Here is a 111873-nt window from a genome sequence, read left to right as displayed (position 1 = left end):
ATTTCGTCGCCCTCGACCGCGGCGCGCTCTTCCTCGGGCAACGAGGCAATGGCGCCACGGGTATCGAGCACCTCGGGCTGCCAGCTGCGTTCGTCGTCGAGCGACTGCACGCCGGCGTCCAGGCCTTCTTCGATCTCGCGCCAGCGGCGCTTCCAGTTCCAGACGAATTCCATGTGCTGGGCCGGCACGAAGCCGTCGCCCAGCAGCACGGGCCAGTATTCGGCCGGCTCGATGGTGCGGCGGGTGCAGATCAGCGCGGCCATGAAGCCTTCGCAGAACTCCCACTGGGGAATTTCCTCGTCGTGCTCGCGCATGGCGTCGAGCGCCTGGTCGAGAGCGTCGAAATCGTCAGGGCCGAGGGGGGTGGACGCGGGCGCTGCGGCCTGGGGGGTGTCGTTGGTGGTCGTCATCATGGCAAGTTCGGGGCAGCCCTCTATGATGCAGCAGGCTCCGGCAGTCCACTCATTTCCATGCCCACGATTATTCCGTTTCCAACGCGTTACAGCGCCTTTGCCCTGTGCGCGGCGGGCCTCGCCGCCAGCCTGGCCGCCGTGCTGGTGTCCCCGCACCTGTGGGCCGCCTGGGTGGCACTGGTGGTTTTTGCGGCGCTCACCGGCACCGGCGTGCACGACCTGCGCCAGACGCGCCACGCCATCCTGCGCAACTACCCGGTGATCGGCCACCTGCGCTTTCTGCTGGAATTCATCCGGCCGGAAATGCGCCAGTACTTCATCGAGAGCGACTCCGAGGCGGCGCCGTTTTCGCGCGCGCAGCGTTCGCTGGTGTACCAGCGCGCCAAGGGCGACCCGGACAACCGCCCTTTCGGGACGCAACTCAACGTGACCATTGCGGGCTACGAGTGGATCAACCATTCGATGCAGCCGACCCGGCTCGACAACCACGACTTCCGCATCGTGATCGGCGGCACGCCGCAGCCCACGGAGGCCAATCCGGCGCAGGTTTGCACACAGCCTTACAGCGCCAGCGTTTTCAATATTTCCGCCATGAGCTTCGGCGCGCTGTCGGCCAACGCCATCCTCGCGCTCAACCAAGGCGCCAAGATGGGCGGCTTTGCACATGACACGGGCGAGGGCTCCATTTCGCAGCACCACCGCGTGCACGGCGGCGACCTGATCTGGGAAATCGGCTCGGGCTACTTCGGCTGCCGCAACGAGGACGGGAGTTTCAACGCCGAGCGATTCAGCGCCAATGCGCGCGATCCGCAGGTGAAGATGATCGAGCTCAAGCTGAGCCAGGGCGCCAAGCCCGGGCACGGCGGCGTGCTGCCGGCGCCCAAGGTCACGACCGAGATCGCGGCGGCCCGGGGCGTACGGGTGGGCGTGGACTGCATTTCGCCCGCCTCGCACGGCGCCTTCTCCACGCCCATCGAGATGATGCATTTCATCGCCAGGCTGCGCGAGCTTTCGGGCGGCAAGCCGACCGGCTTCAAGTTCTGCCTCGGCCATCCGTGGGAGTGGTTCGCCATCGTCAAGGCCATGCAGGCGACCGGCATCACGCCGGACTTCATCGTGGTCGACGGCGCCGAGGGCGGCACCGGTGCCGCGCCGGTCGAGTTCAGCGACCACGTGGGCGCGCCGCTGCAGGAGGGCCTGCTGCTGGTGCACAACACCCTCATCGGCGTGAACCTGCGCCACCGCATCAAGCTGGGCTGTGCCGGCAAGGTGATCACGGCCTTCGACGTGGCGCGCATGATGGCGCTGGGCGCCGACTGGTGCAACGCGGCGCGCGGCTTCATGATGGCCCTGGGCTGCATCCAGGCGCAAAGCTGCCACACGGGCCATTGCCCCACCGGCGTCACCACGCAGGACCCGGTGCGCCAGCAGGCGCTGGTGGTGCCGACCAAGGCCGACCGCGTGCGCAACTTCCACCGCAGCACGCTGCATGCGCTGCAGGAGCTGGTGCAGGCCGCGGGCCTCGACCATCCGCAGCAGATCACCGCGCACCACATCGTGCGGCGCATCTCCGACACCGAGGTGCGTCTCTTGAGCAACCTGGTGATGCAGGTGCAGCCTGGCGCCCTCCTCGGCCCGCTCGACAAGCAGCACAACGTGTTCCGCACCTACTGGCCGCTGGCCAGTGCCGAGAGCTTTCAGCCCGTGACGCAGGGGCCGCACGGCCTGGTGTCGAACCTGCCGCTGGCCGCATGAACCCTTTGCGACGCGGTGCTTCGGCGCGGCTCCAGGGCGCCAAGGGTGCGGCTTCGGCGCCGGCGCCCCTCGATGCGCAGCCCTTTGCGCCGGCTCCAGGCGACTACGCCGAGTTCCTGCGCCTCACGCTGCCCAAGCAGCAGAAGAACGTGGCCAGCCACCGCCTGGGCAGCGAGCGCGTGTGGCTCAAGAAGGCCGGTCCGCGCCACGGCAAGTGGGGCTACCGCGTGATGGCGGCCGTTGCACGCATGGCGCGGCTGGACATCATCAAGCCGGTGCCCAATCCGGGCGGCGAGGCGGCCATTGCCACCGAGGCCCGGCGCCTGCGGCAGCTGGCGGCCGCGGGTTTGCGTGTGCCCGTGGTGCTGGCGCAGCAGCCGGACGGCCTGCTGATTTCCGACCTGGGCGAAAGCGGCCGAACCACCGTCGTGCTGCAGGAGAAGCTCGACCAGGCGGCCGCGGCTGGGCCTGCCGCACTGCTCGCGGTCTGGCGCGAAGGGCTGGCCGCCATCGCGCAGGTGCACGTGCGCGGCCAGCACCTGAGCCAGGCCTTCGACCGCAACCTGGTGCAGTGCCCCGATGGGGTTATCGGCTACATCGACTTCGAGGATGACCCGGCCGAAGTGATGACGCTGGCCGAATGCCAGGCGCGCGACTGGCTCAGCTACCTGCACTCCACGGCCATGATGCTGGAGGCCGCCGCGCCCGAAGCCGCCGGCCTGCACTGGCACGCCGCGCTCGCAGAAGTGGGCGAGGAGGTGCGGCAGCGTATCGCCGAGGCGGCGCGGCGCATGAAGTGGGCGCAGAAGCTGCCGGCCAGCCGCCGCTGGGGCCGCGACACGCAGCGCGTGCGCGCGGTGGCGCGGCTCTTGGGGCGCTGGCACTGCAGCGCGCCGCCGCCCTCCACCTCCGGCGGTTAAAGCGCCAGCAGCGCCTGCACCACCACGCCTTGCGCCGCGAGGCGCTTGCGCATGGTCAGCACGGCCTGGTCCTTGCTGAGCAGCCGTGCGCGCCGCGCGACCGCGAGGTCGATGAAGACCTGGTCGTCGGGGTCCTTGCAGACGCAAGGGGCGCGCGGCGGCGCCTCCGCAACCAGTTGCACGCGCTCGTCGAAGGCTGCGAGAACGGCCTCTGCCGCCAGGTTCCTGCGCGCCAGCCGCGCCGCGATGAGCGGGTAGCCGAGCACCCGCGCAAGCTCGCTGCGCATGGCGGCCGTCGCCAGCCAGCGCAATTGGCTGGCTGCGAGCGCGGCGGCCAGCGGCAGGCAGTCGGGGTTGTCGAACACCAGCAGATCGAGCGCGATGTTGGTGTCGATGACCACGAAGGCGCCGGGCGCGGCGTTTGCTTCTTCTGGAGAAAGGAAAATTTGTGCGTTTGGAATAACCTCGATGTTGCACCATGTGCCATCGCAAGGCAAAAACGGCATCGTCCATTCACAATTTGCGGCCCGGGCCGTGCGCGGCGCCCTTCGAAACTCCGAATGATGAAACGCCCTTTCCTGCTGCTGCTCGCCCTTCTGGCAGACCCGCTGGCCCATGCGGAGTGGCTCACCCTGACCGGTTCGGCCGGGGAGGCGGCCAACAGCTACGTGCAGGTCGACCCCACCAGCGTGGTGGTGGACGGAAGCAAGCGGCTCGTGGCGGTGCGGATCAGCCTGGCCGAGCCCCGCACCGGCCAAGACGGCCTCAAGTTCCGGTCCGTCGCGGCAAAGGCGAGCGTGGATTGCGACGCCCGCAAGGCGCGCTACGTGAGCGCCACCTATTTCGGGCAGCCGAACTTCGTCGGGCCGCCGCTGGCGGTGCGGGAGTTCGAGGAGAGCGATGTCCGTCCGATGAAATTCGACGGCCTGCCCGGCGACTTGGCGGCCCGGACGGTGAACGCGGCCTGCGGCGTGGGCGTGAAGTAGCTCCGCGCCGAATCCCCGTCTACTTGCTTCTGGCCGAGCCGGCCACCATGTCGAAGCGGAACAGGCGGCATTCGATGGGCCCGTTCCACATCGGCACCCGGCGCGACTCCTTGAGCCGCATGCGCTTGGGCAGTTTCAGGTCGGGCGTGAGCACCCAGGCGGTCCAGCCGGGGTAGTTCTTCTTCCAGTGCGTGGCGAGTTGCGGAAAGAACTCGCCGCCCTCGTCCACTTCGCCGCCGCCCTCGGCACGGCCGGGCGTCTGCGCGGCCTCGCGGGCGCCGAAGCGCGCCACGCCACCGACCTCGATCCGCTCGCCATAAGGCGGGTTGAGCATGATCACGCCGCCCTCCGCCGGGGGCATGCGCTGCAGCGCGTCGCCGCCGCGGAACTCGATCGCGTCGGCCACGCCGGCACGCTCCGCGTTGCGCTCGGCAAAGTCGACCATGCGGTGCGAGACGTCGGAGCCGAAGATCGCGACCTCCCGCGCGGCGGCCGATGATTCGGCCCCCTTCTTGATCGCATCCCACACGTGCGCCTGGAACGGCAGCAGCTTCTCGAAGCCGAAGCGCCGCAGCGACCCGGCCGGGATGCCGCGCGCAATCTGCGCCGCCTCGATGGCGATGGTCCCGCTGCCGCAGCAGGGGTCGTACAGCGGCTCGGCGGCCACCTGGCCGGTTTCGGGATTCCACCAGCCGCTGGCGGCCAGCATGGCGGCGGCCAGCGTTTCCTTCAGCGGCGCATCGCCCTTGTCCTGCCGCCAGCCGCGCTTGAAGAGCGGCTCGCCGGAGGTGTCGATGTAGAGCGTGCAGTGCTCGGTGGTCAGGTGGGCGAACACGCGGCAGTCGGGCCACTGCGTCTCGATGCTGGGGCGCACGCCGTTGGCCTTGGCGCGAAAGCGGTCGGCAATCGCATCCTTGATGCGCAGCGTGGCGAAGTTCAGGCTCTGCAGCGGGCTGTGCTGCGCCGTGGTCTCGATCTTGAAGGTCTGCTTGGGCGTAAACCAGATCTCCCAGGCCACGCCGCTCGCGATGGCGTACAGGTCGTTCTCGCTGCGGTAGGGCGCATGGGCCAGTTCGACCAGCACGCGCTGGGCGAGCCGGCTGTGCAGGTTGAGCTTGAGCGCGTCGCGCCATTCGGCGCGCACCCGCACGCCGCCGCGCAGCGTGAGCAGGTCTTGCCCGACGCGGCCCGTGAGCGCATGGACTTCCTGCGCCAGGAATTCCTCGACGCCGGCGGCGCAAGGCAAAAAGAGAGAGAGATCGTTCACAGGGGTTTTGCCATCATCATCGGCCGGCTGGGGAACCGCCATTGTCGCCGCGCCGGGCCGCTTCTCTATATAGTGGCTCGGCCGATGAATTCCACCACCGCGCCCATGGTTGCTCCGGTTGTTGCCGGAAACGACCGCTTTGCGATCGAGTGCGAGGTGCTGCGGCTCTCGGTCCGCCCCATCGGCCCGGTGCTGCTGGTGCAATACCTGCTGAACTGCGGCGTGGCGGCACTCTTCGCCTGGCAATACTCGCTCGCTCATGCGCTGGTGTGGATCTCGCTGATCACGCTCGTGACGGTCATGCGTGGCTTCTTTCCCCAGCGCCTGCCCGACCCGTTCACGCCCGAGAATTTGCGCGAGGCTCAGCGCCTGCACACCATCCGCACCGGTATCTGGGAACTTGCGCACGGCCTGGCCGGCGTGCTGCTGTTCAACACCGGCCATGCGGACCAGCAGTTGCTGCTCGCGCTCATGCTGATGGGAATGACGCTCTCGTCGGCGTTCTCGGTCTCGTTCTACACGCCGGCCACGCAGCTGGCGATCACGCTGCTGCTGGCGCCCGTGATCGTCACCGGGCTGTGGCTCGGGGCACCGACCATGATGGCCGTGTCGGTCATCGGCATCGGCCTCATCGCGATGATGTGGAAGCTGGTGGCCGAACGCTCGCGCCAGCTCGAGGAAAACATCGGCCTGCGCCTCAACGAGCGCGGCTTGCGCGAGCAGGCGCTGGCCGGCCTGCGCGCCTCCGAGCGGGCTCAGGCCGAGCGGCTGCGCTTCTTCTCGGCCGCCAACCACGACCTGCGCCAGCCGGTAATGGCCATCGGCCTGCAGGCCGAGGTGCTGCGCCAGCAGCTCAACAACGGCGCTGACGCGCCGCTGGTGCAGCACACAGTGGCGTCGCTCGCGCGGGCGCAGCAGGCGCTCGAAGGCTTGACCAACCAGCTGCTCGAAATCGGCCGCATCGAAGCCGCGGCCGATCCGTTGCAGCCGGTGGCGGTATCGCTGGCGCCGCTGCTGCGCGAGCTGGCGCGCCAGTTCGGCCACGGCCGCGTCAGATTGCGCTGCCCCGCCGACGCGGTGGCCTGGGCCGATGCCGTGTCGCTGCGCCGCGTACTGGCCAACCTGGTCGACAACGCCGTCAAGTTCACGCCGCGAGGCCGGGTGCTGCTGGCGGTGCGGGCACGCCGACGCGACACCGGGCGCGCCTGGCGCATCGAGGTGCGCGACAACGGCATCGGCATTGCGGCGGATGCGCAGCAGCGGGTTTTCGGCGACTTCGAGCAGGTCGGCAATGTCGAGCGCAACCTGCAGCGCGGCCACGGGCTGGGCCTGGCGATCGTGCGACGGCTGGCCGGACAGCTCGGCATCGAGGTGTCGCTGCGTTCGGCGCCGGGGCGTGGCTCGGTGTTCGGCTTCGAGCTGCCTGCGGCGCCTGCCGATGCGCCGGTGCCTGCGCCCCTGCCGCAACCGCCCTCCGACGCGGAGGCGCGCGCATTGCATCCGGGCCTTGCCGTGCTGGTGGTGGAAGACAACGCTGTGGTGGCCGACAGCCTCACTGCGCTGCTGACGCAATGGCAGCTGGCGCCGCGCGTCTACGGCAGCGCGGCCGAGGCGCTGGCGCTGGCCGACCTGCAAGCGCTGGACGCGGCGCTGTGCGACATCCGGCTGCCGGGTGGGCTCGACGGCATCGCGCTGGCGGAACGGCTGCAGCGGCAGAAACCGTCGCTCACCATTGCGCTGGTCTCGGCCGACATTGGCGAAGCCACCCATAGGCTGGCCGCGGAGCGCGGCTGGCACGCACTGCGCAAGCCGGTGCAGCCGGCCGAGTTGCATGCCGTGCTGCTGCGGGCGCAGCAGGCGTCATCGGGGCGCTGATCCCGCCGGCCATGCGCCTGGCACGGCTCGTGCGGTGCCTTCACCGCTTCCGATATATGCTCCGCGCACAGGCCGCTGGTCCTGCTTCCGATGCCTGCCGACACACCGCCATCTTCCGCCACCGCCCTTGCCGAAACGCCCGCCGATCTGCGCGACCTGCGCTATGGCTCGGTGGCCATGGCGCTGCATTGGCTGCTCGCGGCCATGATCGTCGGTTCGCTGGGTGTCGGGCTCTACATGACCGGCCTGCCGCTTTCGCCGGCGCGCATCAAGCTCTACAACTGGCACAAATGGGCCGGGGTGACGATCCTGCTGCTATCGGCTCTGCGGCTTTTGTGGCGGCTGCGCCATCCGCCGCCGCCGCTGCCGTCGCATGCGGCGGCCGCCATGCCGCGCTGGCAGCGCACCGGCTACCGGGCGAGCCACGCGCTGATGTACCTGCTGTTCCTCGCGGTGCCGCTGTTCGGTTGGGCCTACAGTTCGGCGCTCGGGTTTCCGGTCGTATGGTTCGGCGTGCTGCCGCTGCCGGACCTCATGCCGGTCGACAAGGAGCTGGCCGAGGCCGTGCTGAAACCGCTGCACAAGGGCAGCGCGTTCACGCTGGCCGCGGTGGCGCTGCTGCACGTGGCGGCGGTGCTCAAGCACCACTGGATCGACCGCGACGGCATCTTGAAACGCATGTGGCCCGCGCCACGCTAGGAATCCACCCGATGAAGCGCGTCTTTTGCCTGTTCCTTGCAGCCGCGGCTTTTGCCGCCGCGGCCCCCGCGGGTGCCGAGCCTCCAACCGCGACCCGGCTCGTGGCCGACAAGAGCCAGATCGCCTTCGTCAGCAAGCAGATGGGCGTGCCGGTGGAAGGCACCTTCAAGAAGTTCGACGCGCAAGTGGCTTTCGACCCGAGAAAGCCCGAAGGCGGCACCGTCGCGCTGCAGATCGACACCGCGAGCGCATCGCTCGGCGTGCCGATGAGCGACGCCGAGCTGCCCAAGGGCCCGTGGTTCGATACCGTGCGTTTTCCGCAGGCCAGCTTCCAGTCGAGCGCCATCAAGGCGCTGGGCGAAGGCCGGTTCGAGATGGCGGGCAAGCTCACCATCAAGAACATTGCGCGGCAGGTCACGGTGCCGGTCACCATCGCGCCGGCTGGCGGCTACGCGGTGGCTACCGGAAGCTTTACGATCCAGCGGCTCGACTACAAGGTGGGCGACGGCGAATGGACCGACACCTCGGTGATCGGCAACGACGTGCAGGTTCGCTTCAAGTTCACGCTCGCGGGCCTCGGTCCGCTTTGAGCCCCCTTTTTTTGTCCTCTCAACTGATTTCGTTTTCACGCCCAGCAGGCTCATTGCCATGAAGAAGCTTTTTCTCGCCGCCGCGCTGTCCGCCGCGGCGGCCCTTGCCACCCCTGCCATGGCGCAGGACTACACGGCACCGCCCGTGGCCGCCAAGCCCGCGGGCGGCCCTGCAAAGAATGCCAGCTACGTGATCGACCCGACCCACACCTTCGTGATGTACGAGATGGGGCACTACGGCACCACCACCAATCGCGGCCGATTCAGCACCAAGGACGGCTCGGTGCAGATCGACGGCTCCGGCCGCAGCGGCAAGGTCGACATCACGATGGACATCAGCTCCATCAACACCGGCGTCGACCTGCTCAACCGCCACGTGCAAAGCAAGGACTTCTTCAACGTGGCGGAGTTTCCGACCGGCCGCTTCGTGGCGGACCGCATCGAATTCAACGGCGACAAGGTGGTCGACGTCCCGGGCACGCTCACGCTGATGGGCCAGACCAAGCCGGTCACGCTCAAGGCCGTGCGCTTCAACTGCTATCTGAACCCGCTCATCAACCGCCAAGTCTGCGGCGGCGACTTCGAGACGACGGTGCAGCGCAGCGATTGGGGCATTTCCTGGGGCCTGAATTTCGGCTTCGAGGACAAGGTGAAGCTGCTGGTGCAGGTCGAAGCGGTGAACGTGCAGCAATAACGAACATCAACGGCAGGCCTACAGCAGGCTCTCGGGCGTGAGCGGCGCCAGCAACTCGAGCATGGCGCGGCCCCAGAAATCGGAGTCGGGCTCCTCGTTCAGCACGGTGGTCTTGCCAGCCTCTTCGCTGATCCACTCGATGCGCGATGCGTTGCCGCCTTCGGCAAAGCGCAAGCGGTAGGCGCCCTGCTGCTTGAGCACGTCGATGAGCTTGAGCGCCTGCTGCGCCATTTCGGGGCTGCGGATGAAAAGGCCGATCTCGGTGTTGTGCGTTTCGGAGCGCGGATCGAAATTCATCGAGCCGACGAAGAGAATGCTCCGGTCGATCACGGCCGACTTGGCATGCAGCCGGCCGACCGAAGTGCCGAAGAGGCCGAGCCGCACGCTGCGCCGGGTCCGCGTGGTGCTGAGCTCGTACAGGTCGGCGCCCAGCTTCAGCATGTCGGGGCGGTAGCGGCGGTACGCGGTGTGCACCAGCGGTTCGTCGGTGGCCGCGAGCGAATTGGTGACCACGCTGATCTTCACGTTGCGCCGGCGGATCTCGCGCATCACCTCCAGGCCGGCCTCGCCCGGAATCAGGTAGGGCGAGACGATGGTCACCTCGGAGCGCGCGCGGCGCATCTGCTCGACCACGTTGTAGCGCACGCTGTCGACGTCCAGCAGCGGCACGCCGCCGTACGACGCGGTCTTGCCGATCACGCGGTCGGGCGAATCGGCGTAGGCCTCGGCCAGAGCCCAGATCAGGCCGAGCTTGCCGCTGGCAAGGTCCTCGGCCATCGGGCCGTAGCCGAGCAGGTCGTTGGGGGCGGGCCGCGGCGGCGGCGGCGTGGTGTCGGGACTGGTGGCGGCTTCGAAGCGCTTTTGCAGTTCGTCGCGCGAAAGGCCCGTGGCCACCACCGACTGGATCGGCCGCACGTACACGCTGTTCCAGTACTGGTCGAACAGGGTGCCGAGGCGCGGCATCAGCGCGCCGGTCACGAAGGTGTCCAAGTCGAGAAAATTCTCGCCCGCCGTGCGCCTGAAGTACTGGTTGCCGATGTTGCGGCCGCCTGCCACCGCCATGGCGCCGTCGGCGATGAAGAGCTTGTTGTGCATGCGCCTGTTGACGCGGCTGAAGTCGAAGAGCGAGGCCGCGAAGCGCTTGAGCAGGCTGCCTCGCCCGGCCGGAAACGGATTGAAGAGGCGCAGCTCGACGTTCGGCGTGGCGGCCAGGCCGAGCAGCAGTTCGTCCTCGCCCGAGGTGTAGAGGTCGTCCATCAGGAGCCGCACGCGCACGCCGCGAGCGGCGGCGTCGCGCAGGGTGCGCAGCAGGTAGCGACCGGTCTCGTCGTTTTCGATCTGGTAGTACTGCACGTCGAGCGTGCGCTGGGCGCGGCGCGCGAGCTGGATGCGCGTGTCGAAGGCGAAGTCGCCGCCCGGCATCAAGCGAAAGCCGCTGAGGTCGGGATCTGGCTGCGCCGCCAGCGCGATCTTGCCGAGCGCGGTATCTGCCGAAACGGCCATGGCCCGGGTGGGCGGGCGCGGCGCTTCGTCGGGCAAAGTGGCGCAGCCGGCAAAGAGCAGCACCGCCGCCATGGCAAAGACCCAGTGCCCACAGCGCGACAACAGGCGGCGGGCCATCATCGATGGCTTTCTACAGCGCCTTGCGAAGATTGGCGGGCGCGATGCGCAGCGCCTCGCGGTACTTGGCCACGGTGCGCCGCGCGCATTCGATGCCCTGCTCCTTGAGCATCTCGGAAATCTGGCTGTCGGACAGCGGCTTCTTGATGCTCTCGGAACTCACGAACTGCTTGATCAGCGCGCGCACCGCGGTGCTCGAGGCATTGCCGCCGGTCTCGGTGCCGAGCGCCGAGCCGAAGAAGTACTTGAGCTCGACCGTACCGAAGGGCGTGGCCATGTACTTGGCCGTGGTCACGCGCGAGATGGTCGATTCGTGCAGGCCGAGCTCGTCGGCGATCTCGCGCAGCACCAGCGGACGCATGGCGAGCTCGCCGTGCACGAAGTAGCTCTTCTGCCGCTCGACGATGGCGTTGGAGACGCGCAGGATGGTGTCGAAGCGCTGCTGGATGTTCTTGATGAACCAGCGCGCCTCCTGCAGCCGCTGCGACAGGGCCTGGCTGCCCTCGCCCTTGTGCGACTTGAGCGCGCCGGCGTAGATGTCGTGCACGCGCAGGCGCGGCATCACCTCGGGGTTGAGCATGACGCGGAACTTGACGTTGGTGCCGCGGCCGATCTTGGTGACGATCACGTCGGGGACCACGATGTTGCGCTCGACGTCGACAAAACGGCGGCCCGGCTTGGGCTCCAGGCGCGAGATGATCTGCAGCGCCGAGCGCACCAGCTCTTCGTTGGTGCGGGTGAGCGTGGCCAGGCGCTTGAAGTCGCGCCGCGCAAGCAGCTCCATCGGCTGCTTGCAGATGGCGATGGCGGTCTTGCGGACCAGCGCGTGTTCTTCGGTTTCGTCTTCGCTGGCGAGCGCGCGCAGCTGGATGCCTAGGCATTCGCCCAGGTCGCGCGCGCCGACACCGGCCGGCTCCAGGCTCTGCAGCAGGCCGAGCGCCACCTGGAAGTGATGCACCAGCTCGTCGAACTGGTCGTTGTCGTCGCCCGCGAGGCCCGAGGCCAGCGCCGGCAGCGAATCTTCGAGGTAGCCGTCGTCGTTGAGCGATTCGATCAGGAAGCGCAGCGCGGCGCAGTCGTTCTCGTTGAGCCGCAGGCTGAGCGCCTGCCGGTGCAGGAAGGACTGCAGCGACTCCTGGCTGCGCGCAAGTTCGGTGGCGTCGGCGCGTTCGTCGTCGCCCAGGTTGTTCTGGCGGGCGGGGGCGTCGCTGCCCCACTCGCTGTCGTCCGGCGCCATGTCGACGGTGCCGTCGCCTTCCCAGTCGGGCTCGCGCTCTGTTGCGTCGGCGGCGGGAACGTCGGTCTCGGTCGCCGCGGTGGTTTCGCTGGAGGTCGTGGCCGCGCTGCTGGTTGGTGCCGAGGCGAAGTCGCTCTCGCCGGCCTCGCCCGCATCATCGCGAGGCACTGGGGTGTCGATGGCATCGAGTCCGAATTCCTCGCGCGCCGCTTCTTCCGCGGTGCGTTCGAGGAACGGGTTCTCGTCGAGCATCTGCTCGACCTCCTGGCTCAGTTCGAGCGTGGAGAGCTGCAGCAGCCGGATCGACTGCTGCAGCTGGGGCGTGAGCGCCAGATGCTGCGAGACGCGAAGGGACAGCCCTTGCTTCATGGAGACCGGCTCCTCCCTTACATCCGGAAGTGCTCGCCAAGGTACACCCTGCGTACTTCGGCGTTGTCGACGATCTCCGAGGGCGTGCCTTGTGCCAGCACGTGCCCGTCGCTGATGATGAACGCGTGATCGCAGATGCCCAGCGTTTCACGCACGTTGTGGTCAGTGATGAGCACGCCGATGCCGCGCTCCTTCAGGAAGCTGATGATTCGCTGGATTTCGATCACTGCGATGGGGTCGATGCCGGCAAAGGGCTCGTCCAGCAGGATGAAGCGCGGCTGCGTGGCCAGCGCGCGGGCAATTTCGACCCGACGCCGTTCGCCGCCCGAGAGCGCGAGCGCGGGGGAATCGCGCAGATGGTCCACGCGCAAGTCGGCCAGCAGCCCCGAGAGCCGCTCTTCGGTGCGCTGCTTCGACAGGGGCGCGGGCTTGCCGTTGGCATCGGGCTCGCGCTGGAGCTCGAGCACGGCACGCACGTTTTCTTCGACCGTGAGCTTGCGAAAGATCGAGGCTTCCTGCGGCAGGTAGCTCAGGCCCATGCGGGCGCGCCGGTGGATCGGCATGTGCGCAATGGGTTCGCCGTCGATGGTGATGTCGCCGGCGTCGGCCCGCACCAGGCCCACGATCATGTAGAACGAAGTGGTCTTGCCGGCGCCGTTGGGGCCCAGAAGCCCCACGACTTCGCCCTTTTGAACGTCGAGCGAGACATCCTTGACGACCTTGCGGCTGCCGTAGCTTTTTTGCAGGCCGCGCACCACCAGGCGGCTGCCCGGCGTGCCATCGGCGTTGTGGCTTCCAGCGGTTTCGATCACTTGCGCCCTTCCCCTTGGCTGCCGCTGAGCGTGGTGCTCGAGCGCAGGCCGGCGCCTGGCGCCGGCTGAGGCGCCACCGGCGCGGCACGTCCACCCACCGGCGCCGAAGCACCTGGCGCGGGCGCCGTGGCGCTCTTGGGCGTGAGAATGGTCCTCACTCGCCCGCCTCCGGCCGGCGCATTCACCCCGGTGTTCGGCGGCACGGTGGAACCGTTGACCGTATAGGTGTCGTTGCTCTGGTCATAAACGATGAGCGCACCGCTGCTTTCGTCGTTTGGCGTGGCGCCCAGCAGACGGCGCATGACGGCATTGCGGATGAACTTGACGTTGTCGGCGCGGCTGTCGTACTCAATGACTTCGGATTCGCCCTCGATCCACTCGTCAGGCGCATTGCGCTTTTGCTTGTAGTAGGCCCGCTTGCCCGGAGCCGCCGTGACCACGCCGTACTGGTAGCCCTCGGCGTCCTGGCGCACGTCGATGCGCGCGCCGCGAATGATGATCGTGCCCTTCGTGACCAGCACGTTCCCCGTGAACACGCTGGTCTGCTTGAGGTCGTCATAGCGCATCGCATCGGACTCGATGTTCATCGGCTTGGTGCGGTCGGCGGTTTCGGCCAAAGCGCCCGAGGCGAGGCCGGCCAGCAGCAGCGCGCCAACGGCCAAGCGGGACAGGCGGCCGATGCGACCAAGAAGAGGAATGGTGTGGGAGTAGGAGTGCAATGTCATAGAGGCACGAAACTTGCTCTGCATTGTATGCGGCAGATGGCGCCAGCCCTGCCCGCACGGATGAAAAAGCCCGCCAAAGCGGGCTTGACATCCATCCGGAAACACCACGAAAACCGGCGCGGCCGGCCGCAGGTGCGTCCCCCGGCGAAGGGGGTCAGCCCTTCTTGGCTTCGCCGACCAGGAAGTTGGCGACCTGAAGCGCCTTGGTCATGTTGCCGGCCGTTTCGCCGTCCACGTACCAGCGGCCGGCAATCGCCAGGGCCGGAACGCCGGCCACCTTGTAGGAATCGGTCAGTTGCGAGGCGCGCTTCGCCTTGCTGGCCACGCCAAAGGAGGTGAACACTTCCTTGAACTTGGCACCGTCGAGGCCGTTGGCCGAGGCCCAGGCAACGATGTTGGCGTCACCATTCACGTTCTGGCGCTGCTTGTGGATCGCCTCGAAGACCTTTGGCTGGAATTCGTCGACCTTGCCCAGCGCTTCGAGCGCGTAGTACAGGCGCTGCTTGGCTTCGACGTCGTTGCCCACGAAAGGCACGGGTACGCGGCGGAAGGCCACTTCCTTTGGTGCGGTCTTGAGCCAGGCTTCGAGCTGCGGCTCGAAATCGTTGCAGTGCGGGCAGTTGTACGAGAAGAACTCGATCACTTCGACCTTGCCGGCCGGCGCATCGACCTGCACGCGCTTGTCGAGCACCAGGTACTCGGTGCCGGCCTTGGGCACGCGCGCCTGGGCGTGCGCGGTATTGCCAGCCAGGGAAATCAGCCCGAGCGAGGTGGCGGCGAGCGAAAAGTCACGACGTTTCATTGAAATAGTTCTCCTGTTGGGTACGGCAGTACTGAGCCGGGACGCCGCGCGGAGTTCCCGCATGCGGCTGGCCTGGGCCCATCCTGGTTGGCGGCGGCCCGTGCCGCGCGGCGAAGCTTAAAGAATTTTCGTGACCGACGCTCGCGGAGGCCGCGGCCAGCGGTTCGTTGGTGTCAACGCTGGACGCGCACGAGCGCCGATTCGAGGCCGCCGCTGTCCAGCCGCTCCTTGAGGCGGTCGGCATCGTCCTTCTTGTTGAATGGACCTGCACGCACCCGGTAGACGGTGCGTCCGGCCTGCTCTCGCTCGGTGACGCGGGCTTCGACGCCCATCAAGGACAGCTTGGCGCGCTGGGCCTCGGCGTCCTCGGTGGTGCGGAAGGCGCCGGCCTGAACGAAATACATGAACGGGTCAGCCCCCGCAACGGCGCTGTTGTTGCTGCTTGGAGCGGCGGAAGCTGTGGTGGTGCTGCCGCTGCTGCCGCCGGCGCGCGCGCGGGCGAGATCGCCCAGCGGATCGTTCGACTGCGGCAGCGGATTGGCCTCGGCCGGCACCGGCGCCGGTCGTGGGGGTTTGGGCGGAGCCACGACCACCGGCACCGGAGGCGCAGGCGGCGGCGCGGTGGCGGGCGCCACGGCCGCGGTGTCGCCGCCGGCCGGCGCGACGGGGCCGGTTGCAGCCGGGGCCGGCTTGGGTGCGCCGGCCTTGCCCGCCAGGGGTGCGTTGGGGTCCCAGTCGCGGTTCTTGCGAGCCTCGGCTTCGTCCTGCTCGGCGCCCCCGCGCTGGGTCTTTGTCACGAACGGAATCGGCACCTTGGTCACGTAGACCGCAATGCCCAGCGCGACCCCTAACCCCAGCACCAGGCCGACGATGAGCCCGATGACGATGTTGCCGCGTTGTCTGGTTGTCTTCTTCATGGTGATTTCACATCTTGCTCGGCGCACTGACGCCGAGAATCGCGAGGCCATTGTGCAGCACCTGCGCGGTGGCCGCGACGAGCGCGAGCCGCGCCAGCTTGACCGGCTCTTCGTCGACCAGGATGCGCTCGGCGTCGTAGTAGCTGTGGTAGCTGGCGGCCAGTTCGCGCAGGTAGAAGGTGACGTCGTGCGGCGCGAAATCCTTGGCAGCCGCCGTGAGCATGGCGGGGTACTTGGCGAGCAGCAGCATCAGCGCCTGCGCGGCCGGGCTTTCAAGCGGCGAGAGGTCGACGTTCTTCAACGTGGCGGCGTCACCGCCCCAGCCGGCCAGCACCGAGCAGATGCGCGCATGGGCGTACTGCACGTAATACACCGGGTTGTCGTTGTTCTTGGTCACAGCCAGGTCGACGTCGAAGGTGTATTCGGTGTCGGGCTTGCGGCTCAGGAGGAAGAAGCGCACGGCGTCGGTGCTGGTCCATTCGATGAGGTCGCGCAAGGTGACGTAGCTGCCCGCGCGCTTGCTGATCTTGACCTCTTCGCCGCCTTTCATCACCCGCACCATGGTGTGCAGCACGTAGTCGGGGTAGCCCTCGGGAATGCCGACGCCCGCGGCCTGCAGGCCGGCGCGCACGCGCGCGATGGTGCCGTGGTGGTCGGTGCCCTGGATGTTGACCACCTTGTGGAAGCCGCGCTCCCACTTGGCGATGTGGTACGCGACGTCAGGCACGAAGTACGTGTACGTACCGTCCTGCTTCTTCATCACGCGGTCCTTGTCGTCGCCGTAGTCGGTCGACCTGAGCCACAGCGCGCCGTCCTGCTCGTAGGTCTTGCCGGCGGCCACGAGTTTTTGCACCGCGGCCTCGACCCGGCCGCTGGTGTAGAGGCTGGACTCGAGGTAGTAGTTGTCGAAGCGCACGCGGAAGGCCTGCAGATCCAGATCTTGTTCGCGGCGCAGGTAGGCCACGGCAAATTCACGGATGGAATCCAGGTCGTCGATGTCGCCGCTGGCGGTGTATTCGCGGTCGTCCGACTTGACGGTTTTCTTGGCTTTGAAGTCTTCGGCGATGTCGGCGATGTAGTCGCCGTTGTAGGCCGGGGCCTTTTCGCCACTCGGCCATTCGGGGTCGCCGGGCTTGAAGCCGCGGGCGCGCAGCTGCGTGCTGTTGGCCAGCGTCTGGATCTGCACGCCGGCATCGTTGTAATAGAACTCGCGCCAGACGGTGTCGCCCTGCGAAGCGCGCAGGTTGCAGATGGCGTCGCCGAGCGCGGCCTGACGGCCGTGGCCGACGTGCAGCGGTCCAGTCGGGTTGGCAGAGACGAACTCGACCAGCACCTTTTCACCGGTGGCGGGCTGCTGTCCGAAGGCGTCCGCCGCATTCAGCACCTCGCGCACGATCTGCTGCTTGGCAGAGGTCTTGAGGCGAATGTTCAGAAAGCCGGGGCCGGCGATCTCGATGGCTTCGACCCACTGGCCGAAAACGGGGGTGGCGAGCAGCGCGGCGCTGAGCTCTTCGGCCAGTTCGCGCGGCTTGCGGCCGAGCGGTTTGGCGAGTTGCATGGCGGCCGTGCTGGCGAAGTCGCCATGGGCGGCCACCTTGGGCGACTCGAACGCGGCTTTGGAGCCGGCGCCGGGCGAGAGGGATTCGAGCGTGTTCGCGAGCGCCGCGAGCAGCTCCTGTTTGACCAATAGCATCTGCGGATTTTACCGGGGGCAAACCCGGGCGCCGGCGGCGATGGTCATCCGGCGGCAGATGTGGACCGTTAGTGGGGACAGCCCCGGGGCGGGGCACCTGTCACAACCCAACCCTGCAAGGACATGTCACCATGAAGAAGCTCCTTTCCCTGGTCGCCCTGGGCGCCTGCCTTTCGTTCGGCGCCGCACAGGCCCAAGACAAGGCCCCCGCGCCTGCGGTCGCCCCGGCTGCCACGCCCGCCACCCCTGCAACACCCGCCACTCCAGCCATGCCGGCGGCCAAGGCTCCGGCAACGCCCGCTACACCGGCCACCCCCGCAACACCGGCCGCCAAGGCCCCCACCGCGCAGCAAAGCAAGATGACGACCTGCAACCAGGAGGCCGGCGACAAGAAGGGGGACGAGCGCAAGGCCTTCATGAAGAATTGCCTGAGCGCCAAGCCCGTCATGACCGCCAAGCCGACTCAGCAGGAAAAGATGAAGACCTGCAATGCCGACCAGAAGGCCAAGACTCTGAAGGGCGATGCCCGCAAGGCCTTCATGAAGGAATGCCTGAGCGCCTGAACCCACCCGCAATAAGCAGCCCCGCACGCGCGTCGCGCCGGCGGGGCTTTTTTATGGGCGCTACTTGAGCACGCCCAGCAGGTTGTTGAAATCGTCGCTCCAGGGGCGGGCATCCGCGGGCGTTTCGATGGGCGAGGCGGCCCCGCGCAGGGGCTCGCGTGCCAGCACGGCCGGATCGCGCGCGACCAGCACCCAGTCGGTCGGGTTGAGCCATTTCGAAGCTTCCGCGTCGTCGCTGACGAGCATCGCGTGCAAGCCTTTCAGTTCAGCAATCCGCGCCACCACGGGAGCCAGTTCGAGATAGCGGTTGGTCACGTGAAAGGCCACGATGCCCTGTGGTTTCGTGTGCCGCATATACACGTCCATGGCCTCTGCCGTGAGCAGGTGAACCGGCACCGCGTCGCCCGAGAAGGCGTCGACCGCGAGCAGGTCGAAGCCCTGCGGCGGCTCGCGTTCCAAGGCCAGCCGCGCATCGCCGAGCACGCGCTCGATGCGCGCGGGGCTGTCGCGCAGAAAAGTGAATTCGCTGTCCGCCAGCTCGAACACCTGCGGATTGATCTCGTAGATCCGATAGACGTCGCCGCTGCGGCCGTAGCTCGCCAGCGTGCCGGCGCCAAGGCCGATCAGCCCGACGTGGCGCGGTGCGGCCGGCGCCACGGCCATGGCGCGGCCAATGCCAGACGTCGCACCGTAGTAAGTCGTGGGCTCGCGCCGGCGCGACGGATCGAGGAACTGCTCGCCGTGCTTGATGGACCCATGGGACAGCAGGCGCACATTGTTCGAGGGGTCGGTGCGGCGCACATCGAAGGTGATCAGCGCGCCGTAGAAGTTGCGCAGCAGATGGCGCGAGTCCGACTGGTCCCCGCCGATCTGCACGATCAGGAAAAATGTGCAGCAGGCCGCCAGCGCCACGCTGGACACCCCCAGCCAGACGCGCCGGCGCAGCACGGCGGCTGCCGCCAGCGCAGTCAGCATCAGGCCGATGCCCAATTCGTAGTACGCCGGCAGCACGTGCGGCGCCACCAGCCCCACCAAGGCGCCGCCCGTGGCACCGCCCAGCGACAGCATCAGGTAGAAGCGCGTGAGATGGCGCGGGCCCGGCCGCAGCCTTGCCGTCTCTCCATGCAGGAACATGCACAGCACGAACAGGCCCCCGACATAGATCGGCAGCCCCGTGCGCACGTCGGAGCCGACGTGGTGCTGCAGGCCAAAGGCACACAGCAGCAGCACGCCCGCCGCCAGGGGCAGGAACACGCTTCGCCGGTACCAGCGGTCGCTCTCGAAGCACAGCACGAAGGTGAACAGGTACAGCGAGAGCGGCAGTATCCAGAGAAACGGAACCGCGGCCACGTTCTGGGTGATGTGGTTGGTCACGGCCAGCAACAGCCATGAGGCCAGCGCCGGCAACACGAGCCAGAGCAGGCTGTCGGTCCAGGGCGGCGGCTTGTCTTCATCGGCAGAAGCGGCTTGGCCCGGCGCTGCCGGCAACGGCGTGGCCTCAGGCCAGCGGCGCGCCACGAGCAAGGTCGTGCCGGCGCAAAGCACCACGAACAAGCCATAGCCCCATGACCATCCGCGCGCCTGCTGCCAGAGCGAGCTGCGGGGCTCGATGAATACCGGGTAGCACAGTAGCGACAGCAGCGACGCGAGGTTCGACAGCGAGAAGTACCGGTACACCTTCGCGCCCCACGGCGTGCGCGCCACCCACGACTGCACCAGCGGACCGGTGGTCGAAAGCAGGAAGTAAGGAAGGCCGATGGTCGCGAACAGCAGGCCCAGGATCAGCCAGGTCGGGTCTTCGGCGCCGCTGGGCTTCCAAGCCGCGCGCACCACGAGCGGTAGGAACGCGAGGCTCGCAAGCAGCAGTCCCACGTGCAGCGCGGCCTGCGCCCGCACGCGCAGGTGCCGCGTGACCCAGTCGGAATACGCGTAGCCCGCGAGCAGCACGGCCTGGAAGAACACCATGCAGATCGACCACACGGCGGCCGAGCCGCCGAACCACGGCAAGATCTGCTTGGCGATCAGTGGCTGCACCAGGAACAGCAGGAACGCGCTGCTGAAGATGGTGCCGGCAAACAAGAGCTGGATGCCGGCGCGTTCCATGGGGGGCCTACTTGCCGAAGCCTCGTGCAAGGAACACGGCCACCAGCGGAATCAGCGCGATGAGGTGCGCCTGCACCATCACCAGCTTGCGTGTCTTCTTCACATCTTCCTCGGCCGGCAGCGTGCCGTTGGCGCGCAGCGCCTTGCGCCAACGGAAGTAGGTCAGCGTGGGAAAGATCGAGAGCACGCCGACGACGATGAACAGCCCGAGCTTCACGTGCAGCAGCGGATTGGTCCAGTACCAGGCCGTGCCCTTCACGCCCCACACGGTGCGGGCGATGCCGGTGGCGAGCACCGTAACGGCGGCAATGCCGTAGACCATGTCGACCCTGGCCAGCCGTTCCACTACCGCAGCATTGAGCCACTGCACGCGGCACAGCGCCGCTTCGCTGGAGATGAACACGACCATCGTGAGGATGGCGAGCAAGTGCAGGTAGGCAAGGACGGCTTCGAGGGTCATCGTCGGCTTTCTCTCTTCTGTTCTCTTCAGTGGGGTTGCAAATGCTTGCACATTGTGCCGCCCCTCGCGCGCTTTAACCCCCTCCGCCCCAGAATTCGGGCCGTCCGTAGTGCGCCTTGAGGAAATCGAGCCACAGCCGAACGCGCAGCGGCAGGTGCTTGGTGCCGGTGAACACCGCATAGATGCCGTTGGGCGGCGCGGCAAACTCGTCGAGAAGCGGCACCAAAAGGCCGGCGTCGATCTCGGCCTCCACCTCCCACGTACTGCGCCACGCGATGCCGTGGCCCGCCAGGCACCAGTCGTGCAGCACCTGTCCATCGGAACAATCCAGCGGACCTTCGGGCCGCAGGTAGATCAGCTCCTCGCCACCGTCTTCGGTCGGCAACCCCGCACCCGTCAGGGTGCGTTCCTGACCCCGCCCTTGGGTGGTCCGCGGAACGCGGAACGCCCAGCCGCGCGTTTGCGACGCATCGCTCGAGAGCGTGAGGCAGGCGAAGCGCGAGAGCTCGCTCGGATGCCGCGGCATGCCAAAGCGGCGTACGAATTCCGGCGTGGCGACGCAGCGGCGCCGGTTGTCGGCCAGCCGCACGCTGACCAGGGAAGAGTCGGGCATGTCGCCCACGCGTACCGCGCAGTCGAAGCTTTCGCCGCGCACATCCACCACGCGGTCGCTGAGGTTGAGCGAGATGGTGACCTCGGGATGCAGCGCATGAAAGCGCGGCACGAGCGGCGCGACGTGGCGGCGGCCAAAGCCGGCCGGCGCCGTCACGCGCAGGTGGCCGCTGGCCTTGACGCCGCCGGCGCTCACGCTGGCCTCGGCATTGGCGAATTCGGTCAGCAGGCGTTGGCAGTCCTCGAGAAAGGCGCTGCCTTCGTGCGTGAGGGTGATGCGCCGCGTGGTGCGCACCAGCAGCTTCACGCCCAGCCGCGCCTCCAATGCATCGAGCCGCCGCCCCATGATGGCGGGCGCCACGCCCTCGGCCTTGGCCGCGGCCGTGAGACCGCCGCGGGTCGCCACCGAGACGAAGGATTCGAGTTGCTTCAGGCGGTCCATGGCGCCCGAACTATATCGCCGGCGTTCAGGAAGCCATGCCGGCCCGGCGCGCCTCGAAGGCTGCGATCTCCTCGTCGCTGTAGCCCACTTCGCGCAGCAGCTCGCCGGTGTGCTCGCCAATGCGCGGCGGCTGCAGGCGGATGCCGGGGCGCTCGCCGCCGATCGTGAACGGCATCAGCGGCACCTTGGCCATGTGGCCGTCGTTCATGCGCACGGGCGCGAGCCCGCCCGTGGCGTTGAGGTGCGGATCGTCGAACAGCTCCTGCGGCTTGGTTATTGGGGCAAAAGGCAGCTCGTTCTGCTCGAACACGGCGCTGAGCTCGGCCGCGCTGTGGCCCGCCAGGTGCGAGCGCAGGATCGGCATCATCCAGTCGCGCGCCAGCACGCGGTCGTTATTGCTTTGCAGACGCGGGTCGGCCAGCATCTCGTGGAGGCCGAAAGCCTTGCAGAAGATCGCCCACTGCTTGTCGCTCACTACGGCGAGGAAGACCTGCTCGCCGTCCTTCACGGTGAACACGTCGTACACCGCCCAGGCCGAGATGCGGCTGGGCATCGGGTCGGCCGCACGGCCCGTGGCCGCGAACTGCATCATGTGCTGCGCCACCAGGAACACGTTGTTCTCGAACAGCGCGGACTGCACTTCGCAGCCCTTGCCGGTGAGCTCGCGCTGGCGCAGCGCGGCCATTGCGCCAATGGCGCCGAACATGCCGCCCATGATGTCGTTCACGCTGGTGCCCGCGCGCAGCGGGTCGCCGGAGCGGCCCGTCATGTAGGCGAGGCCGCCCATCATCTGCACGACCTCGTCGAGGGCGGTGCGATGGTCGTAAGGCCCGGGCAGGAAGCCCTTGTGGCTCACGTAGATGAGGCGCGGATGGCGCTCGCGCAGCGCCTCGTAGTCGAGCCCCAGCTTCTTCATGGTCCCGGGCTTGAAGTTCTCGCTCACGATGTCGGCCGTGGCGACGAGACGCAGCGCGGCCTCCACGCCCTCGGGTGTCTTGAGGTCGAGCGCGATGCTCTTCTTGTTGCGGTTGAAGGTGGGAAAGAAACCCGAGCCCGAGCCGAGCAGGCGACGCGTGCTGTCGCCCTCGATCGGCTCGACCTTGATCACCTCGGCGCCGAGGTCCGCCAGCAGCAGGCCGCAGGTCGGGCCCATGACCATGTGGGTGAACTCGACGACGCGGATGCCGGCATAGGGAAGTGGATTGGTTTCAGCCATGTGCGGTGGTTTCCTATTGGACAAAGCCCTTGGGCAGGCCGGCTTCGGGCGTCATGCCGTAGACCGGTTCGCCGGGGAGGCCCGCCATGAGCGGCGCGCGCGCCGCAATGAGCTTTGTGATGTCGATGCCCGTGCGAACACCCATGGCCTCGAACATGAAGACGAGGTCTTCGGTCACGGCGTTGCCCGAGGCGCCGGGTGCGTAGGGGCAGCCGCCGAGGCCGCCGAGCGAAGCGTCGAAAGTGCGCACGCCCTCGTCCCAGGCGGCAAGGCAGTTGGCAATGCCAAGGCCGCGCGTGTTGTGCATGTGGGCAGCGCCGGCATGCCGGCCGAGCTCGGCGCGCAGCCGCTTGAAGAGCCGGCGCACCTGCGCAGGGTTGGCGTAGCCCACCGTGTCCGACAGGCCGACCTCTTCGGCGCCAGCCTCGGCGCACTGCACCGCGAGGCGAATCACGTCGTCTTCGGGCACTGCGCCTTGCAGCGTGCAGCCGAAAGCAGTGGAGATGCCGGCCTCGAGCTTCACATGCGGCGCGATGGCGCGGCGAAGCTCCGAGATGGCGCGCACCTCCTCCACCATCTCGGTCGGCGTCTTGCGCACGTTGGCGAGCGAGTGCGCGACGCTGGCCGAGACCGGCATGGTGAGCTTGTGCACGCCGGCTTCGAGCGCGGCCTCGGCGCCTTTGCGGTTGGGCACCAGCGCCATCACCGTGAGGCCCGGCAGCGTGATGGCATGGCGAACCACCTCGGCCGCGTCGGCCATCTGCGGCAGCAGCTTCGCGGGCACGAACGAAGCGACCTCTATTTCGCGCACGCCGGCGGCATGCAGCGCGTCGATCCAGCGCAGCTTGTGCGCCGTGGGCATGGTGGCCTTGACCGACTGCAGGCCATCGCGCGGGCCGACCTCGCTGATGAGGACATCGGGAGAAGTCATCGGATGTGTTCCTTGGCGCGATCGGACATTTGATCGCTTGACAGTTCTATCTTACAGAACTAGATTCCGTAAAACAGAATTAGACCTCCGATCGACTTTCACTGTCAAGTTACCCGCGATGCCCCGCAAAGCCCAGACCGAATCGCTTGCCGATCGCCACGCCGCCCCCGGGGGCGCCGCCGCGGTCGACCGCGCGCTGAGCCTGCTCTCGGCCTTCCAGCCTGGCGACGAGGCGTTGTCGCTCGCGCAGTTTGCCGAGCGCGCGCAGCTCTACAAGAGCACGGTGCTGCGCCTTTTGGCTTCGCTCGAGCATGCGCGGCTGATCCGCCGGCAGGACGACGGGCGCTATGCGCTGGGCGCCGAGATCGCGCGGCTGCACGGCCTCTATACGGCGTCGCTCTCGCTCGATCGCATCGTGCTTCCGGTGCTGCGCGCGCTGGCCGCAGCCACGGGCGAGAGCGCGGCGTACCACGTGCGGCAGAAGCAGGGCGCAAGCTGGGTGCGGCTGTGCCAGTTCCGCGTCGACTCGTCGCACGTGGTGCGCGACCACGTGCGCGCGGGCGACCTGCTGCCCAACGACCGGGGCGCCGGCGCGCGCGTGCTAATCGCCTTTGGCTCCGAGGCCGGGCGGCCGCGCAGTGCGAGCGAGCGGAAGCTCTACGACACCATCCGCGCGCAGGGCTACTGCGCGCTGGTGGGCGACCGCACGGCCGAACTGGCGGGCATTTCGGCGCCGGTGTTCCATGCCGACGGCCGCCTGGCCGCGGCGCTCACGCTGACCATGCCCACGCACCGCTACGACGAACGCCACATCGAACCGGTGTGCGCCGCGGCGCGCGAACTCAGCGCACTGATCTGACACCGGACTGCATGCAGGCCCCATCGATTACATTCATTTTTGTCACTGATAAATCCCGGTTTCGGCTCTTACTCGCCGTCAAAGTATCGAATAAAGTCAACGCATGGACCATCCCGGGGCAGTTCTCTTCGACGCATACGGCACCTTGTTCGACGTGTACAGCGTCGGGCAGACGGCCGAGCGGCTGTTCGCCGGCCAGGGCCAGGCGCTGGCCGCGGGCTGGCGCGACAAGCAGATCGAATACACCCGCCTGGTAACCACAAGCGACGACGGCGCGCACTACCGGCCTTTTGGCGAACTCACGCGCGCCGCGCTGCGCTACACCTGCAAGCGGCTCGGCCTCGACCTGACGCAGACCGCCGAGCAGCAGCTGATGGACCAGTACCGCACGCTCACGGCTTTTCCCGAATGCCGCGAAGTGCTCCAGGCGCTCAAGAGCCGCGGCGTCGTCACCGGCATCCTCTCGAACGGCGACCCGGGCATGCTCGATGCCGCCGTTCGCAGCGCCGGCCTCGAAGGCCTGCTCGACCACGTGCTGAGCGTGGACGGTATCCGCAAGTACAAGACGCACCCCGAGGCCTACCGGCTCGGCGTCACGGCCACCGGCCTGCAGCCCGCGCAGATCGCCTTCGTGAGCTGCAACGGCTGGGACGCGCTCGGCGCCACCTGGTACGGATTTCGCACGCTCTGGGTCAACCGCTACCAGCTTCCTTTCGAAGAACTCGGCACTGAGCCCGAACGCACCGGCAGCAGCCTGCGCGACGTGCTCGGGTTCTTCTGACAGACACCGCCTTCCTTCTCATCCAGCATCCGCATTGCACCGTTCTCCAGGAGAAACAAACATGACCGCCCGCACCACCGCCCACCGACTTCAGGTTGCGACCGAACTCCACCGCTTCATCGAAGACAAGGTCCTGCCTGCCAGCGGCGTGTCGAGCGACGCTTTCTGGAAAGGCTTCGACGCCATCGTGCATGACCTCGCGCCGAAGAACGTCGCGCTGCTGGCCGAGCGCGATCGCCTGCAGACCGAGATCGACGCCTGGCACAAGAAGAACCCGGGCCCCATCAACGACATGCCGGCCTATCGCGCATTCCTCGAGAAGATCGGCTACCTGCTGCCGCAGCCCAAGGGCGCGAAGGCCACCACCGCCAACGTCGACTCCGAGCTCGCCTTGCAGGCGGGCCCGCAGCTGGTGGTGCCCATCCTGAATGCCCGCTACGCGCTCAACGCCGCCAACGCGCGCTGGGGCTCGCTGTACGACGCGCTCTATGGCACCGACGCCATTCCCGAGACCGATGGCGCCGAAAAGGGCAAGGACTACAACCCCGTGCGCGGCGCCAAGGTCATCGAGTTTGCGCGCAACGTGCTCGACCAGGCCGCCCCGCTCGAAAACGGTTCGCACAAGATGGCGACCGGCTACAGCGTGAAGGACGGCCAGCTGCACATCGCGCTGCAAAGCAGCGGCACCACGCTGCGCGATCCCTCCGCCTTCGTCGGCTACCAGGGCGATGCGGCATCGCCGTCGTCGGTGCTGCTGAAACACAACGGCATTCACCTTGACATCCGCATCGACCGCAGCACGCCCATCGGCAAGGGCGATGCGGCCGGCATCAGCGACGTAGTGCTCGAATCCGCGCTCTCGACCATTCTCGACCTCGAAGACTCCGTGGCCGTTGTCGACGCGGCCGACAAGGTCATCGCGTATGCGAACTGGCTCGGCATCGTGCAGGGCACGCTCACCGAAGAAGTCGCCAAGGGCGGCAAGACCTTCACGCGCGGCCTCAACCCCGACCGTGAATACACCGGCGCCAACGGCCAGCCCGTGAAGCTGCACGGCCGCTCGTTGATGTTCCTGCGCAATGTGGGCCACCTGATGACGAATCCGGCCGTGCTGTACGCGGACGGCAAGGAAATTCCTGAAGGCATCCTCGATGCCGTGGTGACCACCACCATCGCGATGATCGACCTGAAGCGCAAGGGCAACTCGCGCACCGGCAGCATCTACATCGTCAAGCCCAAGATGCACGGCCCGGCCGAAGTGGCCTTTGCCAGCGAGCTGTTCGGCCGCGTCGAGGAGCTGCTCGGCCTGCCTGCCAACACCGTGAAGCTCGGCATCATGGACGAGGAGCGCCGCACCAGCGTGAACCTCAAGGCCTGCATTGCCGAGGCGGCCGCGCGCGTGGCCTTCATCAACACCGGCTTCCTGGACCGCACCGGCGACGAGATGCACACCGCCATGCACGGCGGCCCGATGATCCGCAAGGGCGACATGAAGTCGAGCGCGTGGATCGGCGCCTATGAAAAGAACAACGTGCTGGTCGGCCTCTCGTGCGGCCTGCGCGGCAAGGCGCAGATCGGCAAGGGCATGTGGGCCATGCCCGACCTGATGGCCGCCATGCTCGAGCAGAAGATCGGCCACCCCAAGGCCGGCGCCAACACCGCCTGGGTGCCCTCGCCCACCGCCGCCACGCTGCATGCGCTGCACTACCACCAGGTGAGCGTCACGTCCGTGCAGCAAGAGCTCGAGAAGATCGATGCCGATGCGGAACGCGACAACATCCTGAACGCGCTGCTGCAGGTGCCGATCGCAGCGCAAGCCAATTGGACCGACGCGGAGAAGCAGCAGGAGATCGACAACAACGTGCAGGGCATCCTCGGCTACGTGGTGCGCTGGATCGACCAGGGCGTGGGCTGCTCCAAGGTGCCCGACATCCACAACGTGGGCCTGATGGAAGACCGCGCCACGCTGCGCATCTCGAGCCAGCACATCGCCAACTGGCTGCTGCACGGCGTGGTGACCAAGGCGCAGGTCGACGAGACCTTCCAGCGCATGGCCAAGGTGGTCGACGAGCAGAACGCGGGCGACCCGGTCTACCAGCCGATGGCCGGCCACTTCGACACCTCGGCCGCGTACAAGGCGGCGCAAGACCTGGTGTTCAAGGGCATCGAGCAGCCGAGCGGCTACACCGAGCCGCTGCTGCATGCATGGCGTTTGAAGGTCAAGGGCGAAGCCTGACCGGCACCCCGCCGCGCCGGTCTGTTTCAGCGGCCGCAATGCTCGTGGCACTGGCTTCGGCCTTTGCCCTGAGCCAGGCCTTCCGCACCGTCGGGGCCATGATGGCCACACCGCTCAGCGGCCAGTTCGGCCTGACGCCCCAGCAGCTCGGAACCTGGGCGGGCACGTTCCATTTCATGTTCGGCATCATGCAGCTCGCGATGGGCGTGTCGATCGACCTCTTCGGCGTGCGCCGCACGGTGCTGACCGCCTTTCCGCTGGCCGTTGCGGGTGCCGCGTTGTGCGCGGCGGCGCCGAGCTTCGGCGCGCTGCTGCTGGGGCAGGCGCTGATCGGCGTCGGCTGTGCACCCGCTTTCCTCGCATGCACCGTGTTCATCGCGCGGCATTTCGATGCCTCGCGCTTCACCGCGATGTCGGGGCTGGTGCTGAGCCTGGCCGGCCTGGGCATCCTCTTCACGGGCACGCCGCTGGCGCTGCTGATCGAAGCCGCCTCGTGGCGCGCCGGCTACGCGGTGCTGGCTGCTTTCGCCGTGCTCTCATGGCTTGTGATCTTCTGGCGCGTGCGTGAACCGGCGCGCGCAGCGGAGCGCGCAGAACCAGAGGCCCTTCCGGCCGAACGCCAGTCGTTGCGCAAAGCCGTTCGCGAACTGCTGCCGCTGTTCGCAATGCCGCATACGCTAGGGTTGCTGTGCTTCGCCTGCGTGTCGTATGCAGCTTTCATCACGCTGCGCGGCCTGTGGCTCGGGCCGGTGCTGCAGGAGCGCCACGGCCTGTCGCTCGTCGCGAGCGGCAACGTGGCACTGGTCATGACGATCACCGGCATGATCAGCCCCGCGCTGTTCGGCCGCATGGACCCGGGCGCCGCCCGGCGCGCGCGCTGGATGATGGCCTGCGCCGCCACCGGCGCGCTGATGTTCGGCGCGATGGCGCTCACGCATTCGCGCGCGGTGGACATCGGCCTGCCGATCGTCTATGGCCTTCTCTCCGGCTATGGCGTGCTGCAGTACGCGTATGCCAGGAGCGCCTACCCGGCGGCCATGACGGGACGCGCCATGGCGCTGCTCAACATGGCGATGTTCCTCGGCGTCTCGCTCATGCAATGGACGACCGGCGTGGCCGCATCGTGGGCCGTGGCGAATGGCATTGAGACTTACCGCGCGGTGTTCCTCACAATCGCCGGCATGCTGGCGGCGGGAACCCTCGCGTTCCGGTTGATGCCGCGCTCGTCGGATGCGGGTTCGCTACCGACCGTCAACAGCCGCTAGATGTCGCCGAGCCGCGCGCGCACTTCGCGGCGGCCGAGCTGACGCTTGGCCACGGCGTAGACGAAGTCCTGCGAATACGTCACCAGGCGGCGCGACATCCCCGCCATGACGTGGCACGCACCTGAGCGAGTCACGAGACAGCCGCGCATCACGTCGAAGCGCTTCTCCTGCTTCGCACCGTCGCCCTGGGCCTGGGGAAAGGGCGCCAGCCGCACTTCGAACCAACAGCCATCGACCCGGTGCCATTCGGTGAACGCATCGATCACCAGGCGATCGACCACGGCCTCCTTGCGCTTTGCAGCCTCCTGCTGCCGACCTTTGCGCCGCAGCCGGTTGGGCAGCAGGATGCCAGTTACCGGATGCACGAACAGTTCGACATGCGCGGCATCGCGCAAGGGCACGCGCTTGCCGCCACGCCTCCACCAGGATTCGCTGACCCACACTTCGCCGTCCCGCAGCACGGCCTCGCGTTCAACGAAATCGTCGATGTGCAGGAAGATGTGCGCCTGCACCGTGCTGCGGCGATCGATGCCGCTGCACAGGTCCGCGTACACCTTGTCCCACGGCCGGTGCACCTGCTTGTGCAGCCAGCGCTTCAGCGGCGCAAGGTTCTCGTTGAAGCCCTTGGGATGGGCATAGCCCTGCGTCATGCCCAGGTGCGAACCACGTTCCCTGCTGTTGCGCCACTTGCGCCCATCGCCCTGCACACCGCCGCCGCGGCGCGGCCGCTCGACGATGACCTTGTCCATGTCTTCACGCATCGCCGCCCCTCCCCTGCAGGCTGCGCGCAGTCTTCTGCAATGCCACTTTCTGCGCCCGCCGCTCCGCGCGGTGCGTTCGCAGATGGCGGCCGGCGCCCTGGCTGGATTCGCGGCGCGCCATCGCGGCCACCACTGGATTGCGCGGTGCCGCATTGGGCACCGAAAAGTAAAACCGGCCCAGGCGCTTCTGATCGTCGCGGGCCTTTCGTTGAGCACTCATGTGCGCACACTCCAAAAACAAAAAAGCCCCGGCGAATGGCTGCGCGCGGCCTTTGTCGATGGGCCTCGGGCGGATGCATGGATGCACATCCGGCCGGGGCGGTCGGTGTGCGGGTCAGGTGTTCAGGAAACGGTTCATTGAATGGAGTTGCCGCCCGGGAGGTTGATCGTCGCCGGGCGCGAATGGAAAAACTGTTGCTGAAAAACGAAGGGCGGATTCTGGCGAGCACGGGCGCGATGCGCAAGCGACGCGTGAATCGCTGTGGCGCAAAGCCGACGCGGCTTCGAGGGCGAATCCAATCGCGCGTCCGCGCCGTATTGCCCTGGAGCGCGTCGCGCTTCCGAGCTGTCGGCGGTTGCCGCAGAGGCCTTTCAGGAATATTTTTACCAGGAGCCTTTCAATGAAAAAACTCGTGATTGCCATCGGCGTTTCGGTTGTGCTCGGCGCTTGCGCGGGCGGCATGGGCATGAGCGGCAGTAGCGCCACGGCGTCTAACCCCATGGTGGGCGGCGCCGCGATGCTTCCAACAAAGGACATCGTCGACAACGCCGTGAATTCGAAGGACCACACCACGCTGGTGGCCGCGGTGAAGGCGGCGGACCTCGTGGGCACGCTCAAGAGCCCCGGCCCGTTCACGGTCTTCGCGCCGACGAACGCGGCCTTCTCGGCACTGCCGGCTGGCACGGTCGACATCCTGCTCAAGCCCGAGAACAAACCGACGCTTTCCAAGGTGCTGACCTACCACGTGGTGCCCGGCAAGATGGACGGCGCCGCGCTCATGAGCGCCATCAAGGCGGGCGGCGGCAAGGCCACGCTGAAGACGGCGAGCGGCGGCACGCTCATTGCCACGATGAGCGGCGGCAACGTGATGGTGAGCGATGCCAAGGGCGGCATGGCCACGGTGACCATCGCCAACGTCTACCAGTCGAACGGCGTGATCCACGTGGTCGACAAGGTGCTGCTGCCGGGCTGATCCCCTCTCCCCTCGTCTCGCGGCGGTCTCGTCAGCTTCGCTGGGCCGCCTCGGCTTCGTCGCGCAGCCACTGCGCGAATTCCTGCGCGTCGCGGTTGCCCGCGGCGCGCCTGGAGGTTTCGATGAAGTAGCCGCGATGCGAGGCCACGCCTTCGCCGAGCGGCGCCACCAGCCGGCCCGCCTGCACCAGATCGCGCAGCAGCGGCAGCCGGCCGATCACCACGCCCTGCCCCGCCACCGCGGCGGCCACCGCATCGGTGTACAGGGTGAAGCGCAGCGTGCTCTTCATGCGCAGGTGGTCGAGGCCCATCACGCGGAGCCAGGGCTCCCAATCGACGGTGGGGGCCTCACCATGGTCGGCGTATTCCACGGTCAACAAGGTGAGCTTCGAAAAATCGGAAGGCTCGCGCAGCGAGGCGGCGAGTTGCGGCGAACACAGCGGGATCACCGACTCCTCGAACAGCGCCGGGCCGATGCCGCGGCCGATCGGCACGAAGCGCACCGCCAGGTCGATGCGGCTGCTCTCCAGGTCGAGCACGTCGAGCGTGGCCGAGACGCGCACGTCGACTTGCGGGTGGTTGACGGTGAAGCGCGCCAGCCTCGGAATGAGCCAGAACGACGCGAAGCCCGGCGTGCTGGTGATCGCCACCTGCCGCGGCGCGGAGTTCGCGCGCACCCGCGCCGTGGCATCGCGCAGGCGCTCCAGGCTGTCGGTCACGGCCCGCTGCATGACGCCGCCGGCCTCGGTGAGCGCCAGCGCGCGGTGGCGCCGCTCGAACAGCAGCACACCCAGGCTGGCCTCGAGTTGCTGGATCTGCCGGCTCACGGCCGACTGGGTGAGGTGCAGTTCGCCGGCCGCCAGCGTGAAGCTCAGCCGGCGCGCCGCAGCCTCGAAACTGCGCAGCAGTTCGAGCGGGGGAAGTTCGCCAGCTGTGGCTCTCGCATTCTCTGGATGCATGCAACGAGTTCCGAATGACCGCGTGTAAGTGAGAGATCAACTCACTATATTCATTCGTATCACGAATGCAATGGAGCTTGCCATGAGCACCCACCCGAATCCTTCTTCGCGTTTCCACGTCAGCCTGCCGACCCGTTCCATCTTCGCCGTGCCTGATGGCGCGGGCGTGGGCATCGAATGCCGCAGCGGCTCGGTCTGGGTCACGCTCGACCGCGATCCGCGCGACATCGTGCTCGCGCCGGGCGAGCGTTTCGAGGGCACCGAGCACCGGCGCATGCTGGTCTCCGCGCTGGAGGCTTCGTGCATCACCGTGTCGGATGCGCAGCCGGCGGCCATGCCGCTGCCTGCTGCTGCACGCCGCGCGTCGCCTTGGCGACTGCGGCCTCTCGGGTTGTCCCCGGCTTGACCTACAGGTCCTCGGCATCGAACCTCGATGCCATGGACTCTCCAAGCACCGAATGCCGCCGTTCCGACGGGCGGCTTTTTTGCGTCGGGCGTCCGTCTCCCGCTGTTTTCTTTTCGAGAAGGACATGACCATGGCAGAGGCATACATCGTGGCCGCGGCGCGCACGGCCGGCGGCCGGCGCGGCGGCAAGCTCGCGGGCTGGCATCCGGCCGACCTGGCGGCGCAGGTGATCGACGCATTGGTGGCGAAGAGCGGCATCGACCCGGCGGCGGTCGAGGACGTGATCCTCGGCTGCGTGAGCCAGGTGGGCGAGCAGGCCACCAACATCGCGCGCAATGCGGTGCTGGCATCGACGCTGCCCGAATCGGTGCCGGGCACTTCGGTCGATCGGCAATGCGGCTCGTCGCAGCAGGCGCTGCACTTCGCGGCGCAGGCGGTGATGTCGGGCAGCATGGACGCGGTGATTGCGGGCGGCGTCGAAAGCATGACGCGCGTGCCGATGTTCACGCCCAACGCGCTGCCGGCCAAGGCGGGCCTGGGCACCTACATGAGCCCGGCCATGAAGAAGCGTTACCCGGGCGTGGAGTTCAGCCAGTTCGCGGGCGCCGAGATGATCGCCAAGAACTACGGCATCGAGAAAGAAGCGCTCGACCGCTATGCGCTCGAAAGCCACCGCCGCGCGATCGCTGCGACCCGCGAGGGCGCCTTCGACGACGAGATCGTGCCGATCGAAATTCTCTCGGCCGACGGCAGGGGCACCGGCGAAAGGCACGCGGTGGACGAAGGTATCCGCTTCGACGCCACGCTCGAAGGCATCTCGGGCGTCAAGCTGATTGCCGAGGGCGGACGCTGCACCGCGGCCACCGCGAGCCAGATCTGCGACGGCGCGAGCGGCGTGCTGGTGGTGAACGAACGCGGCCTCAAGGCGCTGGGCGTGAAGCCGCTCGCGCGCATCCACCACATGAGCGTGCTGGGGCACGACCCGGTGATCATGCTGGAGGCACCGCTGCCCGCCACGCTGCATGCGCTGAAAAAGGCCGGCATGCGCATCCAGGACATCGACCTCTATGAAGTGAACGAAGCCTTTGCGCCCATTCCGATTGCGTGGCTGGAAGCGCTGGAGGCCGACCCGGCGCGGCTCAACGTGAACGGCGGCGCCATTGCGCTCGGCCATCCGCTGGGCGCCTCGGGCACCAAGCTCATGACCACGCTCGTCCACGCACTGGGCCGGCGCGGCAAGCGCTACGGCCTGCAGACGATGTGCGAAGGCGGCGGCATGGCCAACGTCACCATCGTGGAAAGGCTCTGATGGACACGCAGCCTTATGTGCTCTATGAGCTCGCCGACGGCGTCGCCACGCTCACGCTGAACCTGCCGGCCAAGCTGAATCCGATTGCACGCGAACTGCAGATCGAACTGCGCGACACACTGGAGCGCATTCGCGATGACCGTGCGGTGCGCGCCGTGATCCTGACCGGTGCCGGCAAGGCTTTTTGCGTGGGCGCCGATCTCAGCGCCATGACACCCGGCGAGGAAGGCAAGTCCCTCGGCGACCAGACGGCTGAATGGATGCAGTCGCTCAGCAACCCGCTGATCGAAACCCTGCGCACGCTGCCTGTGCCGGTGGTGGCTGCGGTCAACGGCGCCGCAGCCGGCGCGGGGGTAGGCCTGGCGCTGGCGGCCGACGTGACGATTGCCGCGCGCAGCGCCTACTTCTACCTGTCCTTTTTGCCCAAGCTCGGCATCGTTCCGGACCTTGGCTGCACTTGGGCCATTCCGCGCCGCGCGGGCAAGGCGCGCGCGATGGGCATGGCGCTGCTCGACGAGCGCCTGAGCGCCGCGCGTGCAGTGCAGTGGGGCCTGATCTGGGCCTGCGCCGACGACGAACAACTGCTGGAGGAAGCACGCGCCATCGCACAGCGGCTCGCACGCTTGCCGGCGCATGCGGTTGTCGAAGCGCGCGAAGCCTTCGAGGCCTCCGAACGGCACACGCTCAAGGAACAGCTGCATTACGAAAGCGAACGACAGCGCGAGCTGATCGACCGTCCCACCTTCCGCGAGGGCGTGAGCGCCTTTTTGCAAAAGCGCCCTCCAACGTTTCCGGGGCGCTGAGGCCATGATCGAACGCACGCTCTTCAGCGCCGACCACGAGGCCTTTCGCGACAGCTTCCGCCGCTTCATGGACAAGGAGATCGCGCCCTTCCACGAGGCATGGGAAGAACAGGGCTACGTGGATCGCGCCGTATGGTCCAAGGCGGGCGAGAACGGCTTTCTGTGTATGGCGCTCCCCGAAGAATATGGCGGCGCGGGCGCCGACCTGCTGTATTCGGTGATCCAGTTCGAGGAGCTTTGGGCGCGCGGCTTCACAGGTATCGGCTTCGGGCTGCATAGCGAGATCGTGGCGCCGTACATCCTGCGCTATGGCACCGAGGAACAGAAGCAGCGCCATCTGCCCAGGCTCGCGAGCGGCGAGATGGTCGGCGCCATCGCAATGAGCGAGCCCGGCGCGGGCAGCGATCTGCAGGCGGTGAAGACCAGCGCGCTGAAGCAGGCCGACGGGAGCTACCTGCTCAACGGCAGCAAGACCTTCATCACCAACGGCTGGCATGCCGACCTGGTGATCGTGGTGGCCAAGACCGACCCGGCCGCCGGCGCGAAAGGCACCAGCCTGTTCCTGGTCGAGCGCGGCACGCCGGGCTTCGAAAAGGGCAAGCGCCTCAAAAAGCTGGGGCTGAAGGCGCAGGACACCTCCGAGCTGTTCTTCAACGACGTGCATCTGCCCGCCGATGCGCTGCTCGGCGATGCCGCGCAGCTGAACCGCGGCTTCGTCTGCCTGATGGAGCAGCTGCCGTGGGAGCGGCTGCAGATCGCGATCAGCGCAGTGGCCGCATCGCAGGCCGCCATCGACCAGACCGTGGCCTATGTGAAGGATCGCAAGGTGTTCGGCCAGCCGGTGGGCAACTACCAGAACACCCGCTATACGCTGGCCGAGTTGCAGACCGAAGTGCAGGTGGCGCAGGTGTTCGTCGACAAGTGCATCGAGCTGCTGCTGGCCGAAAAGCTCGATACCGCCACTGCCAGCATGGCCAAGTACTGGACCACCGACCTGCAGTGCAAGGTGATGGACGAATGCGTGCAGCTGCACGGCGGCTACGGCTTCATGTGGGAGTACCCCATCACGCGCGCGTATGCCGACGCGCGGGTGCAGCGCATCTATGGCGGCACCAACGAGATCATGAAGGAAGTGATCACGCGCTCGATGGGCCTCGGCGGCCGCTGAAACCGGGGGGCACTGGCGCCCGGCGAAGGGCTGCGGGAGAATGGCCGCATGCCCATCCTCAACGCCTTCTACGCCCAGTCGGGCGGCGTCACCTCGGTCATCAATGCGTCGGCCTGCGGCGTGATCGAGACGGCACGAAAACACCCGGACCGTATCGGCCAGCTCTACGCCGGGCGCAACGGCATCATCGGCGCGCTCACCGAAGATCTCATCGACACCGGCGCCGAACCAGCCGAAGCCATTGCGGCGCTGCGCACCACGCCCGCGGGCGCGTTCGGCTCGTGCCGCTACAAGCTCAAGTCGCTCGAAAAGAACCGGCGCGAATATGAGCGGCTCATCGAGGTGTTCAAGGCGCACGACATCGGCTACTTCTTCTACAACGGCGGCGGCGATTCGGCCGACACCTGCTTCAAGGTGAGCCAGCTGTCGCAGTCGCTCGGCTATCCGCTGCAGGCCATCCACGTGCCCAAGACCATCGACAACGACCTGCCGCTGACCGACTGCTGCCCCGGCTTCGGCTCGGTGGCCAAATACGTGGCGGTGTCGACGCTTGAAGCCTCGTTCGACGTGCGCTCGATGGCTGCAACGTCCACCAAGGTGTTCGTGCTCGAGGTGATGGGGCGGCATGCGGGCTGGATTGCCGCGGCGGGCGGGCTGGCGGCGGACCACGGCATTCCGGTGGTGGTGCTGCTCCCCGAAATCGAGTTCGACAAGGCGCGCTTTATCTCGCGCGTGGATGAGCTGGTGAAGCAGCACGGCTACTGCTCGGTGGTGGTGTCCGAAGGCTGCCACTACCCCGACGGCACCTTCCTGGCCGAGCAGGGCACGCGCGACGCGTTCGGCCATGCGCAGCTCGGCGGCGCCGCGCCGGTGGTAGCGCAGATGGTCAAGGACGCGCTGGGCCACAAGTTCCACTGGGCCGTGGCCGACTACCTGCAGCGCGCGGCGCGGCACATTGCCTCGGCGACCGACGTGAAGCAGGCCTACGAGCTGGGCCAGCGCGCGGTAGAGCTCGCGCTGGAAGGCCGCAACGCCGTGATGCCGACCATCGAGCGCACCTCCGACGCGCCCTATGCCTATCGCATCGGCAGCGCGCCGCTCGACGCGGTCGCCAACGTCGAGAAGCCGATGCCGCGCGACTTCATCTCGGACGACGGCTGGGGCATCACCGACAAGTGCAGGCGCTACCTGCTGCCGCTGATCGAGGGCGAGGACTACCCCGCCTACAAAAACGGGTTGCCGGTGTACGCCACCTTGCGCAATGTCGCGGTGGCAAAGAAGCTGCCGGCTTTCGAGCTCGCCTGATGAGTACTGCATCCGCTCCGGACACGATCGACGCCACGCGCTGTCCGCTGTGCGGCGAGGAGAACCGCTGCGCCATGGAAGTGGCGCGCGAAACCGGCGAGGCGCAACCGCCCTGCTGGTGCATGGCGACGGACTTTCGCAATGCGCCGCTCGCGTCGCTGCCGGAGGCATCGCGCGGCAAGGCCTGCATCTGCAACCGCTGCGCCGTGGGCACGCCTGCCGCACCCGTGCCTCAGGACTGAGGGGCGCTCTGCTGCTGGCATTGGGCCTGTGACTGCGTCGGCGCGGGAGCGGGCACCGCGGCTGGCGCGGACTTGGGGGGCTCTGGCTGCGGCGGCAGCGGCACATCGGGTGCGGCGGCCGCCGATGCCGTGGTGTCTCGCTGCTGCGTGACCACGCAATGGATGAACTGGAGCTTGCCCACGGCCGCGCGCGGCAGCACGAAGGGGTAATAGTCGGGCTGCCCCATGCTGCGCGAGAGTTCGTTGAGCACGTTGGTGAGCAGCACCCAGCCGTTGAGAAAATCCAGGAACTTGGTCGCACCCGGGTGCTCCGGCCGCCACAGGTCTTCGGTGGTGAACAGGTCGCTCGCAAGTTCGACGTTGGTGGCGTCCACGCCAAAGCTCATGGCCGTGTCGGTGGTGTCGGCCATGTGCAGGTAGTGGGCCCAGGTTTCGGCCCAGTCTTCCCACGGATGCATGCTCGCGTAGCTGCTCACGAAACGGTCGGGCCAATCGAGTGGAGGGCCTTGTTCGTAGTGCCTCTGCAGCGCGGCGGTGTAGTCGGCGCTCTCGTCGCCGAACAGCGCGCGAAATTCGTCGAGCCAGGGCGTGGGCTGCACCAGCAGGTCCCAGTAGTAGTGGCCGATCTCGTGGCGGAAATGGCCGAGCAGCGTGCGGTAGGGCTCGCGCATCTCGGCCCGGATGCGTTCGCGCACGGCATCCTCGGCCTCCTCGGCGTTGAGGGTGATCACGCCGTGCTCATGCCCCGTCATGACGTGCGGGGCGCCCGGCATGTTGCCGAGAAAGTCGAAAGCCAGGCCGTTCTCCGGATCGGCACGGCGGCTGACCACCGGCAGCCCGAGCGCCAGCAGCTGGGAGATGAGCCTGCGCTTGGCATGCTCGAGCTTGCGCCAGAGTTCGCCGTTCCTTTCCACCGAGAGATCGGGAATGGTTCGGGTGACGCTGCAGGAGAGGCAGTAGCCGGGCACCAGGCCCTCGGTGTTGAACGATGAGTCGTCGCCTTCGCGCGGCGCCGGCACCATCCAGTTGCAGCTGGCGGCAGTCAGGAGGTTGGCACAGCGGCGGTACCGTTTGCCGTCCGGGTTGCCGAACACGGTGAAGATGTCGGGCTCGGCGCCTTGGCTCTCGCTTGCGCCTGCGCCTTCTTCGTCTGGCTTCGCTTCGCCTTCACCCTGGGCTTCGGCTTCGTCCTCGCTCTGGACCGGCGCCAGCGGCACCACGCCAAGGCGGTCGATCACATACCCGAGCGGCGTGCGGCAAGCCAGGCACTGGCTGTTGCGCAGGAACACCGGGCGGCCGCACTGGCAGCGGTAGGCTCGGCTGACGGTCGGCGCCGCGAGCTCGGACGCGAGATTGGGCGCCACGACCGGATCGGAGGCGCCGGCTGGAGCGCCGGATTGAATGTTCATGTCGTTGTTCCGAGGGGCAAGGCGTGACAGCGCATGCATTGTGAGGCGGCCGGGCGCATGCCTCGCCGCGCAAAGACCGATATGCTTGTAGGACGACGGACCCGCATCCCGGCCGGGCCGCCGCCTCATGACCCCCACTCCCCCGCCCGAAGCCGCACCGCCGGCACTGCCCACCCTTGGAACGATGCGCGAGCGCTACGGCCCGCGCTACCGCTGGTACCTGCTGCTCTCGGTGATGGTGGGGGTGATGGCGTCGATCATGTCCTCGACCATCGTCAACGTGGCAATCCCGGACATGAGTCACCACTTTTCGCTCGGCCAGGAGCGGGCGCAATGGGTGAGCTCGGGCTTCATGGTGGCCATGACCGTCTCGATGCTGACCACGCCCTGGCTGCTGTCGCGCTACGGCTACCGGCGCACCTATGCGGGCACCATGATGCTGCTGCTCGCGGGCGGCATTGCGGGCGGCGTGGCCAACGACTTCTCGCTGGTGCTGCTGGCGCGCGTGGCCGAAGGGCTGGCGGCAGGCGTGGTGCAGCCTATTCCGGCCATCATCATCCTGCGCGCCTTCGAGCCCCATGAGCAGGGGCGCGCCAGCGGCATCTTCGGCATGGGCGTGGTGCTGGCGCCGGCCATCGGCCCGAGCATCGGCGGTGTGCTGGTCGACCTGTTCGGCTGGCGCTCGATCTTCTTCATGGTGGTGCCGTTCTGCCTGGCCTCGCTCTGGCTGGCCTACAAGTTCCTGCCCACCACGGCGCCCGGCGGCGTGGCCGCCACGCGCGGCAACGGGCTCGACTGGCGCGGCCTGGCGCTGGGCACCGTGGGCACCCTTTGCTTGCTGAACGGCCTGGTCGAGCTGCGCGGCGACTCGCCGTTCCAGGCCGGCCTGCTGCTGGGGGGCGCGGTGCTGGCTTTTGCCGGCTTCGTCTGGTGGCAGCGCCGTCTGGCGGCCGACGGCGGCGAACCGCTGATGAACCTTGGGCTCTTCCAGTACCGACAGTTCGCCATGGGCAGCGTGGTCGCCTTCATCTACGGCACGGCGCTGTTCGGCTCGACCTACCTGCTGCCGGTGTACATGCAGGTCGGGCTGCAGCTGTCGGCCTCCCACGTGGGCACCATCTTGCTGCCGGCGGGCATCGTGCTGGCCGTGACCATCGCCGGCGTGGGCCGGCTGGCCGACCGGCAGCCGACGTGGATGCTGGTGAGCATCGGCCTGGTGCTGCTGGCCGCTTCCTTCGCGCTCATGATGGTGCTCAGGCTCGACAGCCCTCTGTGGCTGCTGGTGGCGTTTGCCATCATCGGCCGCATCGGGCTGGGCTTCATCCTGCCTTCGCTGAACCTCGGCTCGATGCGGCCGCTGGCCCAGACCTTGATTCCGCAGGGTGCCAGCGCGATCAACTTCCTGCGCATGCTGGGCGGCGCGGCGGGCGTGAGCCTGTGTGCCATCGTGCTCGAATGGCGCCTGGCGGCGCATGGCGATTCGCTGGCCAATGCCGCGAGCAGCCCCGCGCGGCTGGCGGCCTTCGACGAGGTGTTCCTGATGCTGGCAGCGCTCTGCGCACTGGCCGTTTGCGCAGCCTGGCAACTGCGTCGGCCCGAACGTCAAGGGTAATTACCAAGTAATACCTAAGCATCCATCGTTTCTAATTGTTAGATATTGTTAGCTAATGATGGAATGGGGCTGCTCATGCAACGCAGAAGTTTTGTCGCCTCCACGGCGGTTTTCGCCGCTGGCCTGGCTCGTCTGTCATCCGCGCAGGCCGCCGAAGCGGGCGTGAGCGACAGCGAGATCCTGCTCGGTAGCTCGGCCGTCCTGAGCGGCCCGCTCGGCTCGCAGATCAAGGTGGTGCACAACGGTGCGTCGCTGGCTTTCGATGCCATTAACGAACAAGGCGGCGTGGGCGGACGCAAGATCAAGCTGATCGCGCTGGACGATGAACTGAAGCCCGAGAAAGCGCTGGAGAACTACGGCAAGCTGCTGAACGACCACAAGGTGTTCGCTTTCTTCGGCTGCGTGGGCTCGGGTACCACGGCCGCCGCATCCAAGCTGCTGCAGCAAAGCGGCGCGCCCAGCGTCGGCGGCTACGGCGTGGGTGACAGCGCACGCGCCAGCGTGAACGGTTCGGCGTACTTCGTGCGGGCCAGCAATGCGCGTGAGGCGCAAGCGCTGGTCGAGCACCTCGTCACCATCGGCGTGACCAAGATCGCGATTGCCCACCTGGACAATCCTGGCGGCATCGAGGCGGTGAAGCTGATCGAGGCAGCCATGGCCACCCACAAGCTCGCGCCCACGGCCACGGTGTCGGTCAAGGGCGATGGCTCGACCTCCGCTGCCGGAGGCAAGGCCCTGGCGGAAGGCCGTCCGCAGGCCGTGCTGATGTACCTGGCCGGCACGGTGGCCGGCGAGGTGATCAAGGCCACCTACGAGGCCGGCAGCAAGCCAATGTTCTATGGCATGTCGGTCGTGCCAGGCGAGGTCACGGCCAAGGTGGTGCAACTGCAGGCCAGCGGGCTGGCCATCTCGCAGGTCATGCCCTATCCCTGGGGTGAAGTCGAAATGGTGACGCGCGACTACCGCCGCCTGGCGGAGCGCGCGCAGGTGCCGGTGGGTTACGGCAGCTTCGAGGGCTACCTGAACGGCCTGGTGATGATCGAGGCGCTCAAGCGCACCGGGCGCGACCTGACGCGCGCGCGCCTGCACGCAACGCTGCGCGCACTCAAGCTGCGCCTGGCCGGCATGGACATCGACTTTTCGACCGGCGCCACCACCGGTTCGCGCTTCATCGAAATGGTGCGCGTCACGCCCGAAGGCCGTTTCGTGCGCTGAACGGGCGGGCGGTTTCGCCGGGCGGCTGGCGCACGCGCTTTAATAGCGCCATGTGCCAACTGCTTGGAATGAACTGCAACACGCCCACGGACGTGACCTTCAGCTTTACGGGCTTCGCCCAGCGCGGAGGTCGCACCGACCACCATGCCGACGGCTGGGGCATCGCGTTCTTCGAGGACCGCGGGCTGCGCCACTTCGTCGATCACATGCCCGCGAGCGAGTCGCCGGTGGCCGAGCTGATCCGGCGCTACCCGATCCAGAGCCGCAACGTCATTGCGCACATCCGCAAGGCGACGCAGGGCGCCATCAACCTGCAGAACTGCCACCCCTTCGTGCGCGAGCTGTGGGGCCGCTACTGGGTGTTTGCCCACAACGGCGACCTGAAGGACTTCAGGCCGCGCCTGCACGGCAACTTCCACCCCGTCGGCAACACCGACAGCGAGCACGCCTTCTGCTGGCTGATGCAGGAACTGGCCAAGTCGCACGCGGGCGTGCCAAGCATCGAGGAGCTCACGCTCACGCTGCGCGAACTGGCACCGCAGCTTGCGGGCCACGGCACCTTCAACTTCATGCTGTCGAACGGCCAGGCGCTCTGGGCCCACGCTTCGACCCACCTCTGGTACGTGGAGCGCCGCCATCCGTTCGTGACGGCGCAGCTGTCGGACGAAGACCTGGAGATCGACTTTGCCCGGCACACCACGCCGAACGACCGCGTGGCGGTGGTGGTGACCGCACCGCTCACCACCAACGAGCACTGGACCGCTTTCGCGCCCGGCGAACTGCACGTGTTCGTGGACGGGCAGCTGGCGCCGTTCTGAACCGCGCCCCGGCCGGCCTCAGCCGCCGGCCAGCTGCGCCTCGAGCGCATCGATGAACATCGCCGGCACGTCGAAGCCGGTCTGCTCGGTGATTTCCTGGAAGCAGGTCGGACTGGTCACGTTGATCTCGGTCACGGAGTCGCCGATCACGTCGAGCCCGATCAGGAGCAGGCCGCGCGGCGCGAGGACCCGGCCCACGGTTTCCGCGATCTCGCGGTTGCGAGGCGTGAGCGGCTGCGCCACGCCCTTGCCGCCCGCGGCAAGGTTGCCCCGCACTTCGGAGCCCTGCGGAATGCGCGCCAGCACGAATGGCGCCGGTACGCCCGCGATGATCAGGATGCGCTTGTCGCCCTGCACGATGTCCGGCACGAAGCGCTGCACCATGATGGTTTCGGCGCCGTTCTTGTTGAGCGTCTCCACGATGGAGCCGAGGTTCAGCCCGTCCTGCCGGACGCGGAAGATGCCCATGCCGCCCATGCCGTCGAGGGGCTTCAGGATGATGTCGCCATGCTCCGCATGGAAGTCGCGCACGGCCTGGGCGCTGCGCGTGACCAGCGTGGGCGTGGTGAACTGCGGAAACTCCATGATCGCGAGCTTCTCGGGATGGTCGCGCAGCGAGCGCGGCTTGTTGACCACGCGCGCGCCTTCGCGCTCGGCCTGTTCGAGCAGGTGGGTGGCGTAGATGTACTCGGCGTCGAAGGGCGGGTCCTTGCGCATCAGCACCGCGTCGAAGTCCTTCAGCGCCTTCGATTCGCGGATGTCCTCACGGTACCAGGCCTTGCTGTCGCCGGTGAGCGTGATCTGCTGCACGTTGGCCGTCACCGCGCCGCCCGACACCCACTGCAGGTCTTCCGGCAGGCAGGCCGCGATGCGGTGCCCGCGGCGTTGCGCCTCGCGCATCATCGAGAACGTGGTGTCCTTGTAGATCTTGAAGTGGTCGAGCGGATCGGCGACGAAGAGAATGTTTTTCATCTGGGAGTCTTTCCGGCGCCAGGTGCGGCCGCCATGTTGATGTCTGGCGCGATGTTGCCGGAAGCGGCGATGCCCTTGCCGGCGGAGGCCTTTGTGCGCCATCGGGCGATTGTGCCGGGGCCGCCGGGACCGCAACGCCGAAGAGATTTCGGCGCAAGATTTGCTTTGGCACCCTCATGCTTTCCGCCATGCACCTGCCGTGGCTCCAAATGGATAACCCATGACCACCCTTGCTTCGCTCGATGCACTGCCCGTCCCTTCCACGCCGGCCGAGGTGGTCGACGAATTCCTTCGCCTGGTGATGATCCCGGACCCGCAATCGGCCGCGCGCTTCACCGCGCCCGGCATCCGCATCCGCTTCACCGGCAACCGCGAAATGCATGCACCGGGCGACACCTCGGCCTTCAATGCGAAGCGCTACGCCTGGGTCAAGAAGAAGATTGAACGCACTGAAGTGGTCGCAGGCGGCACGCCCGACGAAACGGTGGTCTACAGCCTCGGCACGCTGTACGGCGCCTGGCCCGACGGCACGGCGTTCGAGGGCAATCGCTATGTCGACCGCTACGTGGTGAGCCACGGGCTCATCGTGCAGATGGACGTGTGGAACGACAGCGCCGAATGGCTGCTGGTGCGCGCCGGACTCGCGGTGCTGTGAGGCACGGCACATGACGGCACGCTGGCCCGACCTGCTGCCCGCGCACGGCCGCTTCGACTACAGCCCCATCACGCGGCGGCCCGACTACGCGTGGCCCAACGGCGCACGCCTGGCCGTGTACCTGGGTTTCAACATCGAGCATTTCGCGTTCGGCGACGGGCTGGGCGCCCGCATCGGTCCGGCCTCGCCGGAACCCGACGTGCTGAACCACGCCTGGCGCGAATACGGCAACCGCGTCGGCGCGTGGCGCTGCCTCGAACTGTTCGATGCGCTGGCGCTGCCGACGGGCGCGCTTATCAACACCGCGCTGTACGACCATTGTCCGGAACTGGTGCAGGCCTTCGTCGCACGCGGCGACGAACTGATCGGCCACGGCCACAGCAACGCGGAACGCCAGGGCGCATGGGACGAAACGCAAGAACGCGCGCTGCTGCTGCGTTGCCGCGAGCGCATGCGGACCGAGAGCGGCCGGGCGCCCTCCGGATGGCTGTCGCCGTGGATATCGGAAAGCCCGCTCACGCCCGACCTGCTGGCCGAGACTGGCTACGGCTACACCCTCAATTGGTGCCACGACGACCAGCCGGTGCGCATGCGCACGCGGGTCGGCGGCTCGATATGGTCGGTGCCGTATCCCCAGGAGCTCAACGACATTCCGATGATCGTGGGCCGCCTGATGGATGCGAAGGACTTCAGCGCGATGGTCGTCGACAACTTCGACGAGATGCTGGAGCAATCACGCGCCCAGCCGCTGGTGATGGGGCTCGCGCTGCATCCCTACATCGTGGGCCAGCCTTACCGGCTGCGCCATCTGCGCACGGCGCTCGCGCACATTGCGCGTGCCCGCGATCGCGGCGAGATCTGGATCACCACGCCGGGCGCGATTGCATCGCACATGCAGCAGTTGGCGGCGGAACGGCCCTCGGACTTCGCATGACGAATGCGGCGCGCCCGAACACGGTGGCCGCGCAACTCCTCAGATTTCGATCTTCGACCCGAGTTCGACCACGGCGTTGTTGGGCAGCCCGAGGAAGGCCGCCGCGCCGCTCGCGTTGTGGTGCATCTGCGCGAACAGCTTCTCGCGCCACGGCGCCATGCCGCTGCCCAGCGTGGGAATGACGACGTCGCGCGAGAGAAAGTAGCTCGTCGTCATCGGCTCCAGCTGACAGCCGCGCATGCGCGCGTTGTCCAGCGCACGCGGCAGGTCGATGTCGTTCTTGAAGCCGTAGTGCACGATGACCTGCCAGCAATGGTGGCCGAGGGAGTCGATCTCGATGCGCTTGTTCATCGGGATCCAGGGCACTTCGTGGTTGCGCACCGTGACGAACAGGTTCTGCTCGTGCAGCACCTTGTTGTGCTTCAGGTTGTGCAGCAGCGCGTTGGGCACCACGCCGGGTTCGGCGGTGAGAAACACCGCGGTGCCGTCCACCCGCGCGGGCGGATTCTCGAACACCGAATCGAGGAAGGCCTGCAGCTCGATGGCATCGGCGCGCTGCACCTCGCCCATCAGGCGGCGGCCCTCCTTCCAGGTGATCATGAGCGTGAACACGAAGCCGCCGATCACCAGCGGGAACCAGCCGCCTTCGAACAGCTTGAGCAGGTTGGACGCGAAGAACAGGAAGTCGACCACGAAGAAGACGGCCGTGGACGCGATGCACAGCGCCAGCGGCAGCTTCCACGCGTAGCGGATCACGAAGAAGGTCAGCACCGTGGTGATGAGCATGTCGGTGGTGACCGCGATGCCGTATGCCGCGGCCAGGCTGCTCGACGAACGGAACATGACGACCGCCAGCACGATGGCGACGAACAGCCCCCAGTTGACCAGCGGAATGTAGATCTGTCCCGCCGTGCGCACGCTGGTGTGCTCGATGTTCAGGCGCGGCAGGTAGCCCAGCTGAATGACCTGGCGCGTGACGCTGAAGGCGCCGGTGATCAGCGCCTGGGAGGCGATGACCGTGGCCGCCGTGGCCAGCAACACCAGCGGGATGAGCGCCCATTCAGGCGCCATCATGAAGAAGGGGTTCTTCACGGCTTCGGGGTTCTCGAGCAGCAGCGCGCCCTGGCCGAAGTAATTGAGCGTGAGCGCCGGCATCACGACCGTGAACCACGCCACGCGGATCGGCCGCTTGCCGAAGTGTCCCAGGTCGGCGTAGAGCGCCTCGGCCCCGGTCACGCACAGCACCGTGGCCCCCAGCAGGATGAAGGCCGTGCCCGGGTTGTCCCACATGAACTTCAGCGCGAACCAGGGATTCAGCGACTTGAGGATCTCAGGATGGTGGACGATCTGCGACACGCCGAGCACCGCGATGACGAGGAACCACACCAGCGTGATCGGGCCGAAGAACTTGCCGATGCCCGCCGTGCCTCGCTTTTGCACCACGAAGAGGCAGAACAGCACCACCAGCGTGACCGGCAGCACATAGTGCTTGAAGTGGGGCGACACCACTTCGAGACCTTCGACGGCGGAAAGCACCGAAATGGCCGGCGTGATGACGCCGTCGCCATAGAAGAGCGAGGTGCCGAAGATGCCCACCAGCAACAGCACGTTACGCAGCCTGGGCTTGTCGGCCACCGCGCGCGAGGCCAGCGCCAGCATGGCGACCAGGCCGCCTTCGCCTTCGTTGTCGGCACGCAGAACCAGCACCACGTACTTGATCGACACGATGACGGTGAGCGTCCAGAAGAACATCGAAAGGATGCCGTAGACGTTTTCGACAGTGAAAGGCAGGTGGCCGTGGCCGAACACTTCCTTGACTGCATACAACACGCTGGTGCCGATGTCGCCATAGACGACACCGATGGTGCCGATGATCAAGGCGGCGGCGGAAGAAGATTTGGGAGGTGACACGAAGTCGATGGGAAAAAGGGCAGGCTGCAAGCGCGTAACCGGAAGTCACACGCACCGAGACGCAGCAGCGATGGAATCAATTTCCAGTCGCCGCGCACATCCCTTCCGCCCTTTTGTTTCCTTTGCTGTGGGGCCGCTATTTTGCCGCCGACCGCCGCCGCCGCAAGCCGCCCCGGAAAATCATTCGTAGATTTCGGCGTCCGGATCAGTGGCTTCCATCTCGTAGCTGGCCGCAACCATGGCCAAACGCCCCACCACGCCGTACATGTAGAAGCGGTTCGGCGCGCTCGCGCCGGGCTTGGCGCCGGGCTGCGGCAGGTGCGCACTTTCGGAAAAAGCCAGCGGTACGAAGCTCGCGCCCGGCGATTTCAGGTTCTCGTCTGGATTGCGTTCGGCATGCACGCGGTAGAACCCGCCCACCACGTAGCGGTCCATCATGTAGACCACCGGTTCGGCCACGCCGTTGTGCACCCGCTCGTTGGTCAGCACGCCTTCCTGGACGATCACCTCGCCAGGCTCGCGCAGTTCCCTGGCCGCACCGGCAGCCTTGCCCGGCGAAGCGCCGCGCGGCTTGCCGATCAGGGCCTCGACCTCCTTGGCATCGTGGATCGTGATCACGCCCGGGCCTTCGGCGCCGGTATCGCCCTTCACGACGACGAAGGGCTTTTCGTTGATGCCGTATTCCTTGTACTTGCGGCGGACCTTGGTCAGCACCGCATCCACGTGGCTGGTCAGCACGTCGATGCCGCGGCCTTCGGCGAAATCGACGCTATCGCCCCGTGCATAAATGGGGTTGATCAACCAGGGATCGATGCCCAGCAGCTTGCCGAAGCGCTTGGACAGCTCTTCGTAGCTGTGCAGGTGATTGCTCTTGCGCCGCACCGACCAGCCCGCGTGCAGCGGCGGCAGCAGGTACTGTTCGTGCAAGTCTTCGAGGATGCCCGGCGTGCCGGCCGACAGCTCGTTGTTGAGCAGGATGGTGCAGGGGTCGAAATTCTTGAGCCCGAGGCGACGCTTGCTGCGCACGACGGGCTCCAGGCACACCGTGTCGCCGTTGGGCAGTTCGATCTTCTTGGGCGACTTGATCGCCGGATCGATGGAGCCCACCCGCACGTTGAGTCCCGCCATGTGGAAGATGCGCACCAGCTGCGCAACGTTGGCGAGATAGAACGTGTTCTTCGAGTGGTTCTCTGGAATGACGAGCAGGTTGCGCGCCTCCGGACAGATCTTCTCGATGGCGGCTTGCGCAGCCTGCACCGCCAGCGGCAGCATTTCCTTGGTGAGATTGTTCCAGCCGCCCGGAAACAGATTGGTGTCGACCGGCGCCAGCTTGAAGCCGGCATTGCGGATGTCGACCGCGCTGTAGAACGGCGGCGTGTGCTCCATCCATTCGAGCCGAAACCAGCGCTCGATCGCGGGCGTCGAGTCGAGTACCCGCTGCTCCAGTTCGTTGATCGGGCCGGTCAGGGCGGTGACGAGATGCGGAACCATGCGGCGGCCTTGTTGGTTTTGTACTTGAAGGTAGAGCGGAATTGTAGGATTTGGGGGTGGACGCCCCAATGACAAGACTGCGTACCGCAGTCTTGGTTCAATCCGCCCGCCTCCGGCGCATCAGCTGCGCACTTCGCCCTGCCCGAGAACAACGTACTTGAGCGAGGTCAGCCCCTCGATGCCGACCGGTCCGCGCGCATGGAATTTGTCGGTGCTGATGCCGATCTCGGCCCCCAGGCCGAACTCGAAACCGTCCGCGAAGCGGGTGCTCGCATTGACCATGACGCTGGCCGAATCGACCTCGCGCAGGAAACGCTGCGCATGCACGTGGTCGCGCGTAACAATGGCGTCGGTGTGGTGGCTCGAGTAGCGGTTGATGTGCGCAATGGCCTCGTCGACTCCGGCCACCACCTTGATGCTGATGACGGCGGCAAGGTATTCCTCGGACCAGTCGGACTCGACCGCATCGACGATTCTTGCGCCCGAACCGAGCGAATCGTCGGCGCGCAGGATGCGGGCTGCCACCGGATCGCAACGCATCTCGACACCCTTGGCCCCGAAGATGGCCGCGATGCGGGGCAGGAAGTCTTCCGCCACCGTGGCCGAAACCAAAAGGCCTTCGGCCGCGTTGCAGGGGCTGTATTTCTGCGTCTTGGCGTTGTCGACGATGCGCAGCGCCATTTCGAACTCGGCCGTGTCGTCCACGTAGACATGGCAGTTGCCATCGAGGTGCTTGATGACCGGCACCTTGGCATCGCGGCTGATGCGCTCGATGAGGCCCTTGCCGCCGCGCGGAATGATCACGTCCACGAATTCGGGCATGGCGATCAGCCGGCCCACGGCCTCGCGGTCGGTGGTCTGCACCAGCTGTACCGCATCGACCGGCAGACCGGCTTCGGACAGCGCTCCGGACACCAGCAGCGCCAGTGCCTTGTTCGACTCGATGGCTTCGGAGCCGCCGCGCAGGATGGCCGCGTTGCCGCTCTTGATGGCGAGGCTCGCGGCCTCGATGGTCACGTTGGGGCGGCTCTCGTAGATCATGCCGAAGACGCCGATCGGCACGCGCATCTGGCCCACGCGAATGCCGCTGGGCTGCTGCTTCATGCCGATGATCTCGCCGATCACGTCGGCCATGCCGGCCAGCTGCTCGCAGCCCAGGGCCACGGTCTCGATGACCTTGGGCGTGAGCTTGAGCCGGTCGACCATCGGCGCCGAAAGGCCGGCGGCCGTGGCGCGCGAGAGGTCTTTCTCGTTGGCTTCGGCCAAGGCCGGGCCGGCTTCGCGCAGGCGCCGGGCCAGCGCCTTCAATGCTCTGTTTTTGGTAGCTGCATCCGCACGGGCCATGAGGAATGCAGCGGCTTTTGCCTGCAGGCCCAGGGCCTGCATGTGCTCGCTGACGTTGAACGCATTCATCGCGGCATTTTCCTGCATTTGGATGACCCCCGCGCTTTGGGCCCTTGCCGTGTTGTCCCCTCTCCCTCCGGGAGAGGGCTAGGGTGAGGGCTGCAGCGCCCGAAAACGCGCTATGTGATGAGGGCCGCCAGCCCTCACCCCTACCCTCTCCCAGAGGGAGAGGGGGCTGGACCGCTGCTGCAGGCGCGGCACAGCATCAAGGCCAATCGCTGCAAAGCCTGCCAGCCGCTCGCAGGCCAATCCGGCTGCTTCAGCCCCTTGCAGATGCCGTCCACCACATGTGCGGCGCGCAGCAGCCTCGCCAGCATGCGGTCGTCGAGCCGTGGCAGCACGCGCTCGAAGGCGCGCTCGCGCGGACCCCAGATGCGGTTCTCGCGCAGCGCCATGGGCAGCGGCCGGCCCGAGGCCATGGCGTCCTTCACACGTTTGAGCGCGCGGATGTCCTCGGCCAGCGTGTAGTGCACCAGCACCTCGGCTTCGCCCTCGGCCTGCAGGCCGTCGAGCATGCGCGCCACGCGCTGCGGGTTGCCTGCCAACACGGCTTCGGAGAGCTTGAACACGTCGTAGCGGGCCACGTTGTTGACCGCGCCTTCGACCTGCTCCCAGCTCAACTCGCCCGCCGGATGCAGCAAGGCGAGTTTCTGGATTTCCTGGTGCGCGGCGAGCAGGTTGCCTTCGACGCGGTCGGCAAAGAACTGCAGCGTGCGCTGCCCTTCGTCGCCCGGCATGACGCGCTGGCCCTGCAGACCCAGGCGCTGCGCAATCCATTGCGGCAGCGCGGCGCGTTCGATCGGGTCCACCTGCAGGGTCACGCCGTTGTTCTCGAGCGCCGAAAACCAGGCGCCGGTGCGCGTGGCCTTGTCCAGCCGCGGCAGCATCACCAGCGTGAGCGTGCTGTCGTTGCCCTGTGCCGCCTCGGCCAACTGCTGCAGCGCCGTGCTGCCGTCCTTGCCGGGCTTGCCCGAGGGAATGCGGATCTCGACGATCTGCTTGTCGGCAAAGAGCGAGAGCGAACCGCCGGCCGCGAGCACGGCACTCCAGTCGAAGTGCGCGCCGGCTGCTGTGTACGAACTGCGCTCGGTGTAGCCCTGCACGCGCGCTGCGGCACGAATGGCGTCCGCCGCCTCTTGCGCGAGCAGCGGCTCGTCGCCGTGGATCGTGTAGAGGGACTTCAGCCCCTTCTGCAGATGGGAGCCCAGTTGGGCGCTGGCAAGTTGCATCGCAGGGCAGAGGCCTCGGCCTAGATTTCCTTGACGGCCGCCAAGCGGCGCATCAGCTGCTGCGCGATGTCGGCCTGCATGTCGCGGTACAGCAGCTCGGCCTCGCCTTCCTTGGCGAGCGCATTGGTTTCGTTGAAGCTCAGGTCGCGCGTCTGCGAGACCTCGGTGGGCGCCATCAGCACCTTGCCACCCGGCGTGCGCAGGCTGAACCGGACGCGCAATTGCAGCTGCAGCTCCCGCAGCAGGCCCGCGGAATTGGTCGAGATCACGATGCGGTCGCGGTTCTCGCCCAGGATCTCGAGGATCGCGTCGGCGGTCTGCGCCTCGGTGGCCGGCACCAGCGTCACGGTGCCCGCGGCGCGCATTTCGCGCCGCAGCCGGTTGATCAGTTCCGAATTGCCCGACACCGACAGCGTCTTGAACGCAAACACCGGCGCCTTGCGCAGTTCGAATCCGCAGCCGGCCAGGCCGAGGCTGGCGCCTGCCGCGGCAAGAGCCAGAAAAAAGCCGCGGCGCGGCAGCGAGGCGTTGCGATTGTTCATGCTTCTATCGTTCAAATGACCACGTTGACCAAGCGGCCGGGAACCACGATGACGCGCTTGGGCGACGCACCTTCGGCGAACTTGACGAAGTCGTCGCACGAAAGCGCGAGTTCTTCGATCTCGGCCTTGGAGGCGCCAGCCGGCACGCGCAGCGCGCCACGCAGCTTGCCGTTGACCTGGAGCATGAGTTCGATCTCGTCCTGCTCGAGCGCGCCGACGTCCACCACCGGCCAGGGTGCGTCGAGCAGATCGCCCAACTCCTTGTCGTAGCCGAGCTGCTGCCAGAGCTGGCAGGCGATGTGCGGCGTGGCGGGGTAGAGGCAGCGCAGCAGGATGCCGAAGCCTTCGCGCAGCGCCGCCGCATCGGCAGGACTGCCGTCCGGCTTGAAGCCTTCGAGGGCGTTGAGCAGCTTCATCGCGCCCGACACCACCGTGTTGTATTGCATCCGCTGATAGTCGTAGTCGACCTGGCGCAGCACGGTATGCACTTCGCGGCGCAGCGCCTGGGCGGCCTTGCCGAAGGCCTGGCCCTTGACGGCCACGGGCTGCACGTCGGACTGCGCGACGCCGAAGTTCCAGACCCGGCGCAGGAACCGGTAGCTGCCTTCGACGGCCGCATCGTTCCACTCGAGCGTGGCTTCGGGCGGCGCGGTGAACATGGTGTACAGGCGCGCGGTGTCGGCGCCGTACTTTTCGATCAGGTCCTGCGGGTCGACGCCGTTGCGCTCGCTCTTGCCCATCTTGCCGACACCGCCGTACTCGACCTTGGTGCCATCGGCCGTGGTGCCGCCAGTGATGCGGCCCTGCGCGTCGAGCACAGGTGTCACTTCGGAGGGCGGGAAGTAGTCCTTGCCGCCCTTCTCGTTGCGCTTGTAGAAGATGTGGTTCAGCACCATCCCCTGCGTGAGCAGCTTGCTGAAGGGCTCGTCGGCTTTCACGAGGCCCAGGTCGCGCATCACCTTGGTCCAGAAGCGCGCATACAGCAGGTGAAGAATCGCGTGCTCGATGCCGCCGATGTACTGGTCCATCGGCATCCAGTAGTCGGCGCCCTCGGCCACCATCGCCTGGTCGTTCTTCGGGTCGCAGTAGCGCATGAAGTACCACGACGAATCGACGAAGGTGTCCATCGTGTCGGTCTCGCGCCGCGCGGCCTTGCCGCACATCGGGCACACCACGCCGGCGTGGAAGCCTTCGTGCTTGTTCAGCGGGTTGCCCGAGCCGTCGGGCACGCAGTCCGTCGGCAGCACTACGGGCAGGTCCTTCTCGGGGACCGGCACGGCGCCGTGCTCGTCGCAATGGATGATCGGGATCGGCGTGCCCCAGTAGCGCTGGCGGCTCACGCCCCAGTCGCGCAGGCGCCAGGTGGTCTGCATTTCGCCCAGGCCCCTCTGGCTCAGTGCATGCGCCACGGCGGCCACGGCCTCTTTGTAGGTCATGCCGCTGAAGTTGTCGGAGTTGATGGTCACGCCGCGCTGCTTGTCGCCGTACCAGTCCTGCCACTTGTGATAGTCGAAGTGCGGCTCGTCGTCGACCAGCACGACCTGGATGATCTCGATGCGGTACTTGTTGGCAAAGGCGAAGTCGCGCTCGTCGTGCGCGGGCACGCCCATCACGGCGCCGTCGCCGTAGTTGATGAGCACGTAGTTGCCGACCCACACCGGCACCTGTTCGTCGGTGATCGGATGCGTCACGGTCAGGCCCGTGGGCACGCCCTTCTTCTCTTGCGTGGCGAGCTCGGCCTCGGTGGTGCCGCCGGCCTTGCATTCCTCGATGAAGGCCGCGACCTTCGGATCGAGCGTGGCGGCGTGCGCGGCCAGCGGATGTTCGGGCGCCACGGCGCAGAAGGTGACGCCCATGATGGTGTCGGCGCGCGTGGTGAACACGTACATGCGGCCGTCCTGGATCAGCTTGCCGCTCGCGTCCTTGATGTCATGCGTGAAGGCGAAGCGCACGCCTTCGCTCTTGCCGATCCAGTTCTCCTGCATCAGCTTGACGCGCTCGGGCCAGCCCGGCAGCTTGTGCTGGGTGTGCTCGAGCAGCTCTTCGGCGTAGTCGCTGATCTTCAGGTAGTAGCCCGGGATCTCGCGGCGCTCGACCGTGGCACCGGTGCGCCAGCCCTTGCCGTCGATCACCTGCTCGTTGGCCAGCACGGTCTGGTCGACCGGGTCCCAGTTGACGACCTGGGTCTTGCGGTAGGCAATTCCCTTTTCGAGCATCTTCAGGAACAGCCACTGGTTCCACTTGTAGTACGAGGGATCGCAGGTGGCGATCTCGCGGCTCCAGTCGATCGCCAGGCCCATGGCCTGGAGCTGGCCGCGCATGTAGTCGATGTTCTCGTAGGTCCACTTGGCCGGCGGCACGCCGTTCTTGAGCGCCGCGTTCTCGGCCGGCAGGCCGAAGGCGTCCCAGCCCATGGGCATCAGCACGTTGTAGCCGCTCATGCGCAGGTAGCGCGTGAGCATGTCGTTGATGGTGTAGTTGCGCACATGCCCCATGTGCAGCTTGCCGCTGGGGTACGGCAGCATCGAGCAGGCGTAGTACTTCTTGCGGCTCGCGTCCTCGGTGACGCGGTAGGCATCGGCGGCGCTCCATTGCGCCTGGGCAGCGGACTCGACGTCGCTGGGTTTGTAGCTGGGGTTCATGACGGTTCGGCAGAGCCCGGCTCGGAGCGGCCGGGGAAGGCGGATTATCGCGCCCGGCCGACGTTGTTCGTGCGCCAGACCCTAGACTTGCGGCACGCAACCTGCATGTTGCCTGGGTAACGTCTGCTTTCGTACTGCCTCAAACGCCATGAAACTGCTCTGGAAACACCTTGCCCTGGGCCTCGCGGCCTGCCTTGCCACCGCCACGCCGCTGTGGGCACAGCAGGCCCACGACAAGCCGCTGCGCATCGTCGTGCCCTTTGCCGCCGGTGGGGCGCAGGACGTGATCGCCCGCTACCTGGGCGCCAAGCTCACCGAGAAACTCGGCGGCACCGTGATCGTGGACAACAAGGCGGGCGCGGGCGGCATCGTGGCGACCGATGCGGTAGCCAAGGCGACCGACGGCGCCACCGTGCTGCTGGCCACGGGCGGCGCCATCACCATCGCGCCGCATCTGCAAGCCAAGCTGCCCTATGACCCCGCACACGATCTGACGCCGGTGGCCTTGGTCGGCGACACGCCCATGACGATCGCCGTGCGCACCGAAAGCCCCTACAAGACCCTGGCCGACGTGCTGCGCGACGCCAAGGCCAAACCCGGGCAGGTGACCTATGCCTCTACGGGCAACGGCACGGTGTCGCACCTCACGGGCGCGCTGCTGGCGCAGGCGGCCGGCGTGAACCTGCTGCACGTGCCCTACCGCGGCGCGGCACCGGCGCTGACCGATCTGCTGGGCGGCCAGGTGGCACTGATCGTTACCAGCGCCGCCTCCATCGAGCCGATGGTCGCGAGCGGCAAGGCCCGCGTGCTCGGCACCTTCTCGCGCGCGGCCCTGCCCAGCCTCGGCACGCCGCCCACGGTCGCCGATGCGGCAGGGCTCGCGGGCATGGACGTGCCGGTGTGGGTCGGCGTGATGGCGCCCGCACGCATGCCGGCGGCCAGCGTCGAGAAGCTTTCCGCGGCGCTGGTCGAGGTGTGCAACCTGCCGGAGACCAAACAGCGCTTTGCGCAGCTTGGGGCGGTGAACACTTGCGGCGGCGGCGCGGCGCTGGGCAAGGTGATCGCCGAAGACAGCCAGCGCTGGGCCAAGGTGATCAAGCAGGGCGGGATCAAGGTTGACTGAATCAGTCGGGAAGCGCTATCGGGTCGGCATCGCGGGAACCGGGGCCATTGCGCTGGCAAGTGCGGCGTGGCTGCGGCACGCCGGCCACGACGTCACGCTGTGGTCGCCGGGTGGCCAGGGCGCTGAGGCGTTGCGCACGCAGCCGCTGGAAGCCGGCGGCGTGCTGCCATGCAGCGTCACGGTCGAAGTGGCTGACGACGCGGCGCAGCTTTGCCACGCCTCGGACGTGCTGCTGCTCGCGCTGCCGGTCAATGGCCACCGTCATGTGATGGATGCGCTCTTGCCCTTCCTGCGCGATGGACTGACGGTGATCGTCAGCTCGATGGCCTCTCTGTCGTCGCTCTACCTGTACGAAGGCGCACGGCAAGCGGGCAGGCGAATCACCGTCGCGAGTTTCGGCACCACGGTCCTGACTGCGCGCCGCGAGTCGGCCACGCAAGTGCGGGTGATGACGCGGCGCAAGGCGGTCGGCGTATCCGCCCTGCCGAGCGCCGACATCGCAGGGGTGCTCGAACTGTGCGCCGCGTTGTTCGGCGGCAGCTTCTTCGCGCAGCAAAACACGCTCGCCAGCGCCTTGGCCAACGTCAACCCGCAGTCCCACGGCCCGCTGGCCGTCTTCAACTGGACCCGCATCGAGCGCGCCGAAAACTGGGCGCAGTACCACTGCATGACGCCAGGGGTGGCCCGCGCGATCGAGGCGCTGGACCTGGAGCGGCGGGCCGTGGCCAAGGCCTTCGGCATCGAACTTGGACCCATCGAGGAGCACTTTGCGCGCTCCTTTGGCACCACGTCGACGCGGCTCGAAGACATTGCGGCCGAACTGCATGCGAAGCGCGGCGGCCCGCCCGGACCGGTGCGCACCGACACCCGCTTTGTGTCCGAGGACATGCCCTACGGTCTCGCCTTCGTGGAGGCGCTGGGTTTGATTGCCGGCGTGCCGACGCCGGCCACGCGCACCATCGTGGATGCCGCCTCGCTGGTCAACGGCATCGACTACCGGCAGCAGAATGACCTGCTGGAACCGCTCGGCCTGGCGAATGAAACAGTCGCCGGGCTGCTCGCCCGCCTGTGAGGCCGATTACACGGCCGCGGGAAAGACCGGCTCGCCCAGGTTGAGCATCAAGCGGTTGGCCCAGGCAAAGAGTGCCACCGAATGGATCAGGTCGAGGATCTCGAGCTCGGCCAGGCCCACTTCCTTCAGCATGCGGACGTCGTCCGCCGATACCTTGTCGGGCTCGGCGCCGAGACGAATCGAGAATTCGACGATCGCCTTCTCGCGCGCCGTGGTGCCCGCGGAAGCCGGCTCCTCGAACACCTGCGAGATCACGTCGTTGCGCTTGGCAAGCTGTTCGAAGCGCTGCGCATGCACCGAGGCGCAGTAAACGCAGCCGTTGACGCGCGACTCCACCGTGGCGCCCAGCTCGCGTTCGGCCCGCGGCATGCCGCCCGGCGCAAACATGATCGCGTTGAAGGCGATCGAGCGCTGCAGCAGCATCTCGGGCTGGTGCGCCAGCACCAAAAAATAGGGCGAGGTGCGCGCTTGCGGGCTCATCTCGTCGAGCGCAGCCAGTTGCGCCGGCGTGGCCGTGCCGACGTCGACCGGATCGAGCCAAGGCTTCCAGCTCAACACCTCGTTGGTGAAGCCCTTGATGCGGATCGGCGTGGTCATGGAGATACCTCCGCGGCGGCCAGCGCCTGCAGACCCGCGACCACTCGGATCTGGTAGGACAAGAAGGCGATCAGCTGGCCCAGCGCGACGATGGCGGGCGTCGAAAGCCCCGCCTCGGCCAGCGCGTCGACCGAGGCCTTGTCGCCCTCGATGGGACGCTCGATCAGGCTGGCGGTGAATGCCAGCACCGTGCGCAGGCGCGCATCCGCCACCGGGGCGCCGCTTCCCACGGCCGCGACCAGCTCGCGGTCCGCGCCGTCGGCCAGCAACCGCTCGCGGTAATGGGCGGCGAGCGTCGTGGCTTTCGAGACGCTGCAAGCGTGCAGCGCAACCAGCAGGCGCTCGGCCACCGACAGGCCCTCGACGGTGGGCGAAAACATCGCGTCGTAGCTGCCCTGCGTGGCCGCCACGACCTTCTCGCGCTGCAGCCGCAGCATGCGGGTGGCCTGGCTGGGCGCCAGGGGCACCGCGGCATCGATCACGTCGAGTGGAGGAGATGCGTCGTAGGAAGTTGTCATGCGCTTCGAAAAATGAGGGTCTGCAATTCAGGTCCGTTCGGCGGGCGGCGGTGCGGGCACCCATTCGTCGCCGAACAGTTCGGGTTCGCTGTAGGCCTCGAGGTTGGCGAAGTGGTGCTCGAAGTCTTCGCGGTAGAACAGGCTGGCCATGCCGCTCGCGAGCCGCCTGGCGCCTTCGCTGATCGCGGGAATGTCGCCTGAGACGGTGCCGTGCGACAGCGCCGCTGGGTAGCAGAAGCAATGGATGCGTTCGAGCCCCGGGCATTCGCCCGCCACGCGCGGCTGGAATTCGAACGCCGGCCCCAGGTCGGGCGAATCGGCCAGTTCCTGGTCTTCGTCACCGGGCGCGGGCACGAAGCGGTCCTTCCACGTGCGCACGTGCGGTGCGATGGCGTCGAACTCGGGGCGGCTGTTCCAGTCGACCTTGAATCCGGTGGAAACAATGAGAAAGTCGAACAGGAACTCGCCCTTGGGCGTGGCCACGCGCATCGACGTACCCTGCGGCTCGATCGAAAGCACCGGGCAGCCGAAGTTGAAGAACGCATTCGGAAACCCCGAGACGCGTAGCGTGCTGCCATGCGGCGGCGGCACGTTCGCCACGTTGATGTAGTGGCGGATGCGCCACTTGAGTTCATCGGGCAGGTCGTAGTGGCCCTGGGTCAGGCCCGGCACGCCGGCACCCTTGCCCTTGTTGACGCGCGGCAGGTCGGGCCGGCGGATCAGCAGCTCGACACTGTGCGCACCGCATTCGAGTGCGGTGGCCGCACTGTCCATGGCCGACGAGCCCGCGCCGATCACGCCCACGCGCAGCCCGGCGAGCTTGCCGTAGTCCATGGCGTCAGACGAGTGCGCCCATTGCGAACGCGGCAGCGCGTTGACGAAAACGGGTACGGCGGGGCCGCCAAGGCCGTCACGGCCCGTGGCAAGAACGACGCGGCGTGCCAGCACGCGCTGCGTTCCGGCCGGGGTGCGCAGATCCAGCCGCACCAGCGCCGCATCGGGCAGCGGCCGAATGCCGGTGACCAGGGTGTCGTTGCGCACGTCCACGTTCATCACGCGCCGGTACCAGGACAGATAGTCCATCCACTGGAGACGCGGGATCTTGTCCATCGCCTCCCAGGCTTCGGCGCCGAACTGGGCCTCGAACCATGCGCGGAAGGTCAGCGCGGGCAGGCCCAGCGCAGGCCCGGTCAGCTCCTTCGGGGAACGCAGGGTTTCCATGCGCGCCGTGGTGGCCCACGGGCCTTCGTTGCCTGCCGGCGAGCGGTCGAAGACCACGGCCCGGATGCCTTGCTGCGCCAGGGCCGCGGCAGCCGCCAGGCCCGCCTGCCCGCCGCCGATGATGGCCACGTCCAGCACCGGCTCGCCCGCGTGCTCGCAAACGGGCAGCCAGGCGCGCGCAGGCCAGCCGAGGCACTCCAGGTCCTTGGCAAGCCGCTGTTCGAGCGCGGCAAGGCCGTCTGTCGATGGAGAAAGTGCGGGGGAAGCGGAGTCGGTTGTCATCTTGCGAAAGCGGAACTGAAAGCCAGGGTTCACATTCTGGAAACCCGCGCCCAGTGTAGAAAGCTTTTTTGGGGAACGCCGGCCGAGCCTTGCATGGAACGGGCCCGGATCTCGCATGCCACAATGATTTTCAGACCACAGGGACAGCATGCGCAGCAATCACGGCAGCAACAGCGAATGGTGGCGCGGCGCGGTGATCTACCAGATCTATCCGCGCAGCTTCATGGACAGCAACGGCGATGGGATCGGCGACCTTCCCGGCATCACCTCACGGCTCGAGCACGTTGCGGGCCTGGGGGTCGACGCGATCTGGGTGTCGCCCTTCTTCCGCTCGCCGATGAAGGACTTCGGCTACGACGTGTCCGACTACCGCGACGTCGATCCGATCTTCGGCACGCTGGCCGATTTCGATGAAATGCTGGCGCGCGCCCACGCGCTGGACCTGAAGATCATCATCGACCAGGTGCTCTCGCACACCTCCGACGAGCACGCCTGGTTCGCCGAAAGCCGCTCGAGCCGCGACAACCCCAAGGCCGACTGGTACGTGTGGGCCGACCCGCGGCCCGACGGCACGCCGCCCACCAATTGGCTCTCGGTCTTCGGCGGCTCGGCCTGGCAATGGGATTCGCGCCGCCGGCAGTACTACCTGCACAGCTTCCTCAAGGATCAGCCCGACTTGAACTTCCATTGCGCCGAGGTGCAGGAGGCGTTGTTGGGTGAAGTCCGTTTCTGGTGCGAACGCGGGGTGGACGGCTTCCGCTTCGATGCCTGCAACCACCAGTTCCACGACGCGCTCTTGCGCGACAACCCGCCGGCCAGCGCCGCATCGGTCGACGAAGTGAGCACCGTCCGGGCCGACAACCCCTATGCGATGCAGCAGCACCTGTACGACAAGAGCCAGACGGAGAACCTGCTCTTTCTCGAAAACCTGCGCCAGCTCCTCGACGGCTACGGCGCCGTCGCGCTCGGTGAGGTGGGCGACGAGAACGCGCCGCCCGTGATGGCGCAGTACACCGAACTGGGCAGGCGCCTGCACCTGGCCTACAGCTTCAGCCTGCTGACGGCCGAGCACAGCGCCAGCCATCTGCGCCACCAGGTCGAGACGCTCGACCATGCCCTCGCGCCCACGGGCGGCTGGGGCTGCTGGGCCGTGTCCAACCACGACGTGCCGCGCGTGGCCACGCGCTGGAGCGGCGGCGCGCCCGAAGACACCCGGCGCGACCGGCTCTGGCTCACGCTGTTGCTCACGCTGCGCGGCAGCGCCAGCATCTACCAGGGCGAGGAACTGGGCCTGCCCGAGGCCGAGGTGCCGTTCGAACTGCTGCAAGACCCCTACGGCCGCACGTTCTGGCCCGAGTTCAAGGGCCGCGACGGCTGCCGCACGCCCATGCCCTGGAAGGCGGACGAGCTGCACGCCGGCTTCACCACCGGCGGGCCGTGGTTGCCGGTCCACGGCCGCCATCTGCCGCTGGCCGTCGATCGCCAGACCAGCGACCCCGACTCGATGCTCGCATTCAGCCGTGCACTGCTGCGCTGGCGCCGCAGCCAGCCGCTGCTGCGCACGGGCAGCATCGCCTTCTTCGATGCGCCCGAGCCGGTACTGTGGTTCGAGCGGCGCGACGGGAACCGCTCGCTGCAGGCGATCTTCAACCTCGGAGGCGAGTCCGTGTCCATCGCGCTGCGCAAGCCGCTCGAGCCGCTGGCGGGCCATCCGCATCCGCCGTCGGCCGACGCGCGCGTGCAGGCCGATGGCGAAAAAAGGCGCATGCTGAGGCTCGCGCCCTATGGCGTCTTTTTCGGCCGACCCACTGGCGAACAAGAATAGATTTGAAGGACATGCCCCCGATGGAACTGCCCGAACGCGAAGTCCACGCGCTGATGCGCGCCGAGCATGGCGATCCGTTCTCGGTGCTGGGTCCTCACGAGACACGCGACGGACTGGAGGTGCGCGCGCTCTTGCCCGGCGCGCAAAGCGTGGCCGTGATGCACACACGCACGGGCTGGCCGCTGTCCATGCTGACGCGGCATGAAGGGTCCGACCTGTTCGCGGGCCTGGTGCCGGCGGCCGAGGCGCTTCTGGGCTATTCGTTCCAGGTCGACTGGGGCACGCACACCTCGCGGCTTGACGACCCCTACCGCTTTCCCTTCGTGCTCGGCGAAACCGACGTGTGGCTGTTGGCCGAGGGCACGCACCTGCGGCCCTGGGAGCGGCTGGGCGCGCATCTGCGCGAGATCGACGGCGTGAAGGGCGTGGCCTTTGCGGTCTGGGCGCCGAATGCGCGGCGCGTGTCCGTGGTCGGCGACTTCAACAACTGGGACGGCCGGCGCCACATGATGCGGCTGCGCCGTGAATGCGGCGTGTGGGAAATCTTTGCGCCGCAGGTGGCCACAGGCGACAGCTACGAATTCGAGATTCTTTCGTCCGAAGGCGAGGTGCTGCGCAAGGCCGATCCGTTCGCTTTTTCTTCGCGCCTGCGGCCCGAAACCGCCTGCGTGGTGGCGCCGCTGCCCGCGCCGGTGGCCATGCCGCCCGGGCGCGCCGCCGCCAACGGCCGCCATGCGCCGATGAGCATCTACGAAGTGCACCTGGGCTCGTGGCGGCGCAAGAACGGCCATGAATGGCTGGACTATCGCGAGCTGGCCGACCAGCTCGTGCCCTATGCGCGCGACATGGGCTTCACGCACATCGAGCTGCTGCCGGTGAGCGAGCATCCGTTCGACGGCTCGTGGGGCTACCAGCCCATCGGCCTGTATGCACCCACCTCGCGTTTCGGAACGCCGGGCGACTTTCGCCATTTCGTCGAAACCGCGCATGCTGCGGGGCTGGGCGTGATCCTCGACTGGGTGCCCGCGCACTTTCCTACCGATGCGCACGGGCTGGGCCGCTTCGACGGCACCGCGCTCTACGAATACGCCGATCCGCGCGAAGGCTTCCACAACGACTGGAAGACGCTCATCTTCAACTACGGCCGCACGGAGGTGCGCAACTACCTGGTCGGCAATGCGCTGTACTGGCTCGAGCGCTATGGTGTGGACGGCCTGCGCGTCGATGCGGTGGCTTCCATGCTCTACCGCGACTACAGCCGCAAGCCCGGCGAATGGGTGCCCAACGCCTATGGCGGGCGCGAGAACCTCGAAGCCATCGACTTCTTGCGGCGCATGAACCGCGTGGTGGGCGTGGAGCGCCCGGGCGCCGTGACACTGGCCGAGGAGTCGACCAGTTTCCCTGGCGTGACGCGGCCACCCGAAGACGGCGGCCTTGGCTTTCACTACAAGTGGAACATGGGCTGGATGAACGACACGCTGGCCTATGCCGGCACCGACCCCGTCCATCGCAAGCACCATCACCAGCAGATCACCTTCGGGCTCATGTATGCGCACAGCGAGAACTTCGTGCTGCCGCTGTCGCACGACGAGGTGGTGCACGGCAAGGGTTCGATGCTGGGGCGCATGCCTGGCGACGAGTGGCAGAAGTTCGCGGGGCTGCGCAACCTCTACGGCTACCTCTGGGCCTACCCCGGGAAGAAGCTGCTGTTCATGGGCGGCGAGTTCGCCCAGGGAGCCGAATGGAACGCCGACCGCAGTCTCGACTGGCACCTGCTCGAGCATGCGTCGCACCAGGGCGTGCGGCGGCTGGTGCGCGACCTGAACAACGTGTACCGGCACTTCCCCGCGCTGTACGAGCTGGACACCGAAAGGGCCGGCTTCGAATGGATCGTGCACGACGACTGGCAGCAGTCGGTGTTCGCCTTCGTGCGAAAGGCGCGCGACGGCTCTTTCGTGGTGGCGGTGTGCAATTTCACGCCCCTGCCGCGGCATGCCTACAAGCTCGGGGTGCCCGCCGCCGGCGCGTACCGCGAGGCCATCAACACCGATGGCGCCGTGTACGGCGGCAGCGGCGTGGGCAATGGCGTGGTCCAGAGCTCGCCGGTCCCTTGGCACGGTAAGGACCATTCGATTTCCATCAGCGTGCCACCGCTGGCGACCGTGATGTGGGTGCTGGCCTGACACGATGCTGAACACGGGTTCTTCCTTTCCCCTTGGCGCGACGCTCTCGCCGAATGGCGTGAACTTCGCGCTCGTTGCGCCGAACGCAGAGGCTGTCGAGCTCTGCCTGTTCGACGGCACGGGCCAGCACGAGCAGCAACGCATCCGGCTGCCCGCTTGTACAGACGGCGTGTGGCACGGCCTGTTGCCGAGCGGACGCGCCGGGCTGGTCTATGGCTTTCGGGTGCACGGCCCATGGGCGCCGCACGCGGGGCAGCGCTTCAACGCCGCACGCGTGCTGCTCGATCCGTATGCGCGCGAGATCGTCGGCGCGTATGACGGCAGCGATCTGTTCCTGGGACACGACCCCGCCGATCCGGAGCAGCGGAACACGCGCGACAACGGCGCCGTGGCGCTCAAGGCGCGCGTCGCGGCACCCGGCGTCGGAACAGCCGCGCCGGGCCATGCCCGCATCGCCGCCGGAGACCGCGTGCTGTACGAGTTGCACGTGCGCGGGCTGACGCGCCTGCACCCCGGCGTGCCCGCCGCGCTGCGCGGCACCTACGCTGGCCTCGCCGAGCCCGTGATGCTCGACCATCTGCAGCGCCTTGGCGTCACCACGCTGAGCCTGATGCCGGTGCAGCACCGGGCCGACGAACAGCGGCTGCTCCGCATGGGCCTCAGCAACTACTGGGGCTACAACACCATCGGCTGGTTCGCGCCCGAGGCACGCTACTGGAGCGGCCGCGCCGGCACCACGCCGGCAAGCGAGTTCCGCGCCATGGCCGACGCGGTGCATGCGCGCGGCATGGAGCTGGTGATCGACGTGGTCTACAACCACAGCGCCGAGACGGACGAGTTCGGCCCCACGCTCTCGCTGCGCGGCATCGACAACGCGCTGTATTACCACCTGCGCTCCGACGACCGCGCCTTGTATGCCAACTGGGCCGGCTGCGGCAATTGCCTCAACCTGGCCGAGCCGCGCGTGCTGCAGCTGGTGATGGACAGCCTGCGTCACTGGACCTTGGAGCTCGGCGTCGATGGCTTCCGCTTCGATCTTGCACCGGTGCTGGGGCGCGGGGCCCGTGGCGATTTCGACTCGCGCGCGCCCTTCTTCGCGGCCGTTGCGCAAGACCCGGTGCTGTCGCGCACGCTGCTGATCGCGGAACCCTGGGACATCGGGCCGGGCGGCTACCGGTTCGGTGAATTCCCGCCGGGCTGGCTCGAATGGAACGACCGCTACCGCGACACGCAGCGCGGCTTCTGGCTTCGGCAAGGGCGCGACGGCGCCACCGGCCTGGGCGATTTTGCGCACCGCTTCACCGCCTCGAGCACGCAGTTCGCCCATCATGGCCGCGCGCCCACGGCCAGCGTCAACTTCATCGCCGCGCATGACGGCTTTACGCTGCGTGACCTGCTGAGCTATGAACAGAAGCACAACATGGCCAACGGCGAGAACAACCGCGACGGCCATGCCCACAACCTGGGCAACAACTGCGGCATCGAAGGCCCGAGCGAGGACCCCGCCGTGCAGGCCGAGCGCAGCCGGCTGCAGCGCGCGCTGCTCGCCACGCTGCTGCTCTCGCAGGGCACGCCCATGCTGCTGGCGGGCGACGAGCTCGGCCATAGCCAGCAGGGCAACAACAACGCCTATTGCCAGGACAACGAAACCACGTGGCTCGCCTGGATCGGCGCCCACGACCCCGCCAGCGAAGCCGCGCGCCTGAGCGCCTTCGTGGCCCGGCTCACCGCGCTGCGACGGGAAGCGCCCGCCCTGCGCAGCACGCGCTGGTGGCCGGCCGATCCGGCCAAAGGAGCGCCGGGCATCCGCTGGCTGCGGCCGGACGGCGGACCCATGCAAGAGGCCGACTGGAACGGCGGCACGGCACTTGCGATCCATTTCGAATCCGCAGCAAAGGACGAGGCCGACTGGCTGGTGCTGGTGAACGCGGGGCCGGAGGCCGTTTTCTTCTCACTGCCCGACGGCTCCTGGCAGTGCCGCCTCGCGACCGATCCGGCGCTGGACACTGGTGCCGCTTTGCAGGCGCCCCAGGCCGGCACGGCAGAAGTACCTCGGTCAAGCCTCTGGATTGCAAGAAGGTAGGAGCCAGCCGCGCGGGGCGGTGCTAGGCTGATCGCGAAAACCCTGACGACGAACCCGAACGAACCGAAGAACGAACGGAGACACAAGATGGACAACAACAGCAGCACCACGCCGCAGGCCCCCCTGCAGGCGCATCAACTGGTCCGCCGCACCATTGCCCTGGTGCTGGCCGGCGGACGGGGCTCCCGCCTCAAGCAGCTGACCGACCGGCGCGCCAAGCCGGCGGTTTACTTCGGCGGCAAGTTCCGCATCATCGACTTCGCGCTTTCGAACTGCCTCAACTCAGGCATCCGGCGCATGGCCGTGGTCACGCAGTACAAGTCGCACTCGCTCATGCGCCACCTGCAACGCGGCTGGAGCTTTCTGCGCGCCGAGCTCAACGAAATGGTCGACGTGCTGCCCGCGCAGCAGCGCACGGGCGACGAACACTGGTACCGCGGCACGGCCGACGCGGTGTTCCAGAACCTGGACATCATCCAGACCCGCTCGACCAAGCACGACTACGTGGTGGTGCTTGCCGGCGACCACATCTACAAAATGGACTACTCGATCATGGTCAAGGACCATGCCGAACGCGGCCTGGGCTGCACGGTCGGCTGCATCGAGGTGCCGCGCATGGAGGCCACGGCCTTTGGCGTGATGGCCATCGACGACGGCCGCCAGATCACCGCTTTTCTCGAAAAGCCGGCCGATCCGCCTGCCATGCCGGGCCATCCCGACGTGGCGCTGGCCAGCATGGGCATCTACGTGTTCGATTCCGAATACCTCTACCAGCTGCTCGAGGAGGACGCCGCCAACCCGAATTCGAGCCACGATTTCGGCAAGGACATCATTCCTCGCGCGGTGGCGCAGGGCCGCGCGCTGGCGCATCCCTTTGGCATGTCGTGTGTCACGCGGGCCTCGCGCGGGCCGGGCGCCAAGGCCTATTGGCGCGACGTGGGCACGATTGATGCATTCTGGGCTGCCAACCTCGATCTGGCCTCGATCACCCCCGAACTCGACATCTATGACACAGACTGGCCCATCTGGACCTACCAGCGGCAGCTGCCGCCGGCCAAGTTCGTGCTCGACCGGGACGGCAAGCACGGCATGACCGTCAACACCATCGTCTCGGGCGGCTGCATCGTCTCGGGCTCCAAGGTCAGCAGCTCGGTGCTGTTCTCGGGCGTGCGCATCCATTCGTTCTGCGAAATCAACGAGGCCGTGCTGCTGCCCGACGTGGAAGTCGGCCGCGGCTGCAAGCTCAACCGGGTGGTGATCGACCGCGGCTGCGTCATTCCGGATGACATGGTGATCGGCGAAGACGCCGAGGCCGATGCCGCGCACTTCGAGCGCACCGAAACCGGCGTGGTGCTGGTCACGCGCGAAATGCTCAAGCGAATGGCCGCCTGAGGCCGCACCGTCCCACGATGCGAATACTCCAGGTCAGCGCCGAACTTTTTCCCCTCCTCAAGACCGGCGGCCTCGCCGACGTGGCGGGCGCATTGCCGATCGCCCTCATGGCGGCCGACCAGGACGCGCGGGTGCTGCTGCCGGGCTTCCCGGCCATCCTCGCGGGTCTCCGCGACGCGGCCCCGGTGGCCGAATTTGCCGCGCCCTGGGGCGAGCGCTTCGCGCTGCGCGCGGGCCGCATCGTGATCGACGGCAACCCGCCGATCCAGGCCTACGTGATCGACGCGCCCGCGCTCTACGAGCGCCCGGGCAATCCCTACGAAGACACTACGCGCCAGCCCTATGGCGACAACCACCGGCGCTTTGCGCTGCTGGGCTGGGCGGCGGCGCAGCTGGCACAGGGGCTCGATCCATCTTGGCGGCCCGAGGTCGTGCATGCGCACGACTGGCATGCGGGCCTCGCGCCGGCCTACCTGCACTTTGCGCGGCAGGCTGGTGCGCCCCATGTCGGCAGCGTGTTCACCGTGCACAACCTGGCCTACCAGGGCATCTCCGCGCCCTGGAACTTCGTCGACCTAGGACTGCCCGCGCCGGCGTTTCACATGGACGGGCTCGAATACCACGGCCAGCTGTCGTTCATGAAGGGCGGCCTCTACTTCGCGGACCGCCTCACCACCGTGAGCCCGACCTACGCGCGCGAGATCCAGACGCCAGAGCAGGGTTTCGGCCTCGACGGCTTGCTGCGCCTGCGCGGCGACGTGCTCACGGGCATCCTCAACGCGGTCGACGACAAGGTCTGGAATCCGTCCACCGATGCGGCGCTGGTGCAGGGCTTCCACACGCCCGAAGGCCGCCACATGGCCGGCAAGGCGCGCTGCAAGGCGGTGCTGCAGCACCAGTTGGGCCTGGCCGCGCGCGCCGATGCGCCGCTCTTCATCCTCGTGAGCCGGCTCACCGAGCAAAAGGGCCTGCACCTGGTGCTTGCCGGCCTCGACGCGCTGGTCGCCCAGGGCGGCCAACTGGCCCTGCTGGGCAGCGGCGAAGCCTGGCTGGAGGACGCTTTCCGCGAGCGCGCGGCGGCGGCACCCCAGTCGGTCAGCGTCACCATCGGCTACGACGAGATGCTCGCGCACCAGCTCTTCGGCGGCGGCGACGTGACGCTGGTGCCGTCGCTCTTCGAACCCTGCGGCCTCACGCAGATGTATGGCCTGAAATATGGCAGCCTGCCGCTGGTGCGCCGCGTCGGCGGCCTGGCCGACACGGTGGTCGACTGCACGCTCGAAGACATTGCCAGCGGCGACGCCACCGGCTTCGTATTCGACCGCTTCGACGACGCGGACTACGGCCGCGCGCTGCGCCGCGCCTTCGCGCTCTACCAGCACGCGCCCGACTGGCGGCGCGTGCGCGGAAATGCCATGCGTCGCCCAGCCGACTGGAACACCGCGGCGGCCCAGTACATCGAGGTCTACCGGCAGGCGCTCGAGCCAGCCGGCACCTGATTTGCGCCAAGGCGCACAACCCACAACCTTTCACCGAAGCCCATGACCCTCAAAGACTTCGCCTACGACCATCCCGACCGCGACGTGGCCGCGTTCAAGCGCGCAGTGGCCAACAAGCTCATCTACGCGGTCGGCAAGGACCCCGTCGCCGCCAGCCAGGACGACTGGCTGCACGCCACGGCGCTCGCGGTGCGCGACCAGCTGGTCGAGCGCTGGATGGCGACCACGCGCGCCAACTATGCGCAGGACCTGAAGCGCGTCTACTACCTCTCGATGGAGTTCCTGATCGGGCGCACCTTCACCAACGCGATGCTGGCGGTCGACCTGTACGACACGGTGCGCGATGCGCTGGCCGACTTCGGCGTCGACATGGCGGCGCTGGCCGAGCGCGAGCCCGACGCGGCGCTCGGCAATGGGGGCCTGGGCCGCCTCGCGGCTTGCTTTCTCGACTCCATGGCCACGCTTGGCGTGCCGGGCATGGGCTACGGCATCCGCTATGAATACGGCATGTTCCGCCAGCGCATCGTCGACGGCCAGCAGGTCGAGACGCCCGACTACTGGCTCACACGCGGCAACCCCTGGGAATTCCAGCGGCCCGAGGTGAACTACCGCGTGCGCTTCGGCGGCCACGTACAAAAGCGCGAGGGAAAGAACGCGCCCTACGGCGCGGCCGACTGGGTCGACACGCACGACGTGCTGGCCGTGGCGTACGACACCATCATTCCGGGCTACGGCACCCAGGCCACCAACACGCTGCGGCTGTGGTCGGCGCGCGCCACCGAGGAAATCGACCTCTCGGCCTTCAACCGCGGCAACTACATGGCGGCGGTAGAGAGCAAGAACCACTCCGAGAACGTGTCGCGCGTGCTCTACCCCGACGACTCCACGCCCTCGGGCCGCGAGTTGCGCCTGCACCAGGAATATTTCTTTTGCAGCGCAAGCGTGCAAGACCTGCTGCGGCGCTACCTGCGCAACCACAAGACCTTCGACCAGCTGCCCGAGAAGGTCAGCATCCACCTGAACGACACGCACCCGGTGCTCGCGGTGCCCGAGCTCATGCGCCTCCTGCTCGACGAGCACGGCCTGGCATGGGACGTGGCCTGGGCCCACACGCAGAAGGTGTTCAGCTACACCAACCACACGCTGATGCACGAGGCGCTGGAGACCTGGCCGGTCGAGATGCTCGGCCGCATCCTTCCGCGGCACCTGCAGATCATCTACGACATGAATGCGAAGTTCCTCGCGGCCGTGACGCAGAAGGCGGGCAATGACGTCGAGCTGCTGCGCCGGTTGTCGCTGGTGGACGAGGCGGGCGAGCGCCGCGTGCGCATGGCCTATGTGGCGGTGCTCGCGAGCCACTCGATCAACGGCGTCTCGGGCCTGCATTCGGAGCTCATGAAGCAATCGATCTTTGCGGACTTCGCGAAGATCTTTCCCGAGCGCTTCAATAACAAGACCAACGGCGTCACGCCGCGGCGCTGGCTCGCGCAGGCCAACCCGCCGCTTGCCAGCCTGCTCGACCAGCGCCTGGGCAAGGGCTGGCGGCGCGACCTTTCGCAGCTCGAGGCGCTGCGGCCGATGGCGGTGCAGCCCGCCTTCGCGCGCGCCTTCAGGCATGCCAAGCGCGAGAACAAGCTGCGGCTGGCCAACTGGGTGGAGCAGCACATGGACATCGTGCTGGACACCGACGCGATGTTCGACGTGCAGGTGAAGCGCATCCACGAGTACAAGCGGCAGCTGCTCAACGTGCTGCACGTGATCACGCGCTACCACCGCATTCTGGATGCGCAGGCGGCGGGCGGCTCCACCGACATCGTGCCGCGCGTGGTGGTGTTCGCCGGCAAGGCGGCCTCGGCCTACCACATGGCAAAGCTCGTGATCCGGCTGATCAACGACGTGGCCAAAACCATCAACAACGACGCGCGCGTCGGCAAGCTGCTGAAGGTGGTGTTCCTGCCCAACTACAGCGTGAGCCTGGCCGAGGTGATCATGCCCGCGGCCGACCTGTCGGAACAGATCTCGACGGCCGGCACCGAGGCTTCGGGCACCGGCAACATGAAGTTCGCGCTCAACGGCGCGCTCACCATCGGCACGCTCGACGGCGCCAATGTGGAAATGCGCGACAACGTGGGCGCGGAGAACATCTTCATCTTCGGCAACACCACGCCGGAAGTGGCCGACATCCGCGCGCACGGCTACCAGCCGCGCGACATCTACGAGGAGAACGCCGAACTTAAGCGCGTGCTCGATGCGATCCGCGACGGCGCGTTTTCCGCCGGCGAGCCTTCGCGCTACCAGGGCATCTACGACGCGCTCGTGAACTGGGGCGACCACTACCTGCTGCTGGCCGACTATGCGAGCTACGTCGCAAAGCAGGCCGAAGTCGATGCGCTCTATCGCGATGCGGATGCATGGACGCACATGGCGATACTGAACGTGGCGGGCATGGGCGCGTTCTCGTCCGACCGCACGATTGCGCAGTACGCCCACGAGATCTGGCGAACCAAGCCCGTGGTGCTCGGCTGAGTCCTTCCCCCGGGAGGGGAAGGAGCAAGGCCGGTCAGCGCGGCTTTTGTGGTGCCGCGTCGGCCTCGGTCACAAACCCGATCCGGCTCAAGCCCGCCTTGTTGGCAATGCCCATCAGAGCCACCACCTTGCCGTAGGGCACGGTCTGGTCGGCACGCAGCTGGACTTCGGTGTCCTTGCTGTCGGCCGCGGCTTTCTGCAGGCGGGTGGCCAGCTCTTCGTCGCTGACGGCCTGGTCATTGAAGAAGGTCTTGCCCGAGGCATCGACCGATACGCTCACGAACTTGGGCGTGTCGTTGGGCTGGCCGGCGTCGGTCTGCGGCAGGTCGAGCTTGATCGAGCTGGCCATCAGCGGCGCGGTGATGATGAAGATCACCAGCAGCACCAGCATCACGTCGACCAGCGGCGTGACGTTGATGTCGGACAGCGGCCGCTGCCCGCCGGCTCCCGTCGCGCGCCCTCCGCCAGCGGCACTGCTGCCCAGCGAGGTGCGACCGAAGGCCATGGCTCCTGCGCTCCGCCGGGGCTAGGCCGAGACCGGCATGGGCCGCGCGGGCGGCGGCGCGGCGGGTGTCGACGCACTGCCGAAGCTGCCGAGCAAATCGTGCGCAAAGCCCTCGAGCTCGGCTTCGATGCGGCCGATGACGCGGCCGAACACGTTGTAGGCCAGCACGGCCGGGATGGCCACCGCCAGGCCGAACGCCGTCATCACCAGGGCTTCGCCCACGGGGCCGGCCACCTTGTCGATGGTGAAGCCGCCGGTCTGGCCGGCAATGCCCGAGAGCGCGCCGTAGATGCCCCACACGGTGCCGAGCAGCCCCACGAAAGGCGCCGTGGCGCCGACAGTAGCAAGCAGGATCTGGCCGGACTGCAGGCGCCGCAGCGCGCCATGCAAGGCGCCGCGCAGGGCCCGCGTGAGCCGCTGGTTGCGGTCGCCGGTGGTGGCGCCGAGCGTTGCACTGCCGGCATCGGCGGTTGCGGCGTTCTTGATGGCGCTGACTGCCGGCCCCACCAGCGTGGCGCTGTCGAAGGCCTTGAGCCGCTGTTCCGCATCGGTGAGCGTGGCCGATTGCCAGAACGCGGCGATGCTGCGCAGCACGTCGCGCGTGCCGCCGCGCAGCAGCCAGGACTTCCAGAGAATCACCACCCAGCTGGAGATCGACATCGCCAGCAGCAGCGCCGCCACCGAACGGCTGACGCCGTCGCCCTGGGTCAGCAGTTCGAGCACGCTCATCGTTTTTTAGCGCAGGCCGAGCACGTCGAACATGTCGAAGAGGCCGGACTTCTGGCCCGTCAAAAAGCGCACCGCACGCAGCGCGCCCTCGGCGTAGGTGACGCGGCTGGCCGACTTGTGGGTGATTTCGATGCGCTCGCCGGTGCCCGCGAACAACACCGTGTGGTCGCCGACGATGTCGCCGCCGCGGATGGCCGAGAAGCCAATGGTGGAAGGGTCGCGCTCGCCGGTGATGCCTTCGCGCGCGTAGACGGCGCATTCCTTCAGGTCGCGGCCCAGCGCCTCGGCGATGACCTCGCCCATCTTGAGCGCGGTGCCCGAGGGCGCGTCGACCTTGTGGCGGTGGTGCGCCTCGATGATCTCGATGTCGAAGCCGGTCGACATCGCCTTGGCGGCCATTTCGAGCAGCTTGAAGGTGACGTTGACGCCCACGCTCATGTTGGGCGCGAACATGATGGCGATGTCCTTCGCGATGTCGGCGATCTCGGCCTTCTGCTCATCGCTGAACCCGGTGGTGCCGATGACCGCCTGCACGCCCAGTTCGCGGCAGATCGCGAGGTGCGCGAGCGTGCCTTCGGGACGGGTGAAGTCGATGAGCACCTGCGCGTCCTGCAGGCCGGTGCGCAGGTCGGCCACGATTGGCACGCCGCTCGTGAAACCGAGGAACGCGGCCGCATCGGCGCCGATGGCATTGCTGCCCGCCATGTCGAGGGCGCCGGCAAGGCGGCAATCGGGCGCCTCGCGCACGGCCTCGATCAGCATGCGGCCCATGCGGCCGGAAGCCCCCGCGATCGCGATGCGCCGAAGCGCAGGCGTGGAAGCTCCGGAAACGGAAGAGGAAGAAGTGGTTTCAGTCACGCGGGTTCAGCTTTCGAAATGGGGCATGGAGACCGGCACGCGCCCGCCCGGCCCGTCGGTCGGGTGCGCCCGCCCCCGTCGCTCGCTGTCTGGCGCGTGTGCTCAGCGCGCCGATTCGAGCGGGGGGTACGCCGCGGGCAGCGGCGGCAGGTTGGTGGCCGCCGTGGTGTCGTCGGCCTTCTTGCTGTCTGCCTTGGGCGTAAATTTCTTGAGCTCTTCTTCCGACGCCTCGAGCTGGGGAACCTTGCCGCTCTTCTTGCGGGTGTCGAGCGTGGCGACGAACTCTTCTTCGCTGGGCATCGGATCGCCCTCGTAGCGGTCGAGCAGCTCGCCCTTGAAGAACACGGTCAGGCGGCGCTCCTGCGGATTGACGCCCTGGCGCTTGATCGTGAAGACGTAGTCCCAGCGATCCTTGTGGAAGACATCGGTCAAGAGCGAGGTGCCGAGGATTTCACGCACCTGCTGGCGCGACATGCCGGGCTTGAGCGCCTCGACCTGTTCCTTGGACACGAAATTGCCCTGGACCACTTCGACCTTGTAAGGCGTGATGGCCGACAGCGCGCCACGCGTGCGATCGCTGAAACCGCTGCAGGCACCGAGGCAGAACGTCACGGCGACGGCCGCGGCCAGCAGCCAGGGACGGCGTTGGAGAATGGCAGGCATGGGAGAAAAGGGGGGTAGCGATATGATCGGCCATTGTAGCGGCTGGCCCTTTTGGGGCCCATCCGCAGCCCAGGGCGCAGGAACCATCATGGCCAACATCGACGAACTCAAGAATACCGGCCTCAAGGCCACTTTGCCGCGCCTGAAGATCCTCGAGATCTTCCAGACCGGCAGCCAGCGCCACATGACGGCCGAAGACGTGTTTCGCGTGCTTTTGAACGAGCACTCCGACATCGGCCTGGCCACGGTCTACCGCGTGCTGACGCAGTTCGAGCAGGCCGGCATCCTCGAGCGCAGCCATTTCGAAAGCGGCAAGGCGGTGTACGAGCTCAACGAGGGCACGCACCACGACCACCTGATCTGCACGTCGTGCGGCAAGGTCGAGGAGTTCTACGACGCCGAGATCGAGCGGCGCCAGCAGATGATCTCGAAGGACAAGGGCTGGATCCTGCAGGACCATGCCATGTCGCTCTACGGCTTGTGCGGCGACTGCGCCAGCAAGCGATAGGCCCCCCGGCTTTTCACTTCGCTTCGCTGCGTGTAACTCCACCCCCCGAGGGTGAGGCGCGGCTCGCCTTGGGGCGGCCCGGCGGCGGCCGCATCCGGCGGCGTAGCGGCGCCCGTCAGTCCCCGTCCCGGCCGCTTTCCATGGCCTTGTGGTGGCGCGCCACGAAATCGGCATAGGTGTCGATGCCGCGCAGCTGCAGGATCGAATTGCGCACCGCCGCTTCCACCAGCACGGCGATGTTTCGGCCGGCCACCACCTGGATGATGACTTTGCGCACCGGGATGCCCAGCACGTCCTGCGTGAGCGGCGCCGAGGGCATTCGCTCGTAGTCGCGCTCGAAGCTGTCGCGCCGCACCAGGTGCACGATGAGTTTGAGCCGCATCTTCCGGCGCACGGCCGTCTCGCCGAAGATGGCGCGGATGTCGAGCAAGCCGATGCCGCGCACTTCCAGCAGGTTGAGCAGCAGGTCGGGGCAGCGCCCCTCGATGGTGTTCTGGTTGATGCGGTAGAGGTCGACCGCATCATCGGCCACCAGGCCGTTGCCGCGCGAGATCAGCTCCAACCCGAGTTCGCTTTTGCCCAGGCCCGATTCGCCCGTGATCATGACTCCCATGCCCAGGATGTCCATGAACACCCCGTGCATCGAGGTGCGTTCCGCGAAATGCTTGGAAAGATAGGCCCGCAGCAGGTCGATCACGAAGGCCGACGATTCGCGCGTGGCAAAGAGCGGCAGCTGAGCGCGCTCGCAAATCGATAGCAGCTCGTCCGGCGCCGCCTGGCCGTCGGCCAAAACCAGCATGGGCGGCTCCAGCGTGACGATGCGGGCAATGCGCCGGGCGCAATCTTCCGGGCTGCCGCGCGTCAGGTAGGTGACCTCGCGGGCACCCAGGATCTGGACGCGATAGGGGTGGATGTAATTGAGGTAACCGACCAGATCGGCCGCCGACTGGGCGCGGCTGATGACCTCAGGGTCGAATTGGCGTTCGGAGGCGCCGAGTCCGGCGAGCCATTCCCAGCGGAGCGACCCGCGGAATTCCTCGAACATGGCGTCGGCACTGATGACGGTCGGCTTCATGCGTAGGGGAGTCGGCGCTCAGCGCCCAGTTTTGGAGCAGCCCAGAATACCGCGAAGCGGCTCTTCCGGGGCGACCACCTCTACGCGACCTGCGTCGATTGCCAGTTGGCAATGAGTCCGTGCAGCGCGGCCGCGTCGGTGCTCGACTTGATCTGCTCGCGCAGACCGGCGTCGCTCAGCAATTCGGCAATTTCAGAGAGGATTTCGAGGTGTTTCTGCGTGGCTGCCTCGGGCACCAGCAGGAAGATCAGCAGCCCGACGGGCTGCTCGTCCGGCGCGTCGAACCCGATGGGGTTTGCGAGCTGGAAGACCGCAGCCATTGGCGCCTTCAGGCCCTTGATGCGGCCATGCGGAATGGCAACCCCATGCCCGAGCCCGGTGGAACCGAGGCGCTCGCGCGCAAACAGGCTGTCGGTGATCAGGGCGCGGCCGAGGCCATGAAGGCTTTCGAACAGCAGGCCTGCTTCTTCGAAAGCACGCTTCTTGCTGGTGGCGTCAACGCTCACAAGCACTTGAGCGGGCGGCAGGATGGACGCGAGGCGATTCATGGTGGGGGAAGTCGGGGGCGATTATGCACCCGCTTGGTAAAAACCCCAATCCTGTTACTTACTTTTAGGCTACATGTTGCCTGGAGGCCTCGCGGCCCCAGGGGCGGAAGAACAAACACCGGGCGGAAAAAAGCCGCCCGAAGGCGGCTTGTCGCAGGAGCCGCAAAGCCCTTGCCCGTGGCCACCTACATCACGCGCTTGGGGGCCGCGTGATGGTGGTCCTGCAGGCGATCCTTGTGGCGGACCACCTGGCGGTCGAGCTTGTCGACCAGTTCATCGACCGCAGCGTAGAGATCAGCGTGGCTCGACTCCGCGAACATGTCATTGCCCTTGACGTGAATGTTGCACTCCGCCCTTTGGCGGCGTTCCTTTTCCTTCTGCTTTTCCACCGTGAGGAGCACCTTCACATCGACCACCTGGTCGAAGTGCCGTGTGATCCGGTCCAGCTTGCTCGTAACGTAAGTCCGCAAGGCAGGTGTGACGTCGAGGTGATGACCGCTGATCGTCAAATTCATGAATGACCTCCTGAGAATTGACGGTTGGGAAAATGACCCGCTCCGGAATGAAGCGTGGCCGGCGAGAACAGATGTGGGTTGGAGGGGGAAGAGAAAAGAGGGGAAATGAGGGAAGGTCGATTCACTATGCCCAAGCTGTCACGGTATTGCAATAGTCGGGTATTCGGGGTTGGCGTGCGCATGCGGCCCGAAGGGCGCTTCGCTACAGCTTCCATAGCTGCCCGTGCACGCCGGCCCACCGCTGCGGAGCTTTGGCACCAAGTGTTTCAGTGCGTCACCAGTGGTGACCCTGCCGGGCGAAGGGCCTGTGGTTTCAGCTCCAGGCGGCGCGCATGCGGTTGCGCAGGTCGATCACGGCAGCCGGCGGCGGAACGGCCGGTGGACGCGCGGGCGGCTCGGGCCAGGTCAGCTGCTCGAAGCCCCCAAGATCCGCTTCGGTGATGAAGCGCGTGCGGTTGGCGTACAGGTGCCGGTCGCCCCGCACGGCCTGCTGCGTCACGTAGAAGCGCTGAGGCACCAGCAGGTGCAGATGGTCGCGCGCGCGGGTCATTGCCACATAGAGAAGCCGCCGCTCCTCTTCGAGCTCTTGTGCGCCTTGCGCCACGTCGGCCGGCAGGCAGCCGTCGACCACGTTGAGCACATGCACCGAGTTCCATTCCTGCCCCTTGGCCGAGTGGATGGTGGAGAGGATGAGGTAATCCTCGTCGAGCAAGGGCGGACCCGGCCGGTCGCTCGTCGCCTCGGGCGGATCCAGCGTGAGCTCGGTCAGGAAGCGCTCGCGCGAGGCATAGCCCGACGCCAGCCGCGCCAGCTGCTCGACGTCGCCGCGCCGCAGGCCGGAAGGGTCGTCGTAAAGCCGCTCGAGATGCGGCAGGTACCAGCGCACGGCCAGCTCCACGTCGGCCGGCCATGCCAATGCAGGTGCGCACAGTGCCGCATAGGCCTCGGCGAACACCGCCCATTCGGCTCGCGCGGCCGAGGGCGGCATGAAATCCCGCACCGCCGCCACTGGATCGGCCGCCCGGTCCATGGCGTCAAGGAGCCGCGTGCCCGTGGCGGGCCCGATGCCAGGGATGAGCTGCGTGACGCGAAAACCCGCCATGCGGCCGCGCGGGTTCTCGGCAAAACGCAGCACCGCGAGCAGGTCTTTCACATGCGAGGCTTCGAGAAACTTGAGTCCGCCGTATTTCACGAACGGGATGTTGCGGCGGGCCAGCTCGAGTTCGAGCGGCGCGCTGTGCGTGGAAGCGCGAAACAGCACCGCCTGCGACTTGAGCGCGAGGCCGCCCTCGCGGTGCGCCAGCACCTTGTCGGCCACCCAGACCGCCTGCTGCGCCTCGTCGGGCACCAGCACCAGCTGCGGCCTGCCCGCCGAGGGCTTGTCGGTCCAGAGGGTCTTGGCATGCCGCTCGGCCGCCTGCGCGATGACCCGGTTCGACACGTCGAGAATCGGCTGCGTGGAGCGGTAGTTGCGTTCCAGCGTGACCACCCGCGCGGCCTGTGAAAACTGCAACGGAAAGTCGAGGATGTTACGTACAGTTGCCCCGCGAAACGAGTAAATCGACTGGGCGTCGTCGCCCACCACCGTCACGCCACGGCCATCGGGCTTGAGCGCGAGAAGAATCGAGGCCTGGAGCAGGTTGGTGTCCTGGTACTCGTCGACCAGCACGTGGTCGAAACGCGCGCCGACCAGTCCGGCGAGCGCCGGTTCGGCCACCATGCCGGCCCAATAAAGCAGCAGGTCGTCATAGTCGAGCACGTTCTGCTGCTGCTTGGCCTCCACGTAAGCGCCGAACAGGCGCTTGAGCTCGGCCTCCCACTCGGCGCACCACGGAAAAGCTTCTGCGAGCACATCGGCCAGCGGCGCTCGCGTGTTGACGCAGCGCGAGTAGATCGACAGGCAGGTGCCTTTGCGCGGAAAGCGGTTGACGCTCGACGACAGGCCGAGCTCGTGCCGCACCAAGCCCATCAGGTCCTCGGCGTCCCCGCGGTCGTGGATCGTGAAGTGGTCGTCGAGGCCGATGTGCGCCGCGTACTCGCGCAGCAGGCGCGCCCCGATGCCGTGGAAGGTGCCGGCCCACGGCAGGGCCGGTGGCTTCTCTGATTTGAGCCCCAGCACGCGGGCCAGCACCTGGCCCGCGCGGCGCTCCATTTCAAGCGCCGCGCGGCGCGAGAAGGTCAGGAGCAGCAGGCGCTGCGGATCGACGCCGCCAGCAATCAGGTGCGCCACCCGGTGCGCCAGCGTGCTGGTCTTGCCGGAGCCCGCACCGGCAATCACCAGCAGCGGGCGCTCGTCACGCCCGACCACCGTGCCGACGCCATGCTCGACGGCGGTGCGCTGCTCGTCATTGAGCGTGGAGAGCGCCGCGGCCAGGCGCTCGGCCTGGGTGGCACCGGGGGCGGAAAAAACGGGGAGCGCAGCGGTCTGCATGGGCGCAACTTTACTGTATGTCCATCCAGATCGGCAGGCTCCCGTCACATGGCCGATGACATAATCGCGCCTCGCTGCAACTGGAGACCGCACCTTGGAAACCGCCCCGTCTCGGCAGCTTTCAACTCCCCTCTGACGCTTGGCGCCGGGCCCGGGAATTGAAAGCGCCCCTTCCCTCGCCCCATCGCCTCAGCCATTTCACGGGAGTGAGCCCATGCTCAACATCTTTACGCTCGCCAACGGCCGCCTCGTCCAGGAAGAGATCGAAGCGCTGGAAGAGCTTTCCAAGTTCCAGCCAATCTGGGTCGACCTCGAATCGCCCACCCTCGAAGAAAAGCGCTGGATCAAGCAGTACTACGGCCTCTCGATTCCCGAAGACGCGATGGACGAGGACATCGAGGAGTCGGCCCGCTTCTATGAAGAAGACAACGGCGAGCTGCACATCCGCTCCGACTTCTTGATCGACGACGACGAAGACCCGCGTTCGGTGCGTGTGGCCTTCATCCTGAACCAGCACAACACCGAACTGCGCAGCCGCGGCGTGCTGTTCTCGATCCACGACGAAGATGTGCCCGTGTTCCGCCTGCTGCGCATGCGCGCGCGCCGCGCGCCGGGGCTCATCGAGGATGCGAAGGAAGTGCTGCTCAAGCTGTTCGACGCCGACGCTGAATACTCGGCCGACACGCTCGAGAACATCTACGACGAGCTCGAAGTGGCCGGCAAGAAGGTGCTCGAAGGCAACGTCAGCGACGAGCTGGCCGGCGAAGTGCTGGCGGCGATCGCGCGCCAGGAAGACTTGAACGGCCGCATTCGCCGCAACGTGATGGACACGCGCCGCGCGGTGAGCTTCATGATGCGCAGCCGTATGCTCAACGCCGAGCAGTTCGAGGAGGCGCGGCAGATCCTGCGCGACATCGAATCGCTGGACAACCACACGGCCTTCCTGTTCGACAAGATCAACTTCCTGATGGATGCGACCGTCGGCTTCATCAACATCAACCAGAACAAGACCATCAAGATCTTCTCGGTGGCCAGCGTGGCGCTCTTGCCGCCCACGTTGATCGCGAGCATCTACGGCATGAACTTCAAGTTCATGCCCGAGCTCGACTGGTCGCTGGGCTATCCGTATGCGCTGGCGCTGATGGCGGCCAGCGCGCTGGTACCGATGTGGTACTTCCGCCGTCGCGGCTGGCTCAAGTAGCGGCTGGCGTTCCAGGCGAAGAAGGCAGCGTGGCCAGCCACGCACCGACCAGCGCGAGGCTGTAGCGGCTCGCCACCTCGGCGACGAAGCGCGCGAAATCGCCATGCGCTGCGTCATCGGCGCGGTCCGAAATCGTCCGCATCGCCGCGAACGGCACACCGTAGTCGTGGCACACCTGCGCCATGGCCGCGCCTTCCATTTCGACTGCGAGCGCGTCGGGCAGATCGCGCCGCAGTGCCTCGCTCTCTGCGGTAGTCGACACGAAACGGTCGCCGCTCACCAGCAGCCCGCGGTGCACCTTGGGCGCTCGAATGCCGAACTCGTCAACGGCTTGCTGCCCGATCAGTGCGACCGGATCGCGCAGCACATGGGTGGCAACGCCCGAGAGCGCATCAGCAATCGCGGCATCGGCCGCAAAGCGCGCAATGCCCATGAGCGGCACCTCGTACTTCGGAAAGATCGGCGAAGCATCGAGGTCGTGCTGCAGCAGTTCCGACGCGACCACCACGTCGCCCACGTTCACGCCCGGCGCGAGCCCGCCGGCAACGCCCGTGAACACGATGGCCCGCACGCCGAATCGCTCGAGCAGTACCGTGGCCGTGACCGCAGCGGCCACCTTGCCGATGCGCGACAGCACCGCGACCACCGGCTGGCCGTGCAGATGGCCGACCCAGAAGTCGCGGCCCGCGACGCGCACGCGCTGCTCGTCCGGCATCTGCGCGAGGAGCGCGCTGAGCTCCTCGTGCATTGCGGCCACGATGGCGACCGGTGCTTCACTCATCGGCTACTTGATGTCGACGCCATAGAAGGTATGGCGGCCGAAGGGACTGAGCTTGAAGTCGACGACTTCCTTGCGCACCGGCTTCAGCTGCACCGCGTGCGCAATGGTGAACCACGGCGCCTGTTCCTTGAAGATTACTTGCGCCTTCTTGTAGAGCGCATCGCGGTCGGCCTGCTTGGTGGTGCTCTTGGCCTTCAGTACGAGATCTTCATAAGGTTGATAGCAGAACTTGGAGATGTTGCTGCCGCTCGCCGACTTGGCCGAGGCGCAGCCCAGCAGCGTGTAGAGAAAGTTGTCGGGGTCGCCGTTGTCGCCGGTCCATCCCAGCATGCCCATCTGGTGCTCGCCGGCCTGCAAGCGCTTGCGGTATTCGCCCCACTCGAAGCTCTTGATCTCGGCCTTGACGTTGATCTTGGCAAGGTCGGCCTGCATCAGCTCGGCGATGCGCTTGGCGTTCGGGTTGTAGGGCCGTTGCACCGGCATGGCCCACAGGTCGGTCGAGAAACCATCGGGAAAACCAGCCTGCGCCAGCAGCTTCTTGGCGGCTTCGGGGTCGTAGGGATCGTCCTTCACGGCGTCGTTGTAGGACCACATGGTCGGCGGGATCGGGTTCTTCGCGGCCACGCCCGTCGAGAGGTACACGCCGTCGATGATCGCCTTCTTGTTGATCGCCATGTTGATGGCCTTGCGCACGCGCACGTCGTCGAAGGGCTTCTTCGTGGTGTTGTACGAGAGGTAGCCCACGTTGAGGCCGGGCTGCTCGAGCACTTGCACGTTCGGGTCCTTGCGGATCGCGTCGAGGTCGGCCGGATTCGGGTAGGGCATGACGTGGCATTCGCCCTTCTGCAGCTTGGCCCAGCGCACCGAGGCGTCGGGCGTGATCGCGAACACGAGGTCGTCGATCTTCGCCTTGCCGCCCCAGTACTGCGGAAAGGCCTTGAAGCGGATGACCGCGTCCTTCTGGTACTGCACGAGGTAGAACGGGCCGGTGCCGATCGGGTCCTGGTCGACCTTCTCCGGCGTGCCGGCCTTGAGCATGGCGATGGCGTACTCCTTCGACTGGATGCCGGCGTACTGCATCGCAAGGTTGGCGAGGAACGGCGCCTCGGCCTGGTTGAGCACGATCTTCACCGTGAACTCGTCAACGCGGTCCACCGACTTCAAGAGCTTGGGCATTCCCATGTCATTGAAGTAGGAGTGGTTCTGGCTCGTGACCTTGAAGAAGGGATCGCTTTCCTTCCACTGCCGCTCGAGCATGAAGATGAAGTCGTCGGCGTTGAAGTCGCGCGTGGGCTTGAAGGTCTTGCTGGTGCTGTGCCACTTCACACCCTTGCGCAGGTGAAAGGTGTACTGCGTGCCGTCGGCAGAGATGTCCCACTTTTCCGCCAGGCCGGGCACGACCTTGGTGCCGCCGCGCTCGAACTCGACGATCGTGTTGTAGACCTGCGTGGTCACGTCGAAGGAGGTGCCAGTGGTGTTCACGCCGGGATAGAAGTTCTCGGGGCTGCCCTCTGAACAATAAACCAGCGTCTTGGCGGACACGGCGCCAGAGGCCAATGTGAGCACGGCAAGTGCCGTCGGCGCGAGCAATGCAATGAGCTTTCGCGCGGGGTGCGAAACGGATGGCTGGGTCTTCATGGCAACTCCTTGGGACACGGTTGAAGTGAACTAGGGGTTCATCGCCAGGGGCGCGACGAACGGCGGAGACAACGGCATATCGGCGCTCACCGGCGCGGCGCCTTCGAGAAACTTCTCGGCGTAGTGGCAGGCCACCAGCCGCTCGTCGAGCGCGCGAAGCAAGGGCCGCTCTTCGCGGCAGCGCTCTGTCACATGCGGGCAGCGCGTGCTGAACACGCAGCCGGTCGGCGGATTCAGCGGCGATGGCAGCTCGCCCTTGAGCACGATGCGCTGGCTGCTGAGTCCGGGTGTGGACGCCAGCAGCGCCTGCGTGTACGGATGCAGCGGCCGCGCGAAGATGCGCGCCTTGGGGCCCTGCTCCACCGCATGGCCGAGGTACATCACCAGCACGTCGTGCGCAATGTGCCGCACCACGCCCAGGTCGTGCGAGATGAAGAGATAGGCAAGGCCCAGTTCGGCCTGCAGATCGGCCAGCAGGTTCAGCACCTGCGCCTGGATCGAGACGTCGAGCGCGGACACCGGCTCGTCGGCCACCAGGAGGCGCGGCTCCAGCATGAGCGCGCGCGCAATGGCGATGCGCTGGCGCTGGCCGCCGGAGAACATGTGCGGATAGCGGTTCGCGTACTCCGGCCGCAAACCCACGCGCGCGAGCATCTCGCGTGCCTTGGCAGCCCGCTCGGTCTTGCCGAGCGTGGTGTTGATGGCCAGCGGATCTTCGAGCACGGTGGAGATCTTCTTGCGCGGATTGAGCGAACCATAGGGGTTCTGGAACACCAGCTGCACCGCCTGGCGCAGCTCTCGCCGGTGCTCCGAAGGCGGGTCGACCGCGTCGTGGCCGACCAGCATGAGCTGCCCGGCCGTCGGCTTCTCGATCAGCGCGACCATTCGCGCAAGCGTGGACTTGCCGCAACCCGATTCGCCGACCACCGCCAGCGTGCGGCCGCGTTCGATGCGAAACGAAATGTCGCCCACCGCGCGCAACTGCGCCGGCGCGCGGAACATGCCGCGCCGCACGGCGTAGGTGCGCTGCAGGTTGCGCGCATCGACCACGACATCGCCGGGCAATGCGCTCATTGGTGCACCCTTGGCGCTGCGCGCCTTCCCGCCAAGCGGGAGCGAGCTTGCTTGGGGCGGCCCGGCGCGGCGCTCATTGGGGCATCTCCGCAACTCGCGGCCGGTCGGCCTCGATGGCGGCCAGCCGCCCGGGTTCGCCGAGCGGAAAATGGCAGCGCACTTCGGCGCCCGGTTGCGACGCGACTGCGCGCAGCGCCGGCCGCACGTTGCAGGCCTTCGTTGTCACGTAGGTGCAGCGCGGCGCGAAGAGGCAACCTGTGGGCCGGTCGTGCACGCCGGGCACCACGCCCGCGATGGTGGCAAGCCGCCCCTCGGGCGCCGCGCGCTCGGGCAACGCGGCCAGCAGGGCCTCGGTATAGGGATGCTGCGGATTCGCGAAGAGCCGGTCGACGCGCTGCTGCTCCATCACCTGGCCCGCATACATGACGGCGATGCGCTGCGCCATTTCGCTCACCACACCCATGTTGTGCGTGATGAGCACCAGCGCCATGCCGCGCTCTTTCTGCAGTTCGCGCAGCAGGTCGAGGATCTGCGCCTGGATCGTCACGTCGAGCGCGGTGGTCGGCTCGTCAGCGATCAAGAGGCGCGGATTGCAGGCAATGGCCATCGCGATCATCACGCGCTGGTTCATGCCGCCCGAAAGCTGGTGCGGATAGCTGCCCAGGCGCGACGACGCGGCGGGTATGCCGACCTGTTCGAGCAGCTCGGTCGCGCGCTTCTTTGCCGTGCGCCGGTCCAGGTGCAGATGCAGCCGCAGCGTTTCCATCAGCTGAAAGCCGATGGTGAAGCAGGGGTTGAGGCTGGTGGTCGGCTCCTGGAAGATCATTGCGACCTCCTTGCCGACCAGCGTACGGCGGGCCTTGTCGGAAATGCCGAGCAGCTCCTTGCCCGCAAAGCGCATGTGGTCCGCGCGCACCCGGCCCGGAAAGCCGATGAGCCCCATCAGCGCCATCATCGTCACGCTCTTGCCCGAACCCGATTCGCCGACGATGCCAAGCACCTCGCCTTCCTCGAGCGTGAGGCTCACGCCGTCCACGGCATGCAGCACGCCGCCTTGCGTGGGGAACTCCACATGCAGGTCCTTGATGTCCAGCAGCATGCTCATCTCTTGAGCTTCGGGTCGAGCGCGTCGCGCAGGCCGTCGCCGAGAAGGTTGAAGGCCAGCACGGCAGCGAGGATGGCGAGGCCCGGGAAGGTGACGACCCACCACGCGCGCAGCACGAACTCGCGCGCATCGGCCAGCATCGTTCCCCATTCCGGCGACGGCGGTTGCGCGCCGAGCCCCAGGAAGCCGAGCGCGGCCGCGTCGAGAATGGCCGTGGAGATGCCGAGCGAGGCCTGCACGATGAGCGGCGCCGCGCAGTTGGGCAGCACCTCGCTGAACATCAGGCGCAGCGTGCCGGCGCCACTCACACGTGCCGCCGTGACGTAGTCGCGCGACACTTCGGCGATGACTGCCGCTCGGGTGATGCGCACATAGTGCGGCAGCACCACGATCGCCACCGCGAGCATGGCGTTGACCAGCCCCGGCCCGAGGATGGCCACGATCACGATGGCCAGCAGCAGGCTCGGCAGCGTGAGCACGATGTCCATCAGCCGCATGATCGCGATCTCGAGCACGCCGCGGAAGAACCCCGCAATCAGGCCGAGCACGATGCCCGTCACCACCGACAGCGCCACCACGGCCACGCCGATCGAGAGCGAGAGCCGCGCGCCGAACATGAGGCGCGAAAGAATGTCGCGCCCGATGGCGTCGGTGCCCAACAGGTAGCTGGCCGATCCGCCCTCCTGCCAGGCGGGCGGCCGCAGAAAGGCGGCGCTGTTGGTTTCGTTTGGCGCATGCGGCGCGATCCAGGGCGCGAACAGCGCCACGAGCAGCAGCGCCGCGATCGTGGCGAGTCCGATGACCGCTCCGCGGTTGGCGGAGAACGCGGTCCAGAACTCGCGCCACGGGCCGGGCGGCGCCTTGGTAGCGACGGTCGGGGCAATGATGTCGGACGAGCCCATGTTCAGCGCCTGATTCGCGGATTGATGACGCCGTAGGTCACATCGACCAACAGGTTCACCAGCATCACGATGCCACCCAGCAGCAGCATGCCGCCCTGCAGCACCGGGTAGTCGCGCCGGCCGATGGCTTCGATGAGCCACTTGCCGACGCCGGGCCACGAGAAGATGGTTTCAGTGAGGATCGCGCCGGTGAAAAGCACGCCCACCTGCAGCCCGATGACCGTGACCACGGGGATCAGCGCATTGCGCAGCGCATGCAGCCCCACCACGCGAAAGCGCGAGAGGCCCTTGGCGCGCGCGGTGCGAATGTAGTCTTCGCCCAGCACTTCGAGCATGGCCGAGCGGGTCATGCGCGCGATGACCGCGAGAGGCACGGTGCCGAGCACAATGGCTGGAAGAATCAGATGGTGCAGTGCCGACCAGAATGCATCGACATCGCCGGCGCGCAATGCATCGATCAGCAGAAAGCCGGTCTCGGGCTCGACGAAATACTGCACCGCGATGCGCCCCGACACGGGCGTCCAGCCCAACTGCACCGAGAAGAACAGGATCAGCAGCAGCCCCCACCAGAAGATCGGCATCGAATAGCCGGTGAGCGAGGTGGCCATCACGCCATGATCGAAGATGGAATTGCGCCGCACCGCCGCCAGAATGCCGGCCGGGAGGCCCAGCAGCAGTGCAAAGAGAATTGCGCACACGCCAAGCTCGACCGTGGCGGGAAACAGCGCGAGGAATTCGTTGGCCACCGACTCCTGCGTGATGATCGACTTGCCCAGGTCGCCATGCAGCACGCGGCCGATGTAGATGCCGTACTGCACGATCACCGGCTTGTCGAAGCCATAGGCCGCGCGCAACTGCGCATGGCGCGCGGGGTCGATGCCGCGCTCGCCGGCCATGGTCTCGATCGGGTCACCCGGCACCAGCCGGATGAGAAAGAAGGCAAGCAGCGTCATGCCGATGAAGGTCGGCACCAGCAAGCTCACCCGGGTGAGTAGGAAGCGAAGCATCGATCCGCAATATGCAAGATCGGTGCCGCGGCCCTACCCGGGCCGAACCCTTACTTCTTGGCGTCCCGCAGTTCGCGACGGAGGATCTTGCCCACCGGGGTCTTCGGCAGATCGGTACGGAACTCGATGGTTCGCGGCTGCTTGTAACCCGTAAGGTTTGCTCTGCAGTATTCGCGCACCTGAGCCTCGGTCAGCGACGGGTCCTTCTTGACGATCACGAGCTTGACAGCCTCGCCCGTCTTCTCGTCGCTTACGCCCACGGCCGCGCATTCGAGCACGCCCGGAACCTGCGCCACCACGTCTTCGACCTCGTTCGGGTACACGTTGAAGCCCGAGACCAGGATCATGTCCTTCTTGCGGTCGACCACCTTGAAGTAGCCGCGTTCGTCGACCATGCCGATGTCGCCGCTCTTGAAGTAGCCGTCGGGCGTCATGACCTTGGCGGTTTCGTCGGGGCGCTGCCAGTAGCCGGCCATCACCTGCGGGCCCTTGATCGCGATTTCGCCGGCCTGTCCCGGCGGCACTTCGCGGCCCTCGTCATCGAGCAGCTTGAGCCAGGTGCTCGGCAGCGGCACGCCGATGGTGCCGGTGTAGGCCCTGCTGTTGGTCGGATTGCAAGTGGCCGAGGGTGAGGTTTCGGAAAGGCCATAGCCTTCGCAGATCGGGCAGCCGGTTTTCTCGAGCCAGAGCTTGGCGACCGCCGCCTGAACCGCCATTCCGCCGCCGACCGACACCTTGAGGTTCTTCCAGTTGACCGTGTTGAAATCGGGATGGTTCGCCAGCCCGTTGAACAGCGTGTTGACCGCGGGAAAGCTGTGGATCGTGTGCTTGGAGAGCTCCTTGAGCACCCCCGCCAGGTCGCGCGGATTCGGGATCAGGATCAGCTTGCCGCCCGTGCGCATGTTCAGCATCATGCCGACCGTGAAGGCGAAGATGTGATACAGCGGCAGCGCGCAGACGCTCGTCGGCTGCTCGCCAGCTGGCACCTGCGCCATGACGGGTTCGTTCCAGGCTTCGGATTGCAGCACGTTCGCGATCACGTTGCGATGCAGCAGCACCGCACCCTTCGAAACGCCGGTGGTGCCTCCGGTGTACTGCAGCACGGCCACGTCGTCCGGGCCGATGACGGGCACTTGCAGGGTGCGGCCCTTGCCTTGGTCGAGCGCATCGTTGAAGCGCACCGCGCCCGGGAGGCTGTACTGGGGCACCAGCTTCTTGACGTTGCGCACCACATAGTTGACGAGCGCGCCTTTCAGCAAGCCGAGCCGGTCGCCCATTGCGGCGAGCACGATGTGCCTGATTGGCGTGGCCGCTATGCACTGCTGCAGCGTGGTGCCGAAGTTTTCCATGATGACGATGGCCTTGGCGCCCGAGTCCTTGAGCTGGTGCTCCAGCTCGCGCGGCGTGTACAGCGGATTCACGTTCACCAGGATCAGGCCGGCGCGCAGGATGGCCGCGACCGCGATCGGGTACTGCGGGCAGTTGGGCATCATCACCGCCACACGGTCGCCCTTGGCCAGGCCCAGCCCTTGCAGATAGGTCGCAAACGCCTTGCTGAGCTTGTCGGTTTCCTTGTAGCTCACGTCCTTGCCCATGAAGCTGTAGGCCGTGCGGTCAGCGTACTTGGTGAAGCTCTCTTCCATGAGCGCCACCAGCGACGGGTATTGGGAAGGATCGATATCGGCAGGCACGCCTTGCGGGTAGCTGCCGAGCCAGGGACGATCGGTCATGGATGTGTCTCCTCCAAATCGAGTTATCTGAAAACGAAAACGGCGCACGTGATGGCGCCGCGATGATCTGGCCCGCACTGCGCGGGCACGGACCTTCTGCCTATTCGATGGCCTTGCCCATATCTTCCACTACTTTTTTCGCATCGCCAAAGACCATCATCGTCTTGTCCATGTAGAACAGCTCGTTGTCCAGGCCGGCATAGCCCGCTGCCATGGAGCGCTTGTTCACGATCACCGTCTTGGCCTTATAGGCCTCCAGGATCGGCATGCCGTAGATCGGGCTGCCCTTGGTGAGCGCGGCGGGGTTCACCACGTCGTTGGCGCCCAGGATGATCGCCACGTCGGCCTGGCCGAATTCGCCGTTGATGTCTTCCATCTCGAACACCTGGTCGTAGGGCACCTCGGCCTCGGCCAAGAGCACGTTCATGTGGCCCGGCATGCGCCCGGCCACCGGGTGGATCGCGTACTTCACGGTGATGCCCTTGTGCGTGAGCTTCTCGGCGAGTTCCTTCACCGCATGCTGCGCGCGCGCCACCGCCAGGCCGTAGCCCGGCACGATGACCACCGTCTCGGCATTGCCCAGCACGAAGGCGGCGTCGTCGGCGCTGCCGCTCTTGACGGGCCGCTGCTCCTTGGCGCCGCCGGCGGCCGTGACCGCCTCGCCGCCGAAGCCGCCCAGGATCACGTTGAAGAACGAGCGGTTCATGGCCTTGCACATGATGTAGCTCAGGATCGCACCCGACGAGCCCACCAGCGAACCGGCCACGATCAGCATCGCGTTGTTCAGGCTGAAGCCGATGCCCGCGGCCGCCCAGCCCGAGTAGCTGTTGAGCATCGACACCACCACCGGCATGTCGGCGCCGCCGATCGGGATGATGATGAGCACGCCCATCACGAAGGCCAGCGCCAGCATCGCGAAGAACGCCGGCCAGCTTTCGGTAAACATGAACACCAGCCCGAGGCCGATCATGGCCAGGCCGAGCACCAGGTTCAGCATGTGCTGGCCCGCGAACTGCACCGGCGCGCCCTGGAACAGCCGGAACTTGTAGGTGCCCGAGAGCTTGCCGAAGGCGATGACGGAGCCGCTGAAGGTGATGGCGCCGATGGCCGCACCCAGGAACAGCTCCAGCCGGTTGCCGGCGGGAATGGGCGCGCCCTTGGCGATGCCTTCGAGCATGGCCGCGGGTTCGACCACGGCCGCCACCGCGATGAACACCGCCGCCAGGCCGATCATGCTGTGGAAGAAAGCCACCAGCTCGGGCATCTTGGTCATCTCGACCGTTTTGGCGCGGTAGGCGCCGTAGCCGCCGCCCACCACCAGCCCCAGCAGCACCCAGGCCAGGCCCATGAGGTGGCCGCCAGCCAGGTTGTAGATCAGCGCGCCGGTGGTCACCACCGCGATGGCCATGCCGGCCATGCCGAACAGGTTGCCGCGGATGGAGGTGGTCGGATGGGACAGGCCCTTCAAGGCCTGGATGAAGCAGACGCTGGCAACCAGGTACAGCAGCGTGACGACGTTCATGCTCATTGGGCGGCTCCCGACTCGGCCTTGGGCGCCGCGGCTTTCTTGTCCTTCTTCTTGAACATTTCGAGCATGCGCCGCGTGACGAGGAAGCCGCCGAAGATGTTCACCGCCGCCAGCGCGACCGCGAGCACGCCCATGGTCTTGCCCAGGGTGGTTTCGGTGAGCGCGGCCGCCAGCATGGCGCCCACGACCACGATGGCCGAGATGGCGTTGGTCACGGCCATGAGCGGCGTGTGCAGCGCCGGCGTGACGGTCCACACCACGTGGTAGCCCACGTAGATGGCCAGCACGAAGATGATGAGATTGATGACGGTGTGGGAAACGGGATCCATGGATTCTTCTCCTCGCGGGGGTGCCGGGGTGGCTTATTTCTTCGTGACCTGGCCGTCGTGCGCGACGCGGCAGGCGGCGACGATGTCGTCTTCGAGGTCGATCTTCAGGCCGCCCTCCTTGGTGACGATGAGCTTGAGGAAGTCGAGCACGTTGCGCGCATACAGCGCCGACGCGTCGGCCGCCACCAGCGCCGGCAGGTTGGTCTCGCCGACGATGGTCACGCCGTGCTTGATCACCGTGCGGTCGGCTTCCGAGAGCGGGCAGTTGCCGCCCACGCCATCGGGCCCCTTGCCGGCCGCGATGTCGACGATCACCGAGCCAGGTTTCATGGCCTTGACCATGTCCTCGGTGATGAGCGTGGGTGCGGCACGGCCGGGGATGAGCGCGGTGCTGATGACGATGTCGGCCAGTGCCACGCGCTTGGCCACCTCGACCTGCTGGCGCGCCAGCCAGCTGGGAGGCATGGGCTTGGCGTAGCCGCCCACGCCGACCGCGGCTTCCTTCTCCTCGTCGGTGTCATAGGACACTTCGATGAACTTGCCGCCGAGCGACTCGATCTGTTCCTTGACGCTCGGGCGCACGTCGGAGGCCTCGATCACGGCGCCCAGGCGCTTGGCGGTGGCAATGGCCTGCAGGCCCGCCACGCCCACGCCCAGGATCACCACGCGCGCCGCCTTCACAGTGCCGGCGGCGGTCATCAGCATCGGGAAGAAGCGCTGGTACTTGTCGGCCGCGATCATCACGGCCTTGTAGCCGGCGATGTTGGCCTGCGACGAGAGCACGTCCATGCTCTGGGCGCGGGTGGTGCGCGGCGCGGCTTCGAGCGCGAAAGCGGTGAGCCCGGCCGTGGCCAGACGCTGCAGCCCGGCCGCATCGAAGGGGTTGAGCATGCCGATGACGACGGTGCCCGACTTCATGAGCGCGGTTTCCGATTCGCTGGGCGTGCGCACCTTGAGCACCATGTCGGACCCGAAGGCGGCCGCCACGTCGGTGATTTCGGCGCCGGTCGCCTGATAGGCGGCATCGGTGACGCTGGCTGCAACGCCGGCCCCCGACTGCACGCGAACCGCGTGCCCGGAGGCGACCAGTTTCTTCACCGTCTCGGGCGTAACGGCCACACGGGTTTCGCCGGCCGTCGTCTCGGCAGGCACGCCTATCAGCATAGAGATCTCCTCAGGGCAAGGGCAATACGGAACGCGGGCAGAGCTTACAGCAAGATTACAAGCGCCACTGTCGCCTTGATCCGCGCCCCGGTTTCGCCGTTAGATGACCGCCGTCATTGCACCTGCAGCTATATAAATGCTAGCGACGGCAACGATTGCGCCCAACCTCGCGCTCGCCACGGACGCTCGGAGGCGGCTCAGCCCAAATGACATTATTTTGCAATTGTCGCTAACTGACGCTAGCTCGTAGAAAGTACTCGATAACGTGCATTTATTGCACGCAATTCCATTAACCCAAAGAGTCGCATCGATACACTTCCTTCTATTACGGCCCACCAGAGGCTGATAACGACGAAGGGGATGGAATGCGTATCGCGGTACTTGAAGACGAGGCCGAGCAAACTCTCAGCCACGCGATGGCGGGGTTCGGCCACGAATGCCACCCCTATGCCGAAGGACGGATCCTGCTGCAGGACCTCCGACGGCAAACTTTCGATCTCCTGATCCTGAACTGGTGCCCGCCGGATATGCTTGGCATCGACGTGGTGAAGACGGTCCGCAGCGAACTCAAGAGCCGCCTGCCGATCCTTTTCGTCACCGACCAGCGCGAAGATGCCGACGTGATCGACGGGCTCAATGCCGGGGCCGACGATTTCATGACCAATCCCTTTCGGGCCAATGAGCTCGAGGCGCGCGTCAATGCGCTGCTGCGCCGGTCCTATCCATCCCAGCACGAAGCGGAACTGGTGTTCGGCGACTACCACTTCTACCCTCCGGCGCGCATTCTCAAAGTCAGGGGCGTGAAGGTCGACTTGAAGAACCGCGAGTACGAGCTGGCCCTGTTCCTGTTCCAGAACCTGGGCCGCATGCTCTCGCGCGAGCACCTGCACGAAGCCGTGTGGGGGGTCGGCGTGGAAGCCCTTTCGCGCTCGCTGGACACGCACGTCTCGCGCCTTCGATCCAAGCTGGCCCTGCGCGCCGAAAGCGGTTTCCTGCTGCTTGCCATCTATGGCCTGGGGTATCGGCTGGAGGCAGTCGAGGCGAATAGCCTTTCGCGCTAGACGAAAAAACAAAGGTGTGGGCGCGGCCGTCCGCGTCAGCGGCAACGCCGACTTGGCAGGGTGGGGAATCTATGGAGCGATACTGTCTCCAATCGCTCTTCCCACTGCCCGCGCGACAAATGACGATATCCCGCTGGAAACCCAACGTCACCGTGGCCGCGGTGATCGAGCAGGACGGCAAGTTCCTGCTGGTGGAGGAGCACACGGCCCAGGGCCTCAGGCTCAACACGCCGGCGGGGCACCTCGACCCCGGCGAATCGCCCATCGAAGGCTGCGCCCGCGAAACGCTCGAGGAGACCGCCCACGCCTTCACGCCCACCGCGCTGATCGGCATCTACATGGCACGATCGAGCCATCGGACCGGCAAGAACGAAGACGACGTGATCTACATGCGCTTTGCGTTTGCCGGCATCCTGGGCCCGAAGGAAGCGGGGCGGGCCCTCGACGAAGGCATCGTGCGAACAGTCTGGATGAGCGCCGACGAAATCCGCGCCAGCGTGCCGCGGCATCGCAGTCCGCTGCTGCTGCAGTCCGTCGAAGACCATCTGGCCGGCCGGCGCTACCCGCTCGAACTGATCCGCGTCCACGACTCGGTGCGCTGACTGCGGCCGCGCCCCCGCTTCAGGCGATCAGACGATGACCCCGCCGCCGAGGCAGCGCTCGCCGTCGTAGAGCACGGCCGATTGCCCGGGCGTGACCGCCCATTGCGGCTCGTCGAAACGCAGGCTGAAGCCCGCCTCGCCATCCGCCCCATCCCTTTCGTCCATTCGGCAAGCCGCATCGGCCTGCCGGTAGCGCGCCTTGGACCCGTAGCCGCCCGGCGCGGGCGCCTCGCCCGAGACCCAGCTCGCGTCCCCTGCGGTCAGCGCAGACGACAGCAGCCAGGGGTGGTCGTGCCCTTGCACCACCCACAGTGTGTTCTTCTCGACGTCCTTGCGCGCCACGAACCACGGCGAGTGGTCGCCCGAGCCGCGCTGCGCGCCCTTCTCCTTGACGCCGCCAATGCCCAGCCCCTGCCGCTGGCCCAGCGTGTAGAAGCTCAGGCCCTGGTGCTCGCCAAGCTTGCGGCCGCGGTCGTCCCTGATCGGCCCCGGTTCCTTCGAGATGTAGCGGTTGAGGAACTCGCGGAACGGCCGCTCGCCGATGAAGCAGATGCCGGTCGAGTCCTTCTTCTTGGCGTTGGGCAGGCCAATTTCTTCCGCGATGCGGCGCACCTCGGTCTTGTGCAGTTCGCCCACGGGGAACAGCGTCTTCGAAAGCTGCGCCTGATTCAGCCGGTGCAGGAAGTAGCTCTGGTCCTTGGACGGGTCGAGCCCCTTGAGCAGTTCGTGCTTGCCCGTGGCTTCGTTCAGCCGCACGCGGGCGTAGTGGCCGGTCGCGATCTTCTCGGCACCCAGGCGCATCGCATGGTCAAGAAAGGCCTTGAACTTGATCTCGGCATTGCACAGCACGTCCGGGTTGGGCGTGCGGCCGGCCTTGTACTCGCGCAGGAACTCGGCGAACACGCGGTCCTTGTAGTCGGACGCGAAGTTGACGTGCTCGATCTCGATGCCCAGCACGTCGGCCACGGCGGCCGCGTCCACGAAGTCGATGTTCGACGAGCAGTATTCGCTGTCGTCGTCATCTTCCCAGTTCTTCATGAAGATGCCGACCACCTCGTGCCCCTGCTGCTTGAGCAGATGCGCCGTCACGGCGGAATCGACCCCGCCGCTCAGTCCCACCACGATCCGTTGCTTTGCTGCTGCCATAAGCCCGCCATTGTCCCAGCCCCGCGCCAGGCCCGGCCGCGTGGGGGAATCAGCCTCGGCCGCGCAGCCCGGCCAACAGTTCGTAAGAGCGCAGCCGCGCCACGTGGTCGAACACCTGCGACGTAATCATCAGTTCGTCGGCGCCCGTCCTTTCAATGAAGGCCTGCACGCCTTCGCGCACCTTGGCGGGAGAACCCACGGCCGAACAGGAGAGCACCGAATCGAGCAGTGCGTTCTCCGCCGGCCCCACCTTCTGCCGATAGTTTTCGACCGGCGGCGGCAGGCGCCCGGGCCGGCCACTGCGAAGATTGACAAAGGCCTGCTGCCATGACGTGGCGCGAAATTCAGCCTCCTCGTCGGTGTCGGCCACGAACACGTTGAAGCCCAGCATCACGTACGGCTTCTGCAGCTGCGCCGATGGCTTGAAGGTCTCGCGGTAGATCTGGATCGCCTGCATCAGCTGCTGCGGCGCAAAGTGCGAGGCAAAGGCGTAGGGGAGGCCAAGGTGCGCCGCCAGCTGGGCGCCGAAGGTGCTCGAGCCGAGGATCCACACCGGCACTTCGAGCCCCGCGCCGGGCACCGCCCGCACGGGCTGCTGCGGCGCCTTCGACATGAAGTCCATCAGCTCGACCACGTCCTGCGGAAACTGGTCGGCATCGGATTCGAGATTGCGGCGCAAGGCGCGCGCGGTGCGCTGGTCGGAGCCGGGCGCACGGCCCAGGCCAAGATCGATGCGCCCCGGGTACAGCGACTCCAGCGTGCCGAACTGCTCGGCAATCACCAGCGGCGAATGGTTGGGCAGCATTACGCCGCCGGCGCCGATGCGGATCGTCGAGGTGCCGGCGCCTATATAGGCCAGCAGCACCGCCGTGGCGGCGCTCGCGATGCCCGGCATGCCGTGATGCTCCGCGAGCCAGTATCGCGTGTAGCCCAGCTTTTCGCCGTGCTGCGCGAGCGAGAGCGAGTTGCGGAACGACTGCGCGGCATCGCTGCCTTCGGTGATCGGGGAGAGGTCGAGGATCGAGAACGGAATCATGGGCCGGATGATCGCGCGATCCGGTGGTCCCTGCTCGTGCAGGCCAATGCGTGCTCTGTTAGGGACTCCGCGGTCGCTATGTATGCTCGGCGGCTCTCCCCATTCCTCCATGGCCCGGCTTCATCCGTCCGTCGCATTGATCGCCCATCTGTCCGGACACTCGCCCGGATACGGATTCGTCTCTTCCGACGGCCGCTACCAGGCCGCGGAAGTGGGCGGCGGCACCTTGATCGTCGACCTGCAGGAAGCGCGGCACCACCAGGCACCCGGCGTGTACCCGCGCGGTTTCGAAGACGACGCCACCCTGGAGGTGGAAGGCGAGGAAACCGCAACGGCCTACCTGCCGGCCTGGACCGATCTCCAGCGAATTTCCCTGGACGACACGCCTGCGAATTTCTGGTCGCCATGGCCGGATCCGCGCGTGGCCGGCACGGCTCCGCTGGCCGAGGTGCAGCCAGCCGAATGGACCTCGGGCGCGCCGCCCGTCACGGAACGCGTACGCCGGTCGGCCGGCGACTGGATCGCCTGGCTGGTCGCGCTGGCCGTGCTGGTTTTCTTCGCGCTCTTCGGGTTCAACGCCATCACCTGGGCGCTGGCCGGTGGATGGCAGTGGCTCTGGCTGGCGGTCGGCCTGCCGGTGTTTGGCACCTTCTCGGTATTGACGGTGGTCTTCGTCGTGACGACGTTGCGCGAGCGCCGTCCGGTGCGCATCGCGCTGCAAGACCTGTCGCTGGAGCGCGGCGAAGGCTTTCGGGTCGGCGAACCACTCGAAGTGCAGTTGCTGGGCACCGTGCCAGCACCGCAGACTGGCGAGCGCACGGCGGCGCCGCAACGCATTGGCGCGCGCCTGATGCGGCAATCGATCCGAAGCGAAGCCGATGGGGGCTGGACATGGCTCGACGAATGCTGCGACGAGACCGTGATGACGTGCGGCGACACCGCACGGGCGGGCCGGGTGCGCTATGCCGGCAAGCTTTGCGCACACGCGACCCAGAGCGGCGCCAACCCTGACGCATCGACCCAGTGGTGGGTCGAACTGCACGACCCGACCGAGGGCAGCGGCGCGCCGTTCTTCATCACGCGCCTGCACTGGTTGCCTGCGCGGCAATAGACGCATGAAAAAGCCGGCCCCTGCATTCGCAGGGCCGGCTTTGCGGGACCGGCGCTCGCAGAGCGCCGAGGCCGATCAACGCTTACAGCGGCAGTGCGTCGCCGCGAGCAGCGGCGCGGGCTGCGGCACGCACCGTGGAGCGGTCCACCGTGCTGGCGACGATGGGTGCGACGCCAGCTGAAGCGCCTTCGGCGTAGGGGTCTGCGCTGCGGGCAGCGGCCACGGCGTCGGCACGGACCGCATCACGGCTGGTCGACGAGACGAACACTTGGGCCGGGCCTGCATTGGCGCCGGTGGCGTAGGGGTTCGCGCTGTGCGCGGCAACCACGGCTTGGCCGGCGACGTCGGCGCGGCTGGCGGCCGAAGTCAGTTGGTGCACGCCTTCATAGGTTTCAGCGTGGGCGGCGCCGGCGACAGCCATCAGGGCAACAGCAACGGCGGAGAGGATCTTCGAGGCGGTCATTTGGATTTCCTTCAATTCAGTTCAGTTTTGACTTGGATGATTTCGAACCGGTCTTGGGTGGGTCACCGTCCCTCTTCTGGGGGGCGGCCACCTCGCTCGGGGCCCTGTTCACCCAGATCGGCTTGGGGGCCGGTCTGTGAGATGAATTGTGCGCCGCCATCTAAGTAAAAACCCTCATCAAACAGAACCGCGGCGTTCACGGAATGGAAACAATCGCTCCGTTTCACATGGCGCAAACCACACAGGCCGCGAGCAGATGCCGAAAACAGGGGCAACCGGACCGCACCACCTGGAAAAAGCCGCTGTCCGCAGGCGCTGGGCTACAGTAGCTGCCCCAAACCGTTCATCCAGCCCTTCGGCCCGGCGCCCATCGAGGCAAGACACGGCACACCAACACAAGGAACATCCGCCATGGGCGCACAGTGGAAAGCAAAACACAAGGACCTGGCCGCCAATGCCAAGGGCCGCCTGTTCGGAAAACTGGCCAAGGAAATCATGGTTGCCGCGCGCAGCGGTGCCGATCCGGGCTCGAATGCGCGCCTCCGGCTGGTGGTGGAGCAGGCCCGCAAGGTCTCGATGCCCAAGGACACGCTCGACCGCGCCATCAAGAAAGGCGCCGGCCTCACTGGTGAGGCGGTGCACTTCGAGCATGTGATCTACGAAGGTTTCGCGCCGCACCAGGTGCCCGTGATGGTCGAATGCCTGACGGACAACGTGAACCGCACGGCGCCTGAAATGCGCGTGCTGTTTCGCAAAGGCCAGTTGGGCACCTCGGGCTCGGTGTCATGGGATTTCGACCACGTTGGCATGATCGAGGCCGAGCCCTCGCGCCCGGATGCCGACGCCGAAGTGGCCGCCATCGAGGCGGGCGCGCAGGACTTCGAGCCGGCCGCCGAAGGTGGCGCCACCGTATTCCTGACCGACCCCACCGACCTGGACCTCGTGAGCCGCGCACTGCCGGCCCAGGGCTTCACGGTCTTGTCGGCCAAGTTGGGCTACAAGCCAAAGAACCCGGTCGATCCGGCCAGCCTGAGCGCTGAGCACCTGGAAGAAGTCGAAGTCTTCCTGGCCGCCATCGACGCCAATGACGACGTGCAGAACGTGTTCGTGGGCCTGGCCGGCTGAGGGGCTGGCGACGTCAGCAGCCCCGATCAGGGTGACGATGACTTGCTAGAGCAGGCGAGGTCGCGTCGAACAAACAAAAAAGGCCTGCAGCGAATGGGCTGCAGGCCCTTGATCGACAAATACCGGACGACTTGATTTCAGAACGGAATGTCGTCGTCCATGTCGTCGAAGCCCGACGACGACTTGGCCGGTGCCTGGCGCGGCGCGGCTGCAGGAGCACGGGGTGCCGCAGCCGGTGCACGAGGAGCGTAGCCGCCACCCCCACCGCCGCCGCCCGCACCTTGCGAGTAGCCACCGCCGCCACCACCACCGCCTTGCGAGTAGCCGCCATCGTCCTCGGGATCGCCCGAGGGGCCGCCCTGGCCCTGGCGGCTGCCCAGCATCTGCATCTGGTCGGCGCGGATCTCGGTGGTGTACTTTTCGATGCCGTCCTTGTCGGTCCACTTGCGCGTGCGCAGGCTGCCTTCGACATACACCTGCGAGCCCTTGCGCAGGTACTGGCCGGCGATTTCGGCAAGGCGGCCGTTGAAAACGATGCGGTGCCATTCGGTGGCTTCGCGCATTTCGCCGCTTTGCTTGTCCTTCCAGCGATCGGTGGTGGCCACGGTGACGTTTGCGACCTGGTCGCCGCTTGGGAAGGTACGCATTTCGGGATCGCGACCCAAGTTGCCCACGACGATGACTTTATTGACCGATGCCATATGCACTGCCCCTGATAAGTAGATGGAGGAGGAGGAAGAGAACCCTAGATTGTGCCCGATGCCGACCCGGCGAGCGGAGCCGGCAGGCACCCGCGAGGCGCCGCCCGTCGAAGCCGCCACAACCCGCCCCCTCGCCATGAAAAGGCAGGCGCACTATCATGCTCGGTTGCCCTCGGACGATCGACCCCTTGAAATCCCCCGCCACTGAAGACCCGGAACGCGACGCCTATCTTGGCGCCGTACTCGCGCAGCAGCGCATCAGCATCCGCGGTGCGCGCACGCACAACCTGAAGAACGTCGACCTCGACATCCCGCGCAACAAGCTGGTGGTGATCACCGGCCTGTCGGGCTCGGGCAAGTCGAGCCTGGCCTTCGACACGCTGTATGCCGAAGGGCAGCGGCGCTACGTGGAAAGCCTCTCGGCCTATGCGCGGCAGTTTTTGCAGCTCATGGACAAGCCCGACGTGGACGTGATCGAGGGCCTGTCGCCCGCCATCAGCATCGAGCAGAAGGCCACCAGCCACAACCCGCGCTCCACCGTGGGCACGGTGACCGAGATCCACGACTACCTGCGCCTGCTGTATGCGCGCGCAGGCACGCCCTACTGCCCCGATCATCATCTGCCGCTGCAGGCGCAGACGGTGTCGCAGATGGTCGATGCGACGCTCGCCATTCCCAATGAGCCGCGGTTGATGATCCTGGCGCCGGTGGCGCGCGAGAAGAAAGGCGAGTTCCTCGAGCTGTTCGCCGAGATGCAGGCGGCCGGCTACGTGCGCTTTCGCGTCGACGGGCAAACCTACGAATACAACGACCTGCCCAAGCTCAAGAAAACCGAGAAGCACGACATCGACGTGGTGATCGATCGGCTGCGCGCGCGGCCCGACATGCAGCAGCGACTGGCTGAGAGCTTCGAAGCAGCGTTGCGCCTGGCCGAAGGCCGGGCCATTGCGCTCGAGCTGGGCGCCGAAGGTGCGGCCGACAAAGAACACCTGTTCAACGCCAAGTTCGCCTGCCCGATCTGCCATTACTCGCTGTCGGAGCTGGAGCCGCGCCTGTTCTCGTTCAACTCTCCCGTGGGCGCCTGCCCGAGCTGCGACGGCCTCGGCCATCGCGAGGTGTTCGACCCGGCGCGCGTGGTGGCCTTTCCCACGCTCTCCCTCGCGAGCGGCGCCATCAAGGGATGGGACCGCCGCAACAGCTACTACTTCAGCATGATCGAGAGCGTCGCGAAGCACTACAAGTTCGACGTCGACGCGCCCTTCGAATCATTGCCCGCCTCGGTGCAGCAGGTGCTGCTGCAAGGCTCGGCGGCCGAAGAGATCAAGTTCAACTACACCATGGAGTCGGGCAACTTCGCAGGCAAGAAGCTCACGAAGAAGCATCCTTTCGAAGGGATCATTCCGAACATGGCGCGGCGCTACCGCGAGACCGATTCGGTGATGGTGCGCGAAGACCTCGCGCGCTTTCGCAACCTGCAGCCGTGCCCCGACTGCGGCGGATCGCGCCTCCGGCCCGAGGCGCGCAACGTGTTCCTGGTGGACGAGTCGGCCCGCCCGGCTGATGGTGGAGAACCACCCCGCATGGCGATCTTCGAACTGAGCCACCTCACGCTGCGCGATTCGCTCGCCTGGTTCCAGACATTGAAGCTGCGCGGCGCCAAGGCCGACATCGCCGACAAGGTGGTGCGCGAAATCGGCCTGCGCCTGAAGTTCCTGAACGACGTGGGCCTGAACTACCTGAGCCTGGACCGCAGCGCCGAAACTCTTTCTGGCGGCGAGGCGCAGCGCATCCGGCTGGCGTCGCAGATCGGCTCGGGCCTCACGGGCGTGATGTATGTGCTCGACGAGCCCAGCATCGGCCTGCACCAGCGCGACAACGACCGTCTCATCGGCACGCTGAAGCACTTGCGCGACATCGGCAACAGCGTGATCGTGGTCGAGCACGACGAGGACATGATCCACGCCGCCGACCACGTGATCGACATGGGCCCCGGCGCAGGCATCCACGGCGGCCGTGTGATGGCGCAAGGCAGCTATGCCCAGGTGGCGGCCAATCCCGATTCGCTGACCGGCCAGTACCTCTCGGGCGCCAAGAAGATCGAAGTGCCCAAGCACCGCACCGCCTGGCTGCCGGTCGTGAAGAAGCCCGCCTTCAACGAAGGCAAGAAGGCCTCACGCTTTCCGCAGAGCCCCGCGGCGGAACGGCGCGCCGCGCGGGAAGCGGCCCACCTGGCCTCGCAAACCGACCTGCAGGAAATCCGCGTGGTGGGCGCCACCGGCAACAACCTGAAGAACGTGAGCGTGGCCTTCCCGGTCGGCCTCCTGACCTGCGTCACGGGTGTTTCGGGCTCGGGCAAGTCGACGCTGGTGAACGACACGCTCTACACCGCCGTGGCGCGCACGCTCTACCGCGCGCACGAGGAACCGGCGGCGCATGAATCGGTCGAGGGCATCGAGTATTTCGACAAGGTCATCAACGTCGACCAGAGCCCCATCGGCCGCACGCCGCGCAGCAACCCGGCCACCTACACGGGCCTCTTCACGCCGATCCGCGAGCTGATGGCCGAAACCAACACTGCGCGCGAACGCGGCTACGGCCCGGGCCGCTTCAGCTTCAACGTGGCCGGCGGGCGCTGCGAAGCCTGCCAGGGCGACGGCGTGGTGAAGGTCGAGATGCACTTTTTGCCCGACGTGTACGTGCCCTGCGAGGTGTGCCACGGCCAGCGCTACAACCGCGAGACGCTCGAGGTTCAGTACAAGGGCAGGAACATCGCGCAGATCCTCGAGATGACGGTCGAGACCGCGCACGAGTTCCTGAAGGCCGTGCCCACCATCGAGCGCAAGCTGCGCACGCTGCTCGACGTGGGCCTCTCCTACATCAAGCTCGGCCAGTCGGCCACCACGCTCTCGGGCGGCGAGGCTCAGCGCGTGAAGCTCGCGCTGGAGCTCAGCAAGCGCGACACCGGCCGCACGCTCTACATCCTCGACGAGCCGACCACGGGCCTGCACTTTGCCGACATCGAGCTGCTGCTGAAGGTGCTGCACCAGCTGCGCGACGCGGGCAACACCATCGTCGTGATCGAGCACAACCTGGACGTCATCAAGACGGCTGACTGGCTCATCGACATGGGCCCCGAAGGCGGCGCCGGCGGCGGCACGGTGGTGGGCGAAGGCACGCCGGAAGACATCGCGGCCAACGAGGCGAGCCACACCGGGCGCTACCTGAAGCGGCTGCTGTAGCCGGCCCGCTTTCTGCACGAATGCGCGGGCCGCGCCACAATCGCGGCCCATGCCTTCCTTCACGCCGCGCCAGTTCGTCCTGCTCGTTCTCCTGACCCTTGCTTGGGGTCTGAACTGGCCCGTCATGAAGCTCGGCGTGGCGGACTATCCGCCGCTGGCCTTCCGTGCACTCTCGATCTGGCTCGGCGTGCCGGTGCTGGGCCTCGCGCTGGTGGTCATGAAGGTGCCCTTCCGCGTGCCCCGAAGCGCATGGCCCGAGCTGGTGTGGCTGGGCGCCACCAACATGTTCATCTGGCACGCCTGCATCATCCTTGCGGTGAAGGCGTTGTCGGGCGGGCGCACGGCCATCCTGGGCTACACGATGCCGGTGTTCTCCGCCATCATCGGCGCGGTCCTGTTTTCGGCTGTGCTCACGCGGCGCTCGTGGATCGGTGTGGGCGCTTGCGCCATCGGCGTCGGGTTGCTGCTGTGGCACGAACTCACCGACCTCGCGGGCCGGCCCGGCTATGTGGCGCTCGCATTGGTGGCCGCCGCAACGTGGGCACTCGGCACACAGCTGCTGCGGCACACGCGCATCGGCCTCGCGACGCTCACGCTCTCGTTCTGGATGACGGCGATGACAGCCGTGGTGATGACGGTGCTCTCGCTGCTGTTCGAGCGTGGTCAATGGCGCTGGCCGGGTTCGGTGACCTGGGGTTCGATCCTCTACAACGCGGTGCTGATCTTCGGCTTTGCGCACGCCGCCTGGTTCTACCTGGCGCGCGGGCTGCCGCCAGTCGCCTCGACCCTGAGCGTGATGTTCATTCCCGTGCTCGGCGTGTTCAGCGGCGCGGTCTGGCTGGGTGAAGTCGTGCACTGGCAGGACTGGGTGGCGGTCGCGCTGATGATGGTGGCCATCGCCTCGGTGCTGTGGCCTTCGCGTAGCAGCACCGCCAAGGCCTGACGAAAAAAGCTCAGGTCGTCGTCTGCACGTGCAGGCGGCTGGTCTTGCAGCGGTGCAGCGCGCGATAGTGCTCTAGCGGCCGGCCGTTGGCGCCGTAGGCGATCGACTCGATGCGCAGCAGCGGCTCGGGCTGCGGCAGGTCGAGCAGCTTGCAGGTTTCGGCATCGGGCAGCACCGCGTCGATCCAGCGTTCGGCGCGCACCAGGCGCAGGCCGTATTGCCGGCGCAGCACGTCGTAGAGCGAGCGGTCTTCCAGCCGCGCGCGGTGCAGGCCCGGCGCCAGGTCGGCCGGCACCACGGTCTCGACCAGCAGGCGCAGCTCGCCGTCGACGCTGCGCAGGCGCTTGAGGGCCACCACCTGCTGCGTGTCGTCGGCCAGGCCCAGCGATGCCGCCTCGTGCTCGGTGGGGGAGCGCAGCTCCTGCGTGAGGATCTGCGTGCGCACCGAGCGGCCCTTGCGTTCCATCTCGTCGGAGAAGCCCAGCACGGTGGAGACGAAATCCTCGTCGCGTTCGCGTGCCGAGACAAAGGCGCCGCGTCCCTTGATCTTGTAGATGAGGTTGTTGCGCACCAGGTCGGCCAGGGCTTCCCGCACCACGATGCGCGAAATGCCGAACTGTTCGCCAAGCTCCGCCTCGGAAGGCAGCTTGGCGCCGATGGGCAGCTCGCCCTGCAGTATCTGCAGGCGAATGGCGTCGCGGAACTGAGCCCACAGCGGTGATTCGGAATTGCGGTCGAGCACGGTCGACATCTCGTTGGAACTGTTCACTTTTTAAGCCTGGCCAAGGACTGAGCTGGCCATCAATGATGCATTGAAAGAGGGCTCTTCGCCGGCCGCCGCCGGCTGGAGCCGAACGCCGTGCCGGTCCCGCAGCGCGGTGGCGCAGGCGCAGAGTTCGTTGTGCGCGCGCACCGCATCCCAGCCCAGCGCCTCGGCCGCCACGCCTGCGATCTCGGACAGCGCCGCATCGGTCACCAGGCCGCGAATGGCGAGCAGCGTGCGGCGGACCACGAGGTCGTCGAGATGCACCACGCCCGTTTCGAGGCACAGGTACGAGAGCTCGGCGGCCGAATAGTCCGGCGCGTGTTGCAGGGGCACGTCGCCCGAGGCCGCGAGGCGCTGCGCGAGCGGCAATGCCTTGGAGCCATAGCGGCCCAGCAGGGCCAGCGCGCGTGCGCGGCCCATGCCGGAGGCGGCGACCATCTTGTCGGCGAAGCGCTCGGACGCTGTCGCATCAGCCGGCAGCTCGGCGCCACCGCCGATGGGCAGCAGTTCGGTCGATGCGGTGCGCGAGCGGCCCAGCAGCTGCAGCACTTCGTTGGTGGCCTCTTCGGCCAGCGAGCGGAAGGTGGTCCACTTGCCGCCGACGAGCCCGACGATGGCGATGTCGCGCGTGGCGTTCGGCGGATCGACCACCACCGAATGATCGCGCGAAATCTGGCCCGGCTTGTCGGCATCCGAACGCGCGAGCGGCCGCACGCCGACATAGGTGTAGACCACGTCGCCGCGCCCGAAGGCCATGTTCGGGAAGACCTCCCGCAGCACGTCGATCAGGTAGTCGACCTCGGCCGGCTCGGTGACGATCTGGTCCGGATCTTCGACCGGGATGTCGGTGGAGCCCACCAGCACGCGGTCGAGAAACGGATAGACGATGCACACGCGCCCGTCGACCGCCTCGAAGTAGGCCATGCGGCCGTCGAGCGCATCGCGCAGCGCGGGATGGTCGAGCACGAGATGCGATCCCTTGGTGCCCATCACGCGCGGGCCCGCGCCGCCGAGCACCGCCGCGCTGCGGTCGAGCCACGCGCCGGTGGCGTTCACCACGGTGTCTGCCGTCACGCGAACGAGCATGCCGGTGATTTCGTCGCGCAGCGTGAGGATGTTGCCGGCGCAGCCCATCACGCGGCAGTAGTTGGCGGCCGCCGAACGCGGCTGGTCGCGGCAGGCATCGCCTATCAGTTCGAGGATGAGCCACTCGGGATGGCTGATCCATGCATCGAAGAAGGTGGCGGTCCAGCGGATGGCGGCGCGGAACAGGCCGCGGTCGGCCGACGGCACACGGCTGATGCGGTGCCCCGGCATCACGCGCTGGCGGCGACCCAGCAGGTCGTAGAGCCGCAGGCCCAGCGCCACGGCCAGCAGGCCGCGCGTGCGCTGCGGCGGCGTGCGGCCAAAGAACTTGAGCGCGCTGCTCATCAGGCCGCCGAAGAAATTTGCAAGCGGCACCACCGTCTTGAGCGGACGCACCAGGTGCGGCGCGTTGCGCAGCAGCAGGTTGCGCTCGCGCGTGGCCTCGGCCACCAGCGAGAAGCTGCCGTTCTCCAGGTAGCGCAGGCCGCCGTGGATCATGCGCGAGGGCGCGCTGCTGGCGCCGGCGCCAAAGTCGCCCTTGTCGACGATGAGGCAATCGACGCGCTGCAGCGAAAGGTCGCGGAACACGCCGACACCGTTGATGCCGGCGCCCACGATGACGGTGGAAAAATGCCGTCCCGCCAGCGAGGCCGGGCGCACGAAAGGGAGTTGCCAGGCGCTCATCTCGCACTTCCCGAGATGTGGGTGAATACAGGTGACATGCTGTCGATCAGTTCGTTGAAACCGGCGTTGAAATCCGCATGGGCGCTTGCGTCCCGTGCATCGGGTTCGATCACCTCGCAGGGCGCGAGCAGGGCACTGCCCTGCGCTGCGTCATCCAAGCCCTGCGACATGGCGGCGTAGAGCGCAGCGCCGCGCGCGCCGGTCTCGTCGTCGGCGCAGCGCTCGACCGGGCGCCCGAGAAAGGCCGCCAGCAGGCGCACGAGGCGCGCATCGCTCGCGCCGCCGCCGAGCACCGTTGTCTCGCTGACGGCGAGGCCTCCCGCGGCAAGGCGCGCCATGTGCCGCGCATGCAGCGCAGCCACGGCGTCGACCACGGCGCGCGCCATGTCGGCGCGCGTGTGATGGCTCTTGAGGCCCACGAAGCCCGCGGTCACGCCGCCACCGCCGTTGACGAAAGGCAGGAAGCGCAGGCCGTTGGCGCCCAGCGGCACGGTCATGGCCAGGTCGACCACCGCGCGCGCATCGGGCAGCGCGAGCGCGCCGGCCAGCCACGCGATGTTGGCCATCGAAGACGGGCTGTTCTCCATGTAGAGCCGTTCGTGCGTGCGGCCAAAATTCACGATGGACGCGACGGCCGGCTTGGGCTCCATCACAGGCCCGATGACCGCGTTCACGCACCAGGTGCCGAACACCGACACCGCGCGGCCGCGCCCTTCCGCGCAGATGGCGGTCATCGAGGCGAGCAGATCGATCGCGCCCATCGCCACCGGAATGCCGGCGGGCAATCCGCACAGCGCGGCCTCGGAAGGCTGCAGTTTTCCGATCACGCTGCCGCTGGGCACGATGGGGCCGAAGGCGTGCGCGCCAAGCTCGGCAAGGCCCGAGGCATCGAAGGCCGCTTGCGACCAGGTACCGGTGGCAAGAGACACCAGGCCGGCGGTGCTCGCATCGCTGGCATCGGTGGCGATCTCGCCGGTGAGAAGAAAGCCGAGGTAGTCCTTGGCGAACAGCAGGCGACGCAGTTCGCCGCGCTGCACGGCGTCCGCGCCCAGCAGCTCGGCCGCAATGACCGTGGGCTGCCCGGGCCAGGGACCGCAGCCCACGTCTTCGAACAGTTGCGCACCGTGGCTCAACGACAAGGCGCGCGCCCGCGCATCGGCGCGCTGGTCGGTCGATGCGACGGCACGGCCGCCCACGAGTCGGTCGTTGGCATCGAGCGCGTAGAGGCCGGCGCCGTGGCCGGTGCAGGCCATGGCGCGGACCTCGGCCGTGCGCGGGCCGAGTTGTTGGGCGACATCGCGCAGCACGTGGGTCAGCGCGGCGCGGATCGCCGCAGCGCCCACTTCGCAGCCGCCGCCGGACAGGCGGGTGTGCGGCAAGGGCATGCGGGACAGGGCGACGGCTCGGCCGCTTCCGGCTTCGAGGGCCAGCGCTTTCAGGCTGCTCGACCCCATGTCGACGCCGATCAGTATGTTTGGCTTCATGTCATAACAGCTTCGGCGGAATAAAAGCGCATCGCCAGTAGCGTTTCCCCTAGTTATCGAGACAAACGGGCCGGGATTACATTCTAGCCTGTCATAACAACTGATGTGACACCGAGGTCCCAAAGACTTGCTCCAAAGGCAGGTCGAAAGCTCTGCCAGTCAACGTGAGGAGACAAAGAATGAGGCGTAATTTCCTGAAGTCCGCAGCCGCTGCCGGTATCGGCCTGGCGGGTGCGAGCGCGTTCGCGCAACAGCAAGCCGCGGCACCCGCGGCAGGGGCCGGCCTGCGCGGCAATGCCAGCGACGTCTACGTGATGAACGTGATGGTGTCTGGCGTCGAATACTGGTTCCCGGTCTACGAAATGATGAAACAGCTCGGCCGCACGCTGGGCGTGCGTACGCGCTACACCGGCACGCCGGAATACGACGTGAACAAGCAACTGGCTTCGTTCGAGCAGGAGCTGGCGCGCAAGCCCGCGGGCATCCTGCTGCACCCGATGAACCCCGATCCGTTCATCGAGCCGATCAACCGGGCGGTGGCCATGGGCATCCCGGTCGTGACCTTCGCGGCCGACTCGCCCAACTCCAAGCGCGCCTCCTTCGTCACCTCGGACAACGACCGCGAAGGCACGCAGGCGGCCGACGCGATTGCCGCGTCACTCAACGGCAAGGGCGAATACGCGGTGCTCGAGAACCCGGGCCAGGACAACCATGACCGCCGCATCGCAGCCTTCGTCAACCGCATGAAGACCAAGCACGCGGGCATGAAGCTGGTCGGCCGAGCCGCCAGCAACCAGGACCCGAGCAAGGCCTACCAGGCGGTGCTGAGCCTGGCGCAGGCCAACCCGAACCTGGGTGCGCTGTTCATGCCCGAAGCCAATTCGGCCCTGGGCGCCGCGCAGGCCAAGATCGAATCGAAGAAGAACATCCGCGTGATGTGCTGCGACGTGAACGCCAAGATCCTCGACATGATCAAGGCCGGCGACGTGTTCGGCGCCATCAACCCCAACCAGGGCATGCAGGGCTATATGGGCATGATGATGCTGTTCCTGGCCAAGAACCCCTCGCTCATCGACCCGATGAACGACGCCAAGCGCAACGGCACCAATCCCATGTCGGTGCCGTTCCTGGACAACGGCCTGTCGGTGGTCAGCAAGGCCAACGCCGACGACTTCTACTGGGACAAGTACCTCGCTCGCCGCGGCACCAAGGGAATCGGCGAGTGACCACGTTGCTCGAGCTTCGCGGCATCAGCAAGCGCTTCGGCGCTTCGCGCGCGCTCTCGGGCGTGGACTTCTCGCTCTTCGCGGGCGAGATCCACGCCCTGTGCGGCGAGAACGGCGCGGGCAAGTCGACGCTGATGAACATCATCGACGGCATCCATCGCCCCGACGAGGGCGACATCGTGCTCAACGACGAGAAGGTGGTCATCGATGGCCCGGCGCACGCCATGCGCCTGGGCATCGGCCTGGTGCACCAGGAGATCGCGCTGTGCGCCGACGCCACCGTGGCCGAGAACATCTTCATGCCGGAGATCAATGCCGGCAAGCAAGCGTGGATGAACTACGCCAGCTTCAACGAGCGCGCGGCCAAGGTGCTGGCGCGCCTGGGGCAGGACATCGATCCCGCCACGCCCGTGCGCGAGCTGAGCATCTCGAGCCAGCAGCTGGTGGAGATCGCCAAGGCGCTCACGCTGGACTGCAAGGTGCTTATCCTCGACGAGCCCACGGCCGCACTCACCGACAACGAATCGGCAGCCCTCTTTCGCGTCCTGCACGACCTGAAGGCGCAGGGCATCGGCATCATCTACATCAGCCACCGCATGGCGGAGATCTTCACGCACTGCGATCGGGTCACCGTGCTGCGCGACGGCCGCAACGTGCACTGCGGACCGCTGGCCGGCATGACCGCCGACGAGCTGGTCCGCCGAATGGTGGGGCGCGAGCTCGGCAACTACTACCCGCCCAAGCAGGCCGGCACCGAGTCGTCAGATCCGGTGCTGGAAGTGAACGACATCGCCGATGGCGCGCGCGTGCACGGCATCTCGTTTGCGCTGAAGCGCGGCGAGATCCTCGGCATTGCCGGCCTCATGGGCGCCGGCCGCAGCGAACTGGCCGAGACCATGTGCGGCCTGCGCCCCGCCACGCGCGGCTCGGTGCGCTTGCACGGAAAGGCGCTCGCGATTCGCAAGTACAGCGATGCGCTGCGCGAGGGCATCGCCTATCTCAGCGAAGACCGCAAGGCTGCGGGCGTGTATCTCGATCTGCCGATCGCGCAGAACATCTCGTCGATGGCGCTGCGGCGCGTGAGCTCCGGATGGGGCCTGCTGCAGCGCTCGGCCGAACACCGCCTGGCGCGCGAGCTTGGCGCCAAGCTCAACCTCAAGTCGGATGGCGTGGCCATCGAGGTGTCGAGCCTGTCGGGCGGCAACCAGCAGAAGGTGGCCATCGCCAAGCTGTTGGCCACCAACCCCAAGGTGCTGCTGATGGACGAGCCCACGCGCGGTGTCGACGTGGGCGCCAAGTCCGAGATCCATCACATCCTGCGCGAGCTCGCGAACCAGGGTGTGGGCGTGATCGTGATCTCTTCGGAGCTGCCCGAGATCATCGGCCTGTGCGACCGCGCGCTGGTGATCCGCGACGGCCGGCTGGCCGGCGAATTGAATTCCAACGAAATGACGGAGGAAGCCCTGCTGCGGCTGGCCTCCGGACTCTGCGAACAGGAAATAGCATGAACTACCCGGCGCAACTCGATGCGGGCCATCCACCAAGGCAATCAGGCGGCGGGCCCGTGAAGCCCGCCAACAAGCTCACGAGCATGCGGGAAGCCGGGCTCCTGCTGATCATCGCGGTGCTCTGCGTGGCAATGAGCTTCGCGTCGCCCTACTTCCTTACGTGGGACAACATCCGCGCGATGCTGCTGTCCTTCTCCATCGAAGGCATCGTGGTGGTGGGCATGACCATTCTGCTGATCGTCGGCGGGATCGATCTTTCGGTGGGTTCGGTGGTCTGCTTCGCGATGGTGGTGACGGGCAAGCTCTTCCTGATGGGCGTGGACCCGTGGCTCGCGAGCCTGGTGGCCATCGGCGCGAGCGGGCTCGTCGGCGCAATGATCGGCGGCTGCGTCACGCGCATCGGCCTGAACCACTTCATTGCCTCGCTGGCCTTCATGGTCATCGTGCGCGGGCTGTGCCTCGCGCTCACGCAGGGCACGCCGCAGTCGCTGTTCTCGCTGCCCGCCGAATTCAAGTTCATCGGGCAGGGGACGCTGTTCGGCATTCCGGCGGTGATCCTGATCTTCGTGGCGATCGTCATCGTGAGCGACTTCGTGCTGCGCCGCTCGACCCTGCTGCGGCGCGTGTTCTACACCGGCAGCAACGAGAAGGCCGCGCTGTACTCGGGCATTCGCGTCGGCCGCGTCAAGTTCTGGGTCACGGTGCTGTGCTCGGCTTCGGCGGGCTTGGCCGGCGTGATCTACACGGCCCGCTTCGGCGCCGCCACACCCACCTTCGGCATGGGCATGGAACTCAACGTGATTGCCGCCGCGGTGATCGGCGGCGCGAGCCTCAAGGGCGGCTCCGGCACGGTGCTGGGCGCGGTGCTGGGCCTGGCATTGCTGTCGGTGGTGACCAGCTCGCTGATCCTGCTCGACGTGTCGCCCTACTGGCAGGACGTGATCAAGGGCCTGATCCTGCTCGCGGCCGTGACCATCGACCACATTCTGAACACGAGAAAGACAACGCGATGATGAAGATGAAGAAGACAACGCTGGGCCCGTCGGGCATCGAATGCTCGGCCATTGGCCTGGGCACCTGGGCCATGGGCGGCTGGATGTGGGGCGGCGGGGACAACGCAGCCGCTGTGGAAGCCATCCATGCCTCGCTGGACGCGGGCGTGAACCTGATAGACACCGCGCCGGCCTATGGCCTCGGCCGCTCCGAAAGCATCGTGGGTACCGCGCTCAAGGGACGCCGCCAGGAAGCCGTGATCGCCACCAAGTGCGGCCTGGTCTGGCACACCCGGCAAGGCACGCACTTCTTCGAGGAAGACGGCCACCCGGTGCACCGCTTCCTCGGCCGTGAATCGATCTTCCATGAATGCGAAGAGAGCCTCAAGCGCCTGCAAACCGACTACATCGACCTCTACATCACGCACTGGCAGGACAGCACCACGCCCGTGGCCGAAACCATGGACGCGCTGCTCGACCTCAAGAAGCAGGGAAAGATCCGCGCCATCGGTGTGAGCAACGTCAGCCCCGAAACGCTCACCGAATACCTGCGCTATGGCCCGGTCGATGCGGCGCAGGAGCGCTACAGCCTGATCGACCGCGAGATCGAAAAGACGCTGGCTCCCCTGTGCAGCGAATACAAGGTGGCGGTGCTGGGCTATTCGTCGCTGGCGCTGGGCCTGCTCGCCGGTCCCATCGACCCCGAGCGCGAATTCAAGGGCGACGACCAGCGCGCGGCCAACCCGCGCTTCAGCCCGGCGAACCGCGCAACGCTCAAGGCCTTCTTCGAAGAGTTGGAACCCGTGCGCGCAAAGCTGGGCTGTTCGTTCGGCCAGATGATGATCGCGTGGACCGTCGCGCGCGGCACCGTGGCCGTCGCGCTGTGCGGTGCGCGCGTGCGCCAGCAGTCCATCGAGAACGCTGGCGCCTGTGCGGTCGCGCTGGACGGCGAAGCCCTGCTGCTGATCGACGCCGCGGCAAAGCGCCACCTCTCGGTGCTCGCCTGATATCCCCTCTTCATTTCCGCCCCCAACAAGGAGTTCTTTCCCATGTCGAAAGACAAGACCGCGCGGCTCAACCGCTTGCTCACCAACGGCCGCTGCCTGGACATCGCCCTGGACCACGGCGTGTGCAACGAGCCCTCATTCCTCGACGGCCTGGAGGACATGCCCCAGGTCATGGACAAGCTCCTGGCCGCCGGCCCCGATGCGATCCAGCTCAACTACGGCCAGTCCGACCTGCTGCAGGACCGACCCGGCCGTGACAAGCCCGCGCTCGTGATGCGCATCGACATGGGCAACCCCTACAACGCCACGCTGCACCGCGCAATGTGGGCCCAGCTGCAGAACGAGCACGATCCGGTGTTGCCCGCCGTGCAGCGCGATGCGGCCTGCGTCGTCGTGAATCTGTTCATGCTGCCGAACGAGCCCGATCTGTTCCGCCAGTGTGTGCAGAACATCGCGCGCGTGCGCGCCGATTGCGACCGCTACGGCATGCCGCTGATGATCGAACCGCTGGTAATGCAGTCGCCCACCCCCGGCAGTCGCTACCAGGTCGACGGCGACGCCGAGAAGATCGTGACGCTGGTGCGCCTCGCACGCGAGATGGGTGCCGACATCGTCAAAGCCGATCCGACCAGCGACCCGAAGGACTTTCACCGCGTGGTGCAGGCCGCGCGCTGCCCCGTGCTCGTGCGCGGCGGCGGTCGCGAAGACCTGCAGCAGGTGTTCGCGCGCTCGCGCGCGCTGTTGGACCAGGGCGCGGTCGGCATGGTGTACGGGCGCAACGTCTACCAGCACGCGAATCCTTCGGCGGTGGTGAGTGCGCTGATGGCCATGATCCACCGCGGTGCGAGCGCCGAGGCGGCCTGGGCCCTCTACGAATCGAGCGGCGCGAAGTAAGACAAAGAAAAGCGCCGGCGCAAGAACACAACAAGAAGTCAGCACGGTAGGCGATGGACCCGTCGCCTGCCGGGGTGCGTCCTGCGCGCGCACCAGGGAGCGGTCGAGGAATGGGTTGCCCTGAAAACTTCTACCAATAACCTGGAGGCGACGATGAAGATCCGGTATTTCCTGATGGCGTTCCTGGCCCCGCTCGTCACATTGCTGACGCATGCGGCGATCACGGGGGTCAGTCCGATGACGACCCTCAACAGCATGGCAACGGCCGTTGCGGAAGCAGTTGCCGACCCACTCCCTCTGCAGGGGCCTGGCCTGGGCAATCTCACCTACACCTCGGCCGAACTGTTCAAGCCGGTGTCGATGATC

The 111873-nt window shown here is 67.0% G+C and carries 100 protein-coding genes (2 of these 100 running past the window's edge); 46 read left to right on the top strand and 54 right to left on the bottom strand.

The window, feature by feature from the left end; genetic code table 11:
* Positions 1 to 410: the 5' portion of a UPF0149 family protein gene (locus ASC78_RS11530; protein WP_055802100.1), read on the bottom strand. The gene continues 373 nt to the left of window position 1, outside the view; 410 of the gene's 783 nt are visible here — the first part of the coding sequence; it begins with the start codon at positions 408 to 410; its stop codon lies off the left edge, out of view.
* Positions 411 to 470: 60 nt separating this feature from the next.
* Between ASC78_RS11530 and ASC78_RS11525 the strand changes: the two genes are divergently transcribed.
* Together ASC78_RS11525 and ASC78_RS11520 are read left to right on the top strand one after the other, a co-directional pair.
* Positions 471 to 2168, top strand: coding sequence for an FMN-binding glutamate synthase family protein (locus tag ASC78_RS11525; protein ID WP_055800923.1), 1698 nt, complete (start codon positions 471 to 473; stop codon positions 2166 to 2168).
* Positions 2165 to 3088, top strand: a complete 924-nt coding sequence (locus ASC78_RS11520) for a hypothetical protein (RefSeq protein WP_055800920.1) — start codon at positions 2165 to 2167, stop codon at positions 3086 to 3088. Before ASC78_RS11525 ends, ASC78_RS11520 begins: the two co-directional genes overlap by 4 nt.
* On the opposite strand, the gene ASC78_RS11515 is transcribed toward ASC78_RS11520, so the two are convergent.
* Positions 3085 to 3489: a putative toxin-antitoxin system toxin component, PIN family gene (locus ASC78_RS11515; RefSeq protein ID WP_235505058.1), complete on the bottom strand. Its 405-nt coding sequence runs from the start codon at positions 3487 to 3489 to the stop codon at positions 3085 to 3087. The genes ASC78_RS11520 and ASC78_RS11515 overlap by 4 nt on opposite strands.
* A gap of 159 nt (positions 3490 to 3648) precedes the next feature.
* Here ASC78_RS11515 and ASC78_RS11510 point away from each other — a divergent pair, with 159 nt between their 5' ends.
* Entirely contained in the window at positions 3649 to 4074 is a 426-nt protein-coding gene (locus ASC78_RS11510) for a surface-adhesin E family protein (RefSeq protein ID WP_235505057.1), read from the top strand.
* 19 nt (positions 4075 to 4093) lie between these two features.
* Here the strand turns inward: ASC78_RS11510 and ASC78_RS11505 are convergent, their stop codons facing one another.
* Positions 4094 to 5341, bottom strand: a complete 1248-nt coding sequence (locus ASC78_RS11505; RefSeq protein WP_055800917.1) for a THUMP domain-containing class I SAM-dependent RNA methyltransferase — start codon at positions 5339 to 5341, stop codon at positions 4094 to 4096.
* 84 nt (positions 5342 to 5425) lie between these two features.
* Here ASC78_RS11505 and ASC78_RS11500 point away from each other — a divergent pair, with 84 nt between their 5' ends.
* The 4 genes from ASC78_RS11500 (at position 5426) to ASC78_RS11485 (ending at position 9199) form a co-directional block, all read left to right on the top strand.
* Positions 5426 to 7216, top strand: coding sequence for an ATP-binding response regulator (locus ASC78_RS11500; protein ID WP_055800914.1), 1791 nt, complete (start codon positions 5426 to 5428; stop codon positions 7214 to 7216).
* Between the two features lie 90 nt (positions 7217 to 7306).
* Complete coding sequence (locus ASC78_RS11495) at positions 7307 to 7915, top strand: cytochrome b (protein ID WP_055800911.1); 609 nt, start codon at positions 7307 to 7309, stop codon at positions 7913 to 7915.
* An 11-nt stretch (positions 7916 to 7926) separates the two neighbouring features.
* A complete protein-coding gene (locus ASC78_RS11490; RefSeq protein WP_055800908.1) occupies positions 7927 to 8505 on the top strand; it encodes a YceI family protein in 579 nt (192 codons plus the stop codon).
* Between the two features lie 58 nt (positions 8506 to 8563).
* Positions 8564 to 9199 carry a YceI family protein gene (locus ASC78_RS11485; RefSeq protein WP_055800906.1) on the top strand — a complete coding sequence of 212 codons (636 nt, stop codon included), beginning with the start codon at positions 8564 to 8566 and terminating at the stop codon, positions 9197 to 9199.
* 18 nt (positions 9200 to 9217) lie between these two features.
* On the opposite strand, the gene ASC78_RS11480 is transcribed toward ASC78_RS11485, so the two are convergent.
* The 7 genes from ASC78_RS11480 to argS form a co-directional block, all read right to left on the bottom strand.
* Positions 9218 to 10819 (bottom strand): phospholipase D family protein, encoded by a 1602-nt coding sequence (locus ASC78_RS11480; RefSeq protein WP_055802091.1) that lies wholly within the window; start codon positions 10817 to 10819, stop codon positions 9218 to 9220.
* Positions 10820 to 10832: 13 nt separating this feature from the next.
* Positions 10833 to 12425 (bottom strand): RNA polymerase factor sigma-54, encoded by a 1593-nt coding sequence (gene rpoN, locus ASC78_RS11475; protein WP_055800903.1) that lies wholly within the window; start codon positions 12423 to 12425, stop codon positions 10833 to 10835.
* Between the two features lie 17 nt (positions 12426 to 12442).
* Entirely contained in the window at positions 12443 to 13237 is a 795-nt protein-coding gene (gene lptB / locus ASC78_RS11470) for an LPS export ABC transporter ATP-binding protein (RefSeq protein ID WP_055800902.1), read from the bottom strand.
* Positions 13234 to 13962, bottom strand: coding sequence for a lipopolysaccharide transport periplasmic protein LptA (gene lptA / locus ASC78_RS11465; RefSeq protein WP_055800899.1), 729 nt, complete (start codon positions 13960 to 13962; stop codon positions 13234 to 13236). Before lptA ends, lptB begins: the two co-directional genes overlap by 4 nt.
* A gap of 154 nt (positions 13963 to 14116) precedes the next feature.
* The gene (locus tag ASC78_RS11460) at positions 14117 to 14764 is read right to left on the bottom strand and encodes a thiol:disulfide interchange protein DsbA/DsbL (RefSeq protein ID WP_055800896.1); all 648 of its coding nucleotides are present in this window, start codon (positions 14762 to 14764) and stop codon (positions 14117 to 14119) included.
* 173 nt (positions 14765 to 14937) lie between these two features.
* The gene (locus ASC78_RS11455) at positions 14938 to 15681 is read right to left on the bottom strand and encodes an SPOR domain-containing protein (RefSeq protein WP_055800893.1); all 744 of its coding nucleotides are present in this window, start codon (positions 15679 to 15681) and stop codon (positions 14938 to 14940) included.
* 7 nt (positions 15682 to 15688) lie between these two features.
* Entirely contained in the window at positions 15689 to 17374 is a 1686-nt protein-coding gene (gene argS, locus ASC78_RS11450) for an arginine--tRNA ligase (RefSeq protein WP_055800890.1), read from the bottom strand.
* 131 nt (positions 17375 to 17505) lie between these two features.
* On the opposite strand from argS, the gene ASC78_RS11445 reads away from it, so the two are divergent.
* Positions 17506 to 17937 carry a PsiF family protein gene (locus ASC78_RS11445; protein ID WP_055800888.1) on the top strand — a complete coding sequence of 144 codons (432 nt, stop codon included), beginning with the start codon at positions 17506 to 17508 and terminating at the stop codon, positions 17935 to 17937.
* 60 nt (positions 17938 to 17997) lie between these two features.
* Here the strand turns inward: ASC78_RS11445 and ASC78_RS11440 are convergent, their stop codons facing one another.
* The 5 genes from ASC78_RS11440 to ASC78_RS11420 form a co-directional block, all read right to left on the bottom strand.
* Complete coding sequence (locus tag ASC78_RS11440; protein ID WP_055800885.1) at positions 17998 to 20040, bottom strand: fused MFS/spermidine synthase; 2043 nt, start codon at positions 20038 to 20040, stop codon at positions 17998 to 18000.
* Positions 20041 to 20047: 7 nt separating this feature from the next.
* On the bottom strand, positions 20048 to 20500 hold the full coding sequence (locus ASC78_RS11435) for a DUF2214 family protein (RefSeq protein WP_055800882.1): 453 nt from the start codon (positions 20498 to 20500) through the stop codon (positions 20048 to 20050).
* 73 nt (positions 20501 to 20573) lie between these two features.
* Positions 20574 to 21554: a LysR family transcriptional regulator gene (locus tag ASC78_RS11430; protein ID WP_055800878.1), complete on the bottom strand. Its 981-nt coding sequence runs from the start codon at positions 21552 to 21554 to the stop codon at positions 20574 to 20576.
* Between the two features lie 25 nt (positions 21555 to 21579).
* Positions 21580 to 22770, bottom strand: a complete 1191-nt coding sequence (locus tag ASC78_RS11425) for a CaiB/BaiF CoA transferase family protein (protein ID WP_055800875.1) — start codon at positions 22768 to 22770, stop codon at positions 21580 to 21582.
* 13 nt (positions 22771 to 22783) lie between these two features.
* Complete coding sequence (locus ASC78_RS11420) at positions 22784 to 23701, bottom strand: hydroxymethylglutaryl-CoA lyase (protein WP_055800873.1); 918 nt, start codon at positions 23699 to 23701, stop codon at positions 22784 to 22786.
* Positions 23702 to 23819: 118 nt separating this feature from the next.
* Between ASC78_RS11420 and ASC78_RS11415 the strand changes: the two genes are divergently transcribed.
* From ASC78_RS11415 to ASC78_RS11400, 4 genes are all read left to right on the top strand, one after another.
* Entirely contained in the window at positions 23820 to 24560 is a 741-nt protein-coding gene (locus ASC78_RS11415) for an IclR family transcriptional regulator (RefSeq protein ID WP_055800870.1), read from the top strand.
* Positions 24561 to 24663: 103 nt separating this feature from the next.
* Positions 24664 to 25341: a haloacid dehalogenase type II gene (locus ASC78_RS11410; RefSeq protein WP_055800867.1), complete on the top strand. Its 678-nt coding sequence runs from the start codon at positions 24664 to 24666 to the stop codon at positions 25339 to 25341.
* 61 nt (positions 25342 to 25402) lie between these two features.
* Entirely contained in the window at positions 25403 to 27577 is a 2175-nt protein-coding gene (locus tag ASC78_RS11405) for a malate synthase G (protein ID WP_055800864.1), read from the top strand.
* Positions 27547 to 28842 carry an MFS transporter gene (locus tag ASC78_RS11400; RefSeq protein ID WP_055800861.1) on the top strand — a complete coding sequence of 432 codons (1296 nt, stop codon included), beginning with the start codon at positions 27547 to 27549 and terminating at the stop codon, positions 28840 to 28842. Before ASC78_RS11405 ends, ASC78_RS11400 begins: the two co-directional genes overlap by 31 nt.
* On the opposite strand, the gene ASC78_RS11395 is transcribed toward ASC78_RS11400, so the two are convergent.
* Together ASC78_RS11395 and ASC78_RS11390 are read right to left on the bottom strand one after the other, a co-directional pair.
* On the bottom strand, positions 28839 to 29603 hold the full coding sequence (locus tag ASC78_RS11395; RefSeq protein WP_055800858.1) for a hypothetical protein: 765 nt from the start codon (positions 29601 to 29603) through the stop codon (positions 28839 to 28841). The genes ASC78_RS11400 and ASC78_RS11395 overlap by 4 nt on opposite strands.
* A complete protein-coding gene (locus tag ASC78_RS11390; RefSeq protein ID WP_055800855.1) occupies positions 29596 to 29823 on the bottom strand; it encodes a hypothetical protein in 228 nt (75 codons plus the stop codon). Before ASC78_RS11390 ends, ASC78_RS11395 begins: the two co-directional genes overlap by 8 nt.
* A 400-nt stretch (positions 29824 to 30223) precedes the next feature.
* On the opposite strand from ASC78_RS11390, the gene ASC78_RS11385 reads away from it, so the two are divergent.
* Positions 30224 to 30796 carry a fasciclin domain-containing protein gene (locus tag ASC78_RS11385; RefSeq protein WP_157634429.1) on the top strand — a complete coding sequence of 191 codons (573 nt, stop codon included), beginning with the start codon at positions 30224 to 30226 and terminating at the stop codon, positions 30794 to 30796.
* 31 nt (positions 30797 to 30827) lie between these two features.
* On the opposite strand, the gene ASC78_RS11380 is transcribed toward ASC78_RS11385, so the two are convergent.
* Positions 30828 to 31754, bottom strand: coding sequence for a LysR substrate-binding domain-containing protein (locus tag ASC78_RS11380; protein ID WP_055800852.1), 927 nt, complete (start codon positions 31752 to 31754; stop codon positions 30828 to 30830).
* An 82-nt stretch (positions 31755 to 31836) separates the two neighbouring features.
* Here ASC78_RS11380 and ASC78_RS11375 point away from each other — a divergent pair, with 82 nt between their 5' ends.
* The 6 genes from ASC78_RS11375 (at position 31837) to ASC78_RS11350 (ending at position 36987) form a co-directional block, all read left to right on the top strand.
* Positions 31837 to 32160: a DUF2917 domain-containing protein gene (locus tag ASC78_RS11375; RefSeq protein ID WP_055802086.1), complete on the top strand. Its 324-nt coding sequence runs from the start codon at positions 31837 to 31839 to the stop codon at positions 32158 to 32160.
* Between the two features lie 130 nt (positions 32161 to 32290).
* Entirely contained in the window at positions 32291 to 33469 is a 1179-nt protein-coding gene (locus ASC78_RS11370) for an acetyl-CoA C-acetyltransferase (RefSeq protein WP_055802083.1), read from the top strand.
* Entirely contained in the window at positions 33469 to 34272 is an 804-nt protein-coding gene (locus ASC78_RS11365) for an enoyl-CoA hydratase-related protein (RefSeq protein WP_055800849.1), read from the top strand. The genes ASC78_RS11370 and ASC78_RS11365 overlap by 1 nt, the downstream gene beginning before the upstream one ends.
* A gap of 4 nt (positions 34273 to 34276) precedes the next feature.
* Positions 34277 to 35440: an acyl-CoA dehydrogenase family protein gene (locus ASC78_RS11360; protein WP_055800846.1), complete on the top strand. Its 1164-nt coding sequence runs from the start codon at positions 34277 to 34279 to the stop codon at positions 35438 to 35440.
* A 48-nt stretch (positions 35441 to 35488) separates the two neighbouring features.
* On the top strand, positions 35489 to 36745 hold the full coding sequence (locus ASC78_RS11355) for a 6-phosphofructokinase (protein WP_055800843.1): 1257 nt from the start codon (positions 35489 to 35491) through the stop codon (positions 36743 to 36745).
* Complete coding sequence (locus ASC78_RS11350) at positions 36745 to 36987, top strand: cysteine-rich CWC family protein (protein ID WP_055800840.1); 243 nt, start codon at positions 36745 to 36747, stop codon at positions 36985 to 36987. Before ASC78_RS11355 ends, ASC78_RS11350 begins: the two co-directional genes overlap by 1 nt.
* On the opposite strand, the gene ASC78_RS11345 is transcribed toward ASC78_RS11350, so the two are convergent.
* The gene (locus ASC78_RS11345; RefSeq protein WP_055802079.1) at positions 36978 to 38396 is read right to left on the bottom strand and encodes a zinc-binding metallopeptidase family protein; all 1419 of its coding nucleotides are present in this window, start codon (positions 38394 to 38396) and stop codon (positions 36978 to 36980) included. The genes ASC78_RS11350 and ASC78_RS11345 overlap by 10 nt on opposite strands.
* 127 nt (positions 38397 to 38523) lie before the next feature.
* Between ASC78_RS11345 and ASC78_RS11340 the strand changes: the two genes are divergently transcribed.
* From ASC78_RS11340 to ASC78_RS11330, 3 genes are all read left to right on the top strand, one after another.
* The gene (locus ASC78_RS11340) at positions 38524 to 40008 is read left to right on the top strand and encodes a DHA2 family efflux MFS transporter permease subunit (RefSeq protein ID WP_055800838.1); all 1485 of its coding nucleotides are present in this window, start codon (positions 38524 to 38526) and stop codon (positions 40006 to 40008) included.
* A 75-nt stretch (positions 40009 to 40083) separates the two neighbouring features.
* Positions 40084 to 41223, top strand: a complete 1140-nt coding sequence (locus tag ASC78_RS11335; RefSeq protein ID WP_055802075.1) for an ABC transporter substrate-binding protein — start codon at positions 40084 to 40086, stop codon at positions 41221 to 41223.
* Between the two features lie 50 nt (positions 41224 to 41273).
* Positions 41274 to 42041, top strand: a complete 768-nt coding sequence (locus ASC78_RS11330) for a class II glutamine amidotransferase (protein WP_055800833.1) — start codon at positions 41274 to 41276, stop codon at positions 42039 to 42041.
* An 18-nt stretch (positions 42042 to 42059) separates the two neighbouring features.
* Here ASC78_RS11330 and gshB read toward each other — a convergent pair whose 3' ends face one another.
* Complete coding sequence (gene gshB / locus ASC78_RS11325; protein WP_055800830.1) at positions 42060 to 43013, bottom strand: glutathione synthase; 954 nt, start codon at positions 43011 to 43013, stop codon at positions 42060 to 42062.
* Between the two features lie 220 nt (positions 43014 to 43233).
* Here gshB and ASC78_RS11320 point away from each other — a divergent pair, with 220 nt between their 5' ends.
* Complete coding sequence (locus tag ASC78_RS11320; protein WP_055800827.1) at positions 43234 to 43668, top strand: hypothetical protein; 435 nt, start codon at positions 43234 to 43236, stop codon at positions 43666 to 43668.
* A 10-nt stretch (positions 43669 to 43678) separates the two neighbouring features.
* Positions 43679 to 44602, top strand: coding sequence for a polysaccharide deacetylase family protein (locus ASC78_RS11315; RefSeq protein WP_055800824.1), 924 nt, complete (start codon positions 43679 to 43681; stop codon positions 44600 to 44602).
* A gap of 39 nt (positions 44603 to 44641) precedes the next feature.
* On the opposite strand, the gene ASC78_RS11310 is transcribed toward ASC78_RS11315, so the two are convergent.
* The 6 genes from ASC78_RS11310 to leuS all read right to left on the bottom strand — a co-directional run bounded on the left by ASC78_RS11310 (position 44642) and on the right by leuS (position 53821).
* Positions 44642 to 46513, bottom strand: coding sequence for a potassium transporter Kup (locus ASC78_RS11310; protein ID WP_055802072.1), 1872 nt, complete (start codon positions 46511 to 46513; stop codon positions 44642 to 44644).
* A 180-nt stretch (positions 46514 to 46693) separates the two neighbouring features.
* Positions 46694 to 48004: a glutamate--cysteine ligase gene (gene gshA, locus ASC78_RS11305; RefSeq protein ID WP_055800820.1), complete on the bottom strand. Its 1311-nt coding sequence runs from the start codon at positions 48002 to 48004 to the stop codon at positions 46694 to 46696.
* Positions 48005 to 48124: 120 nt separating this feature from the next.
* A complete protein-coding gene (locus ASC78_RS11300; protein ID WP_200934297.1) occupies positions 48125 to 49417 on the bottom strand; it encodes a glutamate-5-semialdehyde dehydrogenase in 1293 nt (430 codons plus the stop codon).
* A gap of 140 nt (positions 49418 to 49557) precedes the next feature.
* Positions 49558 to 50637, bottom strand: a complete 1080-nt coding sequence (gene holA, locus ASC78_RS11295; RefSeq protein ID WP_055800814.1) for a DNA polymerase III subunit delta — start codon at positions 50635 to 50637, stop codon at positions 49558 to 49560.
* A 20-nt stretch (positions 50638 to 50657) separates the two neighbouring features.
* Positions 50658 to 51179 (bottom strand): LPS-assembly lipoprotein LptE, encoded by a 522-nt coding sequence (locus ASC78_RS11290; RefSeq protein ID WP_055800811.1) that lies wholly within the window; start codon positions 51177 to 51179, stop codon positions 50658 to 50660.
* 11 nt (positions 51180 to 51190) lie between these two features.
* Positions 51191 to 53821, bottom strand: coding sequence for a leucine--tRNA ligase (gene leuS / locus ASC78_RS11285; RefSeq protein ID WP_055800808.1), 2631 nt, complete (start codon positions 53819 to 53821; stop codon positions 51191 to 51193).
* Positions 53822 to 53969: 148 nt separating this feature from the next.
* Here leuS and ASC78_RS11280 point away from each other — a divergent pair, with 148 nt between their 5' ends.
* On the top strand, positions 53970 to 54944 hold the full coding sequence (locus ASC78_RS11280; RefSeq protein ID WP_055800805.1) for a Bug family tripartite tricarboxylate transporter substrate binding protein: 975 nt from the start codon (positions 53970 to 53972) through the stop codon (positions 54942 to 54944).
* On the top strand, positions 54937 to 56016 hold the full coding sequence (locus ASC78_RS11275; protein WP_055800802.1) for an NAD/NADP octopine/nopaline dehydrogenase family protein: 1080 nt from the start codon (positions 54937 to 54939) through the stop codon (positions 56014 to 56016). The genes ASC78_RS11280 and ASC78_RS11275 overlap by 8 nt, the downstream gene beginning before the upstream one ends.
* Positions 56017 to 56022: 6 nt before the next feature.
* Here the strand turns inward: ASC78_RS11275 and ASC78_RS27955 are convergent, their stop codons facing one another.
* From ASC78_RS27955 to ASC78_RS11260, 3 genes are read right to left on the bottom strand one after another with little or no spacing between them, the layout of a single operon-like run.
* Positions 56023 to 56613: a peroxidase-related enzyme gene (locus ASC78_RS27955; protein WP_055800799.1), complete on the bottom strand. Its 591-nt coding sequence runs from the start codon at positions 56611 to 56613 to the stop codon at positions 56023 to 56025.
* On the bottom strand, positions 56610 to 57131 hold the full coding sequence (locus ASC78_RS27950) for a CMD domain-containing protein (RefSeq protein WP_055800796.1): 522 nt from the start codon (positions 57129 to 57131) through the stop codon (positions 56610 to 56612). The genes ASC78_RS27955 and ASC78_RS27950 overlap by 4 nt, the downstream gene beginning before the upstream one ends.
* A 27-nt stretch (positions 57132 to 57158) precedes the next feature.
* Positions 57159 to 58634 (bottom strand): FAD-dependent oxidoreductase, encoded by a 1476-nt coding sequence (locus ASC78_RS11260; protein WP_055802069.1) that lies wholly within the window; start codon positions 58632 to 58634, stop codon positions 57159 to 57161.
* Positions 58635 to 58782: 148 nt separating this feature from the next.
* On the opposite strand from ASC78_RS11260, the gene ASC78_RS11255 reads away from it, so the two are divergent.
* The 6 genes from ASC78_RS11255 (at position 58783) to ASC78_RS11230 (ending at position 70142) form a co-directional block, all read left to right on the top strand.
* On the top strand, positions 58783 to 60459 hold the full coding sequence (locus ASC78_RS11255; RefSeq protein ID WP_055800793.1) for an alpha-amylase family glycosyl hydrolase: 1677 nt from the start codon (positions 58783 to 58785) through the stop codon (positions 60457 to 60459).
* A gap of 11 nt (positions 60460 to 60470) precedes the next feature.
* Positions 60471 to 62642: a 1,4-alpha-glucan branching protein GlgB gene (gene glgB, locus ASC78_RS11250; protein ID WP_055802065.1), complete on the top strand. Its 2172-nt coding sequence runs from the start codon at positions 60471 to 60473 to the stop codon at positions 62640 to 62642.
* A gap of 4 nt (positions 62643 to 62646) precedes the next feature.
* Positions 62647 to 64725 (top strand): glycogen debranching protein GlgX, encoded by a 2079-nt coding sequence (gene glgX / locus ASC78_RS11245; protein WP_055800790.1) that lies wholly within the window; start codon positions 62647 to 62649, stop codon positions 64723 to 64725.
* A gap of 87 nt (positions 64726 to 64812) precedes the next feature.
* Positions 64813 to 66117 carry a glucose-1-phosphate adenylyltransferase gene (glgC, locus tag ASC78_RS11240; RefSeq protein ID WP_055800787.1) on the top strand — a complete coding sequence of 435 codons (1305 nt, stop codon included), beginning with the start codon at positions 64813 to 64815 and terminating at the stop codon, positions 66115 to 66117.
* Positions 66118 to 66134: 17 nt separating this feature from the next.
* The gene (gene glgA / locus ASC78_RS11235; protein ID WP_055800784.1) at positions 66135 to 67616 is read left to right on the top strand and encodes a glycogen synthase GlgA; all 1482 of its coding nucleotides are present in this window, start codon (positions 66135 to 66137) and stop codon (positions 67614 to 67616) included.
* A 42-nt stretch (positions 67617 to 67658) separates the two neighbouring features.
* Positions 67659 to 70142 (top strand): glycogen/starch/alpha-glucan phosphorylase, encoded by a 2484-nt coding sequence (locus tag ASC78_RS11230; protein ID WP_055800781.1) that lies wholly within the window; start codon positions 67659 to 67661, stop codon positions 70140 to 70142.
* A gap of 34 nt (positions 70143 to 70176) precedes the next feature.
* Here the strand turns inward: ASC78_RS11230 and ASC78_RS11225 are convergent, their stop codons facing one another.
* The 4 genes from ASC78_RS11225 to ASC78_RS11210 form a co-directional block, all read right to left on the bottom strand.
* Entirely contained in the window at positions 70177 to 70647 is a 471-nt protein-coding gene (locus tag ASC78_RS11225; RefSeq protein ID WP_055800778.1) for an ExbD/TolR family protein, read from the bottom strand.
* A 21-nt stretch (positions 70648 to 70668) separates the two neighbouring features.
* The gene (locus tag ASC78_RS11220; protein ID WP_055800776.1) at positions 70669 to 71376 is read right to left on the bottom strand and encodes a MotA/TolQ/ExbB proton channel family protein; all 708 of its coding nucleotides are present in this window, start codon (positions 71374 to 71376) and stop codon (positions 70669 to 70671) included.
* 6 nt (positions 71377 to 71382) lie between these two features.
* Positions 71383 to 72234 (bottom strand): 4-hydroxy-tetrahydrodipicolinate reductase, encoded by an 852-nt coding sequence (dapB, locus tag ASC78_RS11215; protein ID WP_082517503.1) that lies wholly within the window; start codon positions 72232 to 72234, stop codon positions 71383 to 71385.
* A gap of 102 nt (positions 72235 to 72336) precedes the next feature.
* A complete protein-coding gene (locus ASC78_RS11210; RefSeq protein WP_055800770.1) occupies positions 72337 to 72897 on the bottom strand; it encodes an outer membrane protein assembly factor BamE in 561 nt (186 codons plus the stop codon).
* Positions 72898 to 72985: 88 nt separating this feature from the next.
* Between ASC78_RS11210 and fur the strand changes: the two genes are divergently transcribed.
* A complete protein-coding gene (fur, locus tag ASC78_RS11205) occupies positions 72986 to 73405 on the top strand; it encodes a ferric iron uptake transcriptional regulator (protein WP_055800769.1) in 420 nt (139 codons plus the stop codon).
* A gap of 115 nt (positions 73406 to 73520) precedes the next feature.
* Here the strand turns inward: fur and hprK are convergent, their stop codons facing one another.
* The 4 genes from hprK to ASC78_RS11185 form a co-directional block, all read right to left on the bottom strand.
* Positions 73521 to 74480 (bottom strand): HPr(Ser) kinase/phosphatase, encoded by a 960-nt coding sequence (hprK, locus tag ASC78_RS11200; RefSeq protein WP_055800766.1) that lies wholly within the window; start codon positions 74478 to 74480, stop codon positions 73521 to 73523.
* An 80-nt stretch (positions 74481 to 74560) separates the two neighbouring features.
* A complete protein-coding gene (locus ASC78_RS11195; protein WP_055800763.1) occupies positions 74561 to 75028 on the bottom strand; it encodes a PTS sugar transporter subunit IIA in 468 nt (155 codons plus the stop codon).
* Positions 75029 to 75213: 185 nt separating this feature from the next.
* Positions 75214 to 75543: a ribosome hibernation-promoting factor, HPF/YfiA family gene (gene hpf, locus ASC78_RS11190; protein WP_012745566.1), complete on the bottom strand. Its 330-nt coding sequence runs from the start codon at positions 75541 to 75543 to the stop codon at positions 75214 to 75216.
* A gap of 313 nt (positions 75544 to 75856) precedes the next feature.
* A complete protein-coding gene (locus tag ASC78_RS11185) occupies positions 75857 to 77974 on the bottom strand; it encodes an ATP-dependent helicase (RefSeq protein ID WP_082517502.1) in 2118 nt (705 codons plus the stop codon).
* Between the two features lie 214 nt (positions 77975 to 78188).
* Between ASC78_RS11185 and corA the strand changes: the two genes are divergently transcribed.
* Positions 78189 to 79175, top strand: coding sequence for a magnesium/cobalt transporter CorA (gene corA, locus ASC78_RS11180; protein ID WP_055800760.1), 987 nt, complete (start codon positions 78189 to 78191; stop codon positions 79173 to 79175).
* Here corA and ASC78_RS11175 read toward each other — a convergent pair.
* From ASC78_RS11175 to ASC78_RS11130, 10 genes are all read right to left on the bottom strand, one after another.
* A complete protein-coding gene (locus tag ASC78_RS11175) occupies positions 79168 to 79956 on the bottom strand; it encodes a 5'-methylthioadenosine/adenosylhomocysteine nucleosidase (protein WP_055800757.1) in 789 nt (262 codons plus the stop codon). The genes corA and ASC78_RS11175 overlap by 8 nt on opposite strands.
* A 3-nt stretch (positions 79957 to 79959) precedes the next feature.
* On the bottom strand, positions 79960 to 81594 hold the full coding sequence (locus ASC78_RS11170) for an ABC transporter substrate-binding protein (RefSeq protein ID WP_055800755.1): 1635 nt from the start codon (positions 81592 to 81594) through the stop codon (positions 79960 to 79962).
* Positions 81595 to 81624: 30 nt separating this feature from the next.
* On the bottom strand, positions 81625 to 82668 hold the full coding sequence (locus tag ASC78_RS11165) for a peptide ABC transporter ATP-binding protein (protein ID WP_055800752.1): 1044 nt from the start codon (positions 82666 to 82668) through the stop codon (positions 81625 to 81627).
* Between the two features lie 73 nt (positions 82669 to 82741).
* Positions 82742 to 83773 (bottom strand): ABC transporter ATP-binding protein, encoded by a 1032-nt coding sequence (locus ASC78_RS11160; RefSeq protein WP_055800749.1) that lies wholly within the window; start codon positions 83771 to 83773, stop codon positions 82742 to 82744.
* A complete protein-coding gene (locus tag ASC78_RS11155; protein ID WP_055800746.1) occupies positions 83770 to 84675 on the bottom strand; it encodes an ABC transporter permease subunit in 906 nt (301 codons plus the stop codon). Before ASC78_RS11155 ends, ASC78_RS11160 begins: the two co-directional genes overlap by 4 nt.
* A 2-nt stretch (positions 84676 to 84677) precedes the next feature.
* Complete coding sequence (locus ASC78_RS11150) at positions 84678 to 85682, bottom strand: ABC transporter permease subunit (protein WP_055800743.1); 1005 nt, start codon at positions 85680 to 85682, stop codon at positions 84678 to 84680.
* Between the two features lie 50 nt (positions 85683 to 85732).
* Entirely contained in the window at positions 85733 to 87412 is a 1680-nt protein-coding gene (locus tag ASC78_RS11145) for a long-chain-fatty-acid--CoA ligase (RefSeq protein ID WP_055800741.1), read from the bottom strand.
* 100 nt (positions 87413 to 87512) lie between these two features.
* Positions 87513 to 88940, bottom strand: coding sequence for an NAD(P)(+) transhydrogenase (Re/Si-specific) subunit beta (locus ASC78_RS11140; RefSeq protein ID WP_055800738.1), 1428 nt, complete (start codon positions 88938 to 88940; stop codon positions 87513 to 87515).
* Positions 88937 to 89269, bottom strand: a complete 333-nt coding sequence (locus tag ASC78_RS11135; RefSeq protein WP_028259109.1) for an NAD(P) transhydrogenase subunit alpha — start codon at positions 89267 to 89269, stop codon at positions 88937 to 88939. Before ASC78_RS11135 ends, ASC78_RS11140 begins: the two co-directional genes overlap by 4 nt.
* Before the next feature lie 33 nt (positions 89270 to 89302).
* A complete protein-coding gene (locus ASC78_RS11130; protein WP_055800735.1) occupies positions 89303 to 90433 on the bottom strand; it encodes a Re/Si-specific NAD(P)(+) transhydrogenase subunit alpha in 1131 nt (376 codons plus the stop codon).
* Positions 90434 to 90798: 365 nt separating this feature from the next.
* Here ASC78_RS11130 and ASC78_RS11125 point away from each other — a divergent pair, with 365 nt between their 5' ends.
* A complete protein-coding gene (locus ASC78_RS11125; RefSeq protein WP_055800733.1) occupies positions 90799 to 91494 on the top strand; it encodes a response regulator transcription factor in 696 nt (231 codons plus the stop codon).
* Positions 91495 to 91613: 119 nt separating this feature from the next.
* A complete protein-coding gene (locus ASC78_RS11120) occupies positions 91614 to 92096 on the top strand; it encodes an NUDIX hydrolase (protein ID WP_055800730.1) in 483 nt (160 codons plus the stop codon).
* Positions 92097 to 92123: 27 nt separating this feature from the next.
* Here ASC78_RS11120 and mnmA read toward each other — a convergent pair whose 3' ends face one another.
* Positions 92124 to 93242, bottom strand: coding sequence for a tRNA 2-thiouridine(34) synthase MnmA (gene mnmA, locus ASC78_RS11115; protein WP_055800727.1), 1119 nt, complete (start codon positions 93240 to 93242; stop codon positions 92124 to 92126).
* Between the two features lie 49 nt (positions 93243 to 93291).
* Positions 93292 to 94278, bottom strand: a complete 987-nt coding sequence (locus ASC78_RS11110; protein ID WP_055800724.1) for an LLM class flavin-dependent oxidoreductase — start codon at positions 94276 to 94278, stop codon at positions 93292 to 93294.
* A gap of 109 nt (positions 94279 to 94387) precedes the next feature.
* Here ASC78_RS11110 and ASC78_RS11105 point away from each other — a divergent pair, with 109 nt between their 5' ends.
* A complete protein-coding gene (locus tag ASC78_RS11105) occupies positions 94388 to 95389 on the top strand; it encodes a hypothetical protein (protein ID WP_235505054.1) in 1002 nt (333 codons plus the stop codon).
* An 82-nt stretch (positions 95390 to 95471) separates the two neighbouring features.
* Here ASC78_RS11105 and ASC78_RS11100 read toward each other — a convergent pair whose 3' ends face one another.
* On the bottom strand, positions 95472 to 95852 hold the full coding sequence (locus ASC78_RS11100) for a hypothetical protein (protein WP_055800722.1): 381 nt from the start codon (positions 95850 to 95852) through the stop codon (positions 95472 to 95474).
* 411 nt (positions 95853 to 96263) lie between these two features.
* Between ASC78_RS11100 and ASC78_RS11095 the strand changes: the two genes are divergently transcribed.
* A complete protein-coding gene (locus tag ASC78_RS11095; protein ID WP_055800720.1) occupies positions 96264 to 96977 on the top strand; it encodes a YebC/PmpR family DNA-binding transcriptional regulator in 714 nt (237 codons plus the stop codon).
* Between the two features lie 137 nt (positions 96978 to 97114).
* Here the strand turns inward: ASC78_RS11095 and ssb are convergent, their stop codons facing one another.
* Positions 97115 to 97678, bottom strand: a complete 564-nt coding sequence (gene ssb, locus ASC78_RS11090; RefSeq protein ID WP_055800718.1) for a single-stranded DNA-binding protein — start codon at positions 97676 to 97678, stop codon at positions 97115 to 97117.
* Positions 97679 to 97836: 158 nt separating this feature from the next.
* Between ssb and uvrA the strand changes: the two genes are divergently transcribed.
* A complete protein-coding gene (gene uvrA, locus ASC78_RS11085; RefSeq protein ID WP_055800715.1) occupies positions 97837 to 100917 on the top strand; it encodes an excinuclease ABC subunit UvrA in 3081 nt (1026 codons plus the stop codon).
* Between the two features lie 49 nt (positions 100918 to 100966).
* Entirely contained in the window at positions 100967 to 101860 is an 894-nt protein-coding gene (locus tag ASC78_RS11080; RefSeq protein ID WP_055800714.1) for a DMT family transporter, read from the top strand.
* 10 nt (positions 101861 to 101870) lie between these two features.
* Here ASC78_RS11080 and ASC78_RS11075 read toward each other — a convergent pair whose 3' ends face one another.
* From ASC78_RS11075 to ASC78_RS11065, 3 genes are read right to left on the bottom strand one after another with little or no spacing between them, the layout of a single operon-like run.
* Complete coding sequence (locus ASC78_RS11075; RefSeq protein ID WP_443082719.1) at positions 101871 to 102611, bottom strand: GntR family transcriptional regulator; 741 nt, start codon at positions 102609 to 102611, stop codon at positions 101871 to 101873.
* A 21-nt stretch (positions 102612 to 102632) separates the two neighbouring features.
* Complete coding sequence (locus ASC78_RS11070) at positions 102633 to 104396, bottom strand: glycerol-3-phosphate dehydrogenase/oxidase (protein ID WP_055800705.1); 1764 nt, start codon at positions 104394 to 104396, stop codon at positions 102633 to 102635.
* Positions 104393 to 105880 (bottom strand): FGGY family carbohydrate kinase, encoded by a 1488-nt coding sequence (locus ASC78_RS11065; protein ID WP_055800702.1) that lies wholly within the window; start codon positions 105878 to 105880, stop codon positions 104393 to 104395. Before ASC78_RS11065 ends, ASC78_RS11070 begins: the two co-directional genes overlap by 4 nt.
* 179 nt (positions 105881 to 106059) lie before the next feature.
* Here ASC78_RS11065 and ASC78_RS11060 point away from each other — a divergent pair, with 179 nt between their 5' ends.
* The 6 genes from ASC78_RS11060 to ASC78_RS11035 all read left to right on the top strand — a co-directional run.
* A complete protein-coding gene (locus tag ASC78_RS11060) occupies positions 106060 to 107106 on the top strand; it encodes a substrate-binding domain-containing protein (protein WP_055800699.1) in 1047 nt (348 codons plus the stop codon).
* Positions 107103 to 108614 carry a sugar ABC transporter ATP-binding protein gene (locus ASC78_RS11055; RefSeq protein WP_055800696.1) on the top strand — a complete coding sequence of 504 codons (1512 nt, stop codon included), beginning with the start codon at positions 107103 to 107105 and terminating at the stop codon, positions 108612 to 108614. Before ASC78_RS11060 ends, ASC78_RS11055 begins: the two co-directional genes overlap by 4 nt.
* Positions 108611 to 109627: an ABC transporter permease gene (locus ASC78_RS11050; RefSeq protein ID WP_055800692.1), complete on the top strand. Its 1017-nt coding sequence runs from the start codon at positions 108611 to 108613 to the stop codon at positions 109625 to 109627. Before ASC78_RS11055 ends, ASC78_RS11050 begins: the two co-directional genes overlap by 4 nt.
* Positions 109627 to 110613: an aldo/keto reductase gene (locus tag ASC78_RS11045; RefSeq protein WP_055802056.1), complete on the top strand. Its 987-nt coding sequence runs from the start codon at positions 109627 to 109629 to the stop codon at positions 110611 to 110613. The genes ASC78_RS11050 and ASC78_RS11045 overlap by 1 nt, the downstream gene beginning before the upstream one ends.
* Positions 110614 to 110655: 42 nt before the next feature.
* The gene (locus ASC78_RS11040) at positions 110656 to 111507 is read left to right on the top strand and encodes a class I fructose-bisphosphate aldolase (protein WP_055800688.1); all 852 of its coding nucleotides are present in this window, start codon (positions 110656 to 110658) and stop codon (positions 111505 to 111507) included.
* 153 nt (positions 111508 to 111660) lie between these two features.
* A protein-coding gene (locus ASC78_RS11035; protein ID WP_055800685.1) for an Ig-like domain-containing protein crosses the window boundary here: on the top strand, positions 111661 to 111873 show its beginning. The gene runs 4497 nt beyond the window's last position; only the first 213 of its 4710 coding nucleotides appear in the window; the start codon lies at positions 111661 to 111663; its stop codon lies off the right edge, out of view.

The sequence above is a fragment of the Variovorax sp. Root318D1 genome, assembly GCF_001424835.1.
GTDB lineage: Bacteria > Pseudomonadota > Gammaproteobacteria > Burkholderiales > Burkholderiaceae_C > Variovorax.
Note: the sequence above shows the minus strand (reverse complement) of the source record. Positions and strands in the feature narration are given on the sequence as shown.

What these genes read in the sequence shown, in the direction of transcription:
- ASC78_RS11525 (WP_055800923.1), top strand. Translation starts at nt 471, where the DNA reads ATGCCCACGATTATTCCGTTTCCAACGCGTTACAGCGCCTTTGCCCTG.
- ASC78_RS11520 (WP_055800920.1), top strand. Translation starts at nt 2,165, where the DNA reads ATGAACCCTTTGCGACGCGGTGCTTCGGCGCGGCTCCAGGGCGCCAAG.
- ASC78_RS11510 (WP_235505057.1), top strand. Translation starts at nt 3,649, where the DNA reads ATGATGAAACGCCCTTTCCTGCTGCTGCTCGCCCTTCTGGCAGACCCG.
- ASC78_RS11500 (WP_055800914.1), top strand. Translation starts at nt 5,426, where the DNA reads ATGAATTCCACCACCGCGCCCATGGTTGCTCCGGTTGTTGCCGGAAAC.
- ASC78_RS11495 (WP_055800911.1), top strand. Translation starts at nt 7,307, where the DNA reads ATGCCTGCCGACACACCGCCATCTTCCGCCACCGCCCTTGCCGAAACG.
- ASC78_RS11490 (WP_055800908.1), top strand. Translation starts at nt 7,927, where the DNA reads ATGAAGCGCGTCTTTTGCCTGTTCCTTGCAGCCGCGGCTTTTGCCGCC.
- ASC78_RS11485 (WP_055800906.1), top strand. Translation starts at nt 8,564, where the DNA reads ATGAAGAAGCTTTTTCTCGCCGCCGCGCTGTCCGCCGCGGCGGCCCTT.
- ASC78_RS11480 (WP_055802091.1), bottom strand. Translation starts at nt 10,819, where the DNA reads ATGGCCCGCCGCCTGTTGTCGCGCTGTGGGCACTGGGTCTTTGCCATG.
- rpoN (WP_055800903.1), bottom strand. Translation starts at nt 12,425, where the DNA reads ATGAAGCAAGGGCTGTCCCTTCGCGTCTCGCAGCATCTGGCGCTCACG.
- lptA (WP_055800899.1), bottom strand. Translation starts at nt 13,962, where the DNA reads ATGACATTGCACTCCTACTCCCACACCATTCCTCTTCTTGGTCGCATC.
- ASC78_RS11460 (WP_055800896.1), bottom strand. Translation starts at nt 14,764, where the DNA reads ATGAAACGTCGTGACTTTTCGCTCGCCGCCACCTCGCTCGGGCTGATT.
- ASC78_RS11455 (WP_055800893.1), bottom strand. Translation starts at nt 15,681, where the DNA reads ATGAAGAAGACAACCAGACAACGCGGCAACATCGTCATCGGGCTCATC.
- argS (WP_055800890.1), bottom strand. Translation starts at nt 17,374, where the DNA reads ATGCTATTGGTCAAACAGGAGCTGCTCGCGGCGCTCGCGAACACGCTC.
- ASC78_RS11445 (WP_055800888.1), top strand. Translation starts at nt 17,506, where the DNA reads ATGAAGAAGCTCCTTTCCCTGGTCGCCCTGGGCGCCTGCCTTTCGTTC.
- ASC78_RS11440 (WP_055800885.1), bottom strand. Translation starts at nt 20,040, where the DNA reads ATGGAACGCGCCGGCATCCAGCTCTTGTTTGCCGGCACCATCTTCAGC.
- ASC78_RS11435 (WP_055800882.1), bottom strand. Translation starts at nt 20,500, where the DNA reads ATGACCCTCGAAGCCGTCCTTGCCTACCTGCACTTGCTCGCCATCCTC.
- ASC78_RS11430 (WP_055800878.1), bottom strand. Translation starts at nt 21,554, where the DNA reads ATGGACCGCCTGAAGCAACTCGAATCCTTCGTCTCGGTGGCGACCCGC.
- ASC78_RS11425 (WP_055800875.1), bottom strand. Translation starts at nt 22,770, where the DNA reads ATGGCTGAAACCAATCCACTTCCCTATGCCGGCATCCGCGTCGTCGAG.
- ASC78_RS11420 (WP_055800873.1), bottom strand. Translation starts at nt 23,701, where the DNA reads ATGACTTCTCCCGATGTCCTCATCAGCGAGGTCGGCCCGCGCGATGGC.
- ASC78_RS11415 (WP_055800870.1), top strand. Translation starts at nt 23,820, where the DNA reads ATGCCCCGCAAAGCCCAGACCGAATCGCTTGCCGATCGCCACGCCGCC.
- ASC78_RS11410 (WP_055800867.1), top strand. Translation starts at nt 24,664, where the DNA reads ATGGACCATCCCGGGGCAGTTCTCTTCGACGCATACGGCACCTTGTTC.
- ASC78_RS11405 (WP_055800864.1), top strand. Translation starts at nt 25,403, where the DNA reads ATGACCGCCCGCACCACCGCCCACCGACTTCAGGTTGCGACCGAACTC.
- ASC78_RS11400 (WP_055800861.1), top strand. Translation starts at nt 27,547, where the DNA reads ATGGCGTTTGAAGGTCAAGGGCGAAGCCTGACCGGCACCCCGCCGCGC.
- ASC78_RS11395 (WP_055800858.1), bottom strand. Translation starts at nt 29,603, where the DNA reads ATGCGTGAAGACATGGACAAGGTCATCGTCGAGCGGCCGCGCCGCGGC.
- ASC78_RS11390 (WP_055800855.1), bottom strand. Translation starts at nt 29,823, where the DNA reads ATGAGTGCTCAACGAAAGGCCCGCGACGATCAGAAGCGCCTGGGCCGG.
- ASC78_RS11385 (WP_157634429.1), top strand. Translation starts at nt 30,224, where the DNA reads ATGAAAAAACTCGTGATTGCCATCGGCGTTTCGGTTGTGCTCGGCGCT.
- ASC78_RS11380 (WP_055800852.1), bottom strand. Translation starts at nt 31,754, where the DNA reads ATGCATCCAGAGAATGCGAGAGCCACAGCTGGCGAACTTCCCCCGCTC.
- ASC78_RS11375 (WP_055802086.1), top strand. Translation starts at nt 31,837, where the DNA reads ATGAGCACCCACCCGAATCCTTCTTCGCGTTTCCACGTCAGCCTGCCG.
- ASC78_RS11370 (WP_055802083.1), top strand. Translation starts at nt 32,291, where the DNA reads ATGGCAGAGGCATACATCGTGGCCGCGGCGCGCACGGCCGGCGGCCGG.
- ASC78_RS11365 (WP_055800849.1), top strand. Translation starts at nt 33,469, where the DNA reads ATGGACACGCAGCCTTATGTGCTCTATGAGCTCGCCGACGGCGTCGCC.
- ASC78_RS11360 (WP_055800846.1), top strand. Translation starts at nt 34,277, where the DNA reads ATGATCGAACGCACGCTCTTCAGCGCCGACCACGAGGCCTTTCGCGAC.
- ASC78_RS11355 (WP_055800843.1), top strand. Translation starts at nt 35,489, where the DNA reads ATGCCCATCCTCAACGCCTTCTACGCCCAGTCGGGCGGCGTCACCTCG.
- ASC78_RS11350 (WP_055800840.1), top strand. Translation starts at nt 36,745, where the DNA reads ATGAGTACTGCATCCGCTCCGGACACGATCGACGCCACGCGCTGTCCG.
- ASC78_RS11345 (WP_055802079.1), bottom strand. Translation starts at nt 38,396, where the DNA reads ATGAACATTCAATCCGGCGCTCCAGCCGGCGCCTCCGATCCGGTCGTG.
- ASC78_RS11340 (WP_055800838.1), top strand. Translation starts at nt 38,524, where the DNA reads ATGACCCCCACTCCCCCGCCCGAAGCCGCACCGCCGGCACTGCCCACC.
- ASC78_RS11335 (WP_055802075.1), top strand. Translation starts at nt 40,084, where the DNA reads ATGCAACGCAGAAGTTTTGTCGCCTCCACGGCGGTTTTCGCCGCTGGC.
- ASC78_RS11330 (WP_055800833.1), top strand. Translation starts at nt 41,274, where the DNA reads ATGTGCCAACTGCTTGGAATGAACTGCAACACGCCCACGGACGTGACC.
- gshB (WP_055800830.1), bottom strand. Translation starts at nt 43,013, where the DNA reads ATGAAAAACATTCTCTTCGTCGCCGATCCGCTCGACCACTTCAAGATC.
- ASC78_RS11320 (WP_055800827.1), top strand. Translation starts at nt 43,234, where the DNA reads ATGACCACCCTTGCTTCGCTCGATGCACTGCCCGTCCCTTCCACGCCG.
- ASC78_RS11315 (WP_055800824.1), top strand. Translation starts at nt 43,679, where the DNA reads ATGACGGCACGCTGGCCCGACCTGCTGCCCGCGCACGGCCGCTTCGAC.
- gshA (WP_055800820.1), bottom strand. Translation starts at nt 48,004, where the DNA reads ATGGTTCCGCATCTCGTCACCGCCCTGACCGGCCCGATCAACGAACTG.
- ASC78_RS11300 (WP_200934297.1), bottom strand. Translation starts at nt 49,417, where the DNA reads ATGAATGCGTTCAACGTCAGCGAGCACATGCAGGCCCTGGGCCTGCAG.
- holA (WP_055800814.1), bottom strand. Translation starts at nt 50,637, where the DNA reads ATGCAACTTGCCAGCGCCCAACTGGGCTCCCATCTGCAGAAGGGGCTG.
- ASC78_RS11290 (WP_055800811.1), bottom strand. Translation starts at nt 51,179, where the DNA reads ATGAACAATCGCAACGCCTCGCTGCCGCGCCGCGGCTTTTTTCTGGCT.
- leuS (WP_055800808.1), bottom strand. Translation starts at nt 53,821, where the DNA reads ATGAACCCCAGCTACAAACCCAGCGACGTCGAGTCCGCTGCCCAGGCG.
- ASC78_RS11280 (WP_055800805.1), top strand. Translation starts at nt 53,970, where the DNA reads ATGAAACTGCTCTGGAAACACCTTGCCCTGGGCCTCGCGGCCTGCCTT.
- ASC78_RS27955 (WP_055800799.1), bottom strand. Translation starts at nt 56,613, where the DNA reads ATGACCACGCCGATCCGCATCAAGGGCTTCACCAACGAGGTGTTGAGC.
- ASC78_RS27950 (WP_055800796.1), bottom strand. Translation starts at nt 57,131, where the DNA reads ATGACAACTTCCTACGACGCATCTCCTCCACTCGACGTGATCGATGCC.
- ASC78_RS11260 (WP_055802069.1), bottom strand. Translation starts at nt 58,634, where the DNA reads ATGACAACCGACTCCGCTTCCCCCGCACTTTCTCCATCGACAGACGGC.
- ASC78_RS11255 (WP_055800793.1), top strand. Translation starts at nt 58,783, where the DNA reads ATGCGCAGCAATCACGGCAGCAACAGCGAATGGTGGCGCGGCGCGGTG.
- glgB (WP_055802065.1), top strand. Translation starts at nt 60,471, where the DNA reads ATGCCCCCGATGGAACTGCCCGAACGCGAAGTCCACGCGCTGATGCGC.
- glgX (WP_055800790.1), top strand. Translation starts at nt 62,647, where the DNA reads ATGCTGAACACGGGTTCTTCCTTTCCCCTTGGCGCGACGCTCTCGCCG.
- glgC (WP_055800787.1), top strand. Translation starts at nt 64,813, where the DNA reads ATGGACAACAACAGCAGCACCACGCCGCAGGCCCCCCTGCAGGCGCAT.
- glgA (WP_055800784.1), top strand. Translation starts at nt 66,135, where the DNA reads ATGCGAATACTCCAGGTCAGCGCCGAACTTTTTCCCCTCCTCAAGACC.
- ASC78_RS11230 (WP_055800781.1), top strand. Translation starts at nt 67,659, where the DNA reads ATGACCCTCAAAGACTTCGCCTACGACCATCCCGACCGCGACGTGGCC.
- ASC78_RS11225 (WP_055800778.1), bottom strand. Translation starts at nt 70,647, where the DNA reads ATGGCCTTCGGTCGCACCTCGCTGGGCAGCAGTGCCGCTGGCGGAGGG.
- ASC78_RS11220 (WP_055800776.1), bottom strand. Translation starts at nt 71,376, where the DNA reads ATGAGCGTGCTCGAACTGCTGACCCAGGGCGACGGCGTCAGCCGTTCG.
- ASC78_RS11210 (WP_055800770.1), bottom strand. Translation starts at nt 72,897, where the DNA reads ATGCCTGCCATTCTCCAACGCCGTCCCTGGCTGCTGGCCGCGGCCGTC.
- fur (WP_055800769.1), top strand. Translation starts at nt 72,986, where the DNA reads ATGGCCAACATCGACGAACTCAAGAATACCGGCCTCAAGGCCACTTTG.
- hprK (WP_055800766.1), bottom strand. Translation starts at nt 74,480, where the DNA reads ATGAAGCCGACCGTCATCAGTGCCGACGCCATGTTCGAGGAATTCCGC.
- ASC78_RS11195 (WP_055800763.1), bottom strand. Translation starts at nt 75,028, where the DNA reads ATGAATCGCCTCGCGTCCATCCTGCCGCCCGCTCAAGTGCTTGTGAGC.
- hpf (WP_012745566.1), bottom strand. Translation starts at nt 75,543, where the DNA reads ATGAATTTGACGATCAGCGGTCATCACCTCGACGTCACACCTGCCTTG.
- ASC78_RS11185 (WP_082517502.1), bottom strand. Translation starts at nt 77,974, where the DNA reads ATGCAGACCGCTGCGCTCCCCGTTTTTTCCGCCCCCGGTGCCACCCAG.
- corA (WP_055800760.1), top strand. Translation starts at nt 78,189, where the DNA reads ATGCTCAACATCTTTACGCTCGCCAACGGCCGCCTCGTCCAGGAAGAG.
- ASC78_RS11175 (WP_055800757.1), bottom strand. Translation starts at nt 79,956, where the DNA reads ATGAGTGAAGCACCGGTCGCCATCGTGGCCGCAATGCACGAGGAGCTC.
- ASC78_RS11170 (WP_055800755.1), bottom strand. Translation starts at nt 81,594, where the DNA reads ATGAAGACCCAGCCATCCGTTTCGCACCCCGCGCGAAAGCTCATTGCA.
- ASC78_RS11165 (WP_055800752.1), bottom strand. Translation starts at nt 82,668, where the DNA reads ATGAGCGCATTGCCCGGCGATGTCGTGGTCGATGCGCGCAACCTGCAG.
- ASC78_RS11160 (WP_055800749.1), bottom strand. Translation starts at nt 83,773, where the DNA reads ATGAGCATGCTGCTGGACATCAAGGACCTGCATGTGGAGTTCCCCACG.
- ASC78_RS11155 (WP_055800746.1), bottom strand. Translation starts at nt 84,675, where the DNA reads ATGGGCTCGTCCGACATCATTGCCCCGACCGTCGCTACCAAGGCGCCG.
- ASC78_RS11150 (WP_055800743.1), bottom strand. Translation starts at nt 85,682, where the DNA reads ATGCTTCGCTTCCTACTCACCCGGGTGAGCTTGCTGGTGCCGACCTTC.
- ASC78_RS11145 (WP_055800741.1), bottom strand. Translation starts at nt 87,412, where the DNA reads ATGACCGATCGTCCCTGGCTCGGCAGCTACCCGCAAGGCGTGCCTGCC.
- ASC78_RS11140 (WP_055800738.1), bottom strand. Translation starts at nt 88,940, where the DNA reads ATGAGCATGAACGTCGTCACGCTGCTGTACCTGGTTGCCAGCGTCTGC.
- ASC78_RS11135 (WP_028259109.1), bottom strand. Translation starts at nt 89,269, where the DNA reads ATGGATCCCGTTTCCCACACCGTCATCAATCTCATCATCTTCGTGCTG.
- ASC78_RS11130 (WP_055800735.1), bottom strand. Translation starts at nt 90,433, where the DNA reads ATGCTGATAGGCGTGCCTGCCGAGACGACGGCCGGCGAAACCCGTGTG.
- ASC78_RS11125 (WP_055800733.1), top strand. Translation starts at nt 90,799, where the DNA reads ATGCGTATCGCGGTACTTGAAGACGAGGCCGAGCAAACTCTCAGCCAC.
- ASC78_RS11120 (WP_055800730.1), top strand. Translation starts at nt 91,614, where the DNA reads ATGACGATATCCCGCTGGAAACCCAACGTCACCGTGGCCGCGGTGATC.
- mnmA (WP_055800727.1), bottom strand. Translation starts at nt 93,242, where the DNA reads ATGGCAGCAGCAAAGCAACGGATCGTGGTGGGACTGAGCGGCGGGGTC.
- ASC78_RS11110 (WP_055800724.1), bottom strand. Translation starts at nt 94,278, where the DNA reads ATGATTCCGTTCTCGATCCTCGACCTCTCCCCGATCACCGAAGGCAGC.
- ASC78_RS11105 (WP_235505054.1), top strand. Translation starts at nt 94,388, where the DNA reads ATGGCCCGGCTTCATCCGTCCGTCGCATTGATCGCCCATCTGTCCGGA.
- ASC78_RS11100 (WP_055800722.1), bottom strand. Translation starts at nt 95,852, where the DNA reads ATGACCGCCTCGAAGATCCTCTCCGCCGTTGCTGTTGCCCTGATGGCT.
- ASC78_RS11095 (WP_055800720.1), top strand. Translation starts at nt 96,264, where the DNA reads ATGGGCGCACAGTGGAAAGCAAAACACAAGGACCTGGCCGCCAATGCC.
- ssb (WP_055800718.1), bottom strand. Translation starts at nt 97,678, where the DNA reads ATGGCATCGGTCAATAAAGTCATCGTCGTGGGCAACTTGGGTCGCGAT.
- uvrA (WP_055800715.1), top strand. Translation starts at nt 97,837, where the DNA reads ATGCTCGGTTGCCCTCGGACGATCGACCCCTTGAAATCCCCCGCCACT.
- ASC78_RS11080 (WP_055800714.1), top strand. Translation starts at nt 100,967, where the DNA reads ATGCCTTCCTTCACGCCGCGCCAGTTCGTCCTGCTCGTTCTCCTGACC.
- ASC78_RS11075 (WP_443082719.1), bottom strand. Translation starts at nt 102,611, where the DNA reads ATGTCGACCGTGCTCGACCGCAATTCCGAATCACCGCTGTGGGCTCAG.
- ASC78_RS11070 (WP_055800705.1), bottom strand. Translation starts at nt 104,396, where the DNA reads ATGAGCGCCTGGCAACTCCCTTTCGTGCGCCCGGCCTCGCTGGCGGGA.
- ASC78_RS11065 (WP_055800702.1), bottom strand. Translation starts at nt 105,880, where the DNA reads ATGAAGCCAAACATACTGATCGGCGTCGACATGGGGTCGAGCAGCCTG.
- ASC78_RS11060 (WP_055800699.1), top strand. Translation starts at nt 106,060, where the DNA reads ATGAGGCGTAATTTCCTGAAGTCCGCAGCCGCTGCCGGTATCGGCCTG.
- ASC78_RS11050 (WP_055800692.1), top strand. Translation starts at nt 108,611, where the DNA reads ATGAACTACCCGGCGCAACTCGATGCGGGCCATCCACCAAGGCAATCA.
- ASC78_RS11045 (WP_055802056.1), top strand. Translation starts at nt 109,627, where the DNA reads ATGAAGATGAAGAAGACAACGCTGGGCCCGTCGGGCATCGAATGCTCG.
- ASC78_RS11040 (WP_055800688.1), top strand. Translation starts at nt 110,656, where the DNA reads ATGTCGAAAGACAAGACCGCGCGGCTCAACCGCTTGCTCACCAACGGC.